Here is a 115,343-nt window from a genome sequence, read left to right as displayed (position 1 = left end):
TGTACGCTTTCCCGCCTCGGTACACACTCCGGCACTTACCATAGAACCAGCTACGCCCTGGGACTTATCACACCTCGATGACTACAATCTAGCCTTCGAGGTAAACAATCTGTCACCGGTATCGACGCATTTTTACGTCAAGCTGTCCGACGCCAACGGTAGCAGCCAGACACGCGAGCTGAGCATCCCCAAAGGGTATCAAGGCAAGGTGTTTTTCCCTCTTGCGGGTGAGAAAGCCGCCACTGATAAAGGCATGTGGGGCAATCCCATGCCCTGGCCCACCGACGAGATGAAAATGGTGTGGCGCTCTTGGCATCAAACTTTGGACATGAGCCAGATCAGCAAAATCTCGGTTTATACTATTGGCGTATTACAAGATCGTACACTCGAGATCGGGGATATTGTCCTGCGTCCTAACCCAGACGCGGGTGCCGACTGGGCCGCCAACCTGGTGGATCGCTTCGGTCAGGCGGCCAAAAAAGACTCGCCCCTTAAAGTTGAATCCGAGGCCGAGCTTAAAGCCATTGCCGAGCGCGAGCTCAAACAGCTAGCCGAGCAGCCAGGGCCCACAGACCGATCGCGCTTTGGCGGCTACAAAGATGGCCCCAAGCTTGAGGCAACCGGCTACTTCCGCACCGAAAAAATCGATGGCAAGTGGTGGATGGTAGACCCAGAGGGAAATTTGTTTTTCTCCCATGGCCCCGCCAATGTGCGCATGTCCAACCTCACCACCCTGACCGGCGTGGACTTTAAAGATCCTTCGGTGCGCGTGGTACACGCCGATGAAGTCACCCCAGAAGATTCCATGGGTATTATTAACGTCTCGGACGAGGTTCGCGAAAGTCGCTATGTGATTAACGAGACCCGCCACGATATGTTTGAATGGCTACCCGGCTACGACGACCCGCTGGCCGATCACTACAGTTACCGCCGCTCGACTCATAAAGGGCCAGTGCCCCACGGTGAAACCTACAGCTTTTACCGTGCCAACCTAGAGCGCCGCTACGGCGAAACCGCGCCCGAGTCCTATGTGAAAAAATGGGAAGAGGTGACCCTCGATCGCATGAACAGCTGGGGCTTTACCTCGTTTGGCAACTGGGTGGATCCGGCGTTTTACCCTAACCAACAAGTACCCTACTTTGCCAACGGCTGGATTATTGGCGACTATCAAACGCTATCGGGCCACACCAACCACTGGGGCTTAATGCCCGACTTTTTTGACCCGGTATTTGCCGATCGCGCCCGCGCCACCATCGAAGTCATTGCCAAAGATGTGCAGGCATCGCCCTGGTGTGTGGGTATTTTTATCGACAACGAAAAAAGCTGGGGGGAGCGCGAAGGCAGTATCGAAGAACGCTATGGTGTGATTCTCGACGCCCTAAGCAAAGACGCCGCCCAAAGCCCGGCCAAGCAAGCGTTTACCGAACGCTTACAAGCGCAATATTCAAGCATTAAGGCATTAAACCACGCCTGGAATACCGACTTTAGCAATTGGAGCGAATTTGCCCAAAATGCCAACACCGAGCAGCACTCGGACGCGCAAGTGGCCGATTTATCGACGCTGTTAGAAGCGCTGGGCGAGCAGTACTTTAAAGTAGTACACGGCACTCTTAAAGCGTACTTGCCCCATCACCTATACATGGGCGCACGTATGGCCAACTGGGGTATGCCCGATGAAATTATTAAAGCCTCGGTGAAATACACCGACGTACTCAGCTTTAATATTTATGAAGAGGGTATGCAAACCCATCAGTGGGACTTTTTAGAAGACATCGACTTGCCCGTTGTCATTGGCGAGTTCCACATCGGCGCCACAACCGACTCCGACAACTTCCACCCGGGGATTGTTAGCGCCGCCAGCCAAAAAGACCGTGCACGTATGTATAAAGCCTATATGGAAAGCGTACTCGAAAAAGACTATATGGTAGGCGCACACTGGTTTCAGTATGTGGATGAGCCAGTCACCGGCCGAGCTTTTGATGGTGAAAACGCCAATATTGGTTTTGTCACGGTAACCGACATCCCCTACCCGGAGATGATCAAAGCTGCCAAAGACATCAACTACAACATCTACCCAAAACGCTACGGCAAATAATGCATGGACTCTTTACCCCGCCTACGGGCGGGGTCTTTTTAATAGCATTACCCCTTCACGGGTGTGAAGTTTATCAAGGTCGGCACCAGCACATGGATATTCCCACCGACAATAAAAGTTCTTACCTAAGCCACCAGACCATATAAGCGATAAACTATTTACACGACCCACGGATTGGCATAGTGATACTGCTTCGGGTTTTATGTCCTTTGCCAAATACAATGAAAGGTAACAATTTGCGCATTATTTATCGTCGTTTTTTGTTAGTTACAGGTCACCTGCTCGGGCGGAAACGCCGCCAGCCGAGCGCCGGATATTTCCAGCTCTAGGTTACCGTCAGTATGCAACAACATCATAGAGGTGAGCTTGGTGAAGTCAATATCCCCGCCTTTAAAACACTGCAAAGGCAGAGGTAGACTCACCCACTCTTTTTTCGGCAACTTGCGCAATACGTTTTTTAATGGGATGGATGCCCGGCTCTTCCAGTCCCAGTTACTCTCCAGCGAAATAGTCACATGATCATTGGGCCGCTCTAGCACCTTTAAATCTATCACCAGTGCCGCCTGATCTCTAATTTCAGCCAAGTCAATGAAACCTTCCTTGTTGATTAAGCTCAGGGTAGAGACCGCTTCGTTTTGGTCACCCCACTCGTTTAGCACCTTCTTTTTGTTCCAGGTTAAACGCACGGCATCACCGTCTTTATCGCGTTTAGCGGGCTTTGCCACTAAACTATTTTTTACCGTGGCACCGGTTTTATTCTCCAATAACACCTGACCGAACTGCAGGCTTAGCTCCCATGGAACAACACCATGTCCCTGATCAAGGTAAAAGATATTAGGATTAAGCTCTTCGTCACTTTGCGCAAACGACGCCGATGCTGCCCAAACCATACAAAAAATCAAAGCCCGGGTATGACAAAAAGCTGATTTTTTCACACTCATCACTCCACCTCTACAGCGGTACGCTGATCTATAGGAACTTTTATGATTAGCCTCTACAAACTATCTCCGTCTTTGCCCTCAAGGCATCTTTACTCACCCTAATGTTAATAATTCAACAGGTCCTCACCTGAACTATAGATCAGACTCTTGCTCTTCGTACCATCGAGCGAGTTTTTCAATATGCACGCTAGAGCTAAGCATCAGGTGCACCGCATATAAGTCACCATTTTTATGGCACTCAATTAATGCCTCACTGGGTAGTGCGCTAAGCTTGTCTTCGTTGATACCATAAAGCCCATCAATGGCCGCATTTGGAAGATTTTTTAGCGTTAAGTTAATACTCACCGGCTCAATAAGGCCCAACTGATGTAGCCGCTGTAAAAACTCAGCACTCTGTTGTTGGCCATTCACCAGTGCCGAGAAAATTTGGTTGATGCGTTGCAACCGCGCACTGGCAGAACCATCGGCTTGAAACAGCGGCTCACCTTCGTTCTCACTTATGAGCGCACTGCCCGGATCAATGGCAATCGCACCTGTTTCCATATTATCCGACTCAGGCATAAATAGGCGAAACGGACGACTTAAAATATCCAGAGGAAAACAATGTGCTCGCCACTGACCATCTTTAACATAAAGGTTCACCCCCCCCTTTAAGCCAAGCAATGCACGCAATTGAAACTGGCCGGTATTGGGATTTTTGGCAATAAATATGGGGTAATCATGAACCAAGTTCTGCAACTCACTCATAACGACGTTAACGTTGTCAGCTTGATAACAGGCGTCAGACCACCGGTTATTTATAATATGCAGATGTTGATGCTTCTTACTGTCTAGAATTTCTGTTGCGTGACGCATACCAAGTTCCTAACGACTAAATAGTTGATAACCCATAGCGGTGTATTTTGTTAATCAGCTCCCGATTGCCCGGCAGCTGGTGAATGAGTTGGTTTGTAACTTGCTGGTTATGAGCAATAGCATGTTGCGCGCGTTCAATTAAGTCAGGCGTTGGCTCGCGGCCAAGATCTGGCTTATAACCAAGCCCCGACAGTACGTATTGATAGCTAAGCGACTGAAAAACTTCTCGCGCCATGGGAAAGTCGCTACTGCGCGGCGCTTGATAACGCCACAACGTCAGCAACTCTTGTAAAGACTCGGGCAGACTAGTTGTCTTACGGTGATCGCGCCAGTACTGAGAATCGTCGCGCTCTGACAGCGCATAGTGCAGCTTCAAAAAATCAATCACACGATCCCAGCGATACAAAAAAGCCGCATTAAATCGCTTAGCAATGATCGGTAGCTGTGAAGTATGCCGCGGCAGCCCTTCAGCCAGCGCCATAGCCGACAACTCGATCATCACCAACGCCGAAGCCTCCAAGGGTTCAACAAAGCCAGCAGACAAACCAATAGCAACGCAGTTGGCCTGCCAAATCCGATCGCGACGCCCCGGGGCAAAGGATATTTTCCTAAAATCCAGGCCTGCCTCATCGGTGCCCAAATGATTGGCCAACGTAGTGGCAACTTGCTCTACATCGGCGTAGCCGCTCGAGAACACATGCCCAACTCCTCGTCTGTGAGGCAGGCCAATATCCCAAATCCAGCCGTGGCAAGTTGCCCTGGCGTGTGTGCAAGAATCTATTTCTGAGTCAGGTGCGGGATAATTTACATGAGTGGTTAAGGCGGTGTCGTTAAACAAGTAATGCGCCTCAGAACGAAATGGGACCCTAAGCGCATCACCTAGCAATAGCGATTTAAATCCCGTGCAATCAACAAATAAATCGCCTTTTAGCTCTTGGTTATCAGGTAGACGAAGCGCAGTTATGGCGCCACATTCATCTTGCAGCACCTCTTGCACGTCGGCCACAATATGCTCAACCCCAAGAACACTCTGACAGTGCTCACTCAGCAGCACTCCAAATGCCGTTACATCGAGGTGGTAACCATAGTTTAACGCCCCATCAAACTCGGCGTGAGTTATATTTTTAGGCGCGAGCTGTGCCTCACAAACACTCTGTTGAGCCCCAAATAGTGTCGAAAAACCCTGCCACTGGTTGGTTAGGGCGCAGTATGACGCTAATGAGCCGTCTTCAGCACCAGGTGCAAAAGCAAAAGGATGGTAATAACAATGCTCAGAGGAGTTATTGTGGCGCCAGCCAGAGAATTTTGACCCCTGTTTAAAAGTGGCATTACAGCGAACCATGAATTGGGTTTCAGAAATACCAAGCCTAGCCAAAGTCGAACGCATTGTGGGCCATGTGCCCTCACCTACGCCAACCGTGGGAATATTTGGAGATTCGCATAAAACAATACGTAAATCTCCTTGCGCCACCCGCTCCCGGTGCTCCGCCGCCAGATAGCCCGCCGTTAGCCAACCGGCAGTACCCCCACCAACAATCACGATTACAGCAATTGTGTGCCCCATAGACTACACTCCATGATAATCACGCTACCCCTGCTATTAAGGAGCCTACCCGAAGGATTAGATAGCTCGTGATTTTATTATTTATTGTTCTACGTTCAACGCTACTGGTTGCAAGCACGAAAAATGCGGTCTATAGCAAAAAGCTTACATACATATTCAGAATTGTCAACATTATATCGATTACAAAACGAACTTGTTAAGACAGCGCTAAAGCTCATTGGCCCAAAACCCATATTGTTGACAATTATCTATTGACAATCCGGCGACTCTGAATAAGTATAAGGGTATGGAAATTTCGAATCTCTGGGGCCTCCCCCACATTCGGTTTCTTTATCTGCTCTTACCGCTGGCCTTATAAGGTCCGGTAGACATAAAAATAATACACACAAGTGGAGAAGTTCACGATGTCGACTAATAACCGCTTTAAGTTAACGGCGCTCACAGCCGCCGTGCTCGCAGCGCACAGTATTCACACATTTGCGCAAGATTCATCCAACCCAGCCGAGACCGACATTCTGGAAGAGGTTGTCGTAACCGGTATCCGTGGTGCATTGCAGCAGTCGATAGACGACAAGCGCGACGCCCAACAAATAATGGATACCATTAACGCCGAAGATATGGGTAAAAACACCGACCAGAACATCGCCGATGCGCTGGGCCGGGTCACCGGTGTGTCGATTGTTACCCGCAACGGTGAAGGCGCCCAAGTGACTGTGCGCGGTGCATCTGCAAACCAAAACAACATCTCGCTCAACGGTCAACAATTGACCTCGACCGATTTCAGCCAAGCGGTAGATTTAAGTTCTTACTCATCCGACATACTCTCCAAGCTTGAGGTTTTCAAAACCCCTAGTGCGGACCACGATGAAGGCTCATTGGGCGCTTCCATCAATTTGGTAACCGTCCGCCCCTTAGACCAAGCCGAAGATGTTCGCTCGCTAACATTACAAGGGCGGTATAACGACTACAGCGAAGAAGATAACTACAAAATCCAGTTTTCTGCCTCTGATACATTTCTAGACGATACTCTAGGTGTAGCGGTAACGCTGTTTGATGAAACCAATACTTGGCGTCGTGACCAATATCGCGTTGAGGACTTTGAAGCCTCACGAACCATTGATGTAGCCCGCGACCAGCACGGTGAGATTATCTCTGGCGCACGCGGCATTCAACACACGAGCACCTTTTTTGAGCAAAACACGAACACTAACGATCGTACCGGCGGCACACTCGGTATTCAGTGGGCACCCACTGACCGTACCGAAGTGATGTTTAACGGTACTTACACCGCTCAAGAAGAAACAAGACAGCTCGATGCCTTTAAGACTCGCCGCGCCAACAACAACAACTTCGTCGAAGGCCTAGAGTCCATCTCTTCAAATTACCGTCCGGCGGCACCATTTACCGATCCGCAACAAGATTGGTACACCATCGACACCGACACCAATACCTTTACTAAAAACATCAACCGTTTTGGAATAGGCGATGTTCTCTCATCAGTTGGTGGCGATGACAAAGAAAACGCCAGCGCAACACTAGATTTTTCGCACGAATTTACCGACACCTTCCGCGCCGCAGCCAAAATTGGTTACTCTAAAAGTACCGCCGACAGCTTGCCCAACGCTTACGCAGTTATGCAAAACTTTGTCGAGGTTCCCGTACAAGTACTGTGGGATGCGGGGGAAAACATACAACCGACCGGTTACGATTGCACCTCTGGCAAATGTAATCTCGTTTACGGTGATAGCTTTATCGACTTAGGCGATCAAATAGAAAGTACTGCAGAAGTCCCGGGCTACGAAGACAATATTGGCTACACTGGTTACAACCCCGCCGACATTACATCGCAAAACGTAGGATATTTGTCTGAAGATGAAGTTCACGTGACCGATGAGTTAAAAAATGCTCAAATCGATTTTGATTGGGACATCGACACACTAGGGGTAACAACCCTAGAGTTTGGCGCCAAAGTGACCGAGCGTGAAAAGTTTGTAGACAACCAAGACTTTAACTTTTCCAGTGTTACCAAAACAGAGGCTGTATTTGATGAAGACGGCATTCCTGTTGTAATTCCTGGTGGCGCCCTACGCGATGTTCGCGCCGAAAGCGTTGCCCGAGACGGCCTTGACTACGACGATTTTATGGGCTCACTGGGCTACTATACCGGCGGCGCGAATGATTGGATTCCAGTCGATGGACTGGCCGCTAAGAATTTAGTGCTGGATGATGAAAACACGGTTCGAACTCCCGATCGTACCGAGACTCGCACCACCAACATTGATACCTCTGCCCTGTACCTTAAAGCTAACTTCTCGTATTTTGACGACCGCTTAACCGGTGATATCGGTGTCCGTTACGTCGAAACTGAGATTGAAGCCACAGGCTTTGGTGGTATCGATTTTTGGCAGCATGACGAAACCTTACAGCGCGAATTTGACTTAGTACACCTACGCGATTTACGTGATACCTCGTTACCCGAGTGTCGTGCTCCAATATTCTCCGACCCAACTGGCGACGGTCTAGGTTACGAGAACAAGTTCCAGCGCGTCGACGGTACTGGCTGGGACACCTCTAGCGGCCCCGATCCATCAGGTTGGACCGCCATTCCAGATCAGGGTCCTTGTCACGATCCTCGTTACGCCGCTTGGGCAGATTATCAACAAAATGGCGGCACAGACCCTGAGCAAGAGCTTGGCTGGTACACCATGTGGCGTTACGCCGATGTCTCGACCCTACGCGATGGTGGTTTTGTTCAAAACGGCGCTAATCCAGGTGTCACTTACGATCCGAGCGTCGCAATCGACGGGCCGGATGCCAATGCGCACGAGTTTGTAAACACAACCAACAATGAACTGAAGTCTTTCGCCTCAGAAAACTCACACTCGTACGACAACATTCTGCCGAGCTTAAACTTAAACTACGCTATTACCGATGATTTGGTCGGCCGATTTGCTATATCTAAAACCATGACCCGCCCTGCCATCGACAACTTGCGTTCAGGCTTTAGCATCAATGAATCAGGTTACTGGGCAGCCGGTCAAAATGTGGGTACATTCCGACAGTTCAACACCAAACTTGAACCGCTTGAATCAAAGAACATCGATGTTTCATTAGAGTGGTATTTCAACGATACAGGCATGATCAGTGCTGCCATTTTCAACAAAGATATGAGCAACTTTACTGATACCGAATCTGCATTGGTGTATATGACCGACTTGCGTGAGCTGGAAGGCACTGTAAACCCAGAAGACTTGGTCGTTGATACTTGGGGTACCGGTGATGATTCTGCACTCGGCAGCTGTATGCCACTACGCGCTACAGCGGATTACGGCTGGCAACAAGGCGATCCAAACCGCTTTAGCGATGACTTACGTGATTTGTGTGGTGTTTACAGTGCCAGCAAATTGTACAACGGCAAGGGTGCCTCAATTACCGGTGTAGAACTTGGCTATACCCAAACCTACGATTTTTTACCCGGCTACTTCTTAAGCGGCTTAGGTGTACAGGCTAACTATACCTACCAAGACAGTGAGTACGATCAACAGTATTCGACTTTTAACCCGGATGAACTCTTGCCGGCCTACCCTGTGGCCGACACTCCTGAGCACACTTACAACCTAACCGCTTTCTGGGAGCAGGATGGTCATCAGTTCCGCGTTAGTTACCGAGGCTCTAGCGACTCACTCATGGGTACTGACACGAATACTGGGCTCCAAGGGCGCACCTGGAACCAAGGCAGCTTATGGAACGAAGGCCGCGATCAAGTCGACCTGTCGGCGACTTACTCCATTAGTGAGAACATTGACCTGACCTTCCAGGCGATTAACTTGACGGATGCCGCTTTCCGCTCTTACTTCACCAACCGCGAACTGGAAGTTACACGCGTTAACGATCCAGACTCCGCGACCGGTTACAGCTTTGTGGCCGTCGATGAAGGTAATCCTCTGGACGGTAATGCTACTAAGTCTCGCACTTATGCAGAGTACAAAACTGGTATCACTTATCGTTTAGGTCTGCGCGCACGTTTCTAAGACTCACAATGCTCAGGGCGGGTATATCCCGCCCTCGCAACAAGAATAATGGTGAACAACATGAAAAACATTACAACAAAAAAATTGCTCCTGTCGAGCGCTATCGCCCTGGCTCTAGTCGGCTGTGGTGGTGATAACGACAACGATGACAACTCCAACTCTGGCCCCAACAGCGCGCCCACTCACAGCGGTGACATCAGCCTCACCTTGAGCGAGAAAGACGCATTTCGTATGGTGAACTTACTGCAAGATGCCGTTGATACAGATGGCGACATTTTGCGTGTACGTGATCTCAAGGCCAGCTTGGATGACACCACAGGTTTTGATAGTAGCCAAGTAGTCCGTGTAGGAGTATCACCCGATGAAATAGCACCACATATCGACACGGGCGAAACTCGTGAAATTGTATACACTTACAACATTAGCGATGGCAAAGATAGCGTTGCCCGTACGGCGACAATTACCGTTACCGGTGAAGACGCCGCCCCCGAGTTTGATGACCTATTTATCTTAGTCGATGATCCAACCAATACCGAGCTTGATTTACTCACAGGAGTTGTAGATCAAGACGAAGAGCCGTTATCGATTGCGAACTTCACAGCGGCCGATAACTTACAAAGTGGGCTCTACACTATCGATGCAGAAACTGGTATTTTGACCATTGATACCACTACCGTGCTCAATGGCCTACAGCCAGGCGAAGCTGAAATCTTCCGTGATAACACTTACCATGTGGAAGATCACAACCATAGCTTAGAGCGTACGGCCACTTTCGTTATCGTAAAAGCCACCGACGAGCCCGCCGCGCCAATTGTACTAAACCCTGTTGAAGTTACAGTCGACACTGACTCTGCCTTAAAGCGAGTCAGCCTCGCCAGCCCCGCCTATGTGCTAGAGCCTAATGGCGATGCACTTACAATAGACTGGGATTCTTTCACTCCCACCAACGGCGCTCCGGCTCTTAAGTTCAGCCGTTCTGAAGGCGTTAACCTCGGTGTTGATGGCATTGACTTTGCCGCCTATGTAGCTGAAGGTGAAACCAAAACCTTTAGTTACAGCTACGAGTTTAATGATGGTAACGATGAACATACCGTTAGCAACACATTAAACGTAACGGTGACTGGTGCAGCCACGGCAAACCTACTGAATAATGGTGGCTTTGAAAGTGATTTCGATAGCTGGTCTAGCGAAGGCACTCCCACAATAACCACCACCTCAGCATTTGGACTGGATTTTAGCGGTGCGCAGTTTGCGAGCATGATTACCGGCGACAAACTCTCTCCCAATCTCACAGGAAACGCGTTAGAAAATGGCGCAGGTTATATCCTGGAAGCACGCGCCGCACTAGGCGATGCTTGGGGTGGGTACCCCATGAGTATTTCCGGTGACACTAGTGACGAAGTCGGCGCTGTACTCGCGTACAATAGTTGGTTTGCACACGGCTACAACCCGCGCACTCACGCCATTCGTTTTACCGGTGCACAAAATGTCAAAATCAATATAGAAGCCAGCATCAATGCCATTGAAATGGACGAATTAACCCTCTACAAATACTCCATTGATCCAGGCAATAATCTCATTAGTGAAGAAAACGCGACCTTCTCTAATGGTGCAGGAGACTGGACGCTCGTTGATGGTGCAATGGTGGCAAATGGCGAATTGGTAACAGGCCCCAGTGGCGACAAACGCCAGATACTTCCTCTGCCGGCCGGCACCATCAAAAATGGTCACCGATATGTGTTAAGTATGGATGTTGCAATTGACGATTTTACCGGCCCCGTTAACTTCCGCGCCTCTATCCTTGATCCATCCGATGCGAGCAATGAAACTACTACCGCAGGCGGTGCCTTCTCGGGTATATTCCAAAACAACTCGGCCAACAATAACCTTGTTACCGTTATTGACCCCGATCGCAACACGAGTATTACCGACTGGGAAACTCGGGCATTGGAGCTACATGTAGGTGTTAACGTCTGGGGGGAAGGTAAAAATCACCGTATCGATAACGTACGCTTAATTGAACTACCTTAATGAATTAATTCTCCATTCGTATGATTTAAGCCCGCCTTAGTGCGGGCTTTTTTTTGGTAGTCCAATCGTCACCACCTAAACTATTGCATCATCCTCTATCTAAAAAATACTTCTACAGAAACCCAAAACAGGTGGTATTAACTAGCTGCTGTAGAATACGGGTAAAACGACACCTATTCTCAGTCAATGCTATATTGGAAGATAACGAATGCAATCAAGTTACACTTCTGATACTTCTAACTCTCTATTTTATCCCGGTCTATTTTACCGATGGATTTTGATAGTGATTTAAACCGAAATTTTTAATCTCTCTCAGACTAGTCGGCTTAAACCGTAGTCTCAATTAATGTGAATTCACCTGCCGATTTGTTTGATATTGTGTCAAATATTTTACGTGCTCTATTAATTGTGAACAATTAGACAGTTACCACACTTCGTTAAAACTACTATGGTCGCGCATGGCACTCTCGCCATGCATCCTCTATAAACAATACCCGAAACATTTTAATGTTTTAACGGAGCCACCTATGACTATGACACGTTACCTAACGCGTGCAGCCGCCATCATCACCCTGTGCAGCGGCTTTAGCACCCATGCCCTTGCCCAAGACCAGTGCAATTACACCGCTCAATGTAAGAATGAATTTGGCCCGCAGGCGACCGACTGCGCCAACAGCCAGTCGCTGTTTAGTGTGTGCATGTGCGGCAGCCAACCCTGCGGCGAGCAAGATCCCACCGACCCAGTGCCCGATAACAGCCACCCAGTACCTGGGTTTATTCAGGCGCAAGACTATCACCGTTACTCGGATACCACCGCGCAAAACTTAGGCGGCCAGTACCGCCAAGACGGTGTGGATATTCAAAACACCGCCGATAACGGCGGTGAATATAACGTTGGTTGGACGGCCGCCAACGAATGGCTAGAGTTTGATATTAATGTACAGCAAGCGGGTAATTACTCAGCCAACGTCCGAGTTGCGTCGCAGCCCGGCGGTGGTTTGTACACGCTTGAGATAGACGGCCAGGCCCGCGGCAATGCCGCCAGCGTTGGCGCCACCGGAGGCTGGCAGAGCTGGCAAACCCAAGAGATTGCGCTGGGTGACTTAAGTGCCGGTGCACACACATTGCGGGTGCAAATTCAGGCGGGTAATTTCAACATTAATTGGATTGAATTGGCGCAGGACTCTGACACTACACCGAAACCCATGATCGGCCGTTTTGACCCGGCGCAGGATCTGCTGCTGGTTAACTTTGACAGCCGCCCCGACCCGGATGATATCCACACGGTAGCCGCTGTGGGCACCATTTTAAGCGACTCGCGCTTTAGCGCGGTTAACTACCACGCAGTAGCCGGCGCGTACGGTACACAGGGCGGCACCTTTATTGAGGCCGACCACCTGTTTAACATTGCCTTTGGTGCCAACCGCTGGTCCGATGCCCACAGCAATTACGCGGGCGCGCTAAACGCCGTGTACCAAAAAGTCGCGGATGTACTCAATAACGGCGGCGACATTTGGATTCAGGAGGCCGGACAATCGGATTTCAGCGCCGACTTAGTGCGTCGAGTAAAACAAAACCTGGGCGGCATCAACACCAATAGCCGCATTCATATTATCCAGCATAGTGAGTGGAACCAGGATAAAACCACTCCAGCCGATTTGACCTATGTGCGCAACCATACTGATTACCAAAAAATTAGCGATGGTAACTCACGCGGCAATGGCAGCCCCGGCTTTAACAGCTCGGACACCAGCCAGTGGAGCCGTGTGTTAAACCACTCCCGTGTAGGCGCTATTTGGGCCGAAGCCAAGCGCGTGGCCGATTACAGCATCGACCATCACCCGGGCTGGAAAAACCCCAACATCCAAAACGGTGGCATGGACTTCTCAGATACCGTTGAAAACACCTGGATTTTTGGCTTTAACCACTTAAACAACCACGTCGATTTTTTTGACGAATTTTTATAAAACTCCGGCTCCGCGGTACTACCGCGGAGCTTTTTCTGCCCGACAGTGACGCTCTTCATAGTAAAACTATCACCACATAAACTTCATCTTATTCCCGTTATTTCTTTTTAATTTGTTCTCTTATTTGCTTCCAGTAACGCTTTGTACACTACTAAATTCACCTAACTGACCTTGTTCGTTAAGGGTGGCAATACGTAAATCGTTGACGTTTTTCCACTGAGCTCCATCAACCGTAATATAAGGCGAATAAGCTAAGCTGCTATCCATTGTTAATGTTTCCCCATCTTGGCTGGTTGCTTCAATACGGTAACCGGTTGCGCTGCGCACAGGCGTTAGTTGAATAAGCAAACCTGTTTCGGTTGTCAGTGCCAAAGTATTTTCTGGCGGCAACAAACCGTCTAAACCTTGCAAGACCACTTTATGGCTTGGGCTCCAGTCGCTGTCGATGGTGCCCGTGATCAGACGTCTTAATTGAAAGTAATGCGTAGCACCGGCTTTGATGGCTGGTACACGAGTAGCTCCGCGGGTTTGAATGATGTGTTTGTGGCTGTATTCACCCGGCTCTAAACCGTATTGAATTTCAAAACCAAAATCCTGCTTATCCACAGAAAAACCAATATGAAAGGCGTCGCGCTTGCCTTCAGTGGCCCAGATAATCGGCGGTAATTCGTTGGGTGCGGTACTTACTTTAACGGGTGTGTCGCTGAATTGGCTCTTTCCCGCGTCATTAATGGCGATTAGTTGTAGATCATATTCTGCTTGTGGTTCCAGGCCGCTGACTTCTGCAAAACTGTTAATAGTGGCCTTACCTTCAATCACTTTACCATCTGCTGCTGTGGCAATAAGTTGATACTCACGTGCAAGGGGCGAGCGTTCAAAGTGCACGCGAATAGTGTCGATTGACACATGAGTACTGCTAATTCTTGCCGCTGGTGCAATGCGTTTGTCGTGACGTATCTCGTGAGCAACATAACCTTTAGGTGCTAATAATGAGACTTTCAGGGTGGCGTAATCGCCAGAGTACGGCAAGGTGTAAGACGGTGCGGTATCGCCGGGTTTTAAGCTTGGCAGCGAAAACTGGCCGATCGCCTGGCTTTCACCCTGATCATTAAACGCTTGCCAAACTACGCGGTAACCTTGCATTGTGTAGGCAGGGAAGCTATCTAAGCTGCGCGAACGAATGTGAATCAATGTTTGCCCTGAGCGGCTATCAAGGTCGAACACTTCCAACGGCGAATAGAATTTTTGCAATTTGGTGAACGACCGTTTTTTATTGCGGTAAGAGGTCAGTACACCCCAGGCACGGTTCTGAGAAAAGTCCGTTGTCCAGCTTGGCTTTTCATCATACCAGGTGCTGCGGTAATCATTGAAGGCAAAGTGTGAGGTGCCAATTAAATAAGGGTAGTTACGCAGCGGTCCCATTAACGCTTCTACGTCTAATACGGATTCGTTCGGGTCGACACCGTCCAAGCGGGTGCCGATTTCTGAAAAGAAAATAGGTTTTTCAGGGTAATAGGAATCCACTACTTTTAAGCGCTCTTCATGATCGTTATATTTATTGAACATGACGATATCAGAGAATCGAGATGGATCATCTTTTTGATAATCGGCTGAATACGAAATATAAACAGCAAGGCGACTAGGGTCGAGTTCTTTGGCGTGCTTAATGGCACCTTCTACGTACTCCATTACTTTCGGGTTTTTAGTCAGATCCCCAATTTCGTTACCGACACTGCGAGCAACCACAGAAGGGTGGTTGTAGTTATCGGATACTAAGCGTTCTAGCCATTCCTTAGGCAGAGGGTGATCAGGGTCAACGAGGGAGTCTTTACCCCATAGAGCTACTTCTTCAACCACAAGGAAGCCGACTTCGTCCAGGTAATCTAAGTATTCTTTCGGCAGTGCCGGGCCCGATAAACGCGCAAAGTTAGCGTTGAGGGTTTTAAGTAGATCCACATCTTCTTTTATACGTGATAAAGGCAGGGCGTTACCGTCAAAGCGATCTTCCGGCACCATATTCAAGCCAACTAAACGCACTTGCTCGCCGTTTAAATAGAACTTGCGATCTTTAACTTCCACCTTACGAATACCAAAACGGTCTTTGTGCTGGTGTACCGCTTCGCCATCAATACGCAGCGTTGTTTTAATGTGATACAAGTTAGGATGGTTAAAATGCCACAAAGCGACTTTCTCTGCGGCGAGCACTTGCTGTTTCTCAAGCTCGGCACTCTCACCTGCGGCGATCGTTAGCGCTTTCTCGCCTGGGTAGTGGGCAACGAGTTCGCCGTCGCGCATTACGCTAAAGTCAGCCGTCACACTCACGGGCTTTTCGCTAAGGTTAGCCAAAAAGGCTTTTAGATTAATCTTGGCGCTACCTGTGGCAAGATTCGGCTGCGCATTCACATACACCTTACTGATATGAGTTTGGGGGCGTATGTCGAGGTAAACTGGTCTACGTATACCGCCCCAATTCCATACCGCACCGCGTCTAAAGCGGTTATTAGCTTTGACGATTAAGGTATTGTTAGAACCGAGTCTAAGGTGATTGGATACGTCGAAATCAAAGGCCATAAAACCCAGTTTATTTTCACCTAGATACTGACCGTTGAGCCAGACTTCAGCGTCGTGGTAAACACTGTCGAAAACCAATCTTACTTGTTGGGCGTGCCAGCTTTTATCCGCGATAAATTCAGTGCGGTACCAGGCGTCGCCCATGTAATCGCTGTAGCGATCATAAGTATCCCAAACGCCCGGCACGGCAATTTTGTCCCAGTTGCTAGTGTCTGTTTGCTCTTGCCACCACTGTTCGTCACTGGCGCGTTTATACGGATCAATCTGAAATTGCCATTGTCCTGCTAGCGATACTCGAGCGTCGCTAGCCGTGCTCGCAACTTCTGTATCTGGCTGATTAGCGCAGGCTTGCAACAAGCCAATGCATAAAATTGAGACAAAAAACACGCGGAGGCGAGGCGGCACAAACATAATCATATCCTGTGAAATTTAAGGCACTAAACCTTAGTGTGCTGAAACACAAAAAATGACACCACTGTCGATTGAGTTTTGCATTATGTGTAAACTCAGTTTATCCCTTATTCTTCAGGCCTGATCGCGGGTTGTTCAACGCTTGGCTCTGCAAGCTTATGAGCAAGGCGGCTCAGCGTTACGACATTCGCTCTGGCTATCTAACACTGCACTATGACCGTGGGTCGTGCGTAAAGTTAGGTGACAAAGGAACACAGCCAAAATGACCAGATCAAGAGGGAAAACGCAGTAATAGTGGGCCTATTTCAAGTTTTCCACCGCAGAGCTGGGCGTTTTGGCGCAGCGAACTGTTACCTAACTTTGCGCATGGCCTACCAGGGCGATACTTAACACCCTGCTAGTCGTAGCGACGTTTATAGAGCGATTGATTCACTTCGCGGGCGGCATCAACCAAAGGCTTGTAAGGGATATCCGTGACACTGACAAAGCCCACGTTATAATTTTCACCATCGTAGGCACGGCCGGTTAAAGGCGAGTCGATATACTGAAACCAATGCACGCCCACAAAGTAGGGATTGTCGATCACGCTGTTAACATACTCTTGGTATTTAACGCCGCGATCGTGCTGGGATTCGGCGTGGATTAAACCGGGGTTAAGTAGGCCTGAATCCAGCGCGCCATTATGAAACTCGCCAATAATACTGGGCATATCCAGCTCGGCTAAAAAGTCCCAAAACACATCGCTTACGGCCTCGCGGTAATAGTTATAGCTCATTACATCAACGTAGGGCGCGGCCGCTTGACGCACCTCGGGGGTCATGGCCCAATCGGCAAAGCGCGCCCCCAGATACAAATGATTGGGCATCAACTCGTCCATGGCCGCATCGACAATACGGAAGTATTCGGCGGTATAGAGCTCGAGCATTGCCGCCATGTCCGCAAGCGCCGCATCGGTATAGCGGTTAAGTTCAATGCCCTCTTCCAGGGTTTGCCAACTCGCCGCTTGAGTACCCCAGGCGTTGTTAAGTGCATCAATACTGCCATAGTGCTGTTTAAGGTAAGCCACAAACGCCGCTTTAGTGGGGCTGTCACTTGCCTTGCGCGTCAGCGTATTTAACACAACGCCATACTGAGACTCGACCGAACCCATAATGCCCCAGCTTTTTTCGTTATCGATAAACACACCCACACACCAGGGGCTGTTGGCGACCTCCTCGCTGATTTTTTGCACCGTGGCGTAGGCTCGCTCCGCGAAGACCGGGTCAAACGGGTCCGGCAATTCACCCCAATAATCATTACCACTCGAAACGGTTTTAAAATCGCCGATAATCCAACCGTTGGCAAAATAAGGGTAGTCTTGCATCTCGTAAAACCCGGGGTCTACCCAGTTACCAAACGAGGTAAAGCCCCAGTTTTCCATACGTTTAACGGTCGTATCGCGCCATTGCTGCATTAGTGTGGCGGTATCGTGGGTGCGGTATTTTCGGGCCAGATTGGCACGGTAAAAACTGTAGATTTCACCGCGCTCCATTGCCCCCGAGTGCACCTCCCGGCGGTAGCCAAAGTGCTTTCCGAGCGGCTCCTGGTAATCGGGTAGCCAGGTAAACATATCGGCACGCAGCGCCGAGCTAACGTAGCGGCTTGACAATGCCTGATCGGGAACCCGGTTTAACCCTAAAGAGTCTTCCGGGGTAAAGTCATTGCTACTGCGCCCGGGTATAAGCTCGTGGTCAAAATCGTAACCCGTCATGGTCGAGGTATTGGCCATGCGCACATTGGCGATACCATTTGAGAAAAACAAATAGCCCTCTGGGTCCACCAGGCTCCACTTCCCTTGATACTTTTCGGTGTGATAAAAGCCAGTGGCCTCTAACTTAGGCCCATCGCGCCAGCCATGATAACGCGAGCGATCGGCCAGCGGGCCGCTTTGTAGCTGTTGCTGTTCGACGTCCGAGACGAGACGCAGCTGCTCCACTGAATCGATTTTTTGCGCAAAGTCCATTTTGGCATTTTGGCCAAAGGAGTCTACCAGGCCTTTTAGGTAATCATCTTTAAATTCGCGGGGCTCTATTGCTGTTACGTTATCGACGATAAGTGTTTTATCGCGCAGTGCGCCGCGCACATCAAACCGAATGCCGGTAATCGCCGAGGTATCTAATTGTTTTTTCCCGCCGCGCCAAATAAGCGCTTGATAGGGGTTATCCCAACTCTCGGGGTTGGAGCGAATGCCCGTCTCAGTGGTAAGCTCGGGCACGTCGACATCAATAACATAGCGCTGGCTCGATTGCGCTGGCACCACAAAGCTGCGCATTTGAAAATCGCCATTTTTGTCACTGGTGCTCACATACATACTGACCGATTCATCCGTTGGGTTGGCGATATCCAGCGTTAACGCAAGTGCTTTAAAATCGCTAAAATCCCAAGGTTTATCGGGTTGAATGGTAAAACCGGCGATATGATTTGATATAGAGTGCAGATCGATTTGAGCGGCGCCCCCATCGAGCTCGGCGTAGCTTACCGAGGCGGCTAGAGGTGCTATATGATTGATATCAGCCTTCTCAGAAAAATCCATAAGCCGTTGCTGTTTGGGCGAATCCTCGTTGACATGGCTACAGGCGGTGATTAGCAACGCGGTTAAAAACATGTTCGTCTGTGCGATTAAACTCGCTCTTTTTTTTAGTTTCATAACGTTATTGTGTAATACCTTTTATAGATTGGTAGTGATCATTCAATGCGTCAGGGCATTGGTGCGCATCAGTTTATTAATATCCTGCTGGGTTAAGGCTGTATCAAAAAGGTATACCTCATCGACTCCGCCGCGAAAAAAACGATTGGTTCTTTGGCGGTTGTTTGGGTCGCTAAAAGCGATGTTGCGCCCCATCATCAAAGGTTTGGATTGCGGGTGGTTGAGCTCGGTAGAAACGCGCGCGATGGATTTGCTATAGCTGCGCTCTAGTTCACCATCGATATAAACCAATACGTGGGTGGATAAATCGGCTTTATCGCCCCCAAACAACACAATCGCCACATGGTGCCATTGATTGTCGCGCAAATCGGTGGTGCCGACGATTTCCGCCTCGTTGGTACCCACCCGGATACGCCCCAGCGGCCCACTGACATCCAACGGATTTATAGAAATTTGCCAGGCAGATAGCTTATCGGACAAGCCCCAACTGAGAATGCCAAACCCCTGATGGGGTGCAAAGTCTTGGGGCACTTTCACCCAAAAGGTTACCGTGCGCGGTTTATTGCCCCCAATGCCCGGGAACTCGGTAGCCAACCATTGATCGGCCCCGTTAAACCATACCGCCTCACCAAAGGCGCCTTCAATTAACGCAGGTGGTGCGTTGTCGCCTTGCAGGGTACGAGCTTGAGCGGTAAAGCACTGCTGACCAATGCCTGGGCCGGCGCAGTTAAACGTCCCGCTATGATCAGGGCCTGCATCGTCAAAAGACCAGTGCAAATACTGTGGTTGCTGATAGCGCCGCCCCGGTAACGTGCGCATAAAACGATTGGGCTGACTTTGGATAACCGCCATTTGCTGATTTAAATCAAAGCTTCGGGCATCGTCCTGATAGAGGTTTTCATACTCTTGCGAGCCCGGCGTTTTTACTTTGACTTCGCCTTCAAGCACATGCACCTGAGAGGCGCCTGTGTCGTCCACCGCGACACCAAATTCGGTACCTAGATCGATAATGTTGGCGCTCGGAGTGTTCACCGCAAAGCCGGTCGCCTCGGGCGGTACTTTAGCAACCAGGGCGCCCTCACTCAGCACTAAGCGATCGGCGTTTTCAAACATCAGTCGCGCCGGCGACTCCAACAGCAGTACCACGCCGTTAGTCAGTGTGATTTCGGCGTAGCCTGCGTCCAGATAAAACTCGCCCGCAGAAATACTTTGGCCCGGTGTGTATTCCACCCCGGTGCCCGCCAATTTGCTGATACTGCCCACACTGACGGGCGCGGTTAAGGTATAAAAAACCGCTACCACACAGGCCAGCAAGCAAGCGCAAGCGGTTGCCCACCAACCGTAACGGCGGCTAGAGGCCTCAGCGGGCCCGGCCTGCACTCTTTGTAATACCGCCGCGGTAAAAGCATCGCCAGAGCTTGCCTGATGCGCGTAAGCCAGTAAGCGGTGCATATCCCTCTGTTGCGCGAGTTGCGCTTTAAACTCTGCATCGTTTTGCATCCGCTCAATAAGCGCTTGCCGGGCGCTTTTATCGCCGGCCAGATAGCGCTCAATCAGCTGTGAATCGGTCGGGCTTATCATGGTGTCAGTGGCCTCGGTTAATACAGTCGCGCAGTTTTTTGCGGTAGCGGTTTAATCGCATGGTGAGCGTCGAGTGCGCCACGTCCATAGCCTCGCGCAACTCCTGCAAGCTATAACCTTCGCGGTAATAAAGCCTGAGTGTTTTTTGCGCTGGGTGATCCAGTTTAAGCAGACATTGTCGCAGCAGGCTTAACTCGGCCTCTTGCTCGTCCGGGTGCTGTTGCTGTTGTTCATCCAGCAGTTGCGCCAGTAAATCTGGCTCGGTGGGTGCCAGCCTGGCATGTTTTCGGTGGTGATTGCGCAAAAGATTTTGCGCAATAGACAACACCCAACCACTAAACGCGGCGTCGTCGTGCAAGGTGGCCAGCTTTTGCCAAGCCAGTACAAAGCTTTCCTGGGCTAAATCATCCACGTCGGCTCTGTAATCTGTGCGCTTAGCCAAATAACTGCGTACCAGGCTTTGCTGCTGGCTAACCAAATATTCAAACGCCTTGATGTCACCGCCACGGGCACGCGCCACCCAGCGGGAAAGCCGCTGGGCATCATTGGCAGTGTGGTCCGTGGCAAGCTTCATTATTTAGCCTGGGTTGCCTGGTCACTGTGAATATAGACTTCAAACAGCCCCGCCGGCACCTCGTTTGAGGGGTGTTCAAGCTCCAGCGTCAAGGTTCGGGTAGTCACCGGTTGATCAAAACGCACAAGGTTAACGCTTTGGTGATTATCCGAGCACTGATAAAGCACCCGGCCTTGATCGTCCAACAACCGATATTGACGCACGCAGAATGGCATGTGGTTTTCGGGGTGCTCCATCAAGACCGTTTCTAGCGCGTGGTCGTAATCGCAATCAAAAAACAGTCGTACGGCTTGAATACTTACCGAATCATGCCAGCGCCAATGCACCTGAGGTTTAACATCATCAGGCGAGGCCACCCAGGCATTGGTGCCCAGCCAAGGCCGGGTAAAACCGTTGTTGAGATTCTCAGGATGGTATAAATCCAGCAGCTGGGCAAAGTGCAACGCCAGATTTTTACCGCCAGGACGACGCTCGGGCGTCCAGATTTCAAATTCGTCGATACCGCTACCGGCGGGTGCCTCTTGCTTGCCGGTGTTCGAAACCGCTTTATGCTCTTTATGCATCACCGTGGCCACGGCACTTAAGCGTTGCTCTGTGGTGGCCAACTGGATATTGTCATTCGCCATAAAGCAGATAAAACCATACTGTTTAGTCGGGGCCGCAGCGTTAAACTCCAGCGTGATCTCCTGCTCGCCCGGCCCCAACGACAAGGTTTGGCTTGCTAACGTGGTTTCCGGTGTATAGTTTTGCGCTTTTTCACTAACGCGCAGTTGCACGGTAAGCTCGGTGGCGGCTTCGGCTTTAACCCGTAGTCGCGCTACCGGAAATTCGCGCCCACTCAGTGGCAGCATCTGTGCCAGCGACTGGCTAAGCGGCGTCCAGCCGGTCGCCGCCCCCAGGGTTAACCCTTCATAGGTACTGCTGGCACTGACCTCCGCCCGGTGACTTAGGCAGTGCTCTTTACTAAGCGCCATACCGGGCAGGCCGTGACCGGTAAGATTCAAACGTTGTTGCAATTGCGCCATGGGGAGCGGTGCCAGCAACGCTTTAGGGTCACACTGGTTTTCCACACACATGGCGGCGGCCTGCCCCATGGCCTGGCCACCGTGGGCACAGGTAATCATCACCCGAGTGGAACCAAAAGCAATATGACTGGCGCTGATGATACGCCCGGCGAGCAAAAGGTTGTCGATATCGCGGCTTAAAAAGCAGCGATAGGGAATTTGATAAACACCTTTGGCATGGTATTGCGAACAGGGCGGCTTATCACTGTAAACACCCTCGGCCGGATGCAAATCAATGGCCCAGCCACCAAACGATATGGCGTCGTCAAACTCGCGCTGCTCGACAATATCCTGTTGCGTCAACATATACTCGCCTTCAAAGCGACGGCTTTCTCGTTTACCGGGAATGGTACCCACCCACTCGAGGGTTAAGTTTTCTACATCCTCATAACGGCCACTGTTTTTAATATAGTCCCAAATACCATAGACGATTTTCCAAAGCTCCCACTTAATGTCTTCTGTCTCGTAATTGGTGTCTTTGATGCCGCCGTACTCGAGCCACCAGAATTTGCAGCCCGAGTCGCCGCTTTGAATATTTTTACTGCGCGGTAAAGCGCCTATTTCTTCGTGGCTATAGGCAAAGTCCGGCGCCTGATAGTGAACCGGATGGTTCATCCGTTTGCTGTAAAAAAACAGCGAGTGCCCCAAGAGCTCGCGGTTGGCCTCGCAAGGTGCCATACCCTCACCAAACTCGTCACGCCCCTCGGCGCCGATACGAAAGCTTGCCCCGGCGTTAAACGCCAGTAGACCGTCGCCGGTGGCGTCGATAAACACCGGCGCCGTTAAGCGATAGTGGAGACTGTTTTGACTGCAAAAACCATCGCAGGACGCAATGCGTCGCGACTCACTTTTGTTGACCTGGTACACCGCGGTATTGAGTAGCAAGGTAATGTTGCGCTCGGCCACGACTTTGTCTAGAAGTACGGCGTCAAAAATCAGCGGATTACCCATAGGGTTGCGGTAGGTATTTTCCAGCATGATTTCATCGATCACCCCGCCCTCGCGGGAGTAGCGATTGTTGTTGCCCATATGGGAGGTTGCGCCCAGGGCCCACAGCCGCACCTCACTGGAGGCGTTGCCACCCAGTACGGGGCGATCTTGCACTAAAATCACGCGGGCACCGGCGCGCGCGGCGCTGATGGCAGCGCACACGCCGGCCAAGCCGCCACCGGCAACGACTACATCGGCGCTCAAATCGGTGCGTTTATTGGCTCGCGGTTTCTCACTAAATTGTTCACGAATCATTGTTTAGCTCTTGTGTGGTTAGCAAGTGCATGCTGTCTTGCTTGTTTAGCTCGTGCCTCTTTTACCTCGGCCGGCAAGCTTTGCGAAAAACATACCTCGGGATACCATTTAATTTCAGTATTGTTGGCAATATTCGAGCGCGGAATCTGGTTGCGTAAATCACAGTCAAACCGCCCTAAAAAACTGAATTTAGTGTCGGGTTTATCGTGATCGCAAAAATGCGATAACCCCCAGGTAAAACCCTGCCCTTCACCTTCGCTGTGAAACACATCGGGAATATAAGGGCCTGCGCCCACCGGCATAAGTGCGGTGACCGCCGCAATATCGAAATTAATACCGTCGGGTGAGTACTGAATGGTGTTGCTCTCGATACCATTGCGTATCGCAAAAGCGGCAACGCCTTTGCCAAAACGAAACACCGTGGTTTCGTGACAGGAATTTAACACCGGGTTAAGAGGGTGTTTCACAAAAGGGCCCAGAGGGTCGTCGGCAATAGCCACACCATTGCCCACCAAGTAGTCCGGCCGATCGCCAAACGCGGCCTTGTAATAAATATAAATTTTGTTATCGATGACAATAGGATACGGACCGTGAATGGAAAATTGATCCCACTCACCCGGCGCACCATTGGGAATGACCGCATCGCCACAGGGTGTCCAGGGGCCATCGGGCAAGTCGGCTACCGATACGCTTACCGGGCAGTGGTCTCCCTTTAAACCACTGGGTTCTTCAAACGCCTGGTAGTACAGATAATACCTGCCCTTCCAAACCAGAATATCGGGCGTAGACACCGAGCGCCATCCCAATTTAGGTCTGTCGGGTCGGCCAACCGCCAGACCTTGTTCCTGCCAGTGAAAACCGTCTTCCGAGGTGGCGTACCAAATATCACTTAAATCCCAGTCCATGGACGGGATGGTCTCGGTGCAAGCTTGTGCCCCGCGCGGCGCAGAGACAGTATCACGCTTGGTGTACCAGATATAATATTTGCCGTTCGCGCAGATTATTTTAGATGGATCGCGCCGCGAGATCCGGCCATCTTCTGCACCATAATCAAACCCGCTGATACGCGTGTACTTAAAGCTGGTGAACAAGGGGTTGTCTTCCGGGCGCGGCGTTATATAGTTGCGGTACAACCGCTCCATAGCCTTACTTAAGGGCCGATCGGGCCTGGTTGCCGGAATATCCCAGGGGAAGGCCCCATGCTCAGTATCTTGATGGGTATCGCTCATCATTTACTCCAAACGTCTTTGTTTTGTCGCTGGCGAAAATACATAGCCACGCCCAGCGCTATAATTAAGCCTGCTATTGCAGCCACTAAAATTGCGCTAGCCTCGGCTATCACCGACAGCGCCAGCATAATCAGGCCAATGGCAAAGACACCGGCGGCGATCACCCGCAAGCCGTGCCGATTGTCAGCCTGATGCTGGGACTGAGATACACTGGCAGCGGCCTCATGTTTGGCCTGCTCCAGCACCTTGTACTTTTGGTATTGAGGCGCCTCAAGGCCGCGGTGCCGGGCCATTAACTCGCTAACCGCAAGCAGCAATACCGGTAACCCAATACCCAACAGGGTTTCTTGTTCACGGTTAAGGCTCATCCCCCAGAGCGCGGGAACTACAAATTTAAAAACGGCATTCACCGCCAAGGTAAACAGCGAAACACTCAACAACATGGCCCCGGTTTGATACTTTGAAAACAATGCCCACACCGGTGGTAAAAACAGTGCGCCACCGGTCATGGCGGCGATTGTGAATACAAAAGAAACAATGCCTCCCATCTTGGGAATAAACAGTGCCACCGCGATGGTAATTAAACCCAGAGCAACAGTAGCCAGACGGCCCACTCTCACCAGCGCCCGGTCACTGGCCGAGGGCCGGATATTTTTATAAATATCGTTGGCAATCACCCCAGAGAACAAATTGATAGCGGTATTAACCGAGCTGGATGTGGCAAAAATCATCGCCCCGAGCATTAGGCCCAACATACCCACCGGCAGTATCTCTTTGCAGATAAGCAGGTAGGCCCCTTCATCGGCCAAACCGGTTAAATCCGGGTTTAATACCCGATAGACCATGGGTGGTAACATCCATATTAGGGGGCTAATAAAATACAAACCGCCAAACAAAAGCCCCACCTTTTTGGCATCCTCCGGTGTCGCAACCGAGGTATAGCGCTGTACATAAGGCCAGTTGCCGGCGATAAAAAACAGGTTGTAGAGCCCAAAAACCACGATAAAGGTCCAGGTATAATCACCGCTTACCGGCGCGAACAACTCCGGCGGAGCCTGAGCGAGAAAACCACTAACACCCCCGACCCGGTCGAGCGCCAGCGGCACAACAATAATCACCGCCGCGGTTAACACCACAAACTGCAAAATGTCGGTCACAATCACCGCCCACAACCCGCCCACGGCGGTGTAAGCCAAGATAACCAGCCCCAAAATGGCAATACTCAGCGACAAAGGAATGCCGGTACTCACTTCGACAATCTTGGCGACGGGGTATAAAAACGCACCAGTAGAAAAACTACCGATTAGCAGCAAAATATAGGTGTAAGTCTTTTGTACCCGTACGCCCAAACGGTCGCGAATATACTCGGAGGCCGTTAGCGCTTTGGTACGATTCCAACGAGGTGCGATATACAAACCCACCAGGATGCCTGCAATCGCCATGGTCCACTGAATGGTAATGGCGACAAAACCCTGGCTATAGGCAATAGAGCCCCAGGTCACAAACGTGCCCGACGAAAAAAAGCTCATAAACAGCGATAATCCGCTCATCCACCAGGGTAGCGCGCCGCCCGCGGCGTAAAAGCTGTTCATGCTTTTCCCCGAGCGAGAAAAGCTCAGCCCGCACCCCAGCACCAGTATGGTGAACACCAGGATAACGCCACTATCGATTAGATTCATACACGTTGCTTTCTCTTGTTATGTTTGGTTAGGGTGCGATACTGCCCTATCACTTTTGATATTTACGGCTTGGTGTAATAGCGCACCCAATCCACTTTCATACTGGTGCCGTCAATGGCATCGGTGACAGGGCCTGCGATATCGGCCTTTAGAATGGCCAGACTAAATAAGATGGTGGTATCGCTAAAGCAAACGTCGTTGCGCATCTGGTGATACAACTCGCCATCTAGGTAGAAGCGAAAATAGTCTTCATCCCATTCAAGCCCGTAGGTATGCCACTGTGCGGAATAGTCGGCCACATGGGACGCATCGTATTGCGCGACCTGCACCCAATCATCGCCATCATAATACTCAATGACATAGTCACTAATCAGGTTGCGGTACTTGCCCTCTGAGGCGCCAAACTCTTGCAGCCAACCGTTGCTAAACTCAATGGCCGATACCTGCTGCGGTGTATCCCAGTGCAGCTCGAGCCACTTTTCGCCGTGCTTTTGTGAGACCCAACGGGTATCTGCTTTACCATCGATGGCAAAGCTTTCTTTTGAGGGAAGCTTCGAGAATACGCCATTGGTGGTGATGCTCGCCGCTGTCGCCGCGTTCTCGCCGCTGTCGCTCATAACCCGAAATTCGGCAATATGAATTGAAGCCGGGTTATTGGATCGCAAGCGGATTTTCTGCGTAGACACCGCTTCTTCAAGTGTGACATGGTGCTCTGGGTCGCCATGTAGGGTGTGGTGCAATTGGTTATCTGAGTGAGCCACACGCCCGTTGGGCAAGGTGTACTTGTCGGTCCAGTTATGGACATTGGTGTTGATAATATTGGGGTAATGTCCTTCGTTGATATCAATTTCGCAGGCTTTTTCGCCTTCAGGCGTGCCTTGCTTGGGCCACAACCAAAATGAGTTGTTGATGCCGTAGGCCCCGGCGTACTTCATTCGGGCCTCGTAGTAACCGTAACCAAAGGTGCGTTTGCTCCAAACATTACCGGTGGTCCAATCTTGTCCTCCGCGGGACTCTTTTTTAGCCTTAAGCAACAACACGCCATCATCAACCACCGCGTTATCACGCCAGCGGCTGCTTAGCACCCATTCATTTTCAGTGGGGCCGTTCTGGCTAATCCATTTATGCTCTAAACCTTCGTTTTCGTAATCAAATTCGTCACTCCAAGCCAGTGTCCACTGGCTAAAATCTACATCACTATTTGCATTTGAGTAATTACATACCCCTAAAGCTGCGATGATACAACTAAAACTCTTAACAGCTCGAAAAATACTATTCATGCATTCAGCCATTTAACATTTCAATTTAAAAAAGGCCTTCCCGCATACAAATCAAAACGGGAAGGCCAAAGCTTTCACCCCGTCAAAAATTATAGAGAGTAACGGAACGATACCCCGTATGCCGGGCCATAGTGCACAATACTTCTCGTCGCTTCAGGAATGGTGTTATACAGTCTCTGATAAGTATCAAGAAGATTAGTGGCCTCAAAATTCAGACTCATTCGATCATTAAAATCCCAGCTAGCGGTTAGCGACAGGTCCTCATAGGTATCTTGATAAATGCCAGATCCACTAAAACCTAACCTGTCTAAAAACTCATCACGCCAATTGTAGGCAAGGCGAACGCCCGCCGGGCCTTTTTCCCAAAACGCCACAAAATTTATATTGTTCTCAGACAACCCAGGCTGAGGCAGCTTATTACCAGATGGGTCTTCAAAAGGTGTCGTACTTTCGATATACGAATAGGTGGCCATAACACCGAGACCATCAAAGGGAGAAGGAAGCATTGAGTAGGACTGCTGGTATAAAAGCTCTATCCCGTCAATCGATCCGCCATCACCATTAATAGCCCTAGAGATGAGACCCTGGTTAGACCCATCATCGGGGTTTACAAAGTTCGGAATTGTTTCTTTAGTCGTTTGTTGAACCACAAACGATTTAATATCCTTTGCGAAGTAGCCCAGAGAAATCATTCCTTCGTCTCCAAAATAATACTCCATAGAAACGTCTAACTGATCCGCTTCAAAGGGCTTTAATTCTGGGGATCCTCCAGTACCGTTCCCACTACCATAAATAGTCAGATCATTTTTTAAGTCATTGGTGTTTGGGTAGGCGAGTACACGCGCCGCTCCAGCTCGGACCACGACACTATCTGAAAGACCGGCTCTTATCACAGCAGAGGGAAGAAGATCATCATCATTGATCTCTGTCACTATCGGAGCGGGCTGCTCGCCCTCCACTCGTAGGGTTCCTGTCGAAGTCAGGTCTCTGGAAAGGTTTCGCACCCCGATATTCCCCGATACAGGGACGTCACCCAACTCTGAGTGAAAATTCAACTTACCGTAAAACGCAACAAAGTCTTCTTCTACAGTGTTGATTCGCGCGGAGTGGGTGTCACACCCTAAACCTGGGTTATTGCCCTTTGAGTACGCCTCAGTCTGAGCTGGATCGGGATGATTTCGGTAGAACGACTCCAACACAGTGCAGCCACCTGCTTTAAGTACTGTCGAGGCAGACAAGTAGGACCGAGGCAGGTCAGGCGCTTGCCCAGAAAGAAAGTCAGGACTGGACCAAACGGTAGTAAACTCACCCAACTGATCAACTGGAGTCAGGGGTCGTAAATCGACAGAATCACTGCTGAACTCTGTTTTGAGCGACGACCAGCGAGCCCCGTACTCTAAGCTCAAAGCGCTTGACAGCTCGTGATCGAAATCTAAACGAAATGCTGATTGATCCGTTTGGTCCTTAGAGACACTATCATAGAGAATAGCTAAATGCAGATCTTGTGGACTGTCGAGCGTTGTACTGTCAAAACTGTAGGAGGGGATCTTAGGCTGATAATCATAAGATGTTGGGGTGGCGTTATTAGCCTGATACCGGATAAAACTCTGATGCGACTTACTTTCGGAGTTATTGAATGACAGCTCGGAGCTTACTTCAATAGCATCATTCATCGCCCAATCAAAGTTCAAGGCGTGAGTGACAACATCGTTTGAAAAATTGCCATACTCCACGTTAGTTTGAATGGGCCGGTGAACCACACCTTGATACACGACTTCTTGCTCTGACAAGGCCACATCAGTATGTGCCCCAAACCCAGAGAATACACCCAACCAGTACCGATCACGCTCGGAATCAATGCGTGAACCGAGTACATCATATGTCAGCTCCATGCTGTCAGTTGGCTGCCACTGAGCAATAAAGTTGTAGCCAGTCCGATCACGATCATCGTCAACTTGCCAGAATCTTGGGTCTTGGTGATATATGCCCAGCACACCGTCGCCGTTTGGATCTGGATCGATCAACTCTCCATTAGTATCCGTAACGGCATTGTACGCCGACTCATCTTCAAAACTCAGACCATTAGACAAACGAGTATAACCGGAAAATGTATTAAAGCCGTCTTCACGTATGGCATTCTCGCCATAGGAACCACTAAACTGGAGGCCAAGGGTGTTATCCAAAAACGTATTCGAAACTAAAAATGAGCCTTTACCTGTTGTCTCCCCTGCTAACTCCCGATGCTGTGCAGAAATGGTACCCGAGGCAACCAAACCATCACTATCCAAAGGTTTGGCAGTAACAATATTAACGATGCCACCAACTGCCCCTTCAATATCATCAGCTGCTGCAAGCTTTGTGACCGTCAAGCAAGATACTAATTCTGAAGGAACAAGGGACAACAAGCCGTAAGAAGACGTCTCAAGAGTATCGGGGCCCTGGCCACCGCGACCACCGGCATCATAGACTTCTCTGCCATTTATCAATACAACATTATTCCGCAACCCTCTAATAGAGATGGATGTTCCCTCACCGATACCGCGGTCAACCTGAACACCGGAGACTCGCTGAAGTGATTCGGCAATATTAGAGTCAGGTAATTTACCTATATCTTCGGCGACAATGGCATCAATCACCTGCGCCGATTCTCGTTTGATATCCTTAGCTTTCTCGAGACTCTGTCGAACCCCTGTTATTACAACCTCTTCTACCGCAAGACTACTATCGGGCGAGTTTGCTTGTCCTATAGCCGGCATAGCCATCAAGCCAGCCAATAATATTGTCTGGGTTTCTAGCACAGCCATCATTTTAGTGCTGATCAGATTTCTCTTTAATCGCATTCGCAACCTCCTAAACGTTTTTATTTTTATCTCACTCGTAGCAGGCTTCTGCCCACCCTCATATAGAGTGTTTAGACTGTGCTCTTTTGACACATTTTTTTAGCAGGCTGTTCAAAATAGTGTAAGTTGAGCTACCCATGGTATCCATGGCCCCCTGTTACCAAGGCGGCTTTCCGGGGAGTTTTTTGCTCTTGCAAAATCTGTATACCCGCCCCTTGCGACAGGGCGTAGATGAACACTATAAGCAGGGTGCGGTAAGCGTTGCTAAACGAATGTAGGAGCGCCTTTATAAATTATTGATATATTCATAGAATAGCTTAATAATTGTTTATTGTTTACTATATACTATCGGCAGGCTACATTAATTACCTAGCTGAACACACTCGCAACACCGACTGTGCGTAGACGACACTCTCGTTTTTGTTGATTTGAAAATTTTTTTATAGTCGAGAGAGAATAATTAAACCTCTTGAGGGCAATATCATGCTAAGAAGACTGCTATTTGTAACAATCATATTTGCAACTCAGTTAACAGTATCCACAACTCATGCCTTTGAGGTTTATCGCGAACTTGACCGCCAATTACCACCAGCCAACATCGCGGTAAGCAACAGCGGCCGAGTTTTTATGAGTACTCATCTGGCATACAATCCAAAACCAAAAATGGTAGAGCTGTTACCGGATGGATCCTACCAGCGCTATCCAGACACAACCTTCACCCCTGCCCTCAACGGCGTATTGGGAGCGATCGTCGATAATCAAGATATTTTATGGTTTCTCGATACTATCTGGGGAGAGGAGGCTCGAGGTCGGGTCATTGGATGGGATATTAATAAAAATGAATTACACCGAATTTATTATGTTTCCCGCCCCGTGGTTCATGACGCTTACATATTAAATGACATGGCGGTTGATCGTAAAAACAATGCTATGTATATAACCGATACTGCGGGCAGTACCACCTCAGCGTTACTGGTTCTGGATCTTACCACCGGGTCAATCAGACGTGTTCTTGAGGGCTCTTTCGCCACCGTTCCCGAAGATATCGACCTCGTGATAGACGAAACCGTTATTACCATGCAAGGAAAACCCGCTAGAGTGGGTGTCAACCCGATTACTATTGATGTAAATAATCAATGGGTATATTTTGCACCCATGAGCAGCAAAACACTTTATAGGGTAAAGACTGAGGATTTGAACAACTCCAATTTAACAAGCTCAGAGCTAGAGTCTCGGGTAGAACGATACGCCAACAAACCCAAAAGCGACGGCATCACCATCGACGCTGAAAACAATGTGTATGTATCAGACTTAGAAAACAAAGCCATTGGTGTCATTACCAATGACCGTCAGTACAAAATACTGCATCAAGATGATCAGAAGCTCAGCTGGGTTGAAGGTTTTGCTAATGCGGGCGGCAATGACATTCTGGCAACATCAAACAAGCTTCATTTATCGCCTGCATTTACCAATGCATCACCTACACCCAATAACTTTTATATTCTTAAAATTAAGTCATTAGCTCCAGCAACACCTGGCCGCTAATAATCCACAGCTTTTCAAGCAGAGCGTACAAGCCCAGCCATACCGGCTGTCCTAATGCCAAATAGACAGCCGGTTGAATTAAAGTCATCACAGCTGGCAACGAAAACTACTTTATTAAATGATTATCAACCGTTAAAAAACTATAGCTGCAATTAATTACCGACCTAATTAAATGCCCTTGGCCAAAAAACGTATAAACAGAACGGCTAATGGAACTCTGAAATGAGAATAATAGATAACTCGTACTCGCTACTATTAATTCAGCCCAACGACAAAAAAGATTATCTGTCGAATGAAAACAGTCACTTTAAGCCAACTTGGCAAGTACCACCTCAAAAGGGCCTCCATCTGTTTGCCAGGCGTGAGGCGTACTGGCATCGAAGGTAATAAAATTACCGGCGGTACAATCCATACCATCGGTAATATCATCGGGCTCGTCACCTGCCATTAAGGTCGCACACCCATGTACGACATAAGCTAGCCAAGCGTCATCTGAGGTATGCATGGCAAAAAAATCGGCCCCGGACTCGGCTCGTAATACGAGTAAACTAACACCACTATCATCAAGAGCTTGTACAGTCCAACCTGGAACGCCAATATCGGCGGTGTCAATTTCTCCCATACGGGTAAGAATGCTACCGCTTTGTATCTTAGACATCAGTATGTGAAAAGACATCGGACACCTTTAGTTTTTTGAATGGGTGGCCTGCCACCCATGTGGCAGGCCGATGGATTTATTCCATTTCCCACATTTCAGGCCAGTAGCGATACACGCTGTGGCCACACTTTTCTAAACGCTCAGTAGCTTCGGCCAAAAATTTAAGGCTTTGCGCCTTGGCCGCCGCCTGATCACCCACCAGCAAGGTGTAGTGGTTATCGGCAAGGGTTTCACCCGAGGCATCGCTAATGGATATCTCTACCTCAAAGGTGCCCTCGGCATTGGCCGGCAACTGCCAGGCGATATCCACATAGTGAGCGGCACTATCGGTGGCAACGTTTACAGCTTGGCTACCAGCAACACCGGTTTCTTTACCCTGATAGAGCACCCGCCAATTGAGTGTTACCTCGTCAAAGCTGTGCTGGTAATCGTTCACTACCCACAAGCCCGCATTAAACTCGCTACCCGCATTCCAGCGGCGCTTATCAAACTGCAAGCTGGGCAACAGCGGCTGATAGGTGCGTTTTAGCCATTCGAATGAACGTTTTTTCTCACCGTAGTAATCGATAATGCCCCACTTAATATCGGGCACGTGAGTCATAAAGTGGCACAGGGCAACACCGCTCATTTTGGGCTTGCGACGGCGATAGGTTTCCAGTGCAAACTGAATGACCGTGCCCTGCGCAATTTGTGTCGCCTCGACAAACTCTTCCAACGAATCCATTTTGTAGTCATCAAAGACTTCAAAATTGAGATTTTTAAGAATATCGATATCCGCCCAGTGATAGGCCCAGCTGGGGCCCATAGGCCAAAGCTCATCGGTGGGGATAAACTTTTTCAAGCTTTTAATATTAGGCGCCGAGGCAGCCGTTAGCTCGGGAATAATGGCGCAATCGAGTGAGGGATAGTACTCCTCCATAAACTCGGCGCCGCCCTGGTAGTAGTGCTCGTTAGCATGCATGCTCTCGTGGGGTTTAAAGCCCATGTTCTGCGCAGAGGCGGAGCTTAACGGCGAGGCCAAACCATAGGGAATGTTGGTGTGCTCAGCCACCGCATCGCCAATGACCTCCATCAATTGCTTATTGCCACTCTCCTCGTGCGCACCGGAGAAGAACACTTCTTCGCCGCCCATCCAAAAGATATTGGAGGCGTGGTTGCGGCGCTGTTTAACCGTCTCAATACACTCGTGCAACACACCATCGACAAATTCTTTATCGCTTGGGTAGGCTTGTGTGGCCAGGGTAAAGTTCGTCCATACGGTAATACCCAGTTCATCGCACAGGCGATAAAAATCGGGAATTTCCGGCGGGTGCCAGCCAAAAATACGCAGGTTGTTAATATTAGCTTCACGCACCATTGCCACACGGTCTTGGTACTTTTTAAGCGTGTTGCGACCGTACAAAAACGACGGCTGACCGCCCCAGCAGGCCGAGCGCAAAAAGTGCCGCTTGCCATTAATAAAAAAGGTCCAGGGGTACTCGTTGTCATCGCGGGTGTAGCCTGGGTTAAAGTCCATGGTGACTTGACGCAAGCCGATCACCTCAGAGGTGGCATCCAGCTCTTTGTCGTTTTGCTGCAGCGCAACATCCAGCTGATACAAATTCTGCTCGCCCATATCCCAGGGCCACCAGAGCTTGGCGTCATCGACCTTAAGGGTTGTGCTAACGCTGTTTTCACCGGGCGCTACGGTAACGCTTTGAGTAAAGTTTTGCGCCGCGCCGTCGCAGTTTTTACCCGCTAAAGTACCCACAAGCTCCACGGTTTGATCGGTATTTGTGTGGTTAATAATCTGCGCGCTCAGCTCTACTTGCGCTTGATTGTCACCCTGCACCGTGACATCGGTGCGCAGGTTATCGATGCGCACTTGCTCGGTGGCCTCGACCCGTACCGGGCGCCAAATACCAAACGGCACCAGACCCGAGAAGTAATCGCCCGAAAAGTTAACCTTTTTACCGCCGCAGTTGCGGTAGTTTTTCGGCGGCGGATCCAGCTTAATCATCAGCATGTTGGAGCCGTCGCGCCAATCGGCAAAACTAACGGCGTCGGTAATATCAAACTCAAACTCCGAGAACATACCTTCGTGGCGACCTAAAAAGTGGCCGTTTAACCACACGCTGCAGCTGTAATCTACACCGTCGAAAATCAGGCGAATTTTTTTGCCTTGCATGTCGTCGGGTACGGCAAAGCGACGGCTATACCACCACTCATACTCAGCTACCCATTTGGCGCGATGCATATTGCGGCCAAAGTAAGGATCGGCAATTTCGTTGGCACGGTGCAAGTCGGTATAGACATCGCCCGGCACATTGGCAAAGTTCCAGCTAAAGTGAGTACCCTGATACTCGGCGGGCAATAAGTGCAGCCCTTCTATTTCGCCCTGGCCCGGGCGCATGCGCTCCATCTGCCAGCGAAAGCCGCTTAAATCCAGGTTAATGCGTGACATAGTGACCTCAGTTAATCGTAGTTAAAATAAACGGCGCGTTTTTGCAGGTAGTTTTCGATGCCGTAAACGCCGTCTTCACCGCCGGTGCCGCTGCGCTTATGGCCCGAGTGGTAACCCTGGATGTAACCGACAATTTGACGGTTCACAAACACGGTGCCTACTTCCATGTGGTTGATAGCGTGCATGACGGTGGGGATGTCTTTACTGAAAATATACGCCGAGAGCCCTTCTTCTCGGGTATTGCTGATCTGCAGTGCCTCTTGGTAATCTTTGACGGAGATGATCGGCAGTACCGGACCAAAAATCTCGTCCTCTGCCAGTGGCATATCGGCGCTGACATTGCTCAGCACCGTAGGCTCAAACCAAAAACCTTTTTCAAAGGCTTTGCCCGCGGGGCGCTTGCCGCCGGTTTCAATTTTTGCCCCCATGGCGACACTGTCGTTTACCATCGCCTCTACCCGATTAATACTCTCACCTGTCACACTGGGGCCCATATTGACGTCTGTCGCCGGATCGCCGTAAGTGAGCTCTTTAACACGCTCGACCACGCGGCGGGTAAACTCTTCGGCAATACTCTCTTGCACCAGCACCAGCTCGGCACAGATACACACCTGCCCACAATTGGCGTAGCGCGAGATAACAGCGGCCTCAACGGCGCGATCTAAATCGGCATCTTCCAGCACAATAAAGGTAGCCTTGCCGCCCAGCTCCAACACTAAGCCAGATACATTATCGGCTGAGGATTTATAAATGGCCTGCCCGGCACGGGTGCTGCCGGTGAGCGACACCAAGCGGGTTATTGGGTTGGACACCAAGTACGAGCTAACACCGATACCGGCGCCGCTCACCAGGTTAATTACCCCGGGCGGAAAACCTACCTCATCCACCACTTTGCAAAACTCCGAGGCGGTAACCGGGGTTGCCTCGTGGGCCTTAAGAACCATAGTGTTGCCGGTTACCAGCGCCGGGCCGACTTTGCGCCCAATCAGTGCCAGGGGAAAGTTATAGGCGCACAGCCCGAGGGTGACACCGTAGGGAACCTTTTGAATCCACAGTTGCTCGTTGGGATTATCCGAGGGGAATATATTGCCTTCGATACGGCGCGCCGCTTCGGCGGCATAGGTAATATAGTTAAGGGTATCGTCAAACTCGCCATAGGCCTCGGGCAAGGTTTTGCCCTGCTCGATCACCAACAGCCTGGCAAAATGATCGCGCTTTTCTTTTAGCGCATCCACCAGCTTAAACAAATATTGCGCCCGCTGAATAGGCGGCAACGCTTGCCACGCGGGCTGCGCTTCGCGCGCGCTTTGCAGGGCTTTTTCGGCATCGGCATCGGTGCAATCGGGCACGGTGGCCCACGGCTGCTCGTTAGCGGGGTTGACCACCTCAAACGTTGCACCATTACTGGCATCTGCCCATTGGCCGTGAATATAACAGGGGTAATGTGTCAGCGTTGTTGCCATTATTATGTCCTCACATCGGTTAGGCGCTGATTAGCGGCCGGTGAATATTGCGTCGCGTTTTTCAATAAAAGCATTAAACCCTTCGGCGGCATCCTCGGTGTCGTACAAGGTATCGCACAGCTTTTTCTCTAGGGCCAGGCCGTCTTCTAAACTCATTTGTACGCCGCCGCGCACCGCGTGTTTGGTGGCCGCCAGCGCCAGCGCCGGGCCTTTTGCCACGCGCTGCGCGTACTCGCGCGCTTGCGGCAGCAGCTCGTCGGTATCCATTAAGCGGCTCACCAAGCCAAACTCGAACGCTTCTTGAGTTGAAAAGGTATCGCCAGTGGCCAACAGCTCTAGTGCTTTGCTCATGCCTACCAAGCGCGCCAGGCGCTGGCTGCCGCCATTGCCGGGAATAAGCCCCAGCTTGATTTCGGGCAGCCCCCACAGGTAGCCGCCGTGGGCAGCAAAGCGCAAGTCGCAGGCCATCGCCAGCTCCAGCCCGCCACCCAATACGTGGCCACCAATACAGGCGATAAACAGTTTATCGCTGGCCTCCATTTGCGCGGTGTTGGCGCGCGCCTGAGCCACCAGCTGATGGTTTTGCTCGGTGGTGTTTTGCGCAAACGCTTTAATGTCGGCGCCGGCGCAAAAAAACTTATCGCTGGCGCTTGTGAGCAGCACCACGCTCGCCTCTTGCTCGGCGTCTATCTCGTCCAACTTTTGCGCCAGGGCTTGCATAAACTCCAGCGTGTAAGCATTGGCCGGTGGTCGGTTAAAAGTTAGCTCTAACACACGGCCATTTTTATTAAGCGTAATCATGGTGTATCCGTTATGGTTTGGCGCCGGTAAATTCAGTCCGCAGGGCGCTATTGTGTTGCCCAAGTGTCGGGCCGCCTTCCGGCTGGGTCAGTAACTGATCGTCAAGGCGAATAGGACAGCGGGTGGTCAAGTAGCGCCCGCCGGGAGAGTTCACCTCTTGCACCATATCCAGCACAGTAAAACCTTCGTGGGCCACGAGTTGCTGCCAGTTAAACACTTCGGCGCACCAAATATCGGCCGGCTCTAAGATACTTAACCAGTGGGCGGTACTCTGGTTTTGCAGGTGCTCGGCCAGAATCGCCTTAATGGCGTCGCGCTCGGCATACCAGCGCCCGGCATCGGTAAACGCCAGCAGCGGTTGGCAATTTAATAACTCCCCTAAAAACGGTATCGAGCCCATGGCCAGCGCCAGGTAGCCGTCTTGGGTTTTATACAAACCGTAGGGTGCACCGACTAACGCGTGAGCGGCATTCTCGCGGCCGCGATCGACCGGCTCGCCATCGTGGTAATAAAGCGTGAGCGGTTCAAACTGAAAATCCAGCGCCGCCTCTAACATACTGATTTGCACCAGCGCGCCTTCGCCGGCGTAGAGCGCTGCTAACACGCCTTGCACCAATTGCGCACCGGCTAGGTTATCGACAATAGCGAGCCCCATGGGCACCGGGCCCGAGCTTTCATCGCCGCTTAACCCGGCCAGCCCCGACAGCGCTTGCAGCAGTAAGTCCTGCCCGGGGCGATCGCGCCAAGGGCCGTCGTGACCATAGCCGGTAATCTCGCCGTAAATAGCATTCGGGTTGATGGCTTTGACATCAGCCACGCCCAGACCTAAGCGCTCCATAACGCCTGGGCGAAAATTGTGCAATACGATATCAGCGTGGGGCAGTATGGCTTTTACCTGGGCAAAATCGCCCGAGTCTTTTAGGTCGAGCGCCAGGCTTTCTTTGGCGCGGTTAATGCCCTGGTAAAAACCCGATTGGCCAGCAATGTTTAAATGCGAAGCGTAAATGTTCCGGCACAGGTCGCCCTTATCTTTGTGTTCAACTTTTATCACCCGTGCGCCCAAATCGCTCAAACGCAAGCTGGCCGAGGGGCCCGACAAAAACTGGGTAAAATCCAGTACGGTAATATCCTGCAGGGGTTTAATCACAATGCAAACTCCTGTTGTATCCGCTCGTTATCGGCGCCCACTTTGGGCGCAGCTTTATCACTGTAAATGCGCTCGCCGTTGTAGCGAATGGGGCACCGCGTGGTTGTTAGGCTGGCACCATTGCGCTGTAAGGTTTGCTCCATTCCCAGCAGTTGGTAGGCCTCGTGCTGCGTTAGGGCCTCGTAATCGAGCACCTCAGAGCACCAATACCTGCCTTGCTCCAGCATTTGCAACCACTCGCCGCTGGTGCGGTTTTTTAAGTGTTTTTGCAAAGTGGCTTTAATATTATCGCGCTCAAAAAATTGTCCATCGACACCGTAAAAATCTTCTAACCCTGAAAGCCCAATCGCATCACAAAGGGTTTTTAAATCCCCCATGGAAATAGCAATGTGGCCATTGGCGGTAGCGTAGATACCATAGGGCGCGCCCACATAGGGATGGCCGTTGGCAATTTGGCTGCGCTCGGGTAATTCGTTATCGGAGTTTAAATAGGCGGTTAAGCCTTCAAACTGAAAATCCAAAATAGATTCCAGCAAGCTGACATTGACTTTAGCCCCTACCCCAAAGCGTTTTTTGCGCACCAGCGCCGCCAGTAAACCCTGAGCCAAATGAGTACCACAGAGCATGTCGGCCACGGCGATACCAAACGGCGTGGGCGGCTGATCACCATTACCGGTAACCCAGGCGAGACCCGATACCGATTGTGCCAGCAAATCCTGGCCGGGTTTGTCTTTCCAGGGGCCGGTATCGCCATAGCCACTCACCTCGCCGTAAATAAGCTCGGGGTTTACGGCTTTTACCGACTCATAGTCCAGCCCTAAACGCTGCATAATACCGGGGCGAAAGTTATGAGTAATCACGTCCGCCTGAGCGATCAGCTTTTTTACCGTAGCGACATCGGCCGGATCTTTAAGGTTGGCCGCAAAGCTCTCTTTATTGCGGTTAATGGTATGAAACAACACACTGTCGCCATCGGCCCACAAATTTTTAGTGGCCAGCTGACGGCAAGCATCGCCCTTACCGGGGCGCTCGATTTTAATAACTCGCGCCCCTAGGTCAGCCAAGCGCAGGCCCGCATAGGGGCCTGCTAAGTACTGGCTGAACTCAAGCACGGTTAAACCGGCTAAAGGTAAACTCATGGATTCTGGCTCTTAGATTGCACATATAGTTGGTTGAGTTTAGTCAACAATTGCTTTTCGTCGCCGCCATTCATCAAGTACTCGCGAATCGGTGCCCCCGAGTTATCCTGAAAAAACATATGACCGTGATAACGCGGACGCAAGAAGGCGCGATCCAACGCCGGCAAGGTGTCTTTAAAATAGTTGTCGGTGGTGCTATTGGGGTAGTCCGCAAGCCAGGCTTTGCGGTGACCAGGCTGACCGCCAAACTCCACAAACTGGCCCGACTGCATAGTCTCATTGGCAACAAATTGGGCATAGCGCGCAGCGATTTCTTTATTGGGCGAGCTGCCCGAAATAGCCAGACCAGTACCACCTAGGGTGGTGCGGCAGCGGTCGGTACCCGGCAAGGTCACCATATCGCCAAACTTAAGCAAGCCCTTGGCGTAACCGGCTTTGGCATAATTCGAGTAGCCATACGCAAAGGGGCAGTAGGCGTAATCATCGGTGCTGCTCATAGCCTCATAGGTTTGAATGGGGTTCCAGTCAAAACAGTCGCGGGGTAACAACACCGATAATTCACGCAGCATTTTCAGCGCTTTAATCCCCATCTCTTCACTAACAACCTCATCTTCGCGCACGCAGGGGTCTTCGCCCATGGTCGAGCACAACATGTAAAAGTTCATTAGGGTGTCTTGCGGAATCGACGGCACCAACACTTTACCTCGCTTGGCCAGCGCCAAGAGCTCATCCCAAGTCTCGGGCACTTTCTCCCCTAAATCGGCGAGCAGATCCATACGGGCCGACGCAACAGGTGTAGCGGCATCGATCGCCAGCGCCCACTGCTTACCGTCAAAGCTGTAGCTCTCGTGAGAGTGCCCCACACTGTTGGCCTTTTGATCGGCCATAAAATCAGCTGGCAGCCAATCATCCAGCGCCACAGTCACCCCAGTGCGCGCGGCAAAGCCAGACCAGGGGTGATCAATCACCAGTAAGTCGTAACGTTTAGCCAGCTGATCGATAGGTTCGTCGGCAAACGCCTGCAACGAGCGTTTATCCCAGCTGATACGCACACCCGGATTTAGCTCCTCAAAACGCTGGGCAGTGGCCGCCATAGGCACAAAGCCACGTGTGTGGTTCCAGGTAATACCCCTTAACTCAATGACATCTTTACTCATAAGAACACCATACTGAAACATTCATATATAAATCACATGTTCCAATATAAATCATTAGTAGATTGTTTACAATAATGTTTATACAATAAAGTAAAGGGCGAATATGGCAAGGGTGCCGCACTGACTATACCGGCGATAAAATGCATAATAGGGAGCCAGCCGCACTGCGGCATTCCGTTCATAATGAATAAAGCACTCATGGATAAAACAAAGAAGTACTCGGCACCCGCGCTAGACAAGGGGCTGGACATTATTGAGTATTTGTCCTCGGAGTCTGCCGCCCGCTCCCAGGCCGAGATTGCAGCGGGGCTCGAGCGCAGCCCCAACGAGATATACCGAATCCTGGTCAACTTGCAGGCGCGCGGCTATCTAAGCCGCGATGAAAGCTCGGGCAAGTACCGCCTATCGCTTAAGCTCTACGCCCTGTCTCACACACACTCGCCCATTGAGCAGCTGGCCAATGCCGCGCGGCTACCGCTGCAAGAGCTGGCCGAAACCATCGGCCAGGCATGCCATTTAAGCGTGCCCTACAACGGCCGGCTTATGGTGGTCAGCCAGGTTAAAAGCCCCGACCCTGTGTCTTTGTCGATTTCTGAGGGCACTTTATTCCCGCTGTTTACCACCACCTCGGGCCGGGTGCTATTAGCTAACTTCGATAAAGAAGAACAAGAGCGACTGCTACTGGCCGACAGCCGCTTTAGCGGTTTAAGCATCAAAGAGCAGCAACAGGCCAGGCAGAAACTGCAGCAGATACGGGACGAAGGCCATCACAGCGCCGCCAGTGAAATCACCAACGGCGTTACCGATTGCGCGGCCTTTGTGGGCACGGCGGTCTCGGGGTTAATGGCCGCTGTCGCCGTGTCATCGCTGACCACCAGCCTGGGGCAACACCACGATCAGGAAACCATTACCCAAGCGCTCATAAACACAGCGGCGCATATCAACCAGCGTATGGGCTTATAAATATGAACAAGTTCCGCACTTTAGCGGCACTTACGGGAGCTATTGTCATGTCTGCCAGCGCGGCCTTCGGCCAAACATTTGATAGCGACCTCAAGCTCATGGGCAAGCATTTCTCACCGCTGGTGTTAAAGCGCCAAGAGCAACGAGTTGCGGTTATGGGAGAATTACAGGGCCGGGTTATGGTCACCAGCCTCTCGGGTGAGGCAGGCCAAAGCATAGGCTGGATTAATCGCGATTATTTGCGCGAGGGCCAACTAACGCCCAATCGCCCTATGGGCGGCGCCGACCGCTTGAGCTTTGGGCCCGAGACTGGCGAGTACTCACTGCTGTTTAAGCCAGGCGTCGAGAGAGTCAGCGATAACATCAGCTACCCGTCTGCGATGACCACACAAGCCTACCCTCTGGTATCACACAACGATACCCAAGCGGTCTTTAAACGCTCATTCAGTTTAACCAACTACAGCAACACCACATTTGATATTGAGGTAACCCGCACAATCGAGTTGCTTGATAACAGCCACATCAACGGTTTGTTTCAGGTAGAGCTGCCCAACAAGGTGCAATCGGTGGGCTTTAGCGTTCGCTCGGAGCTTACCAATAGCGCTGACACTCCCTGGCAAAAAGCCACGGGACTGCTTAGCTTATGGCATTTAACGGCGCTGGAGCCCGGCGACAACAACACTGTGGTTATGCCCCTAAAAGGCCAGCTGGATGAAATGGTGGAGTACTTCTCGCCCAACCTATCCAGCCACAGTCAAATTATCGGCCAGCACGGGTTTTATAACGCCGACGGCAAATATATGAACAAAATTGGTATTCCGCCGCAAAACACCCAGCCGATTATGGGTGCCTGGGATGCCGAGCGCGAACTGCTCACCTTAGTGCACTTTAGCTTTACCCCCGTGCAAGGCGTGTACGTTAACTCGGTATGGACCTCCAAGCCCGATCCTTATGATGGCGATGTCATCAATGTATTTAACGATGGCATAGTGGACGGTTTTGGCCCCTTTGGCCCTTTTTATGAGCTGGAATCCTCATCACACACACGCGAGCTCGCCCCCGGCGAATCACTGCAACACACACAAACCACGGTACACCTGCAAGGCCCACGCGAATCACTGGATACCATTGCCCGGCAAGTACTTGGGGTAAGCCTGGACAACATCGAGCAAGTGTTTAACAACACCGGAGCCACGCCATGAGCCATGTCGTTATTACGGGCGCCAGCCGCGGGATTGGGCTCGGTTTAACGCGCCAGTACTTACAAACGGGCCACACTGTGATTGCCAGCCACCGGCCGGGCTCGATCAGTGACGAGCTTGCCCGTTTAAATAACGAGTACTCAACACTAAAGCTGATACCGCTCGACCTTGCCTGCGATCAATCTATTAACGAGTTTGCGGATACGCTTAATGGCAAAGCCATTAGTCTCCTGATTAACAATGCTGGCACCACCAACCATGTGGATTACGGGCACTGGAGCCGGCGGGACTTTCTCGATAGCTACACCATCAATGCTGCGGGGCCTGCTCTGCTGATTCAAGCGCTCAACGATCAGCTCGCCACCGGCGCTAAAATCATACAGTTAAGCTCGGGGCTGGCCTCTTTAACAGAAAACATTAACCCCACAGGCCCGTTTGAAGAGTACGCCATGAGCAAAGCGGCGCTGAACATGCTCACCCGGCGCTTAGCGGTAAAACTTGCCGAGCGCGAAATTATTGTGGCAGCCATAAGTCCCGGCTGGGTGCAAACCGATATGGGGGGCGACCAAGCCCCTACGAGTGTCTATCAGGCGACAAAGATAATAACTCAAAGTATCAATCAGCTAGGACGCCAACACAGTGGCTGTTTTTTTGAAGCCGACCTAACACCGCTTTTCTGGTAAGGCATATCTCTACCAGCCCCTACAAGCCAAACGACTGAGTCACAGATACACAAAACTCGCATAATATAACAACACTGCTTTGCCCCTTTCGGTATACCGCACTATCAAGCGACCACCATTATTGTCTATTGTTGACACTACATTAAAGAGTAATAGATACTCTATAAATAGAGTAACCATCACAACAACGAGCCGAAGGTGAAATAATGATAAATTTAACACCTAATTTGATACTTATGGGGGCTATCGTCGCCTGTTTATTGTCAGGGCCAACGGCCGCTGATCAAACTAAAGAAAACAACGCGGTTGCAGACAGTGTGATGCTCTTCGATTTTGAGAAAGGGTTTGATATCGAATCGCTTCAAGTAGACGACGCTAAGGTTAGCTTGATAGAAAATCAAGGCTCTAGGCTACTGCAACTCGAAACGGGTATCCGCTCAGGCGCTCCCGGAGTAACAATTAAAAAGCCAGACGGCGGTTGGGATTTAAACAATTACTACCACGTAAAAATGGATATTACCAACGCTGGGAACTACCCCGCGCGCATTATATTTAAAGTGGGCGACCCGGAAGATAGTATGCAGGCGTGGCAAATGGAGATTCGCTTTGAGCTCGCTCCGGGCGAAACTAAAACCGTCTCAGACGATATTATTACGACACCTTGGCGTTTTACTGAACCGCTCAATTTACTGGCGATGCGCGCCGCGCCAGGTGAAGCCAAAACTGATTTAAGCGCTATTGATCAGGTTAAAATCACCATCAACTACCCATCTAACGAACACAAACTGCTGATCGATAATATCCGCGCAACCAACCCCGTGCGCTGGGTGGAATCTAACGGGTTCCTACCTTTTATCGACAGATTCGGTCAATATAAGCATGCGCACTGGCCGGGTAAGACCCTGTCTGTAGATGATTTACACCAGCAAGCAAAAGACGAACGGCGGGAATTGTCTGCCAACCCCGGGCCTAAAGAATTTAATAAATACGGCGGCTGGGAAAACGGCCCTAAACTAGAGTCAAGCGGTTACTTTCGAGTTCAAAAGCATGATGGTGCTTGGTGGTTTGTCGATCCGACCGGCCGGCTGTTTTGGTCCCATGGCGTGGGCGTCGTTCATGCATCTACCGCCACCACCGGGATTACCGACAGGGAGTCTTACTTCGAGTGGCTGCCGCCCAAAGACTCCCCTTTTGCTGAGTTTTACTCAACCGCTGCACGCGCATCTCACGGATACTACAGCACCATCGAAGAGCGTGAAACCTATAACTTTACGGCATCGAACCTTTACCAAAAGTACGGCGATGATTGGCGAGATGATTTTTCCCGCGTCACCCATGCTCGGCTCAGAAGCTGGGGCATGAACACCTTAGGCGTGGCGTCTGATCGGAGACTAACCACCGATGGCATCACTCCTTATACCGAAACAGTATGGGTACCAGGCACCAGAAAGATAGCCGCGTCAAAAGGTTATTGGGGGAAATTCCATGATGTTTTTGACCCTAGTTTTAAACGCCAACTCAAAAAAGCGCTATCTGATCGTCAGCACACTGTAGATGACCCTTGGTTATTAGGATTTTTTATTGAAAACGAACTCTCTTGGGGCGCAGAAGGCTCTCTCGCCATCGCCACCCTGAAAAGCCCGGCGGATCAACCCGCAAAAATTGAGTTTGTTAAAGATTTAAAAAACAAATATAAAAGTATCGATAACCTTAATAGGGCTTGGGGAACCAGCCACGGGGCATGGAACGCATTATTAAGTTCCACCTCTGCGCCCGATCAGAAAAAAGCCTGGGATGATTTGAGTAAATTCTATGCCAAAATAGTGAAAACATACTTTTCTACGGTACATGCAGAGCTAAAATCGGTTGCCCCGAATGCACTTTACTTAGGTTGTCGACTCGCATGGGCCAACAGTGACACGGTAATACGCACAGCGGCACAATATGCTGATGTCATCAGCATGAACAAATATCAATATGATGTCACTAATGTTGGTCTTCCCGATGGGATCGATAAGCCAATTCTAATTGGTGAGTTTCACTTTGGCTCTTTAGATAGGGGCGCGTTGCATCTGGGCGTCGTTGAAGCAAAAAGCCAATCACATCGGGCCGAGCTGTACACCACCTATGTCAACAGTGCCCTGCTCAATCCCTATATTGTTGGCACTCATTGGTTTCAATACGCCGAACAACCCCCCACCGGTCGTGGTGATGGCGAGAATTATAATGTAGGCATTGTCGATCTAGCCGATAAACCATTCCCTGAACTGGTAAAAAGCATTCGCGAAGTTGGCAGTCGTTTTTATGAGTTTCGCAGTAACGCCGCAGAACAACAGGCGCTAGTGCAACCTAAAAAACCGAAAACGAGTGACCATATCCAGATAGACGAAGAAGCACATACCCGCTCAAACTAATTAACATAAAGCTGTACTGATGCCCCTTGCTCATAAAACAGGGGGCATCAATACAGCCCTGCCTATTATGATTACACACTAACTCATTCCATATTACACACAATAATAGCAGCAAGAAATTAATATGATGAATGTTAGAACCCAAGTTTGCCACTTCCTCCAATCGTAAGTTCTAAGCTCAACCAAAAATATTCCTTATAGGTATAAGCATAAAGAGGCTAGCCACTTATAGCAAAATAACGTAAATTGTATACAATAATTACAGGGGCTGATCACATTAACATGCTGATGAACTGACCCCCAAAGTTCTTAGACGGGCATGGAATGCACATCGTTACAACACGCGTCATACAGATAATTATATAGGTTGTATCATGAACTTATTTAGACATTTAAAAATTCATACCCGTATCTTATTATTACTCGCTGTACCCCTTGTGCTAGTAGGCCTGCTCGTATTCGATAAAGTCCACAGATCCATTCAAGCTTTAGAAAAAGCAGAAGATGTTGATGTTGTAATAGAGTATGCCGATGCCGTTTATCCCTTTATTGTATCTACCTTGCAAGAGGCCTATTACACACGCATCTATATAGATAGCAGCGAAGCCGACGCAAATAAAGCAAAACAAGAAATGCTCAACAAACGGCGTATAACAAAAACCAAACAAAACATTCTCACAGAATTTTTGCAATTACAGAAAGAACAACTAGAAAATTTCCCTAACCTATCGCAACAGATAAGCACATATAAACCGCTATTAAACGATCTGCGATATTATAGAGAAGCTGCCGATGCAAAAAAACATATATCTGCTGAGTATAAAGATCATGTTGGCCGAGAAATTCATACCCTATACGAATTTAATTTTTTAATTAAGAGTGTTGTTAATTCACTTCACGAAATCGTAATCATATCATCCCAAAACCCCAAACTCTCAAAAATCGCTAATGCTTATTACAATTTGATCATAATGAACATGGAAGCCTCGCTGCACAACAGCATGGTCAACCTAGCAGCACACAATGCGTTAGATATCTATGTGTTTGGAGAGCTTTACAGTGCCTACCATAAGTTTGAAAGCGCCCAGCACTCTGGGTATTCATTCTCTGAAGGGCCGTCGCGCGATATCTATACCGAAGTCATGGAGAGCGATACCTATAAGAAATGGTTAGATATAGCCTTACTTGCTCGTACAGACGTTTATAACACACAAAATACGCAACTAAATTTTCCTGAACTCACTCAGTGGGAAAGTGTCAACCAAAATTTATTCGATCTCTTCGATAATGCTATTCAAGAAACATCGGTACAACTAATAACACAGAAGAATAATTGGATTAAACGCGAAAAAACTAGTGTTATTACTACTATAATTTTGGTGTCCTCCGCCATGATTATTCTTACAACAATTAGCTTTTTATTGCTGCGCAGTATATCTACACCACTCAACGCTATGGTTCAACGCTACCAGGTCATTGCACAGAGTAAAGATCTAAGCCAGACATTAGACACATCGGGCAATGATGAATTAAGTGAACTTGCAAAAGTATTTATAGAACTTCTTAACAGCTTTAAAAACGCGATTCATAAAGTCCAGCAAGAAGCCAGGACAGTTCGTGAAGGATCTGACTTTATGAAATCCTTGCTGCAAGATTCTACCGAGCTATCCAATAGTCAATCCACCGCAGTAGAAAGCATTTCGGTAGCAATCAATGAAATGTCAGCTTCGGTTACAGAAGTAGCAAACATGGCAGTTATCGCCTCTGATTCCTTACAAGCAGCCTTTGAAGCATCTGGCCATGGCTCAACAAACGCAAAACAATGCATAGAAATAATGGATCTTCTCGATCAAGAGTTTTCTAACACACAAGCGGTTATGGCCCAGCTTAATAAAGAAAGCGAGGCCATTAGTGATGTATTACTCATCATTCAATCGGTGGCGGAGCAAACTAACCTACTAGCATTAAATGCGGCCATTGAAGCCGCGCGGGCTGGTGAGCAGGGCCGAGGATTTGCCGTAGTGGCCGATGAGGTTCGCAATCTTGCCCGCCGAGCCCAAGACTCTACAGAGAAAATCAGTACACAAATATCCACTCTACAGAATCAATCTCAAGCAGTAACTAGCAATATGGATCGTTTACGCTCACAATCTTCCGAGGTCAGTACACTAGTAAAAACAAACTCGGAAGCTTTTCTCTCAATGCAGAGCGAGCTGGACAATATTCGTCATATTTCATTACAGATCGCCACTGCGACTGAGGAACAAGCCTCAGTCGCGGAAGAAATTAATCAACGGATTGTCACCATTTCAGACGGCAGTACAAATATCGACAAAAAAACCCAACAAGCTACTGTCTCGGCCAGCAATATGAAAGAAACCTCAGATTCACTAGCTAAGCACATTGCCGAATTCCAACTTTAAAGCATTGATTATGCATAAACATCGATGTCATTTTACAACACAAAAAATATAACATAAGCGAAATAGGAGAGTATCAGTGGGACTGGAACAACTTGATTACGGTGTTTTTATCGTGTACGTGCTTGGTTTATTGGGCTTGGCTATCTGGGTTTCTAAGGCCGATCATCCCGGTGAGCGAAACACAGAAGATTATTTTTTAGCAGGAAAGGCCCTGCCCTGGTGGGCAATTGGCGCGTCATTAATTGCCGCCAATATATCAGCAGAACAGATTATAGGTATGTCTGGATCTGGCTACGCACTAGGGCTAGCGATAGCATCTTACGAATGGATGGCCGCCATTACTTTAATTTTAGTGGGTAAATATCTATTGCCTATCTTTCTGCGTAACAATATTTACACAATGCCACAGTATTTACAGCAGCGATTTGATCACAGGGTAAAGACAACGCTGGCTCTATTTTGGTTAGCAGTTTTTATTTTTGTCAACTTAACTTCTGTGCTGTGGCTAGGTGGGCTAGCAATTCAAACCGTGACTGGTATTAACTGGCTATCAGGAATGATCTTCCTAGTTGTATTTTCGCTTGCCTACTCCTTATATGGCGGACTTAAAGCCGTTGCTTACACTGACATTATTCAAGTCGTTTTATTAGTGTTCGGCGGTTTATTATTAAGTTACTTATCTTTAGATAAAATTGCCGACGGTGACGGCATTATAGAAGGGTTCACTCGCTTAACCAGTGAATTACCCGGCCACTTTGACATGATTTTATCTAGCGACAATGAACACTATATGAGCTTACCTGGCCTAAGCGTGCTGATTGGCGGTTTATGGGTAATGAATATCGGATATTGGGGTTTTAACCAATATATCATTCAACGCGCACTGGCTGCTAAAGACATTAAAGATGCACAAAAAGGCATCGCTTTTGCTGCTTATTTGAAATTATTAATGCCTCTGATTGTTGTCTTACCAGGCATTGCGGCTGTTATTTTATACCCGGACCTAAGCAAGCCGGACCAAGCGTATCCATCATTAATGGGTCTAATGCCGACAGGTATAAAAGGGCTTGTTTTTGCTGCGTTAATTGCAGCCATCGTATCTTCATTGGCATCTATGACTAACAGCATTTCGACTATTTTCACCATGGACATTTACAAAGGGTTAGTTAAAGAAAAATCACAAAGCCACTATGTTCGCATAGGTCGATTAACCACATTAATATCACTAATTATCGCCCTATTTATGGCCAAGCCATTACTGGGAAATTTCGATCAAGCATTTCAATACATTCAAGAATTTACGGGTTTATTTTCCCCTGGAATCACCGCGATTTTCCTAATGGGTATGTTTTATAAAGGCACCACTTCACGGGGGGCTTTAGCAGCTGCTATAGGCTCCGCAATGTTTTCATTCGCCTTTATGAAATTATGGCCGTCGTTACCGTTTATGGACCGTATTGGCCTGGTGTTCTTAATATGCTTATGCTTAGCGTATTTATTTTCAAATAAGAGTAGCACTCAAGATAACGACACATCAATTCATGTTAGTGATATTGATTTTTCAACAGAGAGAAGCTTTAATATTGCCGCCTTAGGCTGTACGGTAATCCTTATCGTACTGTATCTAACATGGTGGTAAATCAAATATGATTTTGATCAAATTGCCCTGCCAAGTTGAAATTACCACCAAAATAATGGAGCGTGGTTTCGGTTAATAAGTGCAATTAGTAAAAGGAACGCCAGCATATTGGCCATTGGTCCCCATCGGCCAATATGCTGGCTATATCAGCTTGTTTGCACCACTATTTTCGTCTTGATGAATGGTCACAGGCCAGCCCGGAAATTGATTGTTTGGATTGTTATCAGTAGCGTCAACCAAAAAACGAAACGCTTGTATGGTGTAGGTTTTACGCTCGGTGTCAAAAATAACAAAACCAAACCCAGAGCCCTTTTCATGAGCGTGGATGTAGCGATTGCCCGATTGGCCAACCTCAGGGTTACCCACAGCGTAAACGTATATTTTATTACCAAAACTATCCAAATACTCGCCGGTTTGCGACAACCCATGTGAAGGGCGGTTTTGATGTGGGAGCGGTAAATCGTCTGGGCGCCACCACCTTGGCCAACCTGCGGCAATCGCAGGAGTGCAAAAGGCCCAGTTACTGTCCCGTTGCTCATTCACACCATACTGGGACAAGGTACCTAAATGAGTATCACCACAAATATGAAGCGCTTTAGATTGACGCATTATGTCTATTGCTCGGTTACGTGCCGTGGCCGGCCAACCGCTGCTGTCAAAATCGTACTTTAAGTAGCGATCAGGCGATGGCTGGTGAGTGGAAATACCGGCAAACACGGTTTGGCTAATAACCGCTTTTAAAGTGTGGTTGCGCCAATCTTGTCCCCATTGCTTTAAAAAGTTTTCTTGCCGCTCACCTAATAACTGTAAATCCTCTCGGTCATATTCCGGATTAATATACAGTGGGTCCTCTCCCTCACCTGTTTTACCAACCTCTATACCTAACCGATCTGGCCCACTTTTCCACTGTCTGTCGGCCAAAATCGCGAAGCTTACATCCCCATAAACCATTTCAGTATAGTAAACACTAAGTCCTCGGCTGGACGGTGTCGGATCAACCGGATCGGGGAGGTGAGCCGTGTTTGTTTTGTGTACGGCATTAAGCATTCGTATGGGTTCAATGTAACCGCCCCACGCATCAGTGCGGCCGACTATCTTCGCCTGATCGGACATTCTATCGCCGCCCTCGCCCCACAGGTTACCCTGCAAGACATCGTGATCATCTGGTAGACAAATAGAGGGAGCATTGCGCATTGAATCTCTAAAGGCCCAACCAAACTGATAAAATTTACGCAAATAATTTAGTATAGCCGCTTGTGCAGGGAATCGGACAACACCAAATCCACCGTGGTTTTCGTAAATTTGATCGCCTGAGAATAGAATCAATTCGGGTTGAGATGCCTTAACATTATTTGCGACAGGTTCATACGGGAAGGCGTAATCGTTTTGACACGTCAACGCCGCCATACGCAATTGTCGATTTACCGGCTGTGCCTGAATAGTACCAGTATATACATCTGGCTTATTGCTGCCATCACGGCGTTTCTCATAGTATACAACCCTATACGGTGTCGCGACTTTTTCATTCCAGTTAGCAATACGGAAAGTGGCCGTCCAGGCATCTGGGTCCAGCTTGCTGGTACCCAAAGAAACCCACTTACCAGACTTTTGAACTTGTAACTCAACCTCTTGGTTGTCTTTCTCCCCCAGCGGACCGGTAAGTGCGCTGAGCTTCATAACATAGCCTTCATCCGAACGAGTATTACTCAAGGTATACATAGTCCAGAGTATGGGGCCAAAATTTTGCTCTTGAGCGTCATTAAACGCTTTACCCTCTAGCGTCCATTGTGAAAACCTGTATCGCGTACCGTTTTGTGCGTCTGCCGCCGTATCGGCGGCAACTGTGAAATCATCCGGTTCCATTAATGTAATGCTAAAGTTACTAACTACGCAGACATTACCTAAAACCTCATTGGCGGGAGCTAAATATGTTAGCTTGCCGATATGTTGGTCGCTCTCTAGTAAATAAGCATCCAAGGTTAAAACGAAAAGATTACCCAAAGGCTCACCTTTCAACACCAGCTTAATCTCATGAGCGTTAACTTCTTGATTTAAGTCGGCCTTTTTATTACCTAACGACAGCTGGTTGTTAATAATTCCGGCGTCCAGCCCATTTTGCACAAAACAATTACTACGATATTCATTAATTTCGCTCTTAACCCCTATCCGCAAACCTGCACCACCGTCTTGCGAATCTATGTTCAATCTTTTTACATGGACACTCAGACGAAAAGGCTGGTGACTCACTAATTGGTGAGTTAAGGAGTGAATGCTTCTGTTACCACCTGCACTGAGACACTCAACGCCACCATTGACCACTTGCCAATCTTCCATGGGATTGGCCCAATAACTACCGCCAATCCATACCCGGTCATAACTTTGAGCCCAGCTATCCTTCACTATGTGAGAAAGAGAATGAATGGCTTTACCAGAATTTCTACTGGCCGGAGCAGAGCAACCAATGATTTGAGTAGCCATACCGGCAATGGATAGCTTTAACGCAGCTCGACGCGAAATAGAGAAATTCATAACCTACCTACTGACTTGAATGTTATTGACAAGAAAAGATATCACCAATGAATATTGTGAAATATATAGTCTCGCCTAAATGTACGTCTGTGCTCATCATAATTTTGCAAGAACGAATAAAGGTAACGTTTTACCGATATAAGAGTGTTGGTAGCCACATTGAAAGTTGTGGAAGAAAAGTGACCAGTATGAGTACGATGACAAGGGGGACCAGGAACGGCAAAGTCGCTTTTGCACACTGCTCAAAAGGCACATCAGAGACGCGGGACAACACATAGAGGACCATACCCACGGGTGGCGTCAGCAAACCAATCATTAGATTTAGCACCATAATGACTCCAAAATGCACTGGATCAACACCTAAACCAATTGCTACGGGTAATAATACCGGCGTGAGAATCGTAATTGCGGCAATGGTTTCCATAAAACAACCTACCACAAAAAATATTAGGGTCATCAGCAACAGTATATAAATTTTATTGTCTGTCGCTGCGAGCATCCAAATCGTGAAATCTTCGGTTATTCGTTGGCTGGTCAACACCCATGAAAATGAGGCTGCGGCGGCAACAATTAATAATATTATGCTAGTAGTTTCAATGGTTTCCATACTAATACGCGCTAATGATCGCCAACTCAGTGTGCGATACACCACTGCCCCCAGAAACAACGCATAAATGGTCGCAGCAATAGCTGCTTCTGTTGCCGTGAAAATTCCGAAGAGTATCCCCGCGATTATAATAATTGGCGTAAGCAGAGAGAGGAATGCACCTTTGGTAGCAGTTCCTAAACGCGATATAGAAAATTTTGCATCTTTTGGATAGTTTCTTTTCTTAGCATACCACGCGACCATAACCATTAGAGCAATCGCCATTAGTAGGCCTGGAATGAAGCCGGCGGCAAAGAGTTGTCCAATCGAAGTAGATGCCATTACGCCATAAATAATAATAGGCAAGCTCGGGGGAATAATAGGACCAATCGTTGAAGATGCCGCCGTTAAGCCTACCGCAAAATCTGCATCGTAGCCCCGTTCACGCATGGCTTTAATCTCAATTGCACCAAGCCCACCTGCATCAGCAACAGCTGCGCCAGACATACCTGCAAAAATAATAGATGCGCTGACATTCACATGCCCCAGCCCACCCCGAGTCCAGCCCACCATAGCGTGTGCAAATTCAAAGATACGGTGCGTAATGCCGGCAGAATTCATAATTGCACCAGCAAAGATAAAAAAAGGTATAGATAACAACGGAAAGCTATCCATACCGCCCACCATTTGATGCAGGACAACCAGTTCTGGAACTTGACCATCAACTACAATCGCAAGCAGTGCAGAAATAGCAAGCGCAAAAGCAATTGGAACACCCAGTATCAGCAGTATCACTAATGCAATAAACAAAACAGCAATGGTCATTTATTATTTCCTAACTTGTTTACACAGCTGCAATGTTTCTTGTACATTCCGCACGAACATTACTAGCAAACCAATCAATACAATTATATATAACACGCTCATCGGAACAGGCATTGATGCCATTACGTAAATATGAATCCGCGGAATTATCTGCAATGCAAATACGACTAAAACACAAAAAAACAGGCTTGTGATTACATGGCAGACAATAGAAATTTTGGCCGCCATCGCTTCTGGCAATAAGCGTACAAATAAACTCACAAAAATATGAGTGTTTTTGCGTACCCCCATCCCGGCACCAAGAAAACCAACCGCAATCATTAAGTATCGAGACACCTCTTCAGTCCAACCCAGTGATGATCCCAATACATATCGACTGAAAAACTGCGCAAAGACCGTTAAGGCCAATACAGAAAATGCTGTAAGTGCGACCCAATCCTCAGCTTTATAGTCTCTCAAACAGCTTTCAGGCTCTGGTTCAAATTCAGAAAAGGCGTTTTGTTCCATGATTAAATATCTTGTAATCGTTGATAATAGTCAGCACCCATTCGCACTTTATGTTCGGCATGAAACGGCAGGGTCTGCTCTCTGAAAGCATTTCGATTAACTGTGTTTACCGTTACTCCCTGAGATTTAAACCAGCCAATCAATTCATCTTCTATAATGCGGGTATCTTCGGTTACCCCTCTGGCAGCCTGCGCCAGGACATCACTGAATATTTCTTGGTCTTCATTACTTAACTCTTTCCATAGTCGATCACTGGCCAAGGTAAGAATCGAACCAAAAATATGCCCGGTTAAATTAATATGCTTATTGACCTCATAAAACTTTTTGGCGCGAATTGTTGGCAATGGATTTTCTTGCGCATCGACAACTCCCTGCTGCAATGCAAGGTAAACTTCGGAGAAAGCAATTGGGCTTGCGTTCGCACTCATCGCTTTAGGGAAGACTTTATATACAGAAGCATTTGGCACTCGAACTTTTAAATTTTTCATCTGTTCGGGCTCAATCACTGGGAAATTACTCGTTAAGTGACGCTGACCGTAGTAGCTGCAACCTAATATGTGATTACCGTTTGAACGCTCGCGATATTCGTCAGCCATATCAAAAAATAATTGACTTTGGCTAAAGTCTTGCCAATGTTCAAAATCGCGAAACGCATACGGCAGCTCTGGAATTGACAATGCTGGAAAGTTTTGCGCGGCGAAACTTGTACCGGTATAAATAATATCCACTATTCCCAAGCTTAAACTTTGATTAAGCTGAGCCTCTTTACCAAGCGTGGACATTGGGAAAACATCGATTTTGTAGCGCCCTTGAGTTCGTTTTTCAATTTCTCCTGCGGCCCAGAGTGCACGCTGATGCAAGGGTTCGGAAAGTTCATATACATGCGCCCAAAGAATACGACGCTGTTCGGCCGCACCAGAAGGAAGTACCACGAAAAAACAAGCAGAGATAAATAGTAGAGATTTTGCAATCGAAAGCAGCATAACTTAATGCTCAAATACACGTATTATTAGAGTTTTTGCAAAGCCAACGCGAAGATCTTTTCATTCACAATCAGAGCACAAACGCACTGCGCATACGGTGGAAGTTGCAATGTTCAATCAGCTTCGCTAGACCATCAGAGATCAAAGAATCAGGGAATCTCATATAACTTAAGGGGAATATATTGTCCCCAAAGAAGTCGACTTCTTCCTTAATAATCTTTTGTTTATTTTTCTTAAAGACCTTTACGCGCCAGTGAGACTACGAATACTCTGCGGAATAGGCACTTCATTATCTGTCAATTGCTGACGATTGTCAACAATTGACAGATTGGCCGGAAGTGGCATTTTATTAAATAGACAGGCGCAGAATATGGCCTTTACCATCAATCGTTACAACTAACATGATAGCGCCGTCAGGAGCCACACTTACATCACGAATTCGACCACGATCAGAAAGAATCACGTCAACTTTATCAATCATCTCTTCGTTGGTAGATAACAGCTGAAGCTCCTGCACACCCATTCCTCCCGCTAACATTTTACCTTTCCATTTGGTAAACATATTACCGTCATAAAACGTAATCCCTGCTACAGCAATAGACGGCACCCAATAATGTTTTGGTTGTTGCATACCATCTTTTTCGGTTAAGTGCGTAATAGGAGTGCCGTCATAGTTCATACCATAAGTGATGACCGGCCAACCATAATTCGCACCGCGCTTTATTATGTTGATCTCATCTCCACCTCGAGGGCCATGTTCCGCCTCCCAAATACGATTTGTATTAGGTTCCACTACCATACCTTGTGGATTTCGATGGCCTAAGCTCCATATTCCCGGAAGCGCATTTTCATAATTAACGAAAGGATTATCTTTTGGAACACGACCATCATCATGCAAGCGGAATATTTTTCCATTTGATGTTGTCATGTTTTGGGCTGTTTCACGGTCGCCGCGCTCTCCGAACCCAAAATAGACATAACCTTCCGAAAATACAATACGCGAACCAAAATGCCGGCCAGAACCTGAATAGGCAGAATCAGGCGCTTCGAAAATGTCTTGATGTTCAACCCATCTGCCATCCTTGAGCTTTCCTCGTGCTATTTTAGTAGCACCTTTTTTGCCATCCTTGGTCGCTGCATAAGCAACATAAATCCAACCATTATTAGCATAGTCTGGATGAAGTGTTATATCTAAAAGGCCACCTTGAACATGGTGCCATACTTCCGGAAAGTCTTTTATTTTAACGCTAGATTTTCCGTCCGCAGAAATATTCAATAATTCGCCGTCGCGTTGAGTTACTAGCATTGATCCATCTGGCAAGTACTCAACCGCCCAAAGTATACTTTCTGCAGTATGTATAGTTCCAATGTTAAAGGTGTGCCCTAAGGAAGTGATTGTTTTGGATTTGTTGTCAGGTTTTTTTGCTTCGCGCAGTAATGTATAACGCTGCTCTTTAATATAGATAACTAAAGAACGTATTTGATCCTCCGTTAAAGTACCTTCCCAACTAGGCATACCACGAGTACTCGCCCCTTTCTTTATGTAATACGCAAGAGAGTCAGCTGTTCCATCTTTTAACCATTCATCGTTTAAAAAAGAATCTGCCATCCCCCCGCTCAAATTTTCCCCATGGCAAGTCGCGCAATTTTTCTGATATATCGTCTCTACATTTTCTTCAGCATGCCCACTACTTGAATGGACAACAGCAAACATGGTTATAAAAGTTAAAATACCAATAATTGGCTTCGTTTTTTTGTGTAGTAATAACGACATTCCCATATTTATATTCCTATTAAGGTAAATATTTTATCTTTGGCATTTAAAAAGCACTTACACCCAAATAAACACTATTTAATACCAATTCGCTTTTCCCTTCTTATGAAACAATCTACCTGAAGTCTAAGTTTTCTTTAACTTTTCAGCTGTTCCACTACCGTCTTATAAGCTGGGAGTGATGTAAAATAGCCATATAGATTCCTATCACGCTGGCAATTCTGAGCAAGTCAAAAAGCCGGGATGAAGCAATAACTCTCGCATTTTTCAAATCATCTTTAAGCTAATGATTGCTACACTGTTCGTTAATCCACTGATTTTTATTATTAAACTTATCCTATTCACTAAGCTATCAATCATAGATTAGCCACCCAGGGGAAACCTGGCAGCATTGAACCGCCAGATTTAGTTGAAAGTAATAAGTAAACAGGGGTATGAATATATGCTATTTATTTTTTCTAAACTATCACAAACTATTTAGATACAATATTTGAGGTTCAAAGCCCTTTATTGTAGCCACAACTCTTATCTTACCTTTTTCCTTGGTTGATTGAATAATCGCTAAAGCCCGACCTTTGGCTGTATCCACCTGGTTCGATTGAAAGTGATTTATATTGTCTGGCGCACCATTATCTACACCCAATAATTTAGCAGGCCCTTGAACATCAAATTTTACATTCGCATTTTCAATTTTTACAGATCTGCCTTTCTTATCATGCAACTGCACAACTAAATGAGTCACATCATAAGCATCCGCAATCAGATCAGACTTGTCAGAGGTCAAAGTAAACTCACTCGCCTTACCGGCTGTCATTAGGTTAGCTTCAATTTCTTGACCTTTGAATCCAGCCCGCGCCGTTAACTCGCCCGCTTTATAAGGCACAACCCAGCGAAATAAGCGATCAGGGCTCTCCGACATACTCCGGGCACCCAGAGATTCACCATTTAAAAATAACTCCACAATAGAATAATTCGAAGCCACTTCTACCAATATCAGCTCGTCCTCTTTATAGTTCCAGTGCATGTTTGAATCACGCCAATGATAACTGGATTGATCTTTTTCGACGGCCAACCCTGTCATATCATCAACGTTAAACCCGGACTCTTCTAACGGTAATGTACCCAAAGAAATATGAGGTTCATTAACGAATATACTTTTAAAATAATTCCATCCCTGATTCTTAAACCCAGCTAAATCAAGAATATCACCCCATCCACTTTTTTCAGGCCATTTATTATGACGTTCCCCGATATAGTCAATACCAGTCCACATAAACTGACTAAATACGCCGGGATAATTTAACACCACTCTCCAATCATCCCACCTACCTGGGTTTTCATTAATGGTTACCTGCTTCTCTGGGAAATGTTTATGTGCCCAAGGAATCACACTATTGCGGTAACTATAACCAACAATATCAACCGCATCTGCATAACCACTGACATGACTTACCTGAGGCAAAATAAGGTTGGCCGTAGTAGGACGGGTAGTATCCAACTCTTTTACCCACGCATTAATACGTTTGGCAGTTTCTGCCAGAATATATTCTTGTTTCGGTGAGTTGTTATAACGTTCTTTTAACTCTTGCGGGGTGAACTTAGGTGCCGCTCCCCAGAAGCTTTCATCTACCTTTGTAGCATCATCAGGATCAGGCCAAAACCCCGTAACATACCGATAATGGACATAGGCCCATTCTATTTCATTGCCAATACTCCATTGAACGATACTTGGATGATTACGGTCTCGCAGAAGTGTGCGCTCCAGATCATTTTTCGCCCACTCATGAAACTCTTTATCATATCCTCGACTAATATTATCATCATGCCGATCATGATAATTTAATCGTTTATCTTTAGGGTAATCAAATTCATCAAATATCTCATGCTGAACTAGAAAACCCATTTCATCGCAAAGATCCAAAAACTCTTCAGAAAAAGGATTATGGGCTGTACGAATTGCATTTACTCCCGCCTCTTTCAGGCTTTCTAAACGCCTTTTCCATACACCTTTAGGTACTGCTGAACCAACTAATCCCCCATCATGATGCAAGGATACTCCCTTCATTAGGACTGGCTTGCCGTTTAACCAGAAACCTTTTTTTGCTTCAAACTTTATAGTACGGAAACCAAATGGCGTTTCATATTCATCAACAAGCTTGCCATCCACACTCAAGCTTGTTACTGCCTTATACATATTCGGGTGGTCTATATCCCAAAATTTAGGCTTAAAAACCGTCAACTCTTGTTCAAATTTCTCTAGACTTGCTCGACCAACTTTATACTTTTGCTCCGTAGAAGAAACCACCGCGCCGCTCGCATCAACAATTTTTGTTGATAAACTGAACTTTTTAGTGGCTTCCGCATTATTTCTTACATCTATCTCAATGGCGACCTTGGCACTTTTTTCAGTAATTTCTGGAGTTGTTACATAAGTACCCCAAACAGGTATATGTAATTTATCAACCACCACTAAATTAACATTTCGATATATGCCACTCCCCGTATACCAACGACTGTCGACATAACGTGAATGATCAACATGAACCGTCAAAACATTTTGACTGCCGTCTTTTTTTAAATAAGCAGACAAATCAAAATATACAGGTGAATAACCATAAGGGTTTTCACCTAATAGCTTACCGTTAAGCCAATAAGTAGAGTTGTTATATACCCCATCAAATACAATATATGTGGTTTTGTCTTCGACATTGCTTGGTGTAGGAAAATGTTTCTGATAAACCCCCACACCACCCGGCAAATACCCTGTAGCACCCTCAAGCGATGGGTCAAAATCTAGCTCAACACTCCAATCATGAGGGAGCCGAATATTGCGCCATGAATCGTCGTTTAACGGTACCTGAGAGGGTAAATCTGTACTTTCAACCAATGTGAATTTCCAATCGAAATTGAAATCAATTGCACGGCTCCCTTCACTAGCAAAAGCAATGGAGGATAAAAGTAACAACAGCATTATCAGGCTTGATTTTGTAAACATACAGACAGTTCTCATCCGCTTTTTTATTAATTGTCTACAATATACTATTGGGGAGATAGCTACAACCACAGATGAATGAATCTAATCAGTATTAACTTAGGCCTGGCAGTTAACCAAAACAACGTGTCATTAACTCTTTCTGGTTAAGATTCGCTATCTGGGACCACTGAATGATTTTTGGGGGGTTGTTATGGATATGCTCTTAGAGATAGGTATCGGAGTTATGATCTGGATGTACTTGTCCTGAGGAAATTAAGATTTTCACATGTGAGATAAATTTGAAATCCAAACTCTGTTCAAGGGTCCAATTTCTTTCCAGAGCTATTTCTTTAAACGTTTCAATACATTTTTCAAAATCAACCACTCTCACACCCATGTTTAATACTTTTAACACGGTCTGTCTTGATGGTATCCATGTATTTAAACTACCTGGTTTTAAGTTTTTTTGACGATGTGTTGTTTGAATAAAATTAATCAGTTGATTAATTTGACTGGCTGTTACTGACGGTAGTTCATTTTTGATAGATTCAATCAATTTGTCGCTCATAATTTATATACTCGGTATTTACCGTTATTTATCATTCAGTAATTAATCTATTTGTATCTATCTGAATCTATAGGTATTTACAGGTCTCTATAGGGGCCACCTGAAAACATAAGGTAACACATTGATTCATAAAGAAATAATTAATTCTTAAAAAAGTTTATCTTGTCTGTGTATTCCGTTTTACTTCCAATATTCCTTTTATCCTACTTCAATATTTGTCAGTTATTCTGCGGGAATTGACGGTTCACCTGTTCTTTAGTCAGTTTTCCTTCTATTTGCGTCAGCTTACCTTCTTAGGTGTCAGTTTTCCTTCTCTGTCTGTGTTAAATCGCTTTAAAACCCAGCTCTTTCCCCTATTCTGGTTGAAATTAAAATTCAATATTTTCACCTTTTTAGGTAAAAATTATAGAAGTTGTGAACACTGATTTTAATGGGGCAAAAACCTGAAAACTCAGTAAGAAGAAACTCTGACAGTAAAACCCTATTAATAAGTGCTGAGCTCTACAAGGAAGGAAACCTGACAAGTCTGCTGAGAGCTAGGGTTCTAAGTTCAGCTCATTTTGGCTAGGTGTTGTTTGTGGAGCAATATGTGGCGGTGAGCTGATTAATATCAGGCATTGCTCCGTATCTGTATTAAAGTTGGCTTGAGGGTATACCTCTTTTACCATGCCCAGGGCCTTAATAGCCTCCACCTTAAACTGCCGAACAGTCTTAATGCCGGTACCTAGCTGCTCGTGGAGTTGTTTCCAGGAAATGCGGACAACGGGTTGTCTACCCTGCTCCATTTTCCAGTATCTGAAAGTTAGCCAACAATATAAATCAAATGCTAGCGGTGAGCGTAGTCCGCAAAGAGTGCGTAATGCACGGATATCCAGTGGTGTTGCATGATTAAGTAGTGCCTCGGCAAAGGCTTCAGAGACATGGATTTCTGCGCCTTGCAGTTCACCTTCGTCCCTGTTGTCCCACCACATGTTTGACTCATCAGCGATGGACACATTTTTGAGCAAAATACCTTCTTGCTCATCATTTTTGTATTTCATCGAAATGGTGAAGCTTGTGGCCAGTAATGAAACCAGAGACATGCGCCACTTCCGCTCGGTTCCTTTTTGACCTGTGGACCAAGGGCGGCCCATGGTATCCACCACAAATGATTTTAATGAAGGCCCCAAATCGATGACTTTTTTCTTCTTTTTTACAATCTCTGAACAGATATGTACAAAGATGAGGCGAGGGTAAATACCCGAAGGAAGGCCAATGTCATTCGGGGCAGACATTGTTACGGTAAGGTCGCCATTATGACGCTCGTAATGTTGCTGACCTTTAATTGCTCGGTATGGAAAGCCTGTTTGAACAATTGCCGAAAGAGAGTAGCGAATAGGATCGCTGTCTTGCATATTCCCGATTAATGCCTGTGTGACGATTTCCACCTGTTCTTCGGGCAGTAAAGACATTTGCTGAGGCGTAATAGTCGAGGCTTGCTGATAGGTTAATTTGTGATTCGAGATATATTCAACTAAGTCATAGCTATCGAGCTCGCCTAAATCTTCAACCGCGCCGCTTGAAACTCGCAGTTCATTCTTAGGGTCGAGTAGCGAAAAGGTTTTCTCTGTAATCAGGCCGTAGTCTTTAAAACAGTACAACTGAAAGCTTGCGCAATTAAATAGCTGACGCTGAGAATTCACCTCGTTTTCCGAAGCCCCCTGCCCTCTCATCACATCTTCGATCTGTTTCCACGTGATTTTCAAAAATATGGCCTTTGCAATAGCAATTTATGAAGATAGAATCAAATTATTCTTCATTTATTAAAAAACGTCAAATAGACAACGGAGCGTGAAAATGTCCAGTGTTTCAGAACAGCTCACTTATGTAGAAAGTAATTTGCGTAAGCTTAATGAATCTATCTCCGTCGGCCAAGGCATGATGCGGCAAATTGCCCAGCTGGTCAAAGAGAGTCAGGGTGATAAACATGATATTGCCACCCTCAAAGAGCACCTAGTGGATGACCGAGTACAAAAGCGGCGTTATGGTTCCACCGTAGCGGCAGAAATGGCGAGTATTTCACATCCGCGCTTGTACGCTGCTGAAAAAGATGGCCGTCTCCCTCCACCCGATTATCGCCAGGATACAAAAACCAAAGTGAGGGCAGGCTACACCATCAATCAAATTAACTATATGCGCGATGTGTTTAACACCGCTCCACGTAAACCTGAGGGTGCCGCGGCCGCTGTTATCGGCATCTTAAACCTTAAGGGGGGGAGCCAAAAAACAACCAGCTGCCACTTGTTCTCCCAGTATTTGGCGATTCAAGGGTACAAAGTGTTGCTAGTGGATAGTGATCCACAGGGCAGTTTGAGTTTTTTCTACGGCAAGCGCCCTGACGATAATGTGCAATATGAACACACCATTGCACCCTTCATGCTGGAGGATGACGAAGCGTTAGTAGAGGCGGGTTGGGCACCTGGCGCCTCTCAAACACTGGACTACGCCATCCAAAAAACTTACTGGAGTAACATCGATATCATACCTGCGTGTCTACAAAACTTAGGTATCGATCAGTTAATGCCTGAAGTGCTGGCTCGCTCCAACATCGGATATACCGATCGATTTATGAAGCTGCGCCACGGCTTAATAGAGGCTAGCCAAGATTACGATTTTATTATTATCGACGGCACACCCTCATTGAACTTATCAACCCTGAACGTTATATCAGCCTGCGATATGGTATTTGTACCAGCCCCAGCCAGCATGCCGGATTTTGCATCGACTTTGCAATTTACGGACTTAGTGGCACAAACACTAGAAGGGCACTTAGAGCGGGGTGAGGCTCCCAACATCCCCGATATCCGTTATTTTATTACCAAATACTCGGGCAGCTCTTATGCTCAGTTTATGAGTGACATTATCCGCAAAGTTTTTAATGTTGAACGCGGCGATGTACTGATCAACGAGGTGCACTCGTCCGACGAAGTTGGCAAAGCGACCAACCGCACCTATTCAGTGTATGAACAAAACTCTAAAGACTCTGACAATCCCAAGCGCCTTAAAAAGACAGTTGAAATGTTTGACTCCATATTCCGCGAAATGCATGACGCGATTTGGGACACCGTTTGGGGAATGCAGCCCAGATCAGATCACATGGCTCAGCTGGATGAGTTATTCCAGAAAAATGCAAAAATAAAGAAAAACCTTGAGCAAGTAACCGAAAGCTCAAGAGAGGAGGGTGGTAATGAGTAAAAAATCCAAATACGGCGATACTGATGAGCTACTTAATGCGGCTCGAAGTGATCAAAAACCCCTGCCCGAGGCCAAAGCCCGCACCCGACGCCCACTGCCCGCTGTGCAGGCAATGAGTGGCGAGCGCAAAGGCCCAGCCCGCTTTACCGATGAACTAAAAGAACAGATTGTGAGTTTAAAACAACAATTATCGGATGCTGAAGCGAAAGGAGGGGCCGCTGTTGTTCTTACTATGCCGGTATCGGGGCAAAAGGTAGAGTTCTATCAGCAAGAAGTTAATCCGGAACTTGTGGATGTATCAGCAGAAAACGAACGTTTACAGGAATTCTTAGACCCGATATCACTGGGCGATATCCTGCCATCCATCGAAGCTGATGGGCAGCAAAAGCCCGGGACTTTACGACCTAAGGCCGATGGACGCTTTGAACTTATTGAAGGCTCCCGACGCCTTGCCAGTGTTAAATTGGTGAAAAAGCCATTCTTGGCCTTAGTAGGTGAGGTTCCTGATGTTGATGTGCGTGCACTGTCGGTTATTGAAAACAAGCACAAAGATGTATCTGCTTACGAAAAGGCCCAGGCTTATCAACGACAATTGGATGCCGGCGAATTTAAAAACTGGTCTCAATTAGGTATTGCCAAAGGAATAAGTACTTCCCATATCAGCCGATATAAAGCGTGCGTAGAGCTTGATGAAATATTTGTGCGCATCTTACGTTCGCCGTCTGACATGCCTTTGTCCTATGGCGAGACTGTGCAAAAGCTTATGCGCCGCGATGCCGGAAGTGTTCTGATAGAGGCCAAATCGCTGTTAAAAGAACGCCGTTCAGCCAATGATGTTGAATCCGTATTAGATGCAGAAGAAATCCTTAAACGGTTAAAAAGCTCGGTGCGGGGCAAGCAATTTAAGCCCACAAAAAAGCAACCCGTTCGTTACGAGTCTCAGTCAGGCAAAGTCGCTGTTAAGCACAGCATTACCTCTTCAGGCACTACTAAGCTCGAGTTGATAGGCGTGAAAGACGAACAAGTAGAGGATCTTGTGAGTCATATCGTAAAAAGTTTAAAAGTCGAAAAGAAGTAATTCTTCGCCTACCTGCATTGCAGGTAGGCATCCTCCCCCATGGCAAAAATTCCCGCCCCGGGAATTTCCTCTCAGAACCAAATAAGCCCTTGAAAACACAGTCTTTTTGGCAGAAAAAGCAGGGAAAAATATTCCCCGTTCTGCTTCGGAGACCATCCCGTCATTTAACAACTCCGCTAAATTCCCGCGACGGGAATTTAGCGGAGTTTTGTTATAAGTTATTGATATTTAAGGGTAAGTTTATAATTGGGGAGGGAAAAAGTTTCCCTTTTTAAGCTAAATCTCTAGTGTCACGCCTAACCGTTCTAAGACACCGTCAAATACGTCCAGGCCATGACATGTAATATTGAGTTGGGCAATCCCATCTGCCCAATGAACAGTTACCGGAGTACCCAGCTGGTTCGATATCTGTTCGGCTATATGCGACATATCCGTACTTTCTGAAGCCTTGTCAGATTGGTTAGTCTCCAGGGTAGGGGGGCCGATTTCTCCGCTCACCAGTTTTTCGACATCTCTCACGGTTAAGCTGTTGCGGCGAGCTTGATTGAGTAAATTCACTTGCTCCTGTGAGGGAAGGCGAGCCAATACCTTGGCTTTGCCCAGGCTAATTTGGTTAGACTCAAGCAGTGCGACCAGCTCAGGGGCACAATCCAATAAGCGTATGAGATGGGAAAGGGCGCTGTAGCTCATACCAACTTGTCTAGCATAGGCTCTATAAGTCGTGCCGTGGTTTTTCTTAGCTTCTACAGCGGCCCGGGCAGTGTTCAACACCGAACCGGTGTGCCTGGGGTCCAATAGCCTGACCTCGGTCTGAACAAGCTCTAATGCTGCTTCATCGTCCAACTCCCGGACTTCAGCCGTCAATGCCTCTATCTGGGCCAGCGGGGCGGCCAACCAATACTTTTCGCCTGACAGGAGTTCCCAGCGGTCCTCGCCCATTGATCGTACTACCAAAGGTGGAGCCGCCGAAGGTCCGTATTGTCGCAGCAAGTCGATAATGGCGCTGTCGGGAGGTTCAATGGCGCCCAGTGACGCGCGCAGGGGGTGAAGGCGAATGGTTTCGATGAATATCTGCATAATGGGCGCTAACCTAGTGTCTAACCGGGTATATGTTGCTATATGGCAACTTTATAGGTGAGTTATCTTTGTGTCTATGGGTAATAGTTGCCACATGGCAATATTTTGGGGCGAAGACAGTCGACCCATCCAATAAGTTGCTATGTGGCAACTTATTGCAGTGGTTTACCCTAGGCTAATGCTCGTTTATCGTTATTTTGAATAAATAAACGCCAAATCGACCGCTATATCATCATTTCTGGGGCTGAGATCACCTCAACAATTCTACTTCGTAGAGTTCGATTGCGTGGAATATGAATGCATAACGCTCAGTAGAGTTTGCCTTTATCGTTTCAGGAAAGGCCAATAATGGTTACAGCTGTTCTTAAAATAGCTGCTTTATAGAGTTTCTTGCTCTAGTAATGGTCGTGGTATGGTTCACTGTGAGCTGGTTTAGGCGGTAGTTAAGCAGTATGCCAGGCAAAATAGAGGAAACGGAGCTTCTAATAAATGACATCTTCAAGCCAAGTCAGTAATTTTAATTTTCTGGCAGAGCATGATTCTCTATTCGTCGAGCTGGCCTTTGCTGCCGAGCGCGTTTTTATTAGTGACCCTACATCACCCTAATTAAAGTGCACCAGTTGGGTCCCAAACTGGCCGCTGCGTTTATCAGTCAGCTAGCCGTGGTGAGCAGCTTATTGGCCGTGAGTGTCAGCCAGTGATTTCCAAGCACCACAATGCAACCGCAACCGCAACCGCAACCGCAACCGCACCCAAAGCTATGGCGAGCACAAAAAATCACAAGTCTATCTGGACAGCTTCAATCAGTTTATTCGCGAGCAAATCAACCAAAGCGCGGCACTGGCGGTGGTGGTCAATAAACCCCGCAACCTCACCCGCGAGCAATTAAAAGAAACCCGGCTGCTGCTCGATGGCGCCGGATACTCCGAGGCCAAACTGCAAAGCGCCGTGCGCAACCAAGCCAATCAAGACATCGCAGCCAGCATTGCCGGCCATATCCGCCGCGCGGCTTTGGGTGAGCCCCTGGTGCCCTTCGAGCAGCGGGTAGCCCAGGCCATGCAGCGCATTTACCAAAGCCGCAGCTGGACGCCCAACCAACGCAACTGGTTGGAGCGGCTCTCTAAACAACTGGTGCACGAGGTAATTATTGACCGCGACTTTATCAACAACCGCTTTGGCGAAAAAGGCGGTGCTAAACAGTTCGATAAAGTGCTGAATAATCAACTGGATACAGTGCTAGAGGCGCTAAGTGACGCCCTTTGGGAGCAGGATAGGGCCTAGAGGGCTCTTCTTCGGATGTGTATAGAAAATAGGGTTTTCTATACACATCTCAAAAACATGTTTAAATTTTCGGATTTTTTAGACATGTTCGATAAATATGTCGATACCATCGACAATTTGAATTAAAGTCACCCCTTATTTTATCTTTAGGTTTAAGTTAAATTAACGCCCAGACTTATTTTAACTTTGGGAGTCATGATGGAACGCGGTTTAACCGGTCGGTATCTCGCCAGTATTGCGGGTGGCGTACCTTGCCAGGCCTTTGCGCTGACGAGCTGGTTGCTCAGGTAGAAAGGACCAACTCCGTACTTCTTATACCCACCCCAGTTTTATTCGGGTTCCTGATTGGCGCCGAGCCCGAAAGGTTCCAGCAGTATTTGGATGGTATCAATGGCAGCGCCTGCCTAGAGTTGGTTGATTTTGACGCTGCGGCCGCCGTGGAGTGCGCACTGCTTCCCTCCCGCCAAGAATTGGCTCAACTATCTCCTGATGAGGCTGCCAGCAAGCTTAAGTACGGCCGCCAAATTGTCAGTATTGCCCTGGCCAGCGTGGCCGATGAGGTTTGGTCACACGACAAACCCTTGCGTAAATTGGCTGAAAGTAGAGGGCTGGCAGTGAAATCCTTGGCTGACATCGAGCCTTCGGCCACTCAGTCACCACTTCACGACGACTAGACGTTTCGCCCCTCTAGTATCTCCAGGCAAAGCACTGTCAAGCGGTGAACGAGCGATTCCCAGTGACTTCTGAGCAAATAAACCCAAAAAGATAGCCTCGCTACTGTAAAAATATTGTTGACGAGCGCCAAAGTGACGAGTAAGCTCTGTTATAACTTCACTACAGTAGCTTCGCTATAAAAACCGTTGAGTTTTGCTGGCGGGTGACGGTAGGGGAGGAGAGTGCGGCAGGTTGCAGCCTGCCGCGAGTACTTTAAAACCACTAATGCGAAGAGGAAATAAAGCTATGAAAGTATACCAGATCGATTACGACCTGCGTAAAAAACGGGATTACCAAGCGCTGTACGAGCGCATTCAGAGCTACTCCAACTGGTGTCGGCCGCTGGAATCCACCTGGATTATCAGCACCACTCAGTCGGCGGCTCAGGTGCGTGACTACTTGGCGGCGGTAATGGATGGTGATGACGGCCTGCTGGTCACAAGGCTTGAGGGCGAGGCCGCTTGGCAGAATCTCGATCCAAAAGTCTCCGCCCATCTAAAGCGGCAGCTTGAAACCGAGGCGGCCTAATAATCCCAGCGCCAGGGAGGGCGCAAACCCTAATTATGATGAAAACACAAAAACTACAAAACATAGCCAAAATTCGTACCGGCTACACCTTTCGCAAGGTTGAGTCGGCCCATGAGTCAGATGGTTTACTAGGGCTGCACATTAGCGATACGCGCGATACCACGGTGGTAGACCCTGATAAGCTGTCGCCTGTAGCGTGGCAAGGTAAAGGTAAACCGCCAGTGCTTGAGCCCGGCGATGTAGTGCTCGCCGCAAAGGGCAGCCACAACCGTGCGGTGCTTTTTACCAGTGAAGGCTACGCCGTTTTACCCTCTAACCAGTTTATGGTGCTGTCTGTTATTAATGCGCAGCAACTTCTGCCCGAGTTTCTATGTTGGGTGCTCAATTACCCGGCCACGCAAACTCGCTTGGCTGAGTTTCAGGCGGGTTCTGGTATTCCTTCCATCAGCAAAAAAGCCTTAGCTACATTGGCGGTGCCCGTACCTGAGTTAGACGTTCAGCAGCGCATATTGCAATTAAACAGCCTTTGGCAGGATGAGGTAGAGCTTACTCATAAGTTGCTAGCCAATCGCCAGACACAAGTGAAAGGATTGTTTCAAAAATTATTATCAGGCGCTACGCCGCAGGATGTCGGAGATAAAAAACAATGAATAACCCGGTCAATCAAGATCAAATCAACAAAGCCGTTTGGAATGCTTGCGATACCTTCCGTGGCACGGTAGACCCCAGCATTTATAAAGATTATGTGCTTACCATGCTGTTCGTAAAGTACCTATCAGACGTTTGGCAAGATCACTACGACACCTATGTAGCCGAGCATGGCGATACCCCCGCGTTGATTGAAGAGCTAATGAAAAACGAGCGCTTTGTTTTGCCCAAGCACGCTGGTTTTAACGCTTTGTATGAGCAACGACATGAGCCCGGCAACGGCGAGCGTATCGACAAAGCCCTGCACGCCATTGAAGAGGCTAACATCGTTAAGCTGGCGGATGTGTTCCAAGACATTAGCTTTAACTCTAATAAACTGGGCGATGAAAAACAAAAGAACGATATTCTCCGCCACCTGTTGGAGGACTTCGCCAAGCCCGAGCTTAACCTGCGCCCCAGCCGCATCGGCAAACTGGATGTGATCGGCAACGCCTACGAGTATTTAATCAAACACTTTGCCGCCACCTCGGGCAAAAAAGCCGGCGAGTTTTACACCCCGCCCGAGGTGTCTGAACTGATGGCCGAGATTGTCGACCCCAAAGAGGGCGACGAAATCTGCGACCCGGCCTGTGGCTCCGCCTCGCTGTTGCTGAAATGCGCCAATCAAATTCGCAAGGGGAAAAGCGGCTCAAAAAACTTTGCTTTGTTCGGGCAAGAAGCCATCGGCAGCACCTGGGCACTGGCCAAAATGAACATGTTTTTGCACGGTATCGACAATCATAAACTGGAGTGGGGCGATACCATCCGCAACCCCAAGCTGCTGGACAAAAACGGCGGCCTTAAGCACTTTGATATTGTGGTGGCCAACCCGCCTTTCTCGTTGGACAAATGGGGCCATGAAAGTGCGGACGCCGACCCCTACGCCCGCTTTCGGCGCGGCATACCGCCCAAAACCAAAGGCGATTACGCCTTTATTCTGCACATGATCGAAACCATGAAGCCCGCTGCCGGCAATAAAAAAGGCGGGCGCATGGCGGTGGTGGTGCCCCACGGTGTTCTGTTTCGCGGCTCCAGCGAGGGCAAAATTCGCCAAAAATTAATTGAAGAAAACCTGCTAGACGCTGTGATCGGCCTGCCGGAAAAACTCTTTTACGGCACCGGCATACCCGCCGCTATTTTGGTATTCCGCAAAAGCAAAACCGATAACAAAGTGCTGTTTATCGACGCCAGCCGAGATTTTAAAGCCGGCAAAAACCAGAACCAGCTATCCGACGACAATATCGCCAAGGTAATAGACACCTACAAACAGCGCGACACACGGGACAAGTATTCCTACCTCGCCACCCTGGAAGACATTCAGGAAAACGACTTTAACCTCAATATCCCCCGCTATGTGGATACCTTTGAGGAAGAGGAAGAAATCGACCTGATGGCCGTGCAAGCTGAGCGCAAGGAGATAGAGGCGGAGCTTGCCAAGCTGAATAAGCAGATGGACGGCTATCTGAAGGAGTTGGGCTACGACGCACAGGGAAGTGCCAGTGCCGCGGGAGGCAGGATGCCGGGAGCGGCGGGTGCTGGAGGTGATAAGTGATGGTGCCTGAGGGGTGGACGTCTAAAGCTGTTGGTGATGTTTGTAATTTTATAAATGGTAATGGTTTCAAGTCTTCGGAGTGGGCTGATAGAGGTCTTCCCATTATCAGGATTCAAAATCTTAATGGTGCATCTCAATATAATTATTTTGATGGTGAACCAAAAGAGAAGTGGATAGTTAACCCCGGCGATATTTTGTTTGCTTGGGCTGGAACTAAGGGAGTTTCTTTTGGCGCGAAAAAGTGGTTAGGGCCAAGAGGTGTATTAAATCAACACATTTTCAAGGTTGAGCCCCAAATCGATCTTTACAAGGAGTGGTTTTATTTGGCGCTGCTCAGGATAACCCAGCGTGTCGAGAATAAGGCGCATGGCTTTAAGTCAACACTGGTGCATGTGCAAAAAAGTGATATAACCGAACAAGTTTTACATGTCCCCCCACTCCCCGAACAAAAAAAGATCGCCCAAATCCTATCCACCTGGGATCAGGCCATCACCGCCACCGAGCGCCTGCTTGAAAACAGCCAACAGCGGAAAAAAGCGTTAATGCAGCAGTTGCTGACTGGCAAGAAGCGGTTGCCGGGCTTTGAGGGGGAGTGGAGTAAAACAAATCTCGGGTCAGCGGGCAAAATTAGCTCCGCTGGTGTGGATAAGAAGATTGTTGACGGGGAGCAAAAAATAAGGCTGCTTAATTTCCTTGATGTGTTCCGAAGAGAGTTCATTTTCGATCGTGAGCTTAATCACGCGGTTACAGCGCCAGACCGAAAAATCGCGAACTGTAATGTGCAAAAAGGAGACGTTTTCTTTACCCCGTCATCAGAAACAAGAGACGAAATAGGCCTCTCTGCGGTTGCCGTAGAGGATATGCCGGGCGTTGTTTATAGTTATCATATAGTTCGGTTTCGCCCAAACCAACCTATGGATTTGAACTTCTCAGCATACGTTTTCCAGACTGATGAATTCCGAAGTCAAACATATCGATTATGTGATGGTAGCGGGCAAAGGTACGTATTATCACAAGATGGCTTTCGGGGTGTTCAATTCTCTATTCCGACACTTGACGAACAAAGGGCAATTGGGCGAGTGCTTAAAGCAGCATCGGATGAAGTTTCGGCTTTGAGTGACCGAGTAAAGTACTTAAAGCAAGAAAAAAAAGCCCTAATGCAACAACTTCTAACTGGCAAGCGGCGGGTTAAAGTGGACACGGAGGTGGCTTGAGCGAAGCAGTAGATAAAGAGTATTTGTATGTTTTCCTAGACGAGGGCGGCAATTTTGATTTTTCGCCGACCGGGACTCAGTATTTTATGCTCACCAGTCTGGCCATGCGCCGGCCTTTTCGCATCCGCGAGCCTTGGGATGACTATCGCCACGAGCTGTTGGAGTTTGGGCGCAATGTGGAGTACTTTCACTGCGCGGAAGACAACCAGTACCTAAGGGACCGGTTGTTCAGAATATTAAATCAACACCAGCAGGACTTACGCATTGATAGCTTGATTGTTGAGAAGGCCAAAACCGGGCTAGCCCTGCGCGCCGATGAGCGGTTTTACCCGGAGATGTTGGGTTACTTGCTACGCCATGTGTTTGACAAGTTGAATGGCTACGATGAGATTATCGTCATTACTGACACAGTCCCCCACCAAAAGAAACGCAAAGCCATTGAGAAGGGTATTAAGCATGCCTTGAAAACCATGCTGCCCACGGGCATGAAATACCGGGTATTGCATCAGGCTTCGCGTTCGCACTACGGTTTGCAGGCGGCGGACTACTGCAATTGGGCAATTTATCGAAAATGGACCACCGGCGAAACGGCATATTACGACCTGATAAAACCGGCCATACACAGCGAGTTTGATATATTCAAGGCGGGCACTAAGTGGTACTACTGAATGGAAAATGGCAAGCAGAAGAAGGGAGGGATAAAAGTGACCACCCCAACTACACCTTGCGGTGAGAGCCTATGGGGCTCTTATCATCGGGGTGGAACATTTGAGTGTAGTATGGTCCTATACGGCAATATTGTCAATCTAGGCCGCAGAGGCGTTGGCGAAAGAATCGCCAAGCGGCAGCGACATACCGGCCCATTAGCCTTGCAGCACCGTTGGTTTGTGGGAGCGAATGGCTGCGCAAGACTTTTGGGCGGCGTCCAGCTTGACACGCCTTTGAGTGCCAATCACACTAAGCTTACAACTCACCCCTTGCGGGCGCATTCGGTTGCGTATCGCTTGGGGCGGAAAAACCGCCTTCACGGCGGTTTTTTCATTTCTGGCCTAGGTTCAGCGCTAAGAATAACGAACATACCGCCTGAGGAAGGGAAAACCTAATGGACACAACCCCCCAAAGCACAGAGCAACACGCCAGCCATATTCCGGCCCTGGCCACGTTAATAAACTTGGGCTGGCGGTTTTTACCCGCCGCCGAGTGTTCAAGCTTGCGCGGCAGCCCGCGTGAGGTGGTGATGAAGCCGGTGCTGGAGCGGGTGTTGCGCCAGCGCCGGTTTGAATTTAAAGGCCAGCGGTATCCGCTGTCGGATCAGGCGGTGGACCAGGTCATCCGCGAGGTTACGTCCCCCTCTATGGCTCAGGGCCTGATGGACGCCAACCAGTCGGTGTACGACAAGCTTACCCTTGGGGTGACGGTTACCGAGTTTATTGACGGCAAAAAGGCCACGCCGACTATTCACTTGATTGACTGGAACGAGTTGGACAAAAACGAGTTTCACGTCACCGAAGAGATGGAGGTGTTGTCCACCCAGGCCACCCACACCCGCCGGCCAGATGTGGTGGCCTTTGTAAATGGCATACCCCTGGCGGTGATTGAGGCCAAGCGAGCCGCCTCGGGCAACCCCAACAAGAATATGGTGGACGAGGGCATTAGCCAGAACCTGCGCAACCAAAAAAACGACGAAATACCCGCGCTATTCGCCTTTGCCCAACTGCTGTTTTCCATCAGCCTGACCGATGGCCGCTACGGCACTACCCATACACCGGCCAAGTTCTGGTCGAAATGGGTGGATGAAGAGTTTGATGATCAGACCATTCAGGCCATTAAAAACACCCCTTTGACGGCAACGGCCAAAAACGCGCTGTTTGCCGGCAAGCCCGAGAAAATTCGGGCCTATTTTGAACAGCTTTGGTCCAAACCCCTGCAGCCCACCGAGCAGGACCGCTTGCTGGTGGGACTGCTGGACCGACACCGGTTTATCGAATTTTTGCAGTTGTTTATTTTGTTTGACCGCAAGCTTGGCAAAATCGCCGCGCGCTACCCGCAGGCGTTTGGCATTAAAGCGCTGCTTGCGCGTATTGCCGGCATTAAACCCACCGGCGAGCGCCAAGGTGGGGTGTTGTGGCATACTACAGGCTCCGGCAAGTCTTTTACCATGGTGTATTTGTGCCGGGCATTGTTGCTGAGTGACGCCTTAAAAAACTGCCGCATTTTGGTGGTGACCGACCGGGTGGACTTGGAAAAGCAGCTGTCTAAAACGTTTTTAACCGGTGGCGCTTTTGGCAGCGATATTGCCGGCAAAAAAAGCGGCGACGAACTGGCGAAAACCCGCTCTGGCAAACAGCTTGCCCAACGCATAGGTAAGGGCAACGAGCGCATTATTTTTACCATTATCAATAAGTTTGCCTCGGCCGCCAAACAGCCGGAGTGCTACAACCCCTCTGAGAATATGATTGTCATTGTCGACGAGGGGCACCGCAGCCAGGGCGGCGAGAATCATCAACGTATGCGCCAGGCGCTGCCCAATGCGGCCTTTATTGCCTTTACCGGCACACCGCTTTTGGAAAAAGACAAAAGCGAAACCGAACAAAGGTTCGGCAAAATTATTCACGCCTACACCATGAAGCGCGCCGTGGATGATGGCACCATTACCCCGTTGCTTTACGAAGATCGTAAGCCCCTGCTGGATGTCAACCAAAAAGCGGTGGATGCCTGGTTTGATAAGGTAACCGCATCGCTGTCGGACGAGCAGAAAGACGACCTTAAACGCAAATACACCAATCAGGGGCAGGTGTACTCGGCCAATGACCGTATTAAGCTCATCGCCTTCGACATTGGTGTGCATTTTAGTGAGTATTACAAAAAAGCGGGCTTGCAACTGAAAGGCCAGTTGGCCACCGACAGTAAGCTCAGCGCCATTCGCTATAAACAGGCACTGGATAGTCTGGATATGGTTACCAGCGCCATTGTGATCTCCGCGCCGGACACCCGGGAAGGGCACACGGATGTGGACGAATCCAACCTACCACTGGTACAAGACTGGTGGAAAAAACACGTGACTGGCGACCCAGCTGCCTACGAAAAAACCATTATTGAAGATTTTGGCACCGACGGACCGCCGGATATTTTGATCGTGGTGGACAAACTGCTGACCGGTTTTGACGAACCGCGCAACGCCGTGCTGTACATAGATAAACAGATAAAAGGGCACAACCTGATTCAGGCCATCGCCCGCGTTAACCGCTTACACCCGCAAAAGCGCTTTGGCTATTTAATTGATTATCGGGGTATTCTTAAAGATTTGGATACCGCTATTAAGGATTACCAAAACTTTGAAGACCAGACCCAGGGCGGCTATGCCATTGAGGATATTGAAGGGCTTTATTCAAATGTAAACACGGAATATAAAAAGCTACCCGCACTGCACGACAGGCTTTGGGAGTTTTTTAAACACATTGATAACAAGCTGGATCAGGAAGCCTACCGCCAGGTGTTAATGCCCAAGTATGAACCCGGCCCGGACGACGAAGAGCTGGACATACGGCAAGCCGTACGCGAAGACTTTTACGAGGCGGTTACCGAGTTTGGTATGTGTTTGAAAACCGCGCTCTCTAGCCAGAGCTTTTTTGCCGACAAAGCTTTTTCTGAAGAGGATATTCGGCTCTATAAAAAAGACTTAAAATGGTTCAGCGATTTGCGCAAAACCGCCCGCATGGACGCGCAGGAAACCATTGATTACTCCGCCTACGAAGGGCAGATACGTGACTTGATTGACCGCTACGTGACCGGCGTCGATATTGCCAAAGGTGAAGAGCCGGTGGTGATTGAGTCCATCGCGGAAAATCGCCCGGATTACTGGTCCGAGGATAAGGCGCGCAACGAAACCGATAAAATTAAAACCCGCACCAAAAAAACCATTGAAGAAAAGCTGGGCGATGATCCCTACGCCCAGAAAGTATTCTCGGCACTGTTGCAGGAGGCCATCGAAAAAGCCGAAGCTATGTTTGACTACAAAGCGCAGTTCCGGCTGTTCAGTGACCTGGAAAAACAAGTTGAAGAACGCGATGTGCCAGGTTTGCCCGTCAGTGCGTTTGATGGGAATAAACACGCTCAGGCTTATTACGGCGCTTTTAAATTAGTGCTCAATGACGGCTTTAGCGAGCTTGAAAAAGAGCAGGGCGAACATTTAATTACCGAGGCTTTTGCAATCGACAAAGTGGTGAACCGGGCCGTGGCCGAAAACTCGTTAAACCCCGCCGGCATTGAGCAGGAGGTACGCAAAAACCTGTTGCCGCGATTGTTTAATCTGGTTGGGTTGGATAAAGCCAAAGAAGTACTGGATGAAGTGGTGCAGATTCTGCGCAACAAGGGCGCCAAATGAATACCTCGATAGCGGCCACTGATGATGAAAAGCCTATTGAGTACACAGTCCGGTACGGCGACCGTGAGTTTCGCTATCACCTTTGCTACCTCTCTAGTCACAAAAAGCGCAGTGTTCGGGTTCATGTTCACCCCAATGGTCGGGTTCAGGTCGATGCCCCAAACGCCGAGCCGTTGGCCAATATTAAAGCCGCCGTACAGCGCCGAGCGCGTTGGGTGTTAAAGCACTTGGACGAGATAGAGCAGCGCAACCGCTACGTGCGCCCCAATCAGTGGGTTAGCGGTGAGAGTATGCGCTACTTGGGCCGGCGCTATGTGCTGAAGGTAATGACTGAGCCGGCGGCGCGGCGAACTACCTGCAAGCTGATAGGCGGCCAGCTGCGTGTGCAGGGGCAAGACCTGAACCCCGCACAAGTACAAAAAGCTGTGCAGCGCTGGTACCGCGAGCGGGCAGAGACGGTTTTTGCGCGGCGATTGACGCTTATGGTTGACCGGTTGCCGTGGGCTAGCGATATCCCAAACTGGCGAATGGTGGAAATGCAAACTCAGTGGGGAAGTTGCTCCCCCGAGGGTTCGCTACTGCTAAACCCTCATTTAGTAAAAGCACCGACACTCGCGATTGACTATGTACTGCTACACGAACTCTGCCATTTGGAGGAGCACAACCACAGCGCTAGATTTTACAGCTTGCTTGATCGTTATTTGCCCGAGTGGCGATCTATTAAAGAAAAGCTGGACGGAGAGGCAGAGTTGATCTTGAGGTGAGGCCGACGTGCTCTGGGGGTTTAGAAGATAACTCTGGGGGGTTGGGCGGAAGCTCTGGCGTGGTTTAGCCTAGAGCCTTGTTCGTTAGCGCAACGTACAAGGCTGCTTAATCGCTCCGAAAGCGTTATCCGCAAGGATTACATCAAACCCATGTTACGCGACAAGCAGTTGCAGTATTTGTACCCCACTATGCCGCAACACCCCCGGCAAGCCTATAAAACCTGCCGCGATGGCAAGGGTTTATAGTGCTCGCCCCTTTTCTCGATGTTAAAAAATATTTGGGACTGTATTCAACTCGCCTGCTAACGGGTTATTTAGTCTGGCGCGACCAGGTTAATCTCATCAATGGTGGCGTTGTAGTTTTTGCCGTCACTGGCGGTAAACGAAGCGCGCAGTTGATAAAAGTGTCCGTCGGGCAGATTGGCGGTTGGGGTTAGGCCCTGGGTGTTAAAGCGCTCGGCCGATTCGCCCGATTGTTGATGCAGGGCATCGGCGTCTACTTTGACCACGTCTTTTACCGGTATCCAGCGCGATTTAAAGTGGCGCAGCCAAAAGCGCAGGCCGCCTTCGTCGGAGGCAATCACCTGATTACCCGAGCCGGCATCATAGCTTACCTGTAGTTCAATCGGTTGCCCGATGACAATGGGCTGACTGGCCCAGCGGTCACGGTTACTAATGGTAATGTGGCCTTCGCGGTAGTCTTCTACCTGTAGGGTAAAGTGGTCGTCCACATGGCCGTATTGCTTGCTCTTGGCGGTGATTTCTGTGTGGCCTGGTTGGTGAGCTTGTAAAACACCTTCTTGGTTAATGCTCGCGACCTGCGGGTTACTGCTCGCCCACTGAAGGCTCTGATTATCCGCGTGAAGCGGGGTCACCTTGGCCTGTAAAGGGCGTTTTTGCCCGGTGTACATTGGCGTGGTTTTATCGGCTATAGTGACGGATTCTACGGCCACTGGGTACCAATCGACTAGGGTAATATCCACCGAATCGCTCTGATCGCTTGCCATGCTTTGGGCGGTGATGGTGGCTCGCTCGCCCGTTTTGCCCACGGCTTTGATCACACCTTGCGAGTTGACGCTTACCTGGGTCGGATTATCGGACTGCCACTGTAGGCGAGTATCGGCATGCTCGGGTGAAAAGGTCGGCGTTAAGGGATAAGTGGTTTGGGTTCGAACCTGTAGTGATTCGGGCCCTATATTGATAGCGGTGGGTGGAAGCTGATCGGAAGAAAGGCGCGTGTTGACTTTGGGGCGGGTAAACTCGGCGGTTTCGCCGTTGCGCCAGGTGATGGTTACTTTCTCTATGGTGCTCTGTGAGCCCAGGCCAAAATGCACAATATTGAGCAAGCTTTGCGAGAAGATTTCACCCGCAGAGCCTACCCGCTGTCGATAGCTGTGGTTGGTTGTGTGCAAGGTAACGTAGGCACCCATCGGGTCGATATTTTGTTTGGGGGAGTAGCCTACCTCTACCAAACTGTAGTTGCCGGCTTTTGTTTGGCTGTTGTTATACAGATACCATTGGCCCCCTTCATTGCCGAGCAAAAGGTCAAGCGAGCCGTCCAGGTTAAAGTCAAAGGCTTGCCCCATGTCACCATTGCCCGGTCCGCCAATGTCATTTGCGCCGTGCATGGTCACTGTGTCGAAGCTTCCGTTGCCGGTGTTTAACAATAGGTAGTCAGACGTTTTGCCATAGACCTTGCCCCAGCGGCTAACAAAAATATCTTGATGGCTATCGTTGTTGAAATCGCCTCGGGTTACGCCCAGAGAGTTGCTGCCCGGGGGGATGTTCCACTGCGACGAGACATCGACAAAGCGATCGCCATCGTTGCGCAGTAATATATCGGCTTCATTGCGGTTTTGCGCTTCAAAGTCGGTCACTACATCGGTTACGCCGGTGAGGGTAAATTTAAAACCCCAAAAATCATCCCTATTGCGGACTAGTGCGGCTTTCCATTGGCCATTGCCCAGGTAGCCAAAGTACATGCCGTTTTCTGAAATATCATCGGGCCAGCCTTCGGCCTGATTTGGGTTTAGTGTCCAATCTTGACCTTTTTGCAGTACGGTGGATTGTTTGTCGCGCCCCAGGAACATGGGGTAGTCTTTTCCACGCTGTAGGCCCTGTGCTAAAAAGTAATAATCGGAAAGCTCTACGGGCCCTTGTGCGGTGAATGAAAAAGTATCTACACCTCTATAGCCACGCGGTTTTATGGCAAATATTTTTTGCAAAGGGTCAAAGTCTACCGAAGGTGATTCGCCTTTACCGCCTTCGAATGCCTTGCCGCGTGCCAGATATAGATCCAGGTCACCGTCGTTATCGATGTCGACATCGGTAACCGCCATAATGTTGGTTAAGGATTTTACCTGGGAGGGGACTTTTGCGGTGACATCGCTAAAGGTGAAGTCGCCATTGCCTTGCCATAAACTTAATGGCCCATACATTACAAAATCGTCAATACCATCGCCGTTGAAATCGGTTAACAGTACTCGTGATGGGTGCATCGCTTGAATACCGGGAACAGATTTTCGCTCAAAACGACCATCGCCCAGGTTTTCGTAAAAAAAGTGCTGAGGTTTATCGCCGTATAGGCTGGTTTCGTTAAACAGCAGTAAATCCAAATCGCCATCAATGTCCATATCTGACCAGCGGGCACCGCGTCCGCGCCCGCCTTTGTCTATGCCTACATCTCCGGTGTATAGCACCAGTGTCCCGTTGTTATTGCGATAAAAGTTCGCCTTAGATGGGTTAGTACCATTGCCTCCACCTTGGGTAACGACTAAGTCTAAATCGCCATCATTGTCGTAATCGCCGGGCGAGGTGCCGTGCAAATCGTGCATAAACCAACGCGCTAAATTAGCATCGTGCTTGCTGACAGTGCCGTCGCCGTTGTTCCAGTACAGTTTACTGCTGGCATCGTTGTGGTTGTTCACTATAAAGTCGTAGTCGCCATCATTGTCCATATCGGCAATGGTTGGGCCGCCATACTTTAGAGAGTTGACCTGGTCCATACCGGCTTGGGCGGTAATATCATTAAAGTGTGGAATAACAGCTTGCGAAACGGGTTCGAGCGACAAACGGCTAATGTTTAAAGGCGCGTTGTTGGCTGTCAGGGTCATTGCTACGGGCCCCAGGGCATCAAATTGAACCAAGGCACTTAATGTTTGCAGGCCTGTGGTGGGTATATCCAGGCTTTCTACCACCAACTTGTTGTTGGCCTCGATGCTGATGCTGGCGTAATTGGCGGGGTTATCCAGCTGTAGGGTAAGGCGTTGGGTGACGCTGCCGCTTACTTCGCGCTTGAGTGTGTAAGGTGTGGATGGCAATAATTCAAAAGTCTGAGAAGCTGCCAATACATGGTGGCAGTGACCTAAGAACCAGAAGAAAAGAATGCGAGTCAGCGCTTTTTGCCAGGACGTGCGGGGAGAGTAAGCCGTCTTCATAGTATTATCACTACTTGATTTCTGGAGGTTGATTGTTATATGTCTATTGTTAACAACTATAATCAACATCCTTTGGGGCTTCAAGGTCTTTACGTTGGTTAACTTGGCAGTGTTCTTTGCACCGATGAGAAGAATAGGCCGGTAGGGCGGCGTTGGGGGTAGTTTAGTTTAACGGGGGTTTGGTATTGCCTGGGCGGGGGCCTGAGTAAAATAGGAGTAGTGCTTATCCCACACAAAAGTGTGGGATATCGCGGGCGTTTTTATGCAGATTTTTTACAGCCTGCGCGGTACCGACGCCCAGAGCGGTGTTTGCTGGGGCGTTGGCACCGAATATTAGCAGCGCTCTAACTGTTTTCTAGCAGCGCGAGTATTTCATCGGTTTTGGCTTGCAATAACGTTTGGTCTGCACGACTTTCCAGGTTTAAGCGCACCACCGGCTCGGTATTTGACATGCGCAAATTAAAACGCCAGTTGGCAAAAATCATGCTGACGCCATCGGTCTCATCCACCTCAAGCGCCTCTGCCTGAAAGTGTGCCCGGACTTTAGCGATAGCCGTTTTGGCGTCGGCCACCTGAAGGTTGATTTCGCCCGGCGAGGGATAGCGCGCAATGCACTCTTTCATCATGGAGCTTAAGGTTGCATTTTTACGGCACATTAACTCGGTTACCAGTAACCAGGGGATCATGCCGCTATCGCAATAAAAGAAGTCCCGAAAATAGTGGTGGGCGCTCATCTCGCCGCCATAAATGGCGTTTTCTTTTCGCATCAACTCTTTAATAAAAGCGTGTCCGGTTCTTGATTGCACTGCCTTGCCACCACACTCCTCGGCGATAGCAATGGTGTTCCAGGTTAAGCGCGGGTCGTGCACCACTTTAGCGCCGGGCTCTTTGGTTAAAAAAGCCTCGGCCAATAAACCCACTAAGTAGTAGCCTTCAATAAACTCGCCAGTTTCATCAAAAAAGAAGCAGCGGTCAAAGTCACCATCCCAGGCAATACCTAGGTTAGCACCATGCGCTAAAACGGCATCGCGGGTCGGGCCCCGGTTTTCGATTAACATTGGGTTAGGAATGCCATTGGGGAAAGTGGGGTCTGGCTCGTGGTGAATTTTAATAAATTCAAAGGGCAGGTGAGGTTCTAGCGCGTCTATTACATGGCCAGCTGCGCCATTGCCGGCATTAACGACAATTTTGAATGGTTTTAATTGTTGTGTATCAACGTAGCCGAGCAAATGCTCAACATAGGCATCGAGCGTGCTCTGTTTGATTAATTTTCCGCGCGCGGTCGAGTCAGCTGGGGCAAAGCTGCCTTCTTCGGCCAGTCGTTTAATATCTAATAAGCCAGTATCGCCACTGATCGGTTTGGAGTTTTCGCGGATAGGCTTCATGCCGTTGTAGTCGATGGGGTTATGGCTGGCTGTTACTTCGATGCCGCCACTGGCTTTAAGGTGGCTTGTGGCAAAGTACACCTCTTCGGTGCCGACCATGCCAATATCAATTACGTCAACGCCTTCATCGCGCAGGCCATTGCCTACCGCTGTTTTTAACACTTCACTGGTTTCGCGTACATCGCCCCCAACCACAACACTTTGCGGCTGTAGGAATTGACCATAGGCGCGACCAATACGGTAGGCGATGTCTTCGTTAAGCTCTTCACCGAGCTTGCCTCGAATGTCATAGGCTTTGAAGCAGGTTAGATTTTTTGAATTCAATTTTTTCTCCAAATGCGATGTGTCGATATTGTTAAGAATCTATTCATCGTTTAATTATGAATGATTACTTGTGTAAAACCATTAAATTTATCAGAGTTTTTGTCACGATTGACTGTTGCTGAGCAACTTTGTGACTGCTAAACATAGAGGATGGTAATGCCAGTGTACAGCGTAAGGTTTTATAAAAGGGGGAGGATAAGGGCTGGTCGTGCTTTAGTCCAATTTAATGTCAACGGACTATTGGTGCTTGGCTATTGAATATTGGCCGCTGGATAAATACAAAAAGGCGGCCAAGTGATCAAGGCCGCCTTTTTGAATCGGTTGTATTAAACCGATAAATTACTACTGATTAGTTTGCACAATAAATTTATCCAGGTTCCACTCCCAGTCTTGACTGCCGGCTCCGGTCACCCGAAAGGTGTGTTCACCTTGTGTCAACATCACAGGGGCTGCAGTTAATGCCTGAAACTGATCCCAGTTGCCGGTATTTGGAACACTGTCGATACCGAGGACAATATCGTCAACACTTAGCTCGATGGCACTGCCAGTAACGGCTGTACCTAGGTAGTAAGTTACAGTGTATAGACCATCGCTTGGTACTTGCACGGTGTATTCGGCCCAGTCGCCGGTTTGGTTCCAGTTTGTGGCTGTTACATCGCCCACGGTATAGACTTCAAAGCCATTATGGGTACCGCCGGTACGGCTAAATGATTCACCTTCAACGGTAATGGTTGCCAGTTCGCCTTCGGTCGGCTCGTCTGGGGTTTCAGGTTCTGGTTCAGGTTCTGGTAAATTGTCGCTATCGCCAATACGTACTAACTCAAAGCGGTCGGCGTTCCATTCCCAGCCAGTGCTACCGACACCCTTCACGGTGATTTGATATTCACCGGCTGCCAGGTCGATAGGTTCGATAAAGCTTTGCAGGCTGAACGAATCCCAGTCTCCGGTACTGGCTACATCTTTGTACAATTGGTAATAAGAGCCGATGGATACTTCAATCGCACTGGCAGATTCGGGGGTCGCCAAATAGGCATTCAATTGATACTTACCATCTTGTGCAACAGTGACAGTATAGCTCGCCCAATCGCCGGTTTGATTCCAGTTGGTGGCCTCGATGCTGCCGGTGGTATAAACCTCAAAACCGTCATGCTCGCCACCGGTTGCGGTAAAGGATTCAGCCTCTATCACCACGGTATAATCTGGAGTCGGATCAGTTGGATCAGTTGGATCGGTTGGATCAGTTGGATCGGTCGGATCGGTCGGATCGGTCGGATCGGTCGGATCGGTCGGATCGGTCGGATCGGTTGGATCAGTCGGATCAGTTGGATCGGTTGGATCAGTCGGATCGGTTGGATCGGTCACTTGCCCGTCCAAAATGTTGGTAAAGTGAACCACCGCGCCGTTCCACTGCCAACCTGATTCACCGGCACTGCGAACTTTTACGGTGTGCTCGCCAGGCGAGACCATAAATGGTTCTACCAGATCGGTGCGAATATTGGCGTTCCAGTCGCCAGAGCTTAATAGGTCACCCGAGGCCACGAGCTCTCCATCAATGAAAATCTCTACCCCAAGGCCAGAGGCAATATCACTGCCTGCGGAGACGCCTGCATAAAACAAACCGCCATTACCAAAGTCGGCGCTGTATTCGCCCCAGTCACCACGGGTATTGAAGGTCACGACGCCATTGCCGACACCAAAACCGTAAACATTGTCGCCCTCTACGGCTTCGCCATCTTTACCGGTGGCATTGTAGTTGGTTAAGGCGATATCAAAGCGTGAGCCTACCGTGACTACATCGGCGATGATATTGATGGATTTCCCGGGCAAGTCGCTGTGAGTACCGGTAAAGGTGACGGTGCCAGCATTGTGCGCTGTGACGACGCCTGAGCTATTGGCCGTAGCAATACTGGGGTCGCTTGAGCTCCAGTTCATGGTTTTGTTACTGGCATTAGCGGGGCTAAATACTGTATGCAAGACATAGCCGGTATCGCTATAAATGGTTACTCGCGGCTCTTTAGCACTGATGTCGGTGATTGCTACAGGGCCGGCAGAACCGATAACTGGGTTACCGTATAGTTCTCTATACTCAGCCTCGCTCCCGTATTGTAATGCCACACGGTTTTCACCGGCTTTGCCGTTTAAGCCATCGCCAGTTCGTACTGGAGGGTCCATAAAGTAGCGGCCGCGCCAATCTTGTACAGTATCGGGGTTGGTCCACACTCTTACGTATTCAATCTCGTGGGCATAACCGGTTTCGGCTTCGGTTGGCAAACCAAACCAGTCGGGCATAGTTTCTGTATCTAACAGAAGGTATAGCGGGGTGTGAAAGTAGCGGTTTTCCATACGGCGGATGGGCTGGCCATCAAAATACCACACGATTTCTTCGGGCCCCCAGTAAAAACCGTACACGTGAAAGTCAGCGGCAAAGTCGATGTCTGCATCCCAGTGCCCACCATTTTGCATGGCCGGCCACTGCTCTCCAGTATTAGGGTCGGTATAGGTTTGCTCTTCACCTTGGTGAGTAAAAACCCATGAGTTCATATTGTAGTAGGGCGCCCACTCGGGACGACGGCCTGATTGCTCGTAAACATCGAGCTCGAGTTTATTTTGTACGTGGCCGGCGCTGTTGCCGAACTGAGCTAAGTATTCGGTTTCTTCAAGGGTTTCGGCGTACAGCCAAAAGCCGCTTGAGCCAATACCTACTTTCGATTTAACTTCAAAGTAACCATAGCGAATAGGGTTGACGTTTTGCACGCTGGCCGAGCTCCAGCCGGCGTACCAATTATCCCAGTAACCGTGAGCTTCAACATCGCCGTCACGTTTCATGGATAAATGTAATTTGCCGTTTTCTAATTTTACATTACCGGGTTTAAATAATGCCGGTTGACGACCGCCCCAAATATGGTTGTTAGGCAGCCACTTACCGTCCTCTTTACCCATGTGATTAAATTCATCAAACTCGGTGCCTTCAAACTCATCGCTCAGTTCGGGTACCAACTGCCAACTGCCCAAGTTATCCAAATCGGACAAGGGCAATAACTCATGTTCAGGGGTGGTGCGTTTAATGGCTGTTGACGGGTCCCAGGGGGACTGTCCATTACCGGGAACCTGAATTGGCTCAGGGTATTCTTCATTGACTAGGTTACCGTCTACGTCGTAGTAGGTGTCGGTATAGTGATGGAATGATCCTTCCCAGGGAGCGTATTGCGCATGTGCACTACCCGCGACCATGAGGCCCGCGGTCAGTATGCTTAGAGGTATTCTCGATATCGTCATGTTGATTTCCAATTCATTATTATTTGATTTACCGGATACCAATTGATTAACGCTTTACGGGTTGCATCAGCACCAGTAACCGGCGGGTTGCTTGCAGTAGCGAACGGTGTATTGTTGGTTTGCCACTAAAGTCAATTGTATTATGTGTGTTGTCTACAATATGTGATTTGTGTTCAGGAATTTAACATTACTGCACTGTATTTGCCTGCTATTGTTTCTTTTTATAATTTATGTGAATTAAAGTGGGTGCAAACTTAAAGGAAAATCTCAGAGGACGCATCTAAGCAGCGTAAGTTATGGAAATAATGAGAGGTATGATTATTTCTGATGTGCGAGGAGGCGAAGTGGCTGCGTATCCCGTTGATTGATTCTGGCGGGGTAACAACCAACAAGGAGCACACTGTATGACCGATTCTATTGTTTCTACACTACACAGCCAGAGACGATTGATTTTTTACAGCAAGCTTTGAAGCAAGGTGCGCAACAGTTGTTAACACAAACGATTGAGGGTGAGATGCAGCTGCTGGAAGCTTACCGATCAACAATAACCGATGAGGCACGGCGGAGTCGTACGCAGTGGTTAACTGTCGGGGCGCCCCATTTAAAAGGGTCTTGGGGATATTAATGTGAGTAGTCCCAAAATTAGTGATCGCGCAGACCAGGCTATAAAGTTTAATAACCCGCTCGTACCGCCGTATTTTAAGCCTAGCCAAACCACTGAATAGTCCTTCCCTTGGCTGTATTTTCGAGACATATCAACAGGTGATGTCAGTGAGTCGCTAAAGCACTAGTTGGGCGATCAAGCTAAAGGGCTTTCTGTTTGTACGATCAGCCAACTGAAGGCCGCTAAGAAAAAGAGAGATCTAAGCCGCATTTTTATGCGAAATATAAAGCATCTTCTGGTTTTGTTGACTGTGATAGCAAAATCGAAATAAATTATTATTATCTGTTGATTTGGTTTTTTTTCGTAAGTAATTTGTGGCGAGAACATCGGGTAACAGAAGTCGAAATGGGCGATTTTGATCCATGGGAATTTTTATATATTACCCAATGTTCTTTTAAAATCTAAGTTGTATTTACTTTTAGCATCTTAGTTCTTTATGTAAAAAATATGGCATTCCATTGTAGCGCGATGTTGTCTATATATTTATCAGCTACAACCTTACCTTTATCAGGGAAATGGAATTAGAGATAGCGGTTAAAAAATCAAATTGGAGTTTCTATGAAATTGAAAACAAAAAAAGCACTGCTTAGCACCAGCATTGCACTGTCAACGGCCTCGTTAGTGGCATTTGGCAATCCTGCATTTAGCGAGACTATAAAAGTCGAAGCTGAGTCTTTTGTGAATGTCGGAGGTAGCTATGCCGACGGTAACCCTAGCCAACCCGATGCCGTTAATGTTTATAGTGTTAATGGAGAGAGCGGTATTAATTGGGTTAATGCTGGTGATTTCGTTGATTATTATGTAGTTGCTGATGGTGGTGTTTACAGCGTTGAATATTTAGTCGGTACCAACATAGCCTCAAATGCAAATATTGAATTGTTTGTAAATCAAAATGGATCATGGATTAGCCAAGGAACCGTAGGTGTTCCTTTAGGTGCATGGGATGATTTCCAGCCACTGGTACACAGCCAGCAAGTAACGTTGCCTGCGGGCGTCTCTCAGCTGCGCGTACAAGGTGTAGGTGCAGATTGGCAGTGGAACATGGAATCATTTTCATTGTCTTCAGTTGCAGAGCCAACACCAACACCAACGCCAACACCAACGCCTGGCGATGGTTATCCGTTTGATCATAATGGGGATGGCTTGATTTGGGGGTATGTTAGCGGAGCTAAAAACTGGAACGATGCTAACCCAAATTACGAAGTCAGCGAAAACTTACTTCGAACAGAAGACGCTATTGGTGGAAACACTACTGAAGTATTCACCGGTACTATTTATGATGCTGATGGTGATATTTCTTTCTTCGAACACATAGATGACAGTGTGCGTTTGTATATCGATGGGAATTTAGTACTTTCAGACGATAGCTGGGAAAACTCATCACAAACCGCAAACTTGAACCTTACACCTGGTACGCATAGTTTTGAACTTCGTATCGGGAATGCCGACGGCGGCAGTGGTCCAGTTGGCGACAGCATCGGTTTTGGTATTGATGTAAATGGCGGTACTAACTTCGTACACCCAAGCACTCTTGCAACAAATATTTTTAACGCAACTGGGACAATTAACGGGGATCCGAACCGTGTTCCTCCTGGTGGTATTGTAATTGAATTAGAGGACTTTGATGCGACAGGCACGACTGGTCGTGTTGGCGGTGACCCTAATGATGGGTTTGTTGCTGATCAAGGTGCGGTCAATGTGAGCTTTGTGACTAACGGTGATTGGGGGGATTATTACAATGTCTACCTAGAGGCGGGTACTTACAGGTCATTCTTATATGCGTCAACAGGGCAAGCGGGTAGCTATGGCGCGAGGATTGATCTTGACGGCTGGCCTGTTTCTTGGGGGTATTTCGACCATACCGGCGGTTACGATATTGTGGAAGAGGTTGAACTTTACGGCGGTGACTTCGTTGTTGAAGAGAGCCGTAACTACACCGTACGCGTAAAAGCTGTTGGTGGTAATGATTGGCAGTGGAGTGGTGACAAAGTACGTTTTGCTAAAGTCAGTGAAGATTCTGTTCGTCCCTCGGCACTTTACAACCCAAATGAGCATACGGTTTCTCCTATTCAAGGGCCTTCAACGGGTCTGCAATATCTAAAAGAGCCTGTTACTATTCCGCAGGCGAATAAAGTATTAAAGTCTGATGTTTGGTATACCTATGCTCAAAACAATGAGCTAGAAGGCTACAGTGTTGAAGAAACGGGTGCGACAGGTTCATTCTGGGGACATCCACCAGAGGATAACTTCTATGATGAAAGTGAAATTATTGAATGGGCTGGCGACGTTCAAGATTGGCAAGATCTTGGTATAGAGTTCATCGCGCGTGGCGAGTTCGACTGGGGTTTCCGTTGGGCGACTGAGTACCTAACCAACCCAGAGCCGCATTATGTGAAGACCCTAGATGATCGCAATGTAAGAATGACCTTTATGGGTTACCTTTCTTATAACGGTTATAACAACAACTGGTTGAGTAATCATAGTCCTGCATTTGTTCCGTTTATGAAGTCACAGGTTGATCAACTTCTTAAAGCCAACCCTGACAAGCTGATGTTTGATACACAAACTAACTCAACGCGTACGACGGATATGCGCACCTTCGGGGGGGATTTCTCAGAATATGCGATGCAGAACTTCCGTGTGTGGTTAGGCGAGAAGTACACGAATGCTGAGCTTTCAGCTTTGGGTATTAGCGATATTAATACCTTTGATTATGCTGAGTTTTTGATAGCGCAAGGTGTTACTCATACAAGTTGGTCGAACGCTGGTAATACCATCTCTGGTAATATTCCGTTGCTTGAGGACTTTATCTACTTTAACCGAGATGTGTGGAACCAGAAGTTTTCTGAAGTGCTAGATTACGTCCGTGAGCAACGCCCTGATATTTCCATCGGTGCGAGCACACAGTTATTTGAGTCACGTGGTTATCTCTTTAACGAGAATATTACGTTCTTAAGTAACGAGCTGTTTATGGATATGCAGCTACCGCTTACAGAATTACCGACCAATATTGTTGCCCAGTACAAAGCAGCACAGGCGGTTGATAAACCACTGGCTTTATTCCCGTATCCTTCTGAGTTTAATGCACTTCGATTGAACGATTCGACTCGCTATGCTCGTGGCTGGATCGCACAAGCCTACGCTTATGGTGGTCTGTTCTCGATCCCAGCGGCCGTATGGGTAGGTGATGATGCACTGCCGCTCCAAACGTGGAATATTCCAGCAGAGAATTACCGCGATATTTATCGATTCGTTAGGGATAATGATTTCCTGTTTGATGATTACACTTCATACTCGAAAGTGGGGCTGGTTCACGCCATGTACTCATCTATGAAAGCTAATTTATTGAATGGTGGTAATCAAATTCTATCGAGTACTCGAATCTTAACGTTAGACAACATTAACTTTGACTTGCTGGTGTTTGGTGACGAGGGTTATCCGGTTGTTCCTCGCTCAGAAGATTTCGATCAGTTTGATTATATCTTTACGGATGGTGATCTGAGCTTACTCACCGCTGAGCAGAAATCTGTGCTTGATAATCAAGGAAGTAAAGTTCGTCACATCGGGCAGCGTGGTACGATCGACGGTCTTGCTATCAATGTAAGCGTTAATGGTTCGGTGTCGAATGAAACGGTGTCTGCTGTATCGCGTGTTCACGAAACAAATGCAAGTGCACCGTATGTTGTTCACTTGATTAACCGACCGTTTGCAGGTGGTGTCACACCAACACTTAACGGTGTTGAAGTGGCGATTCCACAAAGCTACTTCCCTGAGAGTGTAACGACAGCAACCTTGCATTTACCTGGTGGTGCTAGTACCAATCTTCCGGTTTCTACTAATGGAGACGGTGATGCGGTGGTTACTGTTAATGATCTGGAAGTTTGGGGTATTTTAGAGTTAGGTCACTAATTCTTTAAATCTCATAACTTACTTATTAGCCTCGGCCTCTTGGTCGAGGCTTTTTTGGGTAAACGTCTAACTAACCACATTCTTGATATGTCACCTCGACGGCTTTGGTTAGAAATAACTCTGTGAACACGTGCTTGGGATAAGCGTACGGTTCAAGGTCTCTGGCTTTAGCGGTCTCGATTACGTTGTATAGGCTGGCCGAGGCGCGAGTGCCGGTCTGGCTGTTGGCAAACAGCTAGTTTTTACGACCGATAACGAACGGCCGCACAACATTTTCCGCCCTGTTGCTGTCAATTGGGTAGGCCCCATCGTTTAGGTAGCCAATTACACGCGGCCACTGTTTATCGAAGTAGTCAAGTGCTCGACCGTGAGCGATTTTTTGCGGTGTGTTAGCTGCGTGGTGTTTCATCCATATGCAGATTGGATTGCTCACGCGTGCTCTCGAGCAGTAGATTGATCAGCGGTTGCACCAGATCGCCCACTTTGACCATCCAATTGGCCAAAGTGGTTCGAGTCAGCTTAACGCCTATGCGGTTAAAAGGTTGACCTGCCGGTACAGAGGTAACGCATCAAGGTATTTGCTGACGCTGACATAGGCCAGTAAGCTCAACGAGACGATGGACTTCTCAAAGGGTAAGGCTGACTTCTTTGCAACGGTAATGTATGGCTCGCAGCAAGGGCATGCGTATTCTTTACGAATATGGCGCAGCACCTTGATTTTAGCCGGTTCTATATCCAACTGACGCTATCTTCGGCCTCAGCTTCATTAAACTGCTACATTGTGATTTGTGTGCAGGGATTTAACATTACTGCATTGTATTTTCCTGCTGTTGTTTCTTTTTATAATTTATGTAAATTAAAAGCGGATACTAAATGGAGGGGTAAGCTCTGAGGGCGCATCTAAGTAGCGTACGTTAGGGAGATACTGTTAAGAGTGTAAAGTGGGCGTATAGCAAGGCTCTAGTAGAGCCTTAAATATGTTTGTTTTGGGTAAGGTGTAGAGTTTACATGGAAGTATTCACGGTGTGGCGCGGCAACAAGTACTGAGCCCATGTCCCACGCTCACACTATAATATCAAATTCCCCCATTAGCATGACCCGTAGAAGCTTGTGTTTATGCTTAACGGGACGGCAATGAGATGACGTCAATAATGATATTGTCGCGGCCGTTTATGATCGGAGGTTAAAAGTGTTTGCCCTGAGTTAATGTAGCAGTGCTTACAATAAAGCTTTTAAGTCTTGCTCTGGATCGGAAAGTACCTGCTTGTTGACGGGTTTTTTTGCGCCTATCAGTTTTGTGCCCACAACGTATGCCTTGGCGTTATTAACGGCATCGACGGCCAATAGTTGCTCGCCTTTGAAGTACCACGTCGAAAATTTATGTTGATCGTCTGTGCTTTCATCGCGCTTGAGGATTTCATCGTAGCCATCTGAAAGTCCGACCATTAGCAGCTTAACGTCGTACTGATCAGACCAGAACCATGGCAGTGCGTCGTACTTGGGATTTTTCTCGGTTAGTGCCTGGGCGGCGATTTTGGCTTGGTCCACGGCGTTTTGGACGGACTCTAAACGCAGCCAACGGTCGTAGTGATTGTTGTAGTGGTAGGTGCAGTCGCCAATGGCGTAAATATTATTGTCGCTGGTTTTACACTGTTCGTTAACGTTGATGCCGTTATCGATTTTTAATCCGGCCTCTTCAGCTAACTCTTGATTAACGCGGATACCCACGCCCATTACAATGACATCGGCCGGGTAGACGGTTCCATCTGAGCACACGACTTCCTGGCGGTTGGTGTTTTGACGCAGCTCTACCACGTTTTTACCGGTGTGAATATCTACCCCGTTATCTGTGTGCAGTTTATGGAAAAACTCGGACATAACCGGCGCCGTGACGCGGGCAAGAATACGCTCTTCGCGCTCTAGCACGGTTACTTCACCGCCCAGTTTTTTAAGCGATGCCGCCGTTTCCAGGCCAATATAGCCTCCGCCGATTATCACCACTCGCTTTTCGGTGCTTTGCTTAAAAGCGCTGCGGATTTTGTTTACGTCGTCGGCGGTGCGCATGGGGTATAAATGTTGAACGTCATCGATACCTTTAATGGGCGGAATAATGGGGCGCGCGCCCACGGCTAAAACAAGTTTGTCGTACTTTTTGCTACTGCCGTCTTCGAGGTTAATTTGTTGGTGTACGTGGTCGATAGCCGTAACGGTATGCCCTAAATGAAGCTGAATGTTGTTGTCTTCATAGGCTTTAGGGGCTTTAAGCAGAATCTTCTCCAGCCCATCGTCGGTGGTTAAATGCGCTTTGGAAAGCGGCGGGCGATGGTAGGGCGGGTTGGGGTCTTGGTCTATTAAGTGAATTTCGCCCTCCCAGCCTTCTTTGCGCAGGGCAAAGGCTAAGTTAACGCCGCCGTGGCTGGCGCCGATAATGATGCAAACATCGTTGCCGGTAGATTGCTCTGTCATGGTGGCGTCCTTTTACCTAGTGGGCGACGTGCAGGACAATGCCGTCCAGCTCGTCAGATACCTCGAGTTGGCAGCACAGGCGGCTGCGCTCGTTGGCCTCGTCGTCCAGTTCAAGCATGTCTTTTTCAATTTCACCGGCTTCGCCAACGCGTTCGACAGAGTCGGGGGCAACGTGAACGTGGCAGGTGGCGCACGAGCATACGCCACCGCAGTCACCGTCGATGCCTTTTACGCCGTTTTGTACTGCCAATTCCATAACCGAACCCGAGTCTGCTTCGCAGACGATGGTGTTGTCGTCTTTGGTGATAAATGTAATTTTAGCCATTAGGGTGTACCTCAAATGTCACGGTTGGTTGTGTTTTTTGATGTTTAGACGGGATGAAACGCCAGGTTCAGTTTGTGATAACCCACTTTGCGCTCAAACTTACCCCACTGTTCGATGTTTTCATCGGCACTTACAAAGTCGATATGGTCGACCTGCTGGCACAATTCATCGATTAACACCTGCATAATGGTACGGGCATGGGTGGCCCCCAGACAGTTATGGGTGGCAAAACCGAAGGCGACGTGGGGGTTTATTTTGCGATCAAGCACCACCTCGTTGGGGTTTTCAAACACGGTTTCGTCGCGGTTGGCCGACGCCCAACACAGTGAAATACGGCTGTTGGCCTTGATGGCATGCTCGCATACTTGAGCATCTTCTGTCGCTACCCGACCCATATGGGTTAAGGGAGAAAAGTAGCGAATTAACTCTTCTATAGCGCGGGTGCGAATTTCTGGTTCTTCGCGCAGACGCTTGAGTGACTCTGGGTGATCAGCGAGGTAGGCGAGGGTGTTGGTGACCATGTTAATGACGGTATCGCGGCCGCCGGCAAAGGTCAGGATAATAATGCCTTTAATTTGTTCGCGGGTGAGCTTTTGGCCCTCAACCTCAGCGGCCAATAGGGTCGAGAATAAGTCTTCGCTGGGGTTGGCTTCGGCCTCATCAATTTTTTGGTCAATGTAGTCGTACAGTTGCTGCGCTTTACCGGCATCCAGTGGGTCGTCTTCGCTGCGAAATACATGGGTGCCCCAGCTGATAAAGGTATCGGCCTCGGATTCGGGGGTGTTCATTAATAAGGTTAGGGCACGAGACTGCAACAGCAGGGAAAAACCATGAATAGCTTCAATGCTTTGTTGTTGTATTACCTCATGAATTAATGCGGATATTTGTGTGCGCAGTTTATCGCGGTAGTCGTCTTGCAATGGGCGTTTAAACCAGGGGTCCAGCAATTGGCGAAATGCGCCATGTTTGGGTGGGTCTACTTCGAACGGAATTTGCCGGGTATCGCGTATGTTCACCTCCGAGGGTACGACGATGCGCCCCGGGGTGGCTTCAGAGGAGTATGTTTTCCAGTTGTGGGCGCATTTGCGCACATCTTTTAAGCGCAAAACCATATTAACCGGATCGTTTTGGTCGTCGATTTCACTCACGCCCTGTTCGATACGCGCCTGCTTAAATGGATCTGGGTGATCTGATGGCTTCACGGTCTGCCCTCCGCTCATTATGAGTACCCATTATTGGGTAAGTATCATATTGGTGACATGGTATGGCAGGAAACAGGCGACAAATAGGCGGGTCACGACAAAATATATCAAATATATGCTGTGTTAACCATGTTGTCGGTAGTCGATAATCATTCGTACAAATTCCGGTTCGATACCTAAATGTAGGGCGGCAAAAATGTACATATCCAACGCCAGTGTGGGGTCGTTGTTGGCGAGACGATGGATGTCTGAGCAGGTGCAGCCCAGTTGTGTTGCTAAACGTTGAGCGCCTAGTTCCGGTTGTTCGGCGAGGCGGTATTTCACTGTGGATGAGATGGTTTGCAGTAGATCGTATTCCATGGCTCTGTCTTTTTATTATTAGAGAAAAAGACGGCAGCCTGAAGGCTGCCAATAGGTTTAGAACATAGTTAATGGCTGTTCAGATTCATACAGCTCCAGAACAGCGGAGCTTACATATCCGCCCGAGTCGGAAAAGTTAAGCGTCAGCTGATTGTTGGTTTCTAGCAAGTCAGTTGCAACGGGGATTTCGAGGGTGCCAAAGAATGTTTGGCGTCCCTTACCGTTTAGGTATTGATCATCACCGCGCACATCACTGGGGACGGCTAAGTTTTGACCATTAAAACTAACGGTAGGGGTCAGGGATAAACCGTGGTCACGTCCCATGCTTAATCGTAACGTTAGTTTGCCATTTTCAGGTGGGTTTACATTATTGAATTCGAAAACAATGTTTTCCCCGCTGTTTATAGCTTGTTTATAGCGGTCTGCGTAAACGAAGTGTTTTTCTATGGTGTAGCTGGTTTCATTCTCGGCTAGGTTATAGCTGATTACCATGCTGGCTTCGGGTGCTAGTGTGATGTTGGAGTCAAGGTTGGCCAGAGAAGTAGTTTCAACCACCGGTTGGCGTTGGTTCTGGGTGTCGGAGTTGTCATCTAAGTACAGGTGTTTAACGGTGATATTGCTAGCCGTTGAGTTTTCAGGCAGAGACAGGTTAAAGGCGTGTTCGTCAAAGTCGAGGTTGGTGAGCACAACGTGGTGAGTGTCGCCATCGACATAGGCATCGACCAGCAGGTCGGAGTCTGAGCTGGCAGAGTACAGTCGCTCGCCTTTAACGTCTTTCCAAAGCTCAAAAAACTCTATTAATCCAGTGTAAACCCACTCGTCACCGGTTTCTCCTTCGGCTTCTTTCTTTTGCCGCATCAAGCGCCATGTGTAGGGCACCGAACCCTCGCGGCCCCATTCGGCTTTAACGGTATAAAATGGAATGGCCATTTCGATTTGGTCGGCACGCTGCATAAATTGCATCATCATGGCGTTGGTGGACTTTAGAATCAGCCAGTCGCGATAAGGTACCCAGGGGCCGTTGGTCAGGGCGTGGGTTTGTGCGCTGTACTCCGAGATCATCAGCGGTTTTACTTCGCCCTCGGTCATCGCGCTGTACTGGTTAAGCATATCGAAGGTGGCTTCGAGGTTGGAGCCTTTGCGGTAGCGTTGTACTAATGCTCCATTGGCGCCACCGGGAAAGATCGGAAAGTCGTAAAAGTGTAGCGATATAAAATCCATATTCTCGCCGGTGATATCCATAAATAGCTTGTCGCGCTCTTCCCAGCGCTGGAAATTGTCTTTCTCAAAATCCGGGAAGGCAGCGGTGTAGCCGCCGAGCAGTACATCGGGGTTGAGTTCACGAACGGCGTCGGCCACGGCGTTGTGGAACTCAAAGATCTTGGCGGGATCTTCGGGGGTGTCGGCGGCCGTTACCAGGTCGTACAGCGGCTCGTTCATTACCTCGACGTACTTAGGCTTAGGTTGCCCCGGCTCGCCTTCACTTTGGCGGAAGTAGTGTGTCAAAAACAGACCCATGTAGTCCCCGGTGGCGGTGCCAAAGGGGGCATCGGCGGTATCGGTTTGCGAGAATGTCCAGCCCTGCCCGGTTAAGGTGCCGTCAGGCCAGAAAGGGTGTTGCTGCGCCGCTACCACCATTTGGCTGTTGCGGTGCTCTTGGGCGCGCATTTGCTGGCCGCGCTCATCGGTGCGAAAGTCGTACCAGCCGGTCGCTTCGCCGCCGATTTGTGCTGCATCGGCGGGGTTAGCGTAACCCGGGCGGGCCGGGTCTTCGGCAATTTGCGACAGTTGCCAGGCCATACCGCCGGTATCGCGGCCAAAGTACACGTCGTAGGTTTCGACAAATTCAGGCATCAGGGCGCTGCCGCCCACGCTCTCGTCGTTAATGCCCAGCCACCAGTCGTTTTCGGTGTGTGAGGCGTGCAAGGTAATAAACTTTTCCCGCTCAAACGTGGTCGAGTCGCCAATATGCAGGCGGCTCGCCGGGTCGACAAACACCTGGGTGTGGCTAACACTTGAAGAGCTAGAGCTAGAGCTAGAGCTAGAGCTAGAGCTAGAGCTAGAGCTAGAGCTAGAGCTAGAGCTAGAGCTAGAGGAGCTTCCATCACCGCTGTCGCCGTCGGATGAGCTTCCGCAGGCGGCTAAAGCTAAGCTGCCGATAATAATTGTTGTCAGGCATAAACTTTTTGGCGTATTAATTTTCATAGTTACCTCTGTATGATGGTCGGCGCCAGACACCTACGCATGTGTTTTCTAGCTTGGTTCTTATAGCTGTTCAGGGGGGTGGCGCGAAGATTACTCCTTGTTTTTATTCTAAAAAAATTGAATCCCTCCAAACGATTACTTTGCTATCGTAGTGAGTGTATAGTATATTGTATACAATCTCCAATAGGTGAGTTTTCATTTTGAATGTGTAGGCAGCGCCTGATGCCTACACGTCACCCATAATAATCAGGCTTTGGTGATATCTATGACCTCCTATCAGTTTGCCGCTATTCGTTTTGCCGCTATCGTGGCTTTCGGTGGATTTATTTTCGGCTTGGACGCTGCACTCATATCGGGGGTGGTGCGAGATATCACGGAAGTATTTGATCTGTCTGCCTTTCAGGTGGGCTTGGTGGTGGGGTCTCCCGGTTACGGTGTGTTGTTGGCATTGCTGTTGGCAGGTTACTTGGCCGATAAGCTGGGGCGGAAAAAGACTCTGCAGATTATTGCTTCATTATATGTGGTCTCGGCGGTTACATCCGCTATTGCGCCTACATACGAAGCTTTGGTGGCAGCGCGCTTTTTGGGTGGGCTGGCCTTTACGTCATTATCACTAGCATCTATGTACATTGGTGAAATAGCGCCGCCTAAGGTGCGCGGCAAATTAGTGGCTATGAATCAAATGGCCATTGTGGTTGGTCTGTCGGCGGCGTACTTATCTGTGTTTGCGGTGCATTGGATGTCAGAGCTGGAGGTTTCGTGGGTAAGCACATTAATGCTTGATACCCAAACCTGGCGTTGGATGCTTGGTGTTGAAATTGTGCCAGCGCTATTTTGGGTGTTGATACTCTTCTGTATTCCAGAGAGTCCGCGCTGGCTGGTATTGCGTGGTCGTGTGGATGAAGCCGAATTGGTAATGGCAAAGCTGGTGCCGCCGGCTGAGCTGGCCGTTGAGATGCAGGGGATTCGCGATAGCTCTACCTACGGCCATAGAGACCACAGTGTTTGGCATCAGCTGAAAGACCTATTTTCCCCCGCGGTGCGCAAAGCGTTAGTGATTGCATTGGTGATTGCGTTTTTTCAACAAACTGTGGGTATTAATGCGGTGATGTTTTATGCCCCTATTATTTTTGAGCAGGTGGGGCTGGGTACCAATGCAGCTTTGTTTAACGGTGTTTATATCGGTCTGATTAGTGTGTTGGCAACAGCGCTTGCGCTTGCATTAATTGATCGGCTGGGGCGCAGAGTGTTAATTATAGTTGGCTTGGTGGTGGCAGGTGTTAGCTTGCTTTCATGCGCCTGGGCCTTTAGTAATGCCACCTATACGCTAACGGTTGATGCATTGGCAAGTTTGGCGGAGCACATAGATGTTTCGGGGTTGCAAGTTTTGTCTGGTGTGACTTATGACAGTGATTTAAGTTTTAAAGCGGCTCTGATAGAGCAGTTGGGGCCGAAAATGGCTCGGGATAATGAGGCGGTGTTGTTTCAATACGCAGCCAACATGAACGCTACCGTCATTCTGTTTGGTGTTTTAGCTTTTATTGCTGCTTTCCAATTTTCTATCGGCCCTGTGATGTGGGTACTGTTTTCAGAATTGTTCCCCATTCATGTGCGCAGTGTCGCGATTCCCGCTATGGCGTTGGTGGCTAGTGTTGTCAGTGCAATGGTGCAGCAGTTATTTCCGATACAGCTTGAGGTGATGGGGTCGTCTGGTGTTTTCTTGACCTACGGAGTGAGTGCGGTGCTTGCCTTAATACTGTTGGCGTGGTTGATGCCGGAGACAAAAGGTAAGTCAATTGAAGAAATTGAAGGGATGCTTGCGCCAAACGTCCATCGATAAATTGTTGACAATTTACAATCTAGGGATTAGGCTGCATCTATATTAGAGGTTCTGGGTGAAACGATGAATGAAGATTTAGTTGCTGCGAAGCAGCAGAGCGCCGAAGCGCCTGAGTCGATTGCTGAGGTGAAGGTGGAGTACTACCGGGTGCCCCTTAAGGAAGTGTTGGCAGACGCCAAGCATGGCACCCATACACATTTTGAATTGATTTTGTGCCGCATTGTCTGTAACGACGGTACTGAAGGGGTAGGGTATACCTATACCGGAGGTAGTGGTGGTCGCGCTATTTACTCACTGTTGAAAGATGAGTTGGCTCCCATGCTTAAGGGGACGGATGCAGGACAGATTCAGGCGGTTTGGGAAAAGGTTCAATGGCACCTTCATTATGTCGGGCGCGGCGGGCTAGTGAGCTTTGCTCAGTCCGCTGTTGATATTGCGTTGTGGGATATTCGTTGCAAACGCTTGGGGCAACCCTTGTGGAAAGTCGCCGGTGGATTGAGTAATAAAACTCGCTGTTACGCGGGCGGCATTGACCTTAATTTCGATCAAGAAAAACTACTTGCCAATATTCAGTCGTATTTGGATCGCGGTTTTAAATCCGTCAAAATCAAAGTGGGTAAAGAAGATTACCGCGAAGATGTTGAGCGGGTGCGCGCCGTACGCAAGTTGATTGGTCCGGACGTCACCTTTATGGTGGATGCAAACTACTCGATGACCGTTGAAGGCGCTATTCGCTTTTCTAACGCAATTGCTGACCAAGATATTACTTGGTTTGAAGAGCCCACGATTCCCGATGATTATAAAGGCTATGGGCGCATTGCGGATGCTACTTCGATTGCGCTGGCTATGGGTGAGAATCTGCACACGATTCATGAGTTCACCTACGCAATTGATCAGGCCAAGCTTGGGTTTGTTCAGCCTGATGCATCAAACATTGGCGGTATAACTGGCTGGTTGGCGGTGGCAAATTTAGCCTATGCTCATAATCTGCCGGTATGCAGCCACGGTATGCACGAATTACATGTATCTTTAATGGCCTCACAGCCCCATGCTGGGCAGTTAGAGGTTCATTCTTTTCCGATTGATGAGTACACCAAATACCCTCTTAAAATCGATTCCAATGGCTTGGCGATTGCGCCCGATGTACCGGGCACTGGGGTGGTATTTGATGATGCACTACTGAAAAACTATTTAATTCATTCTGCTAATTGAGGTTTCGTATGCACGCGGCACGATACACAGGTAATAAAACCTTCGACGTTGTTGAAGGCACAAAAGTGGCGCCCAAAGCGGGTGAGGTCTGCATCAAAGTGGGCTTTGCTGGCATCTGCGGCACCGACATGCACATTTATCACGGCGTTATGGACAAGCGCGTTTCTATACCGCAAACCATTGGCCACGAAATGTCAGGTACTGTTGACGAAGTTGGCGAAGGCGTAACCGACTATAAGCCTGGTGATCGCGTTGTGGTTCGCCCGTTGGATTATTGCGGTGAGTGTCCCGCCTGTAAAGCTGGGCATTCCCATGTATGCCATAACTTAAATTTTATGGGCGTTGATACCACCGGTGCTTTCCAAAGTTACTGGACAGTTAAATCTCGCACACTGCACAAGTTGCCCGAGAACGTAAGCTTAAAGCAGGGCGCATTGGTCGAGCCGTTGTCAGTGGCTTGTCACGATGTGTCCCGCGCCGGCCTTAAAGCAGGTGAAAAAGCCGTGGTTCTGGGCGGTGGCCCCATCGGTCAGCTAATTGCCGCGGTGGCCAAAGGTATTGGTGCCGAGGTGATGGTGTCTGAGGTTAACGCCGATCGCTTAGCTTTTTCTGAAAAACTCGGTTTTGAAACCGTTGACCCAACTAAACAAGATATTGGTGAAGTGGTTAAAGAGTGGACCAATGGCAAAGGCGCCGACGTGGTGTTTGAGGTAACAGGTGTGCAACCTGCCGTGGACACAATGACTGAAATTGCTGCCGTTCGCGGTCGTATTTGTATGGTTGCTATTCACTCTGAGAAGCCCCAGGTTAACTTGTTCCACTTCTTCTGGAAGGAGTTAGAGTTGGTAGGTGCACGTGTGTACGAGGCCAAAGATTTCGATCAGGCGATTGATCTGATCTCCAGCGGCAAAATTACCATCGATAATTTTATTAGCTCTGTCTCACCGTTGGATAAAATTGGCGATGCCTTTGCCGGTATTGATTTAAACCCAGCGGGCATGAAAACTCTGATTGATTGTGGAGCGGAATAATGAACGACTATTTTGATTTAAGCGGTAAAGTCGCTCTGGTAACAGGCTGTAAGCGCGGTATTGGTCGAGCCATGGCCGTGGCTTTGGCCGAAGCGGGCGCCGACGTGATCGGCGTATCGGCCTCGCTGGAGCTGCAAGGCTCTGAGGTGTCTAAAGACGTAGAAAAAACTGGCCGTAAATTTTCGGCCTACCAGTGTGATTTTTCTAATCGTGACAACCTGAAAAGCTTTATTGATCAGGTAAAAAACGATCACCCAAAAATCGATATTTTGGTTAACAACGCCGGCACGATTAAACGTGCCCCGGCGGCCGAGCACGGCGACGATATCTGGGATGAGGTCATTGAAGTTAACCTTAATTCACAGTTTATCCTGAGCCGTGAAATTGGCAAAACCATGGCCGAGCGCGGCAGCGGTAAAATTATCTTTACCGCCTCGTTGCTGACCTTTCAAGGCGGTATCACAGTGCCCGGTTATGCTGCCAGCAAAGGCGCCATCGGCCAATTGGCTAAAGCCCTGTCAAATGAGTGGGCGCCTAAAGGCGTTAATGTAAACGCCATTGCACCCGGCTACATTGCCACTGATAACACTCAGGCGCTGCGCGAAGATAAAGATCGCTCTAAAGCTATTTTGGAGCGTATTCCGCAAGGCCGCTGGGGTACCCCGGATGATTTTAAAGGCCCTACTGTGTTCTTGGCCTCAAAAGCGTCTGATTACATGAACGGTAGCGTCGTGCTTGTAGACGGCGGTTGGATGGGACGATAAGCGTTATGATTAAAAACAATCTTAACTTTATTGACGGCCAGTATGTGCCGTCCAGCTCTGATGAAACCCTGCAAGTTCTTAACCCTACAACGGGTGAGTTAGTGGGTACCATCCCAGCGGGTACTACAGAGGATGCTAAAGTCGCTCTCGATAGTGCAAGCGCTGCGCAAAAATTGTGGGCCAAACGCACTGCTCGAGATCGTGCCTCTGTAATGCGTAAATTTGCACAGGCTATTCGTGATAAAAAACCTCAGCTTGCCGAACTTCTGGTTAATGAGCAGGGTAAATTGTTGGCCGTAGCCGAGGCTGAGGTTGAAGCAACCGCAACATTTATTGAATTCGCCTGTGACAACGCTTTAACAATCGAGGGTGATATTTTACCTTCCGATAATCCTGGTGAGAAAATATATATTCATAAGGTACCTCGCGGTGTCGTGGTCGCTATTACTGCCTGGAATTTTCCGCTGGCACTCGCAGGACGTAAAATTGGTCCAGCGCTGGTTACCGGCAACGCGATTGTGGTTAAACCAACACAAGAAACACCTTTGGCTACCTTGGCATTGGGTGAAATTGCCAACGAAGTGGGTCTACCTGCCGGTATTTTAAATATCGTCAATGGTGTAGGGCGTGTGGTGGGACAACACCTGTGTGAAAGCCCCATTACCCGTCTGATTACCATGACAGGGAGTACGCCCGCGGGACAGGCCATCTATCGCACCAGTGCTGATCATTTAACTCCGGTGATGCTCGAGTTGGGCGGTAAAGCGCCGTTCATTGTTATGGAAGATGCCAATCTCGATTCTGCTGTAGATGCAGCTTTTACCACACGGTTTTCAAATTGTGGTCAGGTATGTACTTGTGCCGAGCGTTTGTATGTGCACGAAGCTATCTACGATGAGTTTGTCGGTAAATTGCTGCCACTCGTAGAAGGAATTAAGGTGGGGAATCCGATGGACCCGGAAACCACAATGGGGCCCAAGGTTAATGCCCGTGAAATTGAAAATATTGATGCTCTGGTTAAAAAGGGGATCGAGCAGGGCGCGAAGCTACTGATAGGCGGCGGTGTGGCAGATGTGCCTGAATATCCTAATGGTCACTGGTATCAGCCTACCGTGTTGGGGGACGTTGCACAGGACAATATTTTAGTGCACGAAGAGACTTTTGGTCCTATTTTGCCTATTGTTAAAATTAAATCCATTGACGAAGCTATCAGTTATTCTAACGACAGTGAGTATGGCCTTTCTACTTACCTGTTTACCGAGAATATGCGCTATATCCACCAGTATATTGATGAGGTGGAAAGTGGTGAGGTGTATGTTAACCGGGGCATCGGTGAGCAACACCAAGGCTTTCATAACGGTTGGAAGCTCAGCGGCGCCGGCGGTGAGGATGGTAAGTATGGGTTGGAGCAGTACCTAGAAAAGAAAACTGTTTACCTTCAGGAATAACGAGGTTTGGTAAAGGAGTCGTATTATACGGCTCCTTTATTTTATGCGCCGGAGAAAGATCTTAACGCGTCTTGCTCATTCTTTTTTAATATTATCTAGCCATCTCCATTAGCATAGATAAGTAATATTTATTCAAACCTATTAAAATAAAGTGGCAGCTATGAATGTTTATCAAACTCTAACCCCCGCGGTTTTATTGTCCTCGATACTTATTACGGCGTGTAGTTCTGATGAGACGCCAACCACCGATGCAACGCCCACTTCTACAGAGCTAGTTGCACAGAGTCCGGCAGCAACCGATAAGCCGCTTCAGATATTGTATGATTTTGATGGCAAATTAGATGCAACCGTAAAATCGGCCTGGGCGGAGATAACCCAGATTTCTGAAGCTGATGGTCAATCGTTAAAAGTTGATTTTCTTTCTCAGGAGCATGGTTATTCGGGCATAACTTTCTCACCCAGCCAGCCGTGGGATTGGAGCGACTATGAGAGTTTTAGCCTGAGTATGGACTTGGCAAACGACGGCGAGCAGTCCACCCAAGTTTACTTAAATATTAAAGATGGCAAAGGTAATGTTGCGACGCGTAGCGTTGTGGTTCCTCGTGGAGGCTTTAGCACCTATTATGCTAAGTTGGCCGGACACGACATCGAAACCGCCGGTGACGATGATGCCACCGAGCTTAATTTCTCATCCGGCTTGCGCTCAAACCCGCCCACCTGGAGCGGTGAGGATACCCACTTTATCTGGATGTGGGGCGTTAAGAGTTTGGATGTGTCCCAGATTACCGAGATCTCGTTAAGTGTGCAGGGCGCGGTTAGCAACAAGACCATTAGTATCGACAATGTTCGGCTCACACCTAACCCTGAACTGGACGAAGAGTTTTTGGTGGGTATCGTCGACGAGTTTGGCCAAAACGCCAAGTACGACTACGCCGATAAAATTGATAGCCTGGAAGAACTGCACCAGGTGCGCGACGCCGAGTTGGCCGAATTAGATGGCAAAGCCATGGCCGATCGATCTAAATTTAGCGGCTGGAAGAGCGGCCCAAAGCTTGAGGCTACCGGCTACTTTCGCACCGAAAAGGTCGATGGTAAATGGGCATTGGTAGACCCAGAGGGTTACCTCTACTTTGCCACCGGCTTGGATATTATTCGCCTGTCCAACTCCACGACCATGACCGGTTATGATTACGATCAGGATAAAATCAATCAGCGCGATGAAAATGATCTGACTCCAGAAGACTCCATCGGTATGCTTAAGGTCAGCGATGAAGCCAAGAAAACCCGCTTTGTGGCCTCCAAAACCCGCGCCGATATGTTCAGCTGGCTGCCCGAAATGGACGGTGAGCTGGCAAACCATTACAGCTACCGTCGCGCGGCTCACTCCGGGCCACTTGAGCACGGTGAAACTTTCAGTTTTTATCAGGCCAACCTCGAGCGCAAATACGGTGAAGAGAGCCCCAATAGCTTTTTAGATAAATGGGAGGATGTGACTAAAAAGCGCATGCTCAACTGGGGCTTTACCTCTTTAGGTAACTGGACCGATCCGCGCTTTTACAGCAACGAACAGATTCCATTCTTCGCCAACGGTTGGATCATTGGTGATTTTAAAAAGGTCTCTAGCGGTAACGATTTTTGGGGCCCGCTGCCCGACGTGTTCGACCCTATGTTTGCCGAGCGTGCTAATGTAACCGCTATGCAAGTGGCCGCCGAGGTGCAAAATACTCCCTGGTGTGTGGGTGTGTTTATCGACAACGAAATGAGCTTTGGCCGTTCTGAGTCCGATCAATTGCATTACGGCATTGTGATTAACACCCTGGGCCGCGACGCATCAACCGTGCCCACTAAAGCGCAATTTAGTCAGCTGATGAAGGCCAAATATGAAAGTATTAAGGCTTTTAACCAAGCGTGGAATCTAAAGCTGGCCGATTGGGCCGAGTTTGATAGTGGCTTTACGCCGGGCGAGATTACCGAAGCTCAGCGTGTGGATTACGCCGATATGCTGGAGCACTACGCCACTCAGTACTACCGCGTGGTACACGATGCGGTGCAAGAGCACTTGCCCAACCACCTTTACCTCGGCTCACGCCTGCCCGATTGGGGTATGCCCATCGAAGTGGTACGAGCTGCGGCTAAGTACGCGGATGTGGTTAGCTACAATGTTTACAAAGAAGGGCTGAACAAAAAGAAATGGGAATTTTTGGCTGAGATCGACAAGCCCAGCATTATTGGTGAGTTCCACATGGGCGCCATGGATCGCGGCTTGTATCACCCAGGCTTGATTCACGCCGAAGATCAAGATGACCGGGCGCAAATGTACTTGCGCTACATGGATACCGTCATCGAGAATCCATACTTTGTCGGGGCGCACTGGTTTCAGTATATGGATTCGCCGCTTACGGGCCGGGCTCACGATGGTGAAAACTACAACGTCGGTTTTGTCGACGTGACCGATACTCCCTATCCAGAAATGGTAGAGGCGGCGAAAGAGCTTGGCCGCGATCTTTACGACGAACGCTACGGAGACGAGTAAATGCAACGCCGCCAATTTATCAAATTGACGGCGTCAGCGGGGCTAGGTGCGAGCATCGCACCTAGCCTTGCTGCACTCGCCGCCGCCGAGCGATCCCCTGCGGTGGCTATGCCCACCGACTTTCTAACCATCGAGAACAATCATCAAACGTGGCTGGGCCGCGATTTTTGGGCTAACCGCTTGCAGGACTGGCAGGCAAATAGCGGCCGTATCGAGTGTGTGCAAAGTGATGAGAGTTACGAGGTGCGCACGGTATCGCTGTTAACCCGCGAGTTAACCGAGGCGCACAAACCGGCCCGTATTCGCTTAACGGTAGGTGCCTTACAACCGGGCAAAGCGGGCTTTTGTGGCCTGTTGCTAGGCGTGGGTGCCGGTCAGTTAGACTACCGTGCCAGTGCCTTGGCGCAGCGCTTTTCTGGCGCCGGCGGCGGCTTTATGGCCACCCTTAACAGTCAAGGCGAGCTGGGATTTCAGGATTTTTCCGAGGCTAAGAACACTCTGGCGTTTGAGTCACTCACCCGCACCGGGGCATCACCGATTGGTGAGCTAGGGGATCGGGCTGTGTTGCTCGACTGCCATATTGATCCAGTTGCAGACGGCCGTTTTGATGTGCGCCTAATGGCGTTGGATGCAAAAACCGAACGCGAAATAGGTTTTGCCGTACGCACTGACGTGGCGCCCGAGGAGTTAATGGGCGGGGTTATGCTGGTGTCATCGACACCGGTTAAGCAGCCGGGTATGGGCTGGTGGTTTAAAGACATTGCCACCGCCGGGGATAAAATTCTCGCCGAGCCTAGCCGAGCGGAAGGCCCGGTGTTGGGTTGTTTGTACAGCCTAAACCAGCGTGTTATGAAGCTAACTGCGCAGTTTTTTCCGCTCAATACTGATGCGCACCCCAACGCCCAACTGCAACTTAAAAGTGCCTCGGGCGAGTGGCAAACACGGGCTATTGCGGCGATTGAAGATGGCTTTGTGGCGCGTTTTAGGGCCGACGATTGGGATGCTTCGCAGGCGGTGGATTATCGGATTGTAATTCCGGATGCCGCACAGTACCCAGCGTTTACCGGACAGTTTAGACAAGATAGCGCCAGCCCCGACGAGCTAAAAGTGGGGCTGTACTCTTGTATTATCCCGACGGCCAAATCACTTGATGAAGGTCATTATAATAAGCTGATTCCCGAAGAGCGCGAATTGGGCCGCTATACCCCGGACAATATTTTCTTTCCTCACAATGAGCTGGTTAGCAACAGTGCGACGCACGACCCCGACCTATGCTTGTTTGTGGGCGATCAGTACTACGAGACCTACCCGACGCGCTACGGCCGCGATACGCCTCAAGCCAAGTTAGATACCTTATACCGTTGGTATCTGTGGCTGTGGGCATTTCGCGATATGACCCGCAATCGGCCCTCTATCGTGTTGGTGGACGATCACGATGTGCTGCAGGGCAACCTGTGGGGGCAGGCCGGTGTATCCGGTGGCCCCAAAGAAGAAGACGGTGGCTTTAAATGGGATTTAGATTTAGTGCGAATGGTGTACCGGGTGCAGTGCAGCCACAACCCTGACGCCTATGATCCTACCCCCATTAACGGTTGTATCCCCGTGTACTATGGCTCGTTTGTGTACGGTGGGGTTAACTTTGCGTTTGTAGAGGATCGCAAATTTAAAACCGCGCCCGATTACGAGCCCGACCCCCAAACCACCAGTGGTGTGCTTTTGGGTACGCGTCAGGAACAGTTTTTAGAGAACTGGGCTAACTCGCGCCCGGGTATGCCCAAAGCGATTATTACCGCATCTATGTGGGGCTCCCCGCAAACGGACGAAAAAGGCGAGCCATTGCTGGATTATGACGCCAATGGTTATCCACCCGACGGCCGCCGGCGCGCTATTGCTTTGGCGAAAAAAGCGCAGGCGGTCGTGCTATCGGGCGATCAGCACTTGGGCATGTTGGCCGAGCAATGCCTCGACTCGTTTGACGACGGCGTGTTGTTCTTTTCCGGGCCTGCTTCGGCGGCTTTTTGGCAGCGTTGGTTTGAGCCGGCTAAAGCCCTCGACAATCAGCGCAATGACGATCCGAATACCGGTAATTTTGTCGATACCTTTGGCAATAAAATGCGAGTGCTGGCCGTCGCCAACCCTAAAATTAGCCACGCGGACTTTCAGGACGATAACACTACCTGGGGCAAATTTTTGGCAGACCGGCACTTAAAAAGTGAAGGGTACGGCTTGGTGCGGTTCAAGCCCGCCAAAGGCGAAGTTGCTTTTGAATGTTGGCCTTGGGGTGCGAACCCGTCACGCGATTCGCAATTTTCCGGTTGGCCGTACCGATACAAGTATTTTTAGTGTTTGTGCAAGGGGCTTCGGCCCCTTTTTTTGTGCCCGCCGTTTGACGCCTTGCTCTTCTAGGCACACTTAAATTGTGAGCTGTTTTGCTTTTTTGGCTGGTTTTTACTCAGCAGTCTTTACATAATTTAATGTATACAGTAGATTGTATACAAATAAGATAAGAATAGTAAATTTCATAAGTCAGTGTAATTTCAGAATATGGGCGATAGAGTGCAAGATGCGTAGGAACGCGTTTGTGCCAGATGTCCTCTCCCTAGGCTGCCATTTCCGCGCGGCCGCTTCGCTTACAAATACCGCCATCGGACTGGGCAGGCTTGTTGGCACACCTAGATAATAAAATAATTGGAGGTTATCCCAGTGAGAGTCAAACGTTTCTCCCGATTGACACTTGCCTGCGCAGTTTCGTCTGTGATGGCTGGTGCAATGGCGTCACATGCTTTAGCGCAAACGGTGCAGGTTCAGGCCGAAAACTTTACAGCCGTAGGCGGTAGTTATGCCGATGGTCAGTCTCAGCCTGTAAATACTTATACAGTTAATGGTGTACAGGCTATTAACTACGTTAACCGTGGCGACTATGTCGAGTACGAAGTAAACATCGCAGAAGCCGGTGTTTACACCGTGCAGTATTTGATTGGTACCGCGGTGCCCAACGGCGCCGAGGTGGAGTTGTCGGTTAAAAACGGCAGCACTTGGCAAAGCCAAGGCACCACCACGGTACCTACCGGTGGCTGGGATAACTTTCAGCCTTTGGACGGAACTCACGAGATCACTCTGCCGGCAGGCAATGTCAGCATCCGTTTAACCGGCAGTGGCGCCAACGATTGGCAGTGGAACTTGGATGAGTTTTCCCTGACCTTAACCCAATCTGAAACAGAGCCTGAAGAACCTTCGGATATCAGCCAAGAGGCGGAAAATTATCACGCGGTGAGTGGGACCTTTGCCGACGGCCAGTCAACACCAGTTAGCACGTACTCGGTTAATGGCAGTACTGCGTTAAATTACATCAACCGTGGCGACGCGATCGAGTATCAAATTTCAGTGTCGCGTGCTGGTATTTATGATTTGACCTATTTTATTGGCACCGCGATTACCTCGGGTGCACAGGTTGAGTTTCAGGTTAAGCAAAATGGCAATTGGGTCTCTCAGGGGGCCAAAAGTGTCACCGCCAACGGTTGGGATAACTTCCAGGCCCAGGGTGCTGGGCATACCGTTCAGCTACCTGCCGGTGTGGTTGAGGTACGTTTGTTGGCCTCGGGTAGCAATGATTGGCAGTGGAATATTGATAAATTCGATTTGGCGTTTGTCAGCGATGCCGGTACTGGTTCTAGCAGTAGTTCTAGCAGTTCTAGTTCGTCTGTAAGTAGCTCGATTAGCTCTAGCAGTTCTAGCTCGTCGATCAGCAGCTCTGTAAGTAGCTCGAGCAGTTCCGTAAGCAGTTCCAGCTCTGTGAGTAGCACCAGTAGCTCCAGTTCATCGGTTAGCTCTGGTAGCTCTAGCTCACAAGTACCTGGCGGCGTCGTCACCGTATCGGGTGACTTTACGCTTGAGGCTGAAAGCTTTAACTCGGTGGGTGGTGAAGTAGAAATTTACAGTGTTGATGGCGGTCATGCGGTTAATTACTTTAACGCCGGTGATTATCTCGAGTTTGATATTGATAACGCTCAGGGCGGTTTGTACGAAGCGGTTTATCGCGTAGGCACAGGTAACGCGAGCGGATCGGCTGTAGGCTTGATGCTAACCGATCACCAGGGTGAATTGGTTCTTAAAAATAAAACCGATGTGGTAAGTCAGGGCGGCTGGGATGATTTCTATGACGTTACCTCTAGCACGCGCTTCAATGTCTACCCAGGTATTAGTAAAGTACGCATTACTGGCGCCGGTACCGAAGATTTCCAATTTAATATCGACAATATCGTCTTTAAATATTTAGGCCCTGTCGATGACAATTTAGATGGTGATGGCGATGGTGTTGCCGACGTCAACGATACTTGCCCCAGCACGCCTAGCAGTGAAACTGCCAACGGTGAAGGTTGCTCCCCTTCGCAGTTAGATACTGATATGGATGGCATTAACGATCGCGACGATCAGTGTCCTAGTAGCTCTTTGGACGCTTTTGTAAACTCCGTCGGGTGTGCCACCAGCGGCGGCGATGACGATGATTTTGACGGTGTGTTTAATTGGAATGATCAGTGCCCCAACACCTTCCGCTCGAATGTTGGCCCCGATGGCTGTCTTGCTTCGGGCCGCGATAGTGACGGCGATGGTGTGGTAAACAGCGTTGATGTTTGTCCTGCTACCCCGGGCAGCGAGTTTGCCAATAACCAGGGTTGTTCATCGTCGCAAGTGAGCACGGTTGAGACGGTAGATGTTCACGTGAATGCCAATATCGAACATATTGTTAACGGCGTGTCTGATTTTGGTCGCGACCGTCATATGACCGTTCATAGCACTGTATTTGAGCAGGATTGGGAAGGTCACGCTGACAAGCTGAATTATCTGTTGAACGAGCTCGATGTGTACATGGGGCGCGATAACGGCTCGGCTACCTGGAAGTTTCAGGACACCCAGGAAGATCCAAACCGCTCTAATATGGCGGATTTGGAGTGGATGGAAGGCCGTGGCGCGGAGCTGCGTCAAGCCTATGAGGACAATCCGTTCTATTCACGTTTCCCAGACTCTAAAACGCAGATGATTGCCGGTACAAACCCGCACCCGGTGTACCCGACCCTAAGCTGGTACGACAACGGTAAGACCTGGTCGGGTTGGCAGCCGATGAACATCGAGACCTCGGCCGAGTGGGTAGGCAAGTATCTTGAAAGCTACTTTGCCAATAGCCGCAATGGCAATATTGGTGAGCCTACGCCCACTTTCTGGGAAGTGATTAACGAGCCGGATATGAAGATGAAGACCGGTCAATTTATGGTCACCAACCAAGAGCAAATCTGGGAGTATCACAACCTGGTGGCGCAAGAGATTCGATCGCGTCTGGGCAGCGAAGCGCCGCTGATTGGTGGTATGACCTGGGGGCAGCACGATTTCTATCGTCGAGATGGTATCTCGCGCTTTGCCGATGATTCTTACGATCAGTGGATCGTGGCGGATGACCCGGCAGAAGAAGCGGAGTCGGAAGCGTTTTTCCAAAGCCGCATGACGACTAGCGTGGACGACACGCGCGCGATGGATTGGTATCAGTGGGATGTGATGTGGAAAGGCTTTATGGACGCCGCCGGCGACAACATGGACTTTTACGCCGTACACGTTTACGACTGGCCGTCGCTTAACGAAGGCGGCAAGGGCACCTTGCGCCGTGGCGGTCACGTGCAGGGCATGTTGGATATGATGGAGTGGTACGACGTGCACGAAAATGGCATGAACAACCGCAAACCCATCGTGTTATCTGAGTATGGCGCTGTGCAAGGTGGCTGGGATTACCTACCGCACGAACCGCGTTACGATTCTGAAGTGCTGAAATCCTTTAACGGCATGTTGATGCAATTCTTGGAGCGCCCGGACTATGTTGTTAAGTCTATGCCCTTTACACCTGCCAAGCCTATCTGGGGTTACGTAGGTTCACAGGACGGATACACCACCGTAGGCATTTGTGGCTATAAAGAAGTGCCAGATTGTCAAAACCGTTATCACTACGCCATGTTGATTGAAGAGAACCTCAACCAAGGTGATTGGACCTGGGGCGACTATATCCGTTTTTACGAGTTGTGGGACGATGTTGACGGCACTCGTGTAGATACGCGTTCATCGGATGCGGATGTACAGATCGAATCTTACGTAGATGGCGATGAAGTATTCGTTATTCTGAACAACCTGGAAGACGAATCTACCACCGTAAACCTTAACCTGCACGGTCTGTCGTTGGGCAATGTATCCAGAGTTGAAATGCGTGATATGCATTTTGATGCCAATTACAAGACTCAGCTGGATCGTCGCTTTATGGACTCGGCGCCAAGCACGGTAACGCTCGGACCGGACGGCACCATCGTGTTGCGCTACACCATGAATAACAATGTAGCGGTAAACGAACAAGTGCAAGAGAAGAAGTACTTTGGCAACAGTGTTAGCGGTGGCAGCGTACCGCACCGTGTCTCTATTAACGGCGGTGATGTTTCTTTAGCGGTTAATGGTGTGCAGGTGCCAAGTGGCCCAGCCGAGGCGATGCTGCGCTTGACCGTTGCAATGTATATGAGTGAAGACAATGTGCCTAACGGCAACCTCACCATTAATACCCTGACCATCAATGGGGTAGAGGTGGAGACGCCGATTGACTGGCGCGGGCCGGCTGATTATCAAGCCGACCGTTACTTCGCCACGCTGGAGATTCCAGTGCCGGTTGAAGTGCTGCAAAGTAACAATGACATCAAGGTGGACTTCCGCCATAACGGTGAGTTGACGGTAGCCAACCTGGTTGTCTGGGACTTTACCACTACCCCAGGTCGATAAGCGATATTTGACCAGACCTTTAGCGCGGGGCCTTGCCCCGCGCTTTTTTATGTCTACTGGGATCTTATGAACAGCTTAATAAAAACTGATAGGGTAGCTGCCGTGTCAGCGTATGTAATGGAAGGAGTATTAAGATTGAGTTATGTTACATAAAAAAGGCCAGCCCGAAATGGGCTGGCCTTTTTTATATGCAGCGATGTTGAGGGGCTATTTAATATTAGCTAAGAGACATTTTTTTGCCTTGGCTAAGCTTTTTTCCCTTAAGGCATCGGTTATAGCCTTATGCTCTTCTACACAGTCTTTAGGAGATGACAATCGCTTATAGTTCATGCGCATGCGTAGCACGATGGGATACCAAAGATTAACCAGCTCCTGTCCACCGGCTTTAAAAATTAAAAAGCGGTGGAAATCCATATCGGCTTTAGTGACTTCGGTAAAGTCTTCTTTGCTGAAAGCTTCTTGAATGCGTTCGAGAGTGCCATCAAGGTACTCAAAATCTTCTTCTGTCAGTGTGTTTTTAATGCTTGAAAGAGCATGAATTTCGATCTTGCGACGAATATCGACCATCAATTCTTGCATTTTGGAATTGAGAACACTATTGACCGATACTCCACAGTTACTCTTGGATACCAACAAGCCTTCTTTAGTTAGCTGCAATAAGACTTCGCGTATGGGGCCGCGAGAAACACCGAAACGTTCCGACAAGGCCTGTTCGCTCAAACGCTCGTTGGGCTCTAGGCTGCCAGAAATGATATCAGAGCGTAATTGATCGGCGATTTGATCTTTAACCGAGACGATTTTGTTGCCAAACATAGTAGTTGTTTTCTCTAATGCCAGAATTTCACATGTTAATCATATGGTTTTGATTGTCAATTGTAAACAGGCAAGAGGCGACGTTCGCCAACATTCAAAATAATTACCTTCTATTGTCCGTTAAAACGGAAGCTCTAGCAAGCAAAAGGTATAAAATACTATAAGGGGTGCATAAAGGTTTTTGTTTTTAAAACGGGCAGGAACGCCCGCCTCAAAGAGCTCTAGCTTGTTGTCTGGATGCACTCAAAAAAACGCAATGTCTCAGCGATTTGTCGGTGCCAATAGGACCATTCGTGGCCGCCGGGCGGTGTTTTAAAGCTGTGCTCAATCTGTGCGGTTTCCAGTTTTTTGACTAAAGTTGTGTTACTGGGGAAGAGTACGTCGTCGGTGCCGCAGTCTATTCTGATGGGGGGCAGCTTGCTGCGATTAAGCTGGCACCAGTGCAAAAGATCCGACTCTTTATCGTTGGCGCACTGGTAAATGGACAAATCTTCATTGATAAAATGCCTAAAATCTTCGAGGCAGGTAATGGCTGAGTGCGCCGAAATACCGCTGACTCTTTGAGCATGTTTGGCGCCTAGGCGCAGCGCGCCATAGCCTCCCATTGATAAGCCAGTTAAATAAATAGGTGAGTTCTTGCTGACGCAGTCGATACTATCAATCACCGCTTCTAGCGAATCTTGCATTATCCATGTGTCAAAATCACGGCCTTCGGTTAATGGTAAATAACCACTGCCCGCATAGTAGCTGCCGTCCTCAGGCATCACCAGTAGCATCTCGCCAATCTCGCCGTTGCGACGCAACTCTTCGTATACCTCGTGTACACGACCGAGGTTCATCCACACCCAGTGGTTGCCGTATACGCCGTGCAGCAAAATGACTATGGGTAAGTGTTGCTGGGTGCTTCCAGCGTTATAGCAACTGATATTGCCGCGTCCTTTTAGTGCTGACGAATGCACCGTCAGGTACTTGAGTCCGGCGGGCAAGTAGCTGGCATCGGCCGAACACTCGATTTGCTGAATACTCATGGTGGCTCCTTATAGCTCCGGGTCAATCACAATCACGCCTTTGGCCAGGCGGCCGGCCAGCATATCTTCAAAGCCTTCGGCCACGGTTTCTAGGGTGTAGGTTTTGGTGATCAGTTCATCCAGTTTGATTTTGCCCGCGCCGTATAAATCGTAAAGCCTGGGGAAGTCGCGGCTGGGGTTGCACTGGCCGTATAATGGATTGATGTAAATCTTGTCCCACTCAAACAGCTCGCAATCAAAATCGATACGCTGCTCGATACCACTGGCCTGTACCGCGGTGCCGGCGCTGCGAATCAGCTTAAGCGGGGCCGAGCCCAAGGCGGGTACCGCGGTGCACTCAAAGGCGTAATCGGCGCCGCGGCCGTTGTTGATGGCTTTTATGTCGCGCGCCACCTGGTCGAAGTCTTTATCATCTTTGCTGGCCAGTACGGTGTGGGTGGCACCAAAGGTTTTGGCTTGCTCCAGGCGCTCGCGGCTAATGTCGATGGCGATGACTTTTGCCGCCCCCGACAGTGCCGCGCCCTGAATGACATTGAGGCCCACACCGCCGCAACCGATGACACAGGCGGTGGAGCCCGCTTGCACTTTGGCGGCATTGACCGCTGAGCCCCAGCCCGTCATGACGCCACAGGCGAGAATGGCGCTCACACCAAAAGGTGATCGTCCAGCTTGGTTACTGCCTCCTGGCGCACCACGGTGTACTCGGCCATGGTGCCCAAATGAAACGAGCGCTCTACCGG

74 protein-coding genes (1 of these 74 running past the window's edge) are annotated in these 115,343 nt (G+C 48.8%); 31 read left to right on the top strand and 43 right to left on the bottom strand.

The window, feature by feature from the left end; genetic code table 11:
* On the top strand, nucleotides 1-2,095 hold the 3' portion of the coding sequence (locus Q4526_RS15780) for a beta-galactosidase (protein WP_215978073.1). Its footprint begins 224 nt before the window's first position; the window shows 2,095 of its 2,319 coding nt (coding positions 225-2,319); the start codon falls outside the window, past its left edge; its stop codon occupies nucleotides 2,093-2,095.
* Nucleotides 2,096-2,358: 263 nt separating this feature from the next.
* Here Q4526_RS15780 and Q4526_RS15775 read toward each other — a convergent pair whose 3' ends face one another.
* The 3 genes from Q4526_RS15775 to Q4526_RS15765 all read right to left on the bottom strand — a co-directional run bounded on the left by Q4526_RS15775 (nucleotide 2,359) and on the right by Q4526_RS15765 (nucleotide 5,455).
* A complete protein-coding gene (locus tag Q4526_RS15775; protein ID WP_215978072.1) occupies nucleotides 2,359-3,030 on the bottom strand; it encodes a putative glycoside hydrolase in 672 nt (223 codons plus the stop codon).
* Nucleotides 3,031-3,168: 138 nt separating this feature from the next.
* The gene (locus Q4526_RS15770) at nucleotides 3,169-3,891 is read right to left on the bottom strand and encodes a SapC family protein (RefSeq protein WP_215978071.1); all 723 of its coding nucleotides are present in this window, start codon (nucleotides 3,889-3,891) and stop codon (nucleotides 3,169-3,171) included.
* 16 nt (nucleotides 3,892-3,907) lie between these two features.
* Nucleotides 3,908-5,455: a tryptophan halogenase family protein gene (locus Q4526_RS15765; protein ID WP_215978070.1), complete on the bottom strand. Its 1,548-nt coding sequence runs from the start codon at nucleotides 5,453-5,455 to the stop codon at nucleotides 3,908-3,910.
* Nucleotides 5,456-5,859: 404 nt separating this feature from the next.
* On the opposite strand from Q4526_RS15765, the gene Q4526_RS15760 reads away from it, so the two are divergent.
* The 3 genes from Q4526_RS15760 to Q4526_RS15750 all read left to right on the top strand — a co-directional run bounded on the left by Q4526_RS15760 (nucleotide 5,860) and on the right by Q4526_RS15750 (nucleotide 13,484).
* The gene (locus Q4526_RS15760) at nucleotides 5,860-9,486 is read left to right on the top strand and encodes a TonB-dependent receptor (protein WP_215978069.1); all 3,627 of its coding nucleotides are present in this window, start codon (nucleotides 5,860-5,862) and stop codon (nucleotides 9,484-9,486) included.
* 60 nt (nucleotides 9,487-9,546) lie between these two features.
* A complete protein-coding gene (locus Q4526_RS15755) occupies nucleotides 9,547-11,517 on the top strand; it encodes a hypothetical protein (protein ID WP_215978068.1) in 1,971 nt (656 codons plus the stop codon).
* Between the two features lie 527 nt (nucleotides 11,518-12,044).
* The gene (locus Q4526_RS15750; protein ID WP_215978067.1) at nucleotides 12,045-13,484 is read left to right on the top strand and encodes a carbohydrate-binding protein; all 1,440 of its coding nucleotides are present in this window, start codon (nucleotides 12,045-12,047) and stop codon (nucleotides 13,482-13,484) included.
* A 120-nt stretch (nucleotides 13,485-13,604) separates the two neighbouring features.
* On the opposite strand, the gene Q4526_RS15745 is transcribed toward Q4526_RS15750, so the two are convergent.
* From Q4526_RS15745 to Q4526_RS15705, 9 genes are all read right to left on the bottom strand, one after another.
* Nucleotides 13,605-16,466 (bottom strand): sugar-binding domain-containing protein, encoded by a 2,862-nt coding sequence (locus Q4526_RS15745; protein WP_215978066.1) that lies wholly within the window; start codon nucleotides 16,464-16,466, stop codon nucleotides 13,605-13,607.
* Between the two features lie 397 nt (nucleotides 16,467-16,863).
* A complete protein-coding gene (locus tag Q4526_RS15740; protein WP_303609692.1) occupies nucleotides 16,864-19,152 on the bottom strand; it encodes a beta-galactosidase in 2,289 nt (762 codons plus the stop codon).
* Between the two features lie 42 nt (nucleotides 19,153-19,194).
* Complete coding sequence (locus Q4526_RS15735; protein ID WP_215978065.1) at nucleotides 19,195-20,733, bottom strand: LamG-like jellyroll fold domain-containing protein; 1,539 nt, start codon at nucleotides 20,731-20,733, stop codon at nucleotides 19,195-19,197.
* Nucleotides 20,734-20,737: 4 nt separating this feature from the next.
* Nucleotides 20,738-21,307, bottom strand: a complete 570-nt coding sequence (locus Q4526_RS15730) for an RNA polymerase sigma factor (protein WP_215978064.1) — start codon at nucleotides 21,305-21,307, stop codon at nucleotides 20,738-20,740.
* Entirely contained in the window at nucleotides 21,307-23,616 is a 2,310-nt protein-coding gene (locus tag Q4526_RS15725; protein WP_215978063.1) for an FAD-dependent oxidoreductase, read from the bottom strand. Before Q4526_RS15725 ends, Q4526_RS15730 begins: the two co-directional genes overlap by 1 nt.
* Entirely contained in the window at nucleotides 23,613-24,845 is a 1,233-nt protein-coding gene (locus tag Q4526_RS15720; protein WP_215978062.1) for a glycoside hydrolase, read from the bottom strand. The genes Q4526_RS15725 and Q4526_RS15720 overlap by 4 nt, the downstream gene beginning before the upstream one ends.
* A complete protein-coding gene (locus Q4526_RS15715; protein WP_215978061.1) occupies nucleotides 24,845-26,524 on the bottom strand; it encodes a sodium:solute symporter family protein in 1,680 nt (559 codons plus the stop codon). Before Q4526_RS15715 ends, Q4526_RS15720 begins: the two co-directional genes overlap by 1 nt.
* Before the next feature lie 62 nt (nucleotides 26,525-26,586).
* Nucleotides 26,587-27,804, bottom strand: a complete 1,218-nt coding sequence (locus Q4526_RS15710; protein WP_303609691.1) for a family 16 glycosylhydrolase — start codon at nucleotides 27,802-27,804, stop codon at nucleotides 26,587-26,589.
* Nucleotides 27,805-27,893: 89 nt separating this feature from the next.
* Nucleotides 27,894-30,644 carry a TonB-dependent receptor gene (locus Q4526_RS15705; RefSeq protein WP_215978060.1) on the bottom strand — a complete coding sequence of 917 codons (2,751 nt, stop codon included), beginning with the start codon at nucleotides 30,642-30,644 and terminating at the stop codon, nucleotides 27,894-27,896.
* A gap of 627 nt (nucleotides 30,645-31,271) precedes the next feature.
* Between Q4526_RS15705 and Q4526_RS15700 the strand changes: the two genes are divergently transcribed.
* Nucleotides 31,272-32,189: an L-dopachrome tautomerase-related protein gene (locus tag Q4526_RS15700; protein WP_215978059.1), complete on the top strand. Its 918-nt coding sequence runs from the start codon at nucleotides 31,272-31,274 to the stop codon at nucleotides 32,187-32,189.
* 307 nt (nucleotides 32,190-32,496) lie between these two features.
* On the opposite strand, the gene Q4526_RS15695 is transcribed toward Q4526_RS15700, so the two are convergent.
* From Q4526_RS15695 to Q4526_RS15665, 7 genes are read right to left on the bottom strand one after another with little or no spacing between them, the layout of a single operon-like run.
* Nucleotides 32,497-32,865 carry a hypothetical protein gene (locus tag Q4526_RS15695; protein WP_303609690.1) on the bottom strand — a complete coding sequence of 123 codons (369 nt, stop codon included), beginning with the start codon at nucleotides 32,863-32,865 and terminating at the stop codon, nucleotides 32,497-32,499.
* Between the two features lie 58 nt (nucleotides 32,866-32,923).
* Entirely contained in the window at nucleotides 32,924-35,290 is a 2,367-nt protein-coding gene (locus Q4526_RS15690) for a glycoside hydrolase family 2 protein (protein ID WP_215978057.1), read from the bottom strand.
* Nucleotides 35,291-35,301: 11 nt separating this feature from the next.
* On the bottom strand, nucleotides 35,302-36,753 hold the full coding sequence (locus Q4526_RS15685) for an aldehyde dehydrogenase family protein (protein ID WP_215978056.1): 1,452 nt from the start codon (nucleotides 36,751-36,753) through the stop codon (nucleotides 35,302-35,304).
* A gap of 30 nt (nucleotides 36,754-36,783) precedes the next feature.
* Nucleotides 36,784-37,554, bottom strand: coding sequence for an enoyl-CoA hydratase/isomerase family protein (locus tag Q4526_RS15680; RefSeq protein WP_215978055.1), 771 nt, complete (start codon nucleotides 37,552-37,554; stop codon nucleotides 36,784-36,786).
* 10 nt (nucleotides 37,555-37,564) lie between these two features.
* On the bottom strand, nucleotides 37,565-38,701 hold the full coding sequence (locus tag Q4526_RS15675; protein ID WP_215978054.1) for a CaiB/BaiF CoA-transferase family protein: 1,137 nt from the start codon (nucleotides 38,699-38,701) through the stop codon (nucleotides 37,565-37,567).
* Entirely contained in the window at nucleotides 38,698-39,840 is a 1,143-nt protein-coding gene (locus tag Q4526_RS15670) for a CaiB/BaiF CoA-transferase family protein (RefSeq protein ID WP_215978053.1), read from the bottom strand. Before Q4526_RS15670 ends, Q4526_RS15675 begins: the two co-directional genes overlap by 4 nt.
* A complete protein-coding gene (locus tag Q4526_RS15665; RefSeq protein ID WP_215978052.1) occupies nucleotides 39,837-40,997 on the bottom strand; it encodes an ABC transporter substrate-binding protein in 1,161 nt (386 codons plus the stop codon). The genes Q4526_RS15670 and Q4526_RS15665 overlap by 4 nt, the downstream gene beginning before the upstream one ends.
* A gap of 183 nt (nucleotides 40,998-41,180) precedes the next feature.
* On the opposite strand from Q4526_RS15665, the gene Q4526_RS15660 reads away from it, so the two are divergent.
* The 6 genes from Q4526_RS15660 (at nucleotide 41,181) to Q4526_RS15635 (ending at nucleotide 50,321) form a co-directional block, all read left to right on the top strand.
* The gene (locus Q4526_RS15660) at nucleotides 41,181-41,960 is read left to right on the top strand and encodes an IclR family transcriptional regulator (RefSeq protein ID WP_215978051.1); all 780 of its coding nucleotides are present in this window, start codon (nucleotides 41,181-41,183) and stop codon (nucleotides 41,958-41,960) included.
* A gap of 2 nt (nucleotides 41,961-41,962) precedes the next feature.
* Entirely contained in the window at nucleotides 41,963-43,162 is a 1,200-nt protein-coding gene (locus Q4526_RS15655) for a DUF6786 family protein (RefSeq protein WP_215978050.1), read from the top strand.
* Nucleotides 43,159-43,845 carry an SDR family oxidoreductase gene (locus Q4526_RS15650; protein WP_215978049.1) on the top strand — a complete coding sequence of 229 codons (687 nt, stop codon included), beginning with the start codon at nucleotides 43,159-43,161 and terminating at the stop codon, nucleotides 43,843-43,845. The genes Q4526_RS15655 and Q4526_RS15650 overlap by 4 nt, the downstream gene beginning before the upstream one ends.
* 206 nt (nucleotides 43,846-44,051) lie before the next feature.
* Nucleotides 44,052-46,259 (top strand): beta-galactosidase, encoded by a 2,208-nt coding sequence (locus Q4526_RS15645; RefSeq protein WP_303609689.1) that lies wholly within the window; start codon nucleotides 44,052-44,054, stop codon nucleotides 46,257-46,259.
* 374 nt (nucleotides 46,260-46,633) lie between these two features.
* Nucleotides 46,634-48,682, top strand: coding sequence for a methyl-accepting chemotaxis protein (locus Q4526_RS15640; RefSeq protein ID WP_215978048.1), 2,049 nt, complete (start codon nucleotides 46,634-46,636; stop codon nucleotides 48,680-48,682).
* A 76-nt stretch (nucleotides 48,683-48,758) separates the two neighbouring features.
* A complete protein-coding gene (locus Q4526_RS15635) occupies nucleotides 48,759-50,321 on the top strand; it encodes a sodium/sugar symporter (RefSeq protein ID WP_215978047.1) in 1,563 nt (520 codons plus the stop codon).
* Between the two features lie 141 nt (nucleotides 50,322-50,462).
* On the opposite strand, the gene Q4526_RS15630 is transcribed toward Q4526_RS15635, so the two are convergent.
* The 8 genes from Q4526_RS15630 to Q4526_RS15595 form a co-directional block, all read right to left on the bottom strand.
* Complete coding sequence (locus Q4526_RS15630; protein WP_215978046.1) at nucleotides 50,463-52,850, bottom strand: alkaline phosphatase D family protein; 2,388 nt, start codon at nucleotides 52,848-52,850, stop codon at nucleotides 50,463-50,465.
* A 130-nt stretch (nucleotides 52,851-52,980) separates the two neighbouring features.
* Nucleotides 52,981-54,261 (bottom strand): TRAP transporter large permease, encoded by a 1,281-nt coding sequence (locus tag Q4526_RS15625; RefSeq protein ID WP_215978045.1) that lies wholly within the window; start codon nucleotides 54,259-54,261, stop codon nucleotides 52,981-52,983.
* Between the two features lie 3 nt (nucleotides 54,262-54,264).
* On the bottom strand, nucleotides 54,265-54,768 hold the full coding sequence (locus Q4526_RS15620; protein ID WP_215978044.1) for a TRAP transporter small permease: 504 nt from the start codon (nucleotides 54,766-54,768) through the stop codon (nucleotides 54,265-54,267).
* A gap of 2 nt (nucleotides 54,769-54,770) precedes the next feature.
* The gene (locus Q4526_RS15615; protein WP_215978043.1) at nucleotides 54,771-55,751 is read right to left on the bottom strand and encodes a sialic acid TRAP transporter substrate-binding protein SiaP; all 981 of its coding nucleotides are present in this window, start codon (nucleotides 55,749-55,751) and stop codon (nucleotides 54,771-54,773) included.
* Nucleotides 55,752-56,100: 349 nt separating this feature from the next.
* Nucleotides 56,101-57,531, bottom strand: a complete 1,431-nt coding sequence (locus tag Q4526_RS15610; protein WP_215978042.1) for a PQQ-dependent sugar dehydrogenase — start codon at nucleotides 57,529-57,531, stop codon at nucleotides 56,101-56,103.
* Between the two features lie 460 nt (nucleotides 57,532-57,991).
* Nucleotides 57,992-60,520 (bottom strand): glycoside hydrolase family 2 TIM barrel-domain containing protein, encoded by a 2,529-nt coding sequence (locus Q4526_RS15605; protein ID WP_215978041.1) that lies wholly within the window; start codon nucleotides 60,518-60,520, stop codon nucleotides 57,992-57,994.
* Nucleotides 60,521-60,722: 202 nt separating this feature from the next.
* Nucleotides 60,723-61,067, bottom strand: coding sequence for a hypothetical protein (locus Q4526_RS15600; protein WP_215978040.1), 345 nt, complete (start codon nucleotides 61,065-61,067; stop codon nucleotides 60,723-60,725).
* Between the two features lie 536 nt (nucleotides 61,068-61,603).
* Nucleotides 61,604-62,812, bottom strand: coding sequence for a replication protein RepA (locus tag Q4526_RS15595; protein WP_215978039.1), 1,209 nt, complete (start codon nucleotides 62,810-62,812; stop codon nucleotides 61,604-61,606).
* A gap of 91 nt (nucleotides 62,813-62,903) precedes the next feature.
* On the opposite strand from Q4526_RS15595, the gene Q4526_RS15590 reads away from it, so the two are divergent.
* Together Q4526_RS15590 and Q4526_RS15585 are read left to right on the top strand one after the other, a co-directional pair.
* Nucleotides 62,904-64,301: an AAA family ATPase gene (locus Q4526_RS15590; protein ID WP_215978038.1), complete on the top strand. Its 1,398-nt coding sequence runs from the start codon at nucleotides 62,904-62,906 to the stop codon at nucleotides 64,299-64,301.
* The gene (locus Q4526_RS15585) at nucleotides 64,294-65,379 is read left to right on the top strand and encodes a ParB/RepB/Spo0J family partition protein (RefSeq protein ID WP_215978037.1); all 1,086 of its coding nucleotides are present in this window, start codon (nucleotides 64,294-64,296) and stop codon (nucleotides 65,377-65,379) included. The genes Q4526_RS15590 and Q4526_RS15585 overlap by 8 nt, the downstream gene beginning before the upstream one ends.
* Before the next feature lie 276 nt (nucleotides 65,380-65,655).
* On the opposite strand, the gene Q4526_RS15580 is transcribed toward Q4526_RS15585, so the two are convergent.
* Nucleotides 65,656-66,456 (bottom strand): hypothetical protein, encoded by an 801-nt coding sequence (locus Q4526_RS15580; protein WP_215978036.1) that lies wholly within the window; start codon nucleotides 66,454-66,456, stop codon nucleotides 65,656-65,658.
* A gap of 687 nt (nucleotides 66,457-67,143) precedes the next feature.
* On the opposite strand from Q4526_RS15580, the gene Q4526_RS15575 reads away from it, so the two are divergent.
* The 9 genes from Q4526_RS15575 (at nucleotide 67,144) to Q4526_RS15535 (ending at nucleotide 77,580) form a co-directional block, all read left to right on the top strand.
* A complete protein-coding gene (locus Q4526_RS15575; RefSeq protein ID WP_215978035.1) occupies nucleotides 67,144-67,737 on the top strand; it encodes a type I restriction-modification enzyme R subunit C-terminal domain-containing protein in 594 nt (197 codons plus the stop codon).
* Between the two features lie 251 nt (nucleotides 67,738-67,988).
* Nucleotides 67,989-68,411, top strand: coding sequence for a hypothetical protein (locus tag Q4526_RS15570; RefSeq protein ID WP_215978034.1), 423 nt, complete (start codon nucleotides 67,989-67,991; stop codon nucleotides 68,409-68,411).
* A 286-nt stretch (nucleotides 68,412-68,697) separates the two neighbouring features.
* Nucleotides 68,698-68,979 carry a hypothetical protein gene (locus Q4526_RS15565; RefSeq protein WP_215978033.1) on the top strand — a complete coding sequence of 94 codons (282 nt, stop codon included), beginning with the start codon at nucleotides 68,698-68,700 and terminating at the stop codon, nucleotides 68,977-68,979.
* Between the two features lie 35 nt (nucleotides 68,980-69,014).
* Nucleotides 69,015-69,629 carry a restriction endonuclease subunit S gene (locus Q4526_RS15560; RefSeq protein ID WP_215978032.1) on the top strand — a complete coding sequence of 205 codons (615 nt, stop codon included), beginning with the start codon at nucleotides 69,015-69,017 and terminating at the stop codon, nucleotides 69,627-69,629.
* A complete protein-coding gene (locus tag Q4526_RS15555; RefSeq protein ID WP_215978031.1) occupies nucleotides 69,626-71,218 on the top strand; it encodes a type I restriction-modification system subunit M in 1,593 nt (530 codons plus the stop codon). Before Q4526_RS15560 ends, Q4526_RS15555 begins: the two co-directional genes overlap by 4 nt.
* On the top strand, nucleotides 71,218-72,432 hold the full coding sequence (locus Q4526_RS15550; protein ID WP_303609696.1) for a restriction endonuclease subunit S: 1,215 nt from the start codon (nucleotides 71,218-71,220) through the stop codon (nucleotides 72,430-72,432). The genes Q4526_RS15555 and Q4526_RS15550 overlap by 1 nt, the downstream gene beginning before the upstream one ends.
* A complete protein-coding gene (locus Q4526_RS15545) occupies nucleotides 72,429-73,100 on the top strand; it encodes a DUF3800 domain-containing protein (protein ID WP_215978029.1) in 672 nt (223 codons plus the stop codon). The genes Q4526_RS15550 and Q4526_RS15545 overlap by 4 nt, the downstream gene beginning before the upstream one ends.
* 434 nt (nucleotides 73,101-73,534) lie before the next feature.
* Entirely contained in the window at nucleotides 73,535-76,816 is a 3,282-nt protein-coding gene (locus Q4526_RS15540; RefSeq protein ID WP_215978028.1) for a type I restriction endonuclease subunit R, read from the top strand.
* Nucleotides 76,813-77,580, top strand: coding sequence for a M48 family metallopeptidase (locus tag Q4526_RS15535; RefSeq protein ID WP_215978027.1), 768 nt, complete (start codon nucleotides 76,813-76,815; stop codon nucleotides 77,578-77,580). Before Q4526_RS15540 ends, Q4526_RS15535 begins: the two co-directional genes overlap by 4 nt.
* Nucleotides 77,581-77,894: 314 nt before the next feature.
* On the opposite strand, the gene Q4526_RS15530 is transcribed toward Q4526_RS15535, so the two are convergent.
* From Q4526_RS15530 to Q4526_RS15520, 3 genes are all read right to left on the bottom strand, one after another.
* Nucleotides 77,895-81,017 carry an FG-GAP-like repeat-containing protein gene (locus Q4526_RS15530; RefSeq protein WP_215978026.1) on the bottom strand — a complete coding sequence of 1,041 codons (3,123 nt, stop codon included), beginning with the start codon at nucleotides 81,015-81,017 and terminating at the stop codon, nucleotides 77,895-77,897.
* 344 nt (nucleotides 81,018-81,361) lie between these two features.
* Complete coding sequence (locus Q4526_RS15525) at nucleotides 81,362-82,726, bottom strand: phosphomannomutase CpsG (protein ID WP_215978025.1); 1,365 nt, start codon at nucleotides 82,724-82,726, stop codon at nucleotides 81,362-81,364.
* A gap of 342 nt (nucleotides 82,727-83,068) precedes the next feature.
* Entirely contained in the window at nucleotides 83,069-86,002 is a 2,934-nt protein-coding gene (locus Q4526_RS15520) for a carbohydrate-binding protein (RefSeq protein ID WP_215978024.1), read from the bottom strand.
* A 1,222-nt stretch (nucleotides 86,003-87,224) separates the two neighbouring features.
* On the opposite strand from Q4526_RS15520, the gene Q4526_RS15515 reads away from it, so the two are divergent.
* On the top strand, nucleotides 87,225-90,575 hold the full coding sequence (locus Q4526_RS15515; RefSeq protein ID WP_215978023.1) for a carbohydrate-binding protein: 3,351 nt from the start codon (nucleotides 87,225-87,227) through the stop codon (nucleotides 90,573-90,575).
* A 70-nt stretch (nucleotides 90,576-90,645) separates the two neighbouring features.
* Here the strand turns inward: Q4526_RS15515 and Q4526_RS15510 are convergent, their stop codons facing one another.
* The 9 genes from Q4526_RS15510 to Q4526_RS15475 all read right to left on the bottom strand — a co-directional run bounded on the left by Q4526_RS15510 (nucleotide 90,646) and on the right by Q4526_RS15475 (nucleotide 97,133).
* On the bottom strand, nucleotides 90,646-90,756 hold the full coding sequence (locus tag Q4526_RS15510) for a transposase domain-containing protein (RefSeq protein ID WP_303609695.1): 111 nt from the start codon (nucleotides 90,754-90,756) through the stop codon (nucleotides 90,646-90,648).
* A 54-nt stretch (nucleotides 90,757-90,810) separates the two neighbouring features.
* The gene (locus tag Q4526_RS16510; protein ID WP_368411111.1) at nucleotides 90,811-91,008 is read right to left on the bottom strand and encodes a transposase; all 198 of its coding nucleotides are present in this window, start codon (nucleotides 91,006-91,008) and stop codon (nucleotides 90,811-90,813) included.
* Nucleotides 90,965-91,066, bottom strand: a complete 102-nt coding sequence (locus tag Q4526_RS15505) for a hypothetical protein (protein ID WP_303609694.1) — start codon at nucleotides 91,064-91,066, stop codon at nucleotides 90,965-90,967. Before Q4526_RS15505 ends, Q4526_RS16510 begins: the two co-directional genes overlap by 44 nt.
* A 35-nt stretch (nucleotides 91,067-91,101) precedes the next feature.
* Complete coding sequence (locus Q4526_RS15500) at nucleotides 91,102-91,314, bottom strand: IS66 family transposase zinc-finger binding domain-containing protein (protein WP_215978020.1); 213 nt, start codon at nucleotides 91,312-91,314, stop codon at nucleotides 91,102-91,104.
* Nucleotides 91,315-91,793: 479 nt separating this feature from the next.
* Nucleotides 91,794-93,041, bottom strand: a complete 1,248-nt coding sequence (locus Q4526_RS15495) for an NAD(P)/FAD-dependent oxidoreductase (RefSeq protein WP_215978019.1) — start codon at nucleotides 93,039-93,041, stop codon at nucleotides 91,794-91,796.
* A 16-nt stretch (nucleotides 93,042-93,057) separates the two neighbouring features.
* The gene (locus tag Q4526_RS15490; RefSeq protein ID WP_215978018.1) at nucleotides 93,058-93,366 is read right to left on the bottom strand and encodes a 2Fe-2S iron-sulfur cluster-binding protein; all 309 of its coding nucleotides are present in this window, start codon (nucleotides 93,364-93,366) and stop codon (nucleotides 93,058-93,060) included.
* A 44-nt stretch (nucleotides 93,367-93,410) separates the two neighbouring features.
* On the bottom strand, nucleotides 93,411-94,568 hold the full coding sequence (locus Q4526_RS15485; RefSeq protein ID WP_215978017.1) for a cytochrome P450: 1,158 nt from the start codon (nucleotides 94,566-94,568) through the stop codon (nucleotides 93,411-93,413).
* A gap of 123 nt (nucleotides 94,569-94,691) precedes the next feature.
* Complete coding sequence (locus Q4526_RS15480; RefSeq protein ID WP_215978016.1) at nucleotides 94,692-94,928, bottom strand: hypothetical protein; 237 nt, start codon at nucleotides 94,926-94,928, stop codon at nucleotides 94,692-94,694.
* A 57-nt stretch (nucleotides 94,929-94,985) separates the two neighbouring features.
* Nucleotides 94,986-97,133, bottom strand: a complete 2,148-nt coding sequence (locus Q4526_RS15475) for an agarase (RefSeq protein WP_303609688.1) — start codon at nucleotides 97,131-97,133, stop codon at nucleotides 94,986-94,988.
* Between the two features lie 265 nt (nucleotides 97,134-97,398).
* Here Q4526_RS15475 and Q4526_RS15470 point away from each other — a divergent pair, with 265 nt between their 5' ends.
* The 8 genes from Q4526_RS15470 to Q4526_RS15435 all read left to right on the top strand — a co-directional run bounded on the left by Q4526_RS15470 (nucleotide 97,399) and on the right by Q4526_RS15435 (nucleotide 112,762).
* Nucleotides 97,399-98,973: an MFS transporter gene (locus tag Q4526_RS15470; RefSeq protein ID WP_215978015.1), complete on the top strand. Its 1,575-nt coding sequence runs from the start codon at nucleotides 97,399-97,401 to the stop codon at nucleotides 98,971-98,973.
* 63 nt (nucleotides 98,974-99,036) lie between these two features.
* Nucleotides 99,037-100,185 carry a mandelate racemase/muconate lactonizing enzyme family protein gene (locus Q4526_RS15465; protein WP_215978014.1) on the top strand — a complete coding sequence of 383 codons (1,149 nt, stop codon included), beginning with the start codon at nucleotides 99,037-99,039 and terminating at the stop codon, nucleotides 100,183-100,185.
* 8 nt (nucleotides 100,186-100,193) lie between these two features.
* Nucleotides 100,194-101,216, top strand: coding sequence for a zinc-binding dehydrogenase (locus Q4526_RS15460; RefSeq protein ID WP_215978013.1), 1,023 nt, complete (start codon nucleotides 100,194-100,196; stop codon nucleotides 101,214-101,216).
* A complete protein-coding gene (locus tag Q4526_RS15455) occupies nucleotides 101,216-101,980 on the top strand; it encodes an SDR family NAD(P)-dependent oxidoreductase (protein ID WP_215978012.1) in 765 nt (254 codons plus the stop codon). The genes Q4526_RS15460 and Q4526_RS15455 overlap by 1 nt, the downstream gene beginning before the upstream one ends.
* Nucleotides 101,981-101,985: 5 nt before the next feature.
* A complete protein-coding gene (gene aldA / locus Q4526_RS15450) occupies nucleotides 101,986-103,428 on the top strand; it encodes an aldehyde dehydrogenase (protein WP_215978011.1) in 1,443 nt (480 codons plus the stop codon).
* Nucleotides 103,429-103,588: 160 nt separating this feature from the next.
* Nucleotides 103,589-105,961 (top strand): beta-galactosidase, encoded by a 2,373-nt coding sequence (locus Q4526_RS15445; protein WP_215978010.1) that lies wholly within the window; start codon nucleotides 103,589-103,591, stop codon nucleotides 105,959-105,961.
* On the top strand, nucleotides 105,962-108,304 hold the full coding sequence (locus Q4526_RS15440) for an alkaline phosphatase D family protein (RefSeq protein ID WP_215978009.1): 2,343 nt from the start codon (nucleotides 105,962-105,964) through the stop codon (nucleotides 108,302-108,304).
* 426 nt (nucleotides 108,305-108,730) lie between these two features.
* The gene (locus Q4526_RS15435) at nucleotides 108,731-112,762 is read left to right on the top strand and encodes a carbohydrate-binding protein (RefSeq protein ID WP_215978008.1); all 4,032 of its coding nucleotides are present in this window, start codon (nucleotides 108,731-108,733) and stop codon (nucleotides 112,760-112,762) included.
* Between the two features lie 207 nt (nucleotides 112,763-112,969).
* Here the strand turns inward: Q4526_RS15435 and Q4526_RS15430 are convergent, their stop codons facing one another.
* The 3 genes from Q4526_RS15430 to Q4526_RS15420 all read right to left on the bottom strand — a co-directional run bounded on the left by Q4526_RS15430 (nucleotide 112,970) and on the right by Q4526_RS15420 (nucleotide 115,251).
* On the bottom strand, nucleotides 112,970-113,575 hold the full coding sequence (locus Q4526_RS15430) for a GntR family transcriptional regulator (RefSeq protein ID WP_215978007.1): 606 nt from the start codon (nucleotides 113,573-113,575) through the stop codon (nucleotides 112,970-112,972).
* A 221-nt stretch (nucleotides 113,576-113,796) separates the two neighbouring features.
* Entirely contained in the window at nucleotides 113,797-114,603 is an 807-nt protein-coding gene (locus Q4526_RS15425; protein WP_215978006.1) for an alpha/beta hydrolase family protein, read from the bottom strand.
* 9 nt (nucleotides 114,604-114,612) lie between these two features.
* A complete protein-coding gene (locus Q4526_RS15420) occupies nucleotides 114,613-115,251 on the bottom strand; it encodes a zinc-binding dehydrogenase (protein ID WP_303609687.1) in 639 nt (212 codons plus the stop codon).
* Nucleotides 115,252-115,343 lie beyond the last annotated feature (92 nt).

This window comes from Gilvimarinus sp. 2_MG-2023 (assembly GCF_030547685.1).
GTDB lineage: Bacteria > Pseudomonadota > Gammaproteobacteria > Pseudomonadales > Cellvibrionaceae > Gilvimarinus.
The sequence above is the reverse complement of the archived record's forward strand: the minus strand, read 5'-3'. Positions and strand labels throughout refer to the sequence as shown.

What these genes read in the sequence shown, in the direction of transcription:
- Q4526_RS15770 (WP_215978071.1), bottom strand. Translation starts at nt 3,891, where the DNA reads ATGCGTCACGCAACAGAAATTCTAGACAGTAAGAAGCATCAACATCTG.
- Q4526_RS15765 (WP_215978070.1), bottom strand. Translation starts at nt 5,455, where the DNA reads ATGGGGCACACAATTGCTGTAATCGTGATTGTTGGTGGGGGTACTGCC.
- Q4526_RS15760 (WP_215978069.1), top strand. Translation starts at nt 5,860, where the DNA reads ATGTCGACTAATAACCGCTTTAAGTTAACGGCGCTCACAGCCGCCGTG.
- Q4526_RS15755 (WP_215978068.1), top strand. Translation starts at nt 9,547, where the DNA reads ATGAAAAACATTACAACAAAAAAATTGCTCCTGTCGAGCGCTATCGCC.
- Q4526_RS15750 (WP_215978067.1), top strand. Translation starts at nt 12,045, where the DNA reads ATGACTATGACACGTTACCTAACGCGTGCAGCCGCCATCATCACCCTG.
- Q4526_RS15745 (WP_215978066.1), bottom strand. Translation starts at nt 16,466, where the DNA reads ATGTTTGTGCCGCCTCGCCTCCGCGTGTTTTTTGTCTCAATTTTATGC.
- Q4526_RS15740 (WP_303609692.1), bottom strand. Translation starts at nt 19,152, where the DNA reads ATGAAACTAAAAAAAAGAGCGAGTTTAATCGCACAGACGAACATGTTT.
- Q4526_RS15735 (WP_215978065.1), bottom strand. Translation starts at nt 20,733, where the DNA reads ATGATAAGCCCGACCGATTCACAGCTGATTGAGCGCTATCTGGCCGGC.
- Q4526_RS15730 (WP_215978064.1), bottom strand. Translation starts at nt 21,307, where the DNA reads ATGAAGCTTGCCACGGACCACACTGCCAATGATGCCCAGCGGCTTTCC.
- Q4526_RS15725 (WP_215978063.1), bottom strand. Translation starts at nt 23,616, where the DNA reads ATGATTCGTGAACAATTTAGTGAGAAACCGCGAGCCAATAAACGCACC.
- Q4526_RS15720 (WP_215978062.1), bottom strand. Translation starts at nt 24,845, where the DNA reads ATGAGCGATACCCATCAAGATACTGAGCATGGGGCCTTCCCCTGGGAT.
- Q4526_RS15715 (WP_215978061.1), bottom strand. Translation starts at nt 26,524, where the DNA reads ATGAATCTAATCGATAGTGGCGTTATCCTGGTGTTCACCATACTGGTG.
- Q4526_RS15710 (WP_303609691.1), bottom strand. Translation starts at nt 27,804, where the DNA reads ATGAATAGTATTTTTCGAGCTGTTAAGAGTTTTAGTTGTATCATCGCA.
- Q4526_RS15705 (WP_215978060.1), bottom strand. Translation starts at nt 30,644, where the DNA reads ATGCGATTAAAGAGAAATCTGATCAGCACTAAAATGATGGCTGTGCTA.
- Q4526_RS15700 (WP_215978059.1), top strand. Translation starts at nt 31,272, where the DNA reads ATGAGTACTCATCTGGCATACAATCCAAAACCAAAAATGGTAGAGCTG.
- Q4526_RS15695 (WP_303609690.1), bottom strand. Translation starts at nt 32,865, where the DNA reads ATGTCTTTTCACATACTGATGTCTAAGATACAAAGCGGTAGCATTCTT.
- Q4526_RS15690 (WP_215978057.1), bottom strand. Translation starts at nt 35,290, where the DNA reads ATGTCACGCATTAACCTGGATTTAAGCGGCTTTCGCTGGCAGATGGAG.
- Q4526_RS15685 (WP_215978056.1), bottom strand. Translation starts at nt 36,753, where the DNA reads ATGGCAACAACGCTGACACATTACCCCTGTTATATTCACGGCCAATGG.
- Q4526_RS15680 (WP_215978055.1), bottom strand. Translation starts at nt 37,554, where the DNA reads ATGATTACGCTTAATAAAAATGGCCGTGTGTTAGAGCTAACTTTTAAC.
- Q4526_RS15670 (WP_215978053.1), bottom strand. Translation starts at nt 39,840, where the DNA reads ATGAGTTTACCTTTAGCCGGTTTAACCGTGCTTGAGTTCAGCCAGTAC.
- Q4526_RS15665 (WP_215978052.1), bottom strand. Translation starts at nt 40,997, where the DNA reads ATGAGTAAAGATGTCATTGAGTTAAGGGGTATTACCTGGAACCACACA.
- Q4526_RS15660 (WP_215978051.1), top strand. Translation starts at nt 41,181, where the DNA reads ATGAATAAAGCACTCATGGATAAAACAAAGAAGTACTCGGCACCCGCG.
- Q4526_RS15655 (WP_215978050.1), top strand. Translation starts at nt 41,963, where the DNA reads ATGAACAAGTTCCGCACTTTAGCGGCACTTACGGGAGCTATTGTCATG.
- Q4526_RS15650 (WP_215978049.1), top strand. Translation starts at nt 43,159, where the DNA reads ATGAGCCATGTCGTTATTACGGGCGCCAGCCGCGGGATTGGGCTCGGT.
- Q4526_RS15645 (WP_303609689.1), top strand. Translation starts at nt 44,052, where the DNA reads ATGATAAATTTAACACCTAATTTGATACTTATGGGGGCTATCGTCGCC.
- Q4526_RS15640 (WP_215978048.1), top strand. Translation starts at nt 46,634, where the DNA reads ATGAACTTATTTAGACATTTAAAAATTCATACCCGTATCTTATTATTA.
- Q4526_RS15630 (WP_215978046.1), bottom strand. Translation starts at nt 52,850, where the DNA reads ATGAATTTCTCTATTTCGCGTCGAGCTGCGTTAAAGCTATCCATTGCC.
- Q4526_RS15625 (WP_215978045.1), bottom strand. Translation starts at nt 54,261, where the DNA reads ATGACCATTGCTGTTTTGTTTATTGCATTAGTGATACTGCTGATACTG.
- Q4526_RS15620 (WP_215978044.1), bottom strand. Translation starts at nt 54,768, where the DNA reads ATGGAACAAAACGCCTTTTCTGAATTTGAACCAGAGCCTGAAAGCTGT.
- Q4526_RS15615 (WP_215978043.1), bottom strand. Translation starts at nt 55,751, where the DNA reads ATGCTGCTTTCGATTGCAAAATCTCTACTATTTATCTCTGCTTGTTTT.
- Q4526_RS15610 (WP_215978042.1), bottom strand. Translation starts at nt 57,531, where the DNA reads ATGGGAATGTCGTTATTACTACACAAAAAAACGAAGCCAATTATTGGT.
- Q4526_RS15605 (WP_215978041.1), bottom strand. Translation starts at nt 60,520, where the DNA reads ATGTTTACAAAATCAAGCCTGATAATGCTGTTGTTACTTTTATCCTCC.
- Q4526_RS15600 (WP_215978040.1), bottom strand. Translation starts at nt 61,067, where the DNA reads ATGAGCGACAAATTGATTGAATCTATCAAAAATGAACTACCGTCAGTA.
- Q4526_RS15590 (WP_215978038.1), top strand. Translation starts at nt 62,904, where the DNA reads ATGTCCAGTGTTTCAGAACAGCTCACTTATGTAGAAAGTAATTTGCGT.
- Q4526_RS15585 (WP_215978037.1), top strand. Translation starts at nt 64,294, where the DNA reads ATGAGTAAAAAATCCAAATACGGCGATACTGATGAGCTACTTAATGCG.
- Q4526_RS15580 (WP_215978036.1), bottom strand. Translation starts at nt 66,456, where the DNA reads ATGCAGATATTCATCGAAACCATTCGCCTTCACCCCCTGCGCGCGTCA.
- Q4526_RS15565 (WP_215978033.1), top strand. Translation starts at nt 68,698, where the DNA reads ATGAAAGTATACCAGATCGATTACGACCTGCGTAAAAAACGGGATTAC.
- Q4526_RS15560 (WP_215978032.1), top strand. Translation starts at nt 69,015, where the DNA reads ATGATGAAAACACAAAAACTACAAAACATAGCCAAAATTCGTACCGGC.
- Q4526_RS15555 (WP_215978031.1), top strand. Translation starts at nt 69,626, where the DNA reads ATGAATAACCCGGTCAATCAAGATCAAATCAACAAAGCCGTTTGGAAT.
- Q4526_RS15550 (WP_303609696.1), top strand. Translation starts at nt 71,218, where the DNA reads ATGGTGCCTGAGGGGTGGACGTCTAAAGCTGTTGGTGATGTTTGTAAT.
- Q4526_RS15540 (WP_215978028.1), top strand. Translation starts at nt 73,535, where the DNA reads ATGGACACAACCCCCCAAAGCACAGAGCAACACGCCAGCCATATTCCG.
- Q4526_RS15535 (WP_215978027.1), top strand. Translation starts at nt 76,813, where the DNA reads ATGAATACCTCGATAGCGGCCACTGATGATGAAAAGCCTATTGAGTAC.
- Q4526_RS15530 (WP_215978026.1), bottom strand. Translation starts at nt 81,017, where the DNA reads ATGAAGACGGCTTACTCTCCCCGCACGTCCTGGCAAAAAGCGCTGACT.
- Q4526_RS15520 (WP_215978024.1), bottom strand. Translation starts at nt 86,002, where the DNA reads ATGACGATATCGAGAATACCTCTAAGCATACTGACCGCGGGCCTCATG.
- Q4526_RS15515 (WP_215978023.1), top strand. Translation starts at nt 87,225, where the DNA reads ATGAAATTGAAAACAAAAAAAGCACTGCTTAGCACCAGCATTGCACTG.
- Q4526_RS15505 (WP_303609694.1), bottom strand. Translation starts at nt 91,066, where the DNA reads ATGGTCAAAGTGGGCGATCTGGTGCAACCGCTGATCAATCTACTGCTC.
- Q4526_RS15495 (WP_215978019.1), bottom strand. Translation starts at nt 93,041, where the DNA reads ATGACAGAGCAATCTACCGGCAACGATGTTTGCATCATTATCGGCGCC.
- Q4526_RS15490 (WP_215978018.1), bottom strand. Translation starts at nt 93,366, where the DNA reads ATGGCTAAAATTACATTTATCACCAAAGACGACAACACCATCGTCTGC.
- Q4526_RS15480 (WP_215978016.1), bottom strand. Translation starts at nt 94,928, where the DNA reads ATGGAATACGATCTACTGCAAACCATCTCATCCACAGTGAAATACCGC.
- Q4526_RS15475 (WP_303609688.1), bottom strand. Translation starts at nt 97,133, where the DNA reads ATGAAAATTAATACGCCAAAAAGTTTATGCCTGACAACAATTATTATC.
- Q4526_RS15470 (WP_215978015.1), top strand. Translation starts at nt 97,399, where the DNA reads ATGACCTCCTATCAGTTTGCCGCTATTCGTTTTGCCGCTATCGTGGCT.
- Q4526_RS15465 (WP_215978014.1), top strand. Translation starts at nt 99,037, where the DNA reads ATGAATGAAGATTTAGTTGCTGCGAAGCAGCAGAGCGCCGAAGCGCCT.
- Q4526_RS15460 (WP_215978013.1), top strand. Translation starts at nt 100,194, where the DNA reads ATGCACGCGGCACGATACACAGGTAATAAAACCTTCGACGTTGTTGAA.
- Q4526_RS15455 (WP_215978012.1), top strand. Translation starts at nt 101,216, where the DNA reads ATGAACGACTATTTTGATTTAAGCGGTAAAGTCGCTCTGGTAACAGGC.
- aldA (WP_215978011.1), top strand. Translation starts at nt 101,986, where the DNA reads ATGATTAAAAACAATCTTAACTTTATTGACGGCCAGTATGTGCCGTCC.
- Q4526_RS15445 (WP_215978010.1), top strand. Translation starts at nt 103,589, where the DNA reads ATGAATGTTTATCAAACTCTAACCCCCGCGGTTTTATTGTCCTCGATA.
- Q4526_RS15440 (WP_215978009.1), top strand. Translation starts at nt 105,962, where the DNA reads ATGCAACGCCGCCAATTTATCAAATTGACGGCGTCAGCGGGGCTAGGT.
- Q4526_RS15435 (WP_215978008.1), top strand. Translation starts at nt 108,731, where the DNA reads ATGGCGTCACATGCTTTAGCGCAAACGGTGCAGGTTCAGGCCGAAAAC.
- Q4526_RS15430 (WP_215978007.1), bottom strand. Translation starts at nt 113,575, where the DNA reads ATGTTTGGCAACAAAATCGTCTCGGTTAAAGATCAAATCGCCGATCAA.
- Q4526_RS15425 (WP_215978006.1), bottom strand. Translation starts at nt 114,603, where the DNA reads ATGAGTATTCAGCAAATCGAGTGTTCGGCCGATGCCAGCTACTTGCCC.